This is a genomic window from Lysinibacillus sphaericus, assembly GCF_006864135.1.
GTDB lineage: Bacteria > Bacillota > Bacilli > Bacillales_A > Planococcaceae > Lysinibacillus.
In genome coordinates, this window is sequence record NZ_SADV01000004.1 from 57,672 (window position 1) to 173,014 (window position 115,343).

At 35.8% G+C, this 115,343-nt stretch carries 113 protein-coding genes, 5 pseudogenes, 2 riboswitches and 2 other annotated features (2 of these 122 cut by a window edge); of the genes and pseudogenes, 88 read left to right on the plus strand and 30 right to left on the minus strand.

All coding sequences use genetic code 11. The features are described from left to right. Both C7Y47_RS06330 and C7Y47_RS06335 read right to left on the minus strand, forming a co-directional pair. Positions 1-475, minus strand: the 5' portion of a protein-coding gene (locus C7Y47_RS06330) for an alpha/beta hydrolase (protein ID WP_142507999.1). The gene continues 257 nt to the left of window position 1, outside the view; the window shows 475 of its 732 coding nt (coding positions 1-475); the start codon lies at positions 473-475; the stop codon falls past the left edge of the window. 191 nt (positions 476-666) lie between these two features. Beyond that, positions 667-858 carry a hypothetical protein gene (locus tag C7Y47_RS06335; RefSeq protein WP_142508000.1) on the minus strand — a complete coding sequence of 64 codons (192 nt, stop codon included), beginning with the start codon at positions 856-858 and terminating at the stop codon, positions 667-669. Positions 859-1,321: 463 nt separating this feature from the next. Here C7Y47_RS06335 and C7Y47_RS06340 point away from each other — a divergent pair, with 463 nt between their 5' ends. Further along, a complete protein-coding gene (locus C7Y47_RS06340; protein WP_142508001.1) occupies positions 1,322-1,552 on the plus strand; it encodes a hypothetical protein in 231 nt (76 codons plus the stop codon). A 407-nt stretch (positions 1,553-1,959) separates the two neighbouring features. On the opposite strand, the gene C7Y47_RS06345 is transcribed toward C7Y47_RS06340, so the two are convergent. After that, positions 1,960-2,106 carry a YjcZ family sporulation protein gene (locus tag C7Y47_RS06345; protein WP_142508002.1) on the minus strand — a complete coding sequence of 49 codons (147 nt, stop codon included), beginning with the start codon at positions 2,104-2,106 and terminating at the stop codon, positions 1,960-1,962. 482 nt (positions 2,107-2,588) lie between these two features. Between C7Y47_RS06345 and C7Y47_RS06350 the strand changes: the two genes are divergently transcribed. The 5 genes and pseudogenes from C7Y47_RS06350 (at position 2,589) to C7Y47_RS06370 (ending at position 6,278) form a co-directional block, all read left to right on the plus strand. Then, complete coding sequence (locus C7Y47_RS06350) at positions 2,589-3,446, plus strand: RhaT/GlcU family sugar-proton symporter (protein WP_142508003.1); 858 nt, start codon at positions 2,589-2,591, stop codon at positions 3,444-3,446. A 15-nt stretch (positions 3,447-3,461) separates the two neighbouring features. After that, positions 3,462-4,247 carry a glucose 1-dehydrogenase gene (gene gdh, locus C7Y47_RS06355; RefSeq protein ID WP_132357967.1) on the plus strand — a complete coding sequence of 262 codons (786 nt, stop codon included), beginning with the start codon at positions 3,462-3,464 and terminating at the stop codon, positions 4,245-4,247. A 72-nt stretch (positions 4,248-4,319) separates the two neighbouring features. Further along, positions 4,320-4,690: pseudogene (locus tag C7Y47_RS25480) on the plus strand (3-oxoacyl-[acyl-carrier-protein] synthase III C-terminal domain-containing protein); the annotation flags it as partial. A 198-nt stretch (positions 4,691-4,888) separates the two neighbouring features. Continuing rightward, the gene (locus C7Y47_RS06365) at positions 4,889-5,536 is read left to right on the plus strand and encodes a class I SAM-dependent methyltransferase (RefSeq protein ID WP_142508004.1); all 648 of its coding nucleotides are present in this window, start codon (positions 4,889-4,891) and stop codon (positions 5,534-5,536) included. Between the two features lie 265 nt (positions 5,537-5,801). Next, positions 5,802-6,278 (plus strand): GNAT family N-acetyltransferase, encoded by a 477-nt coding sequence (locus C7Y47_RS06370; protein WP_255505042.1) that lies wholly within the window; start codon positions 5,802-5,804, stop codon positions 6,276-6,278. 245 nt (positions 6,279-6,523) lie between these two features. Here C7Y47_RS06370 and C7Y47_RS25485 read toward each other — a convergent pair whose 3' ends face one another. Then, positions 6,524-6,658, minus strand: coding sequence for a hypothetical protein (locus C7Y47_RS25485; protein WP_255505043.1), 135 nt, complete (start codon positions 6,656-6,658; stop codon positions 6,524-6,526). A 261-nt stretch (positions 6,659-6,919) separates the two neighbouring features. Here C7Y47_RS25485 and C7Y47_RS06375 point away from each other — a divergent pair, with 261 nt between their 5' ends. Further along, on the plus strand, positions 6,920-7,171 hold the full coding sequence (locus tag C7Y47_RS06375; protein WP_142508005.1) for a hypothetical protein: 252 nt from the start codon (positions 6,920-6,922) through the stop codon (positions 7,169-7,171). A gap of 255 nt (positions 7,172-7,426) precedes the next feature. Further along, entirely contained in the window at positions 7,427-7,987 is a 561-nt protein-coding gene (locus C7Y47_RS06380) for a GNAT family N-acetyltransferase (protein WP_142508006.1), read from the plus strand. A gap of 361 nt (positions 7,988-8,348) precedes the next feature. Here C7Y47_RS06380 and C7Y47_RS06385 read toward each other — a convergent pair whose 3' ends face one another. After that, the gene (locus C7Y47_RS06385; RefSeq protein WP_142508007.1) at positions 8,349-8,453 is read right to left on the minus strand and encodes a YjcZ family sporulation protein; all 105 of its coding nucleotides are present in this window, start codon (positions 8,451-8,453) and stop codon (positions 8,349-8,351) included. Between the two features lie 167 nt (positions 8,454-8,620). On the opposite strand from C7Y47_RS06385, the gene C7Y47_RS06390 reads away from it, so the two are divergent. From C7Y47_RS06390 to C7Y47_RS06400, 3 genes are all read left to right on the plus strand, one after another. After that, the gene (locus C7Y47_RS06390) at positions 8,621-9,031 is read left to right on the plus strand and encodes an NUDIX domain-containing protein (protein ID WP_142508008.1); all 411 of its coding nucleotides are present in this window, start codon (positions 8,621-8,623) and stop codon (positions 9,029-9,031) included. 304 nt (positions 9,032-9,335) lie between these two features. Continuing rightward, a complete protein-coding gene (locus tag C7Y47_RS06395; RefSeq protein WP_142508009.1) occupies positions 9,336-12,434 on the plus strand; it encodes a hybrid sensor histidine kinase/response regulator in 3,099 nt (1,032 codons plus the stop codon). Between the two features lie 191 nt (positions 12,435-12,625). Beyond that, positions 12,626-12,922 carry an NUDIX domain-containing protein gene (locus C7Y47_RS06400; protein WP_255505044.1) on the plus strand — a complete coding sequence of 99 codons (297 nt, stop codon included), beginning with the start codon at positions 12,626-12,628 and terminating at the stop codon, positions 12,920-12,922. A gap of 176 nt (positions 12,923-13,098) precedes the next feature. Here the strand turns inward: C7Y47_RS06400 and C7Y47_RS06405 are convergent, their stop codons facing one another. Further along, positions 13,099-13,278 carry a hypothetical protein gene (locus tag C7Y47_RS06405; RefSeq protein ID WP_142508010.1) on the minus strand — a complete coding sequence of 60 codons (180 nt, stop codon included), beginning with the start codon at positions 13,276-13,278 and terminating at the stop codon, positions 13,099-13,101. Positions 13,279-13,530: 252 nt separating this feature from the next. Between C7Y47_RS06405 and C7Y47_RS06410 the strand changes: the two genes are divergently transcribed. The 5 genes from C7Y47_RS06410 to C7Y47_RS06430 all read left to right on the plus strand — a co-directional run bounded on the left by C7Y47_RS06410 (position 13,531) and on the right by C7Y47_RS06430 (position 15,518). Continuing rightward, entirely contained in the window at positions 13,531-13,725 is a 195-nt protein-coding gene (locus C7Y47_RS06410) for a hypothetical protein (RefSeq protein WP_142508011.1), read from the plus strand. Positions 13,726-13,874: 149 nt separating this feature from the next. Beyond that, positions 13,875-14,258, plus strand: coding sequence for a hypothetical protein (locus C7Y47_RS06415; protein ID WP_142508012.1), 384 nt, complete (start codon positions 13,875-13,877; stop codon positions 14,256-14,258). Positions 14,259-14,399: 141 nt separating this feature from the next. Beyond that, entirely contained in the window at positions 14,400-14,594 is a 195-nt protein-coding gene (locus C7Y47_RS06420) for a hypothetical protein (protein ID WP_142508013.1), read from the plus strand. A gap of 52 nt (positions 14,595-14,646) precedes the next feature. Beyond that, the gene (locus C7Y47_RS06425; protein ID WP_142508014.1) at positions 14,647-14,898 is read left to right on the plus strand and encodes a matrixin family metalloprotease; all 252 of its coding nucleotides are present in this window, start codon (positions 14,647-14,649) and stop codon (positions 14,896-14,898) included. A 272-nt stretch (positions 14,899-15,170) separates the two neighbouring features. Further along, positions 15,171-15,518, plus strand: a complete 348-nt coding sequence (locus C7Y47_RS06430) for a YkgJ family cysteine cluster protein (protein ID WP_142508015.1) — start codon at positions 15,171-15,173, stop codon at positions 15,516-15,518. A 283-nt stretch (positions 15,519-15,801) separates the two neighbouring features. Here C7Y47_RS06430 and C7Y47_RS25490 read toward each other — a convergent pair whose 3' ends face one another. Then, positions 15,802-15,999 carry a GNAT family N-acetyltransferase gene (locus tag C7Y47_RS25490; protein WP_255505045.1) on the minus strand — a complete coding sequence of 66 codons (198 nt, stop codon included), beginning with the start codon at positions 15,997-15,999 and terminating at the stop codon, positions 15,802-15,804. After that, positions 15,990-16,262, minus strand: a complete 273-nt coding sequence (locus C7Y47_RS25495; RefSeq protein ID WP_255505046.1) for a hypothetical protein — start codon at positions 16,260-16,262, stop codon at positions 15,990-15,992. Before C7Y47_RS25495 ends, C7Y47_RS25490 begins: the two co-directional genes overlap by 10 nt. 175 nt (positions 16,263-16,437) lie before the next feature. On the opposite strand from C7Y47_RS25495, the gene C7Y47_RS24855 reads away from it, so the two are divergent. The 5 genes and pseudogenes from C7Y47_RS24855 to C7Y47_RS06455 all read left to right on the plus strand — a co-directional run bounded on the left by C7Y47_RS24855 (position 16,438) and on the right by C7Y47_RS06455 (position 19,807). After that, positions 16,438-16,611, plus strand: coding sequence for a hypothetical protein (locus C7Y47_RS24855; protein WP_185903419.1), 174 nt, complete (start codon positions 16,438-16,440; stop codon positions 16,609-16,611). A gap of 371 nt (positions 16,612-16,982) precedes the next feature. Further along, a pseudogene (locus tag C7Y47_RS25500) lies at positions 16,983-17,150 on the plus strand (GrpB family protein); the annotation flags it as partial. A 262-nt stretch (positions 17,151-17,412) separates the two neighbouring features. Continuing rightward, a pseudogene (locus C7Y47_RS06445) lies at positions 17,413-18,176 on the plus strand (IS1595 family transposase); the annotation flags it as partial. Positions 18,177-18,375: 199 nt separating this feature from the next. After that, complete coding sequence (locus C7Y47_RS06450; protein WP_142508016.1) at positions 18,376-18,894, plus strand: DUF4871 domain-containing protein; 519 nt, start codon at positions 18,376-18,378, stop codon at positions 18,892-18,894. A gap of 370 nt (positions 18,895-19,264) precedes the next feature. Then, positions 19,265-19,807, plus strand: a complete 543-nt coding sequence (locus C7Y47_RS06455) for a GNAT family N-acetyltransferase (RefSeq protein ID WP_142508017.1) — start codon at positions 19,265-19,267, stop codon at positions 19,805-19,807. Positions 19,808-19,851: 44 nt separating this feature from the next. On the opposite strand, the gene C7Y47_RS06460 is transcribed toward C7Y47_RS06455, so the two are convergent. Beyond that, positions 19,852-20,472 (minus strand): LysE family translocator, encoded by a 621-nt coding sequence (locus C7Y47_RS06460; protein WP_142508018.1) that lies wholly within the window; start codon positions 20,470-20,472, stop codon positions 19,852-19,854. Positions 20,473-20,893: 421 nt separating this feature from the next. On the opposite strand from C7Y47_RS06460, the gene fabZ reads away from it, so the two are divergent. The 14 genes from fabZ (at position 20,894) to C7Y47_RS06535 (ending at position 33,348) form a co-directional block, all read left to right on the plus strand. Further along, positions 20,894-21,319 carry a 3-hydroxyacyl-ACP dehydratase FabZ gene (gene fabZ / locus C7Y47_RS06465; protein ID WP_132357947.1) on the plus strand — a complete coding sequence of 142 codons (426 nt, stop codon included), beginning with the start codon at positions 20,894-20,896 and terminating at the stop codon, positions 21,317-21,319. Between the two features lie 533 nt (positions 21,320-21,852). Further along, positions 21,853-22,608 carry a glycosyltransferase gene (locus tag C7Y47_RS06475; protein WP_142508020.1) on the plus strand — a complete coding sequence of 252 codons (756 nt, stop codon included), beginning with the start codon at positions 21,853-21,855 and terminating at the stop codon, positions 22,606-22,608. Positions 22,609-22,687: 79 nt separating this feature from the next. Beyond that, on the plus strand, positions 22,688-22,807 hold the full coding sequence (locus C7Y47_RS25505; RefSeq protein ID WP_436970099.1) for an ATP-binding protein: 120 nt from the start codon (positions 22,688-22,690) through the stop codon (positions 22,805-22,807). An 89-nt stretch (positions 22,808-22,896) separates the two neighbouring features. Continuing rightward, positions 22,897-23,820 (plus strand): D-alanyl-D-alanine carboxypeptidase family protein, encoded by a 924-nt coding sequence (locus tag C7Y47_RS06485; protein ID WP_142508021.1) that lies wholly within the window; start codon positions 22,897-22,899, stop codon positions 23,818-23,820. Positions 23,821-23,995: 175 nt separating this feature from the next. Then, positions 23,996-24,469 (plus strand): hydroxymyristoyl-ACP dehydratase, encoded by a 474-nt coding sequence (locus tag C7Y47_RS06490; RefSeq protein WP_255505047.1) that lies wholly within the window; start codon positions 23,996-23,998, stop codon positions 24,467-24,469. A 33-nt stretch (positions 24,470-24,502) separates the two neighbouring features. Next, the gene (locus C7Y47_RS06495; RefSeq protein ID WP_142508023.1) at positions 24,503-24,976 is read left to right on the plus strand and encodes a DinB family protein; all 474 of its coding nucleotides are present in this window, start codon (positions 24,503-24,505) and stop codon (positions 24,974-24,976) included. A gap of 145 nt (positions 24,977-25,121) precedes the next feature. Then, on the plus strand, positions 25,122-25,853 hold the full coding sequence (locus C7Y47_RS06500; RefSeq protein ID WP_142508024.1) for a polysaccharide deacetylase family protein: 732 nt from the start codon (positions 25,122-25,124) through the stop codon (positions 25,851-25,853). Between the two features lie 206 nt (positions 25,854-26,059). Continuing rightward, on the plus strand, positions 26,060-26,269 hold the full coding sequence (locus C7Y47_RS06505; protein WP_142508025.1) for a hypothetical protein: 210 nt from the start codon (positions 26,060-26,062) through the stop codon (positions 26,267-26,269). Positions 26,270-26,296: 27 nt separating this feature from the next. Continuing rightward, entirely contained in the window at positions 26,297-27,061 is a 765-nt protein-coding gene (locus C7Y47_RS06510; protein ID WP_142508026.1) for a GNAT family N-acetyltransferase, read from the plus strand. Between the two features lie 210 nt (positions 27,062-27,271). Then, the gene (locus C7Y47_RS06515; RefSeq protein ID WP_185903420.1) at positions 27,272-28,006 is read left to right on the plus strand and encodes a peptidoglycan recognition protein family protein; all 735 of its coding nucleotides are present in this window, start codon (positions 27,272-27,274) and stop codon (positions 28,004-28,006) included. A gap of 354 nt (positions 28,007-28,360) precedes the next feature. Then, positions 28,361-29,866, plus strand: coding sequence for a S41 family peptidase (locus C7Y47_RS06520; RefSeq protein WP_142508028.1), 1,506 nt, complete (start codon positions 28,361-28,363; stop codon positions 29,864-29,866). Positions 29,867-29,948: 82 nt separating this feature from the next. After that, positions 29,949-30,851: a CobW family GTP-binding protein gene (locus C7Y47_RS06525; protein ID WP_142508029.1), complete on the plus strand. Its 903-nt coding sequence runs from the start codon at positions 29,949-29,951 to the stop codon at positions 30,849-30,851. Positions 30,852-31,221: 370 nt separating this feature from the next. After that, positions 31,222-31,911 carry a CAP domain-containing protein gene (locus tag C7Y47_RS06530; RefSeq protein ID WP_142508030.1) on the plus strand — a complete coding sequence of 230 codons (690 nt, stop codon included), beginning with the start codon at positions 31,222-31,224 and terminating at the stop codon, positions 31,909-31,911. An 864-nt stretch (positions 31,912-32,775) separates the two neighbouring features. Continuing rightward, positions 32,776-33,348: an NPCBM/NEW2 domain-containing protein gene (locus C7Y47_RS06535; RefSeq protein ID WP_142508031.1), complete on the plus strand. Its 573-nt coding sequence runs from the start codon at positions 32,776-32,778 to the stop codon at positions 33,346-33,348. Between the two features lie 252 nt (positions 33,349-33,600). Here C7Y47_RS06535 and C7Y47_RS06540 read toward each other — a convergent pair whose 3' ends face one another. Next, positions 33,601-34,236, minus strand: coding sequence for a cyclase family protein (locus C7Y47_RS06540; protein WP_142508032.1), 636 nt, complete (start codon positions 34,234-34,236; stop codon positions 33,601-33,603). 525 nt (positions 34,237-34,761) lie between these two features. Here C7Y47_RS06540 and C7Y47_RS06545 point away from each other — a divergent pair. Next, complete coding sequence (locus tag C7Y47_RS06545; protein WP_142508033.1) at positions 34,762-35,838, plus strand: undecaprenyldiphospho-muramoylpentapeptide beta-N-acetylglucosaminyltransferase; 1,077 nt, start codon at positions 34,762-34,764, stop codon at positions 35,836-35,838. Between the two features lie 136 nt (positions 35,839-35,974). On the opposite strand, the gene C7Y47_RS06550 is transcribed toward C7Y47_RS06545, so the two are convergent. Then, entirely contained in the window at positions 35,975-36,523 is a 549-nt protein-coding gene (locus C7Y47_RS06550) for a GNAT family N-acetyltransferase (protein WP_142508034.1), read from the minus strand. 552 nt (positions 36,524-37,075) lie between these two features. Between C7Y47_RS06550 and C7Y47_RS06555 the strand changes: the two genes are divergently transcribed. From C7Y47_RS06555 to C7Y47_RS06595, 9 genes are all read left to right on the plus strand, one after another. Next, entirely contained in the window at positions 37,076-39,103 is a 2,028-nt protein-coding gene (locus tag C7Y47_RS06555; protein WP_142508035.1) for a diguanylate cyclase domain-containing protein, read from the plus strand. 161 nt (positions 39,104-39,264) lie between these two features. Next, positions 39,265-39,939, plus strand: a complete 675-nt coding sequence (locus tag C7Y47_RS06560; RefSeq protein ID WP_142508036.1) for a response regulator transcription factor — start codon at positions 39,265-39,267, stop codon at positions 39,937-39,939. Then, positions 39,936-41,321, plus strand: coding sequence for a sensor histidine kinase (locus C7Y47_RS06565; protein WP_142508037.1), 1,386 nt, complete (start codon positions 39,936-39,938; stop codon positions 41,319-41,321). Before C7Y47_RS06560 ends, C7Y47_RS06565 begins: the two co-directional genes overlap by 4 nt. A 230-nt stretch (positions 41,322-41,551) precedes the next feature. Beyond that, the gene (locus C7Y47_RS06570; RefSeq protein WP_142508038.1) at positions 41,552-44,380 is read left to right on the plus strand and encodes a 2-oxoglutarate dehydrogenase E1 component; all 2,829 of its coding nucleotides are present in this window, start codon (positions 41,552-41,554) and stop codon (positions 44,378-44,380) included. A 93-nt stretch (positions 44,381-44,473) separates the two neighbouring features. Next, entirely contained in the window at positions 44,474-45,709 is a 1,236-nt protein-coding gene (gene odhB, locus C7Y47_RS06575; RefSeq protein WP_142508039.1) for a 2-oxoglutarate dehydrogenase complex dihydrolipoyllysine-residue succinyltransferase, read from the plus strand. Positions 45,710-46,014: 305 nt separating this feature from the next. Then, positions 46,015-46,201: riboswitch (Lysine riboswitch) on the plus strand. A gap of 115 nt (positions 46,202-46,316) precedes the next feature. After that, entirely contained in the window at positions 46,317-47,183 is an 867-nt protein-coding gene (locus C7Y47_RS06580) for a transporter substrate-binding domain-containing protein (RefSeq protein WP_142508040.1), read from the plus strand. 179 nt (positions 47,184-47,362) lie between these two features. Continuing rightward, complete coding sequence (locus C7Y47_RS06585; RefSeq protein WP_142508041.1) at positions 47,363-48,088, plus strand: amino acid ABC transporter permease; 726 nt, start codon at positions 47,363-47,365, stop codon at positions 48,086-48,088. Positions 48,089-48,100: 12 nt separating this feature from the next. Continuing rightward, positions 48,101-48,832 (plus strand): amino acid ABC transporter ATP-binding protein, encoded by a 732-nt coding sequence (locus C7Y47_RS06590; protein WP_142508042.1) that lies wholly within the window; start codon positions 48,101-48,103, stop codon positions 48,830-48,832. Between the two features lie 306 nt (positions 48,833-49,138). Beyond that, positions 49,139-49,336, plus strand: a complete 198-nt coding sequence (locus C7Y47_RS06595) for a DUF6501 family protein (RefSeq protein WP_100541949.1) — start codon at positions 49,139-49,141, stop codon at positions 49,334-49,336. Positions 49,337-49,393: 57 nt separating this feature from the next. Here C7Y47_RS06595 and C7Y47_RS06600 read toward each other — a convergent pair whose 3' ends face one another. Together C7Y47_RS06600 and C7Y47_RS06605 are read right to left on the minus strand one after the other, a co-directional pair. Next, the gene (locus C7Y47_RS06600) at positions 49,394-50,461 is read right to left on the minus strand and encodes a toxic anion resistance protein (protein WP_142508043.1); all 1,068 of its coding nucleotides are present in this window, start codon (positions 50,459-50,461) and stop codon (positions 49,394-49,396) included. Beyond that, entirely contained in the window at positions 50,458-51,108 is a 651-nt protein-coding gene (locus C7Y47_RS06605; protein ID WP_142508044.1) for a 5-bromo-4-chloroindolyl phosphate hydrolysis family protein, read from the minus strand. The genes C7Y47_RS06600 and C7Y47_RS06605 overlap by 4 nt, the downstream gene beginning before the upstream one ends. Before the next feature lie 857 nt (positions 51,109-51,965). Here C7Y47_RS06605 and C7Y47_RS06610 point away from each other — a divergent pair. Together C7Y47_RS06610 and C7Y47_RS06615 are read left to right on the plus strand one after the other, a co-directional pair. Next, on the plus strand, positions 51,966-52,232 hold the full coding sequence (locus C7Y47_RS06610) for a hypothetical protein (protein WP_142508045.1): 267 nt from the start codon (positions 51,966-51,968) through the stop codon (positions 52,230-52,232). Between the two features lie 115 nt (positions 52,233-52,347). After that, complete coding sequence (locus C7Y47_RS06615; RefSeq protein WP_142508046.1) at positions 52,348-52,560, plus strand: hypothetical protein; 213 nt, start codon at positions 52,348-52,350, stop codon at positions 52,558-52,560. Positions 52,561-53,121: 561 nt separating this feature from the next. Here C7Y47_RS06615 and C7Y47_RS06620 read toward each other — a convergent pair. Further along, positions 53,122-53,403: an acylphosphatase gene (locus tag C7Y47_RS06620; protein WP_142508047.1), complete on the minus strand. Its 282-nt coding sequence runs from the start codon at positions 53,401-53,403 to the stop codon at positions 53,122-53,124. Positions 53,404-53,447: 44 nt separating this feature from the next. After that, positions 53,448-55,175, minus strand: coding sequence for a globin-coupled sensor protein (locus tag C7Y47_RS06625; RefSeq protein ID WP_142508048.1), 1,728 nt, complete (start codon positions 55,173-55,175; stop codon positions 53,448-53,450). Between the two features lie 127 nt (positions 55,176-55,302). Here C7Y47_RS06625 and C7Y47_RS06630 point away from each other — a divergent pair, with 127 nt between their 5' ends. Next, a complete protein-coding gene (locus tag C7Y47_RS06630) occupies positions 55,303-55,584 on the plus strand; it encodes a DUF1033 family protein (protein ID WP_142508049.1) in 282 nt (93 codons plus the stop codon). Positions 55,585-55,808: 224 nt separating this feature from the next. Next, entirely contained in the window at positions 55,809-56,009 is a 201-nt protein-coding gene (locus C7Y47_RS06635; protein WP_004230088.1) for a cold-shock protein, read from the plus strand. 254 nt (positions 56,010-56,263) lie between these two features. On the opposite strand, the gene C7Y47_RS06640 is transcribed toward C7Y47_RS06635, so the two are convergent. Continuing rightward, positions 56,264-57,073 carry a S1C family serine protease gene (locus tag C7Y47_RS06640; RefSeq protein ID WP_142508050.1) on the minus strand — a complete coding sequence of 270 codons (810 nt, stop codon included), beginning with the start codon at positions 57,071-57,073 and terminating at the stop codon, positions 56,264-56,266. A 913-nt stretch (positions 57,074-57,986) separates the two neighbouring features. Here C7Y47_RS06640 and C7Y47_RS24860 point away from each other — a divergent pair. The 14 genes from C7Y47_RS24860 to C7Y47_RS06705 all read left to right on the plus strand — a co-directional run bounded on the left by C7Y47_RS24860 (position 57,987) and on the right by C7Y47_RS06705 (position 73,504). Continuing rightward, a complete protein-coding gene (locus tag C7Y47_RS24860) occupies positions 57,987-58,130 on the plus strand; it encodes a hypothetical protein (RefSeq protein ID WP_185903421.1) in 144 nt (47 codons plus the stop codon). Positions 58,131-58,436: 306 nt separating this feature from the next. Then, positions 58,437-59,093: a DinB family protein gene (locus C7Y47_RS06645; RefSeq protein ID WP_142508051.1), complete on the plus strand. Its 657-nt coding sequence runs from the start codon at positions 58,437-58,439 to the stop codon at positions 59,091-59,093. Then, positions 59,094-60,299: a Coenzyme F420 hydrogenase/dehydrogenase, beta subunit C-terminal domain gene (locus C7Y47_RS06650; protein WP_142508052.1), complete on the plus strand. Its 1,206-nt coding sequence runs from the start codon at positions 59,094-59,096 to the stop codon at positions 60,297-60,299. It begins immediately after the preceding gene. 67 nt (positions 60,300-60,366) lie between these two features. Beyond that, positions 60,367-61,701 (plus strand): 3-phosphoshikimate 1-carboxyvinyltransferase, encoded by a 1,335-nt coding sequence (aroA, locus tag C7Y47_RS06655; protein WP_255505067.1) that lies wholly within the window; start codon positions 60,367-60,369, stop codon positions 61,699-61,701. 2 nt (positions 61,702-61,703) lie between these two features. Next, on the plus strand, positions 61,704-62,453 hold the full coding sequence (locus C7Y47_RS06660) for an SDR family NAD(P)-dependent oxidoreductase (RefSeq protein WP_185903422.1): 750 nt from the start codon (positions 61,704-61,706) through the stop codon (positions 62,451-62,453). Positions 62,454-62,481: 28 nt separating this feature from the next. Next, positions 62,482-63,255: a creatininase family protein gene (locus tag C7Y47_RS06665; RefSeq protein ID WP_142508055.1), complete on the plus strand. Its 774-nt coding sequence runs from the start codon at positions 62,482-62,484 to the stop codon at positions 63,253-63,255. Continuing rightward, complete coding sequence (locus C7Y47_RS06670) at positions 63,231-64,583, plus strand: aspartate aminotransferase family protein (RefSeq protein WP_142508056.1); 1,353 nt, start codon at positions 63,231-63,233, stop codon at positions 64,581-64,583. Before C7Y47_RS06665 ends, C7Y47_RS06670 begins: the two co-directional genes overlap by 25 nt. 14 nt (positions 64,584-64,597) lie before the next feature. Continuing rightward, a complete protein-coding gene (locus C7Y47_RS06675; protein ID WP_142508057.1) occupies positions 64,598-65,437 on the plus strand; it encodes a PhzF family phenazine biosynthesis protein in 840 nt (279 codons plus the stop codon). A 13-nt stretch (positions 65,438-65,450) separates the two neighbouring features. Further along, complete coding sequence (locus tag C7Y47_RS06680) at positions 65,451-66,737, plus strand: GNAT family N-acetyltransferase (RefSeq protein WP_142508058.1); 1,287 nt, start codon at positions 65,451-65,453, stop codon at positions 66,735-66,737. 25 nt (positions 66,738-66,762) lie between these two features. Further along, positions 66,763-68,085 (plus strand): ATP-grasp domain-containing protein, encoded by a 1,323-nt coding sequence (locus tag C7Y47_RS06685; protein ID WP_142508059.1) that lies wholly within the window; start codon positions 66,763-66,765, stop codon positions 68,083-68,085. Next, positions 68,082-69,629 carry an ABC transporter substrate-binding protein gene (locus C7Y47_RS06690; RefSeq protein ID WP_142508060.1) on the plus strand — a complete coding sequence of 516 codons (1,548 nt, stop codon included), beginning with the start codon at positions 68,082-68,084 and terminating at the stop codon, positions 69,627-69,629. The genes C7Y47_RS06685 and C7Y47_RS06690 overlap by 4 nt, the downstream gene beginning before the upstream one ends. A gap of 32 nt (positions 69,630-69,661) precedes the next feature. Next, a complete protein-coding gene (locus tag C7Y47_RS06695; protein WP_142508061.1) occupies positions 69,662-70,960 on the plus strand; it encodes an ATP-grasp domain-containing protein in 1,299 nt (432 codons plus the stop codon). Positions 70,961-70,964: 4 nt separating this feature from the next. Then, entirely contained in the window at positions 70,965-72,218 is a 1,254-nt protein-coding gene (locus C7Y47_RS06700) for an MFS transporter (protein WP_142508062.1), read from the plus strand. A 209-nt stretch (positions 72,219-72,427) separates the two neighbouring features. Beyond that, positions 72,428-73,504 carry a bifunctional 3-deoxy-7-phosphoheptulonate synthase/chorismate mutase gene (locus tag C7Y47_RS06705; RefSeq protein ID WP_142508215.1) on the plus strand — a complete coding sequence of 359 codons (1,077 nt, stop codon included), beginning with the start codon at positions 72,428-72,430 and terminating at the stop codon, positions 73,502-73,504. Between the two features lie 183 nt (positions 73,505-73,687). On the opposite strand, the gene C7Y47_RS06710 is transcribed toward C7Y47_RS06705, so the two are convergent. Next, positions 73,688-75,292, minus strand: coding sequence for an ABC-F family ATP-binding cassette domain-containing protein (locus tag C7Y47_RS06710; RefSeq protein WP_100541926.1), 1,605 nt, complete (start codon positions 75,290-75,292; stop codon positions 73,688-73,690). Positions 75,293-75,554: 262 nt separating this feature from the next. Between C7Y47_RS06710 and C7Y47_RS06715 the strand changes: the two genes are divergently transcribed. The 3 genes and pseudogenes from C7Y47_RS06715 to C7Y47_RS06725 all read left to right on the plus strand — a co-directional run bounded on the left by C7Y47_RS06715 (position 75,555) and on the right by C7Y47_RS06725 (position 77,116). Beyond that, on the plus strand, positions 75,555-76,148 hold the full coding sequence (locus C7Y47_RS06715; RefSeq protein ID WP_142508063.1) for a phage integrase SAM-like domain-containing protein: 594 nt from the start codon (positions 75,555-75,557) through the stop codon (positions 76,146-76,148). A gap of 53 nt (positions 76,149-76,201) precedes the next feature. Next, positions 76,202-76,378, plus strand: a pseudogene (locus C7Y47_RS24865) (peptidase G2 autoproteolytic cleavage domain-containing protein); the annotation flags it as partial. A gap of 453 nt (positions 76,379-76,831) precedes the next feature. Further along, positions 76,832-77,116, plus strand: a complete 285-nt coding sequence (locus tag C7Y47_RS06725) for a DUF2513 domain-containing protein (RefSeq protein WP_185903423.1) — start codon at positions 76,832-76,834, stop codon at positions 77,114-77,116. A 23-nt stretch (positions 77,117-77,139) separates the two neighbouring features. Here the strand turns inward: C7Y47_RS06725 and C7Y47_RS06730 are convergent, their stop codons facing one another. From C7Y47_RS06730 to C7Y47_RS06750, 5 genes and pseudogenes are all read right to left on the minus strand, one after another. Continuing rightward, positions 77,140-78,072, minus strand: coding sequence for a serine hydrolase domain-containing protein (locus C7Y47_RS06730; RefSeq protein WP_142508066.1), 933 nt, complete (start codon positions 78,070-78,072; stop codon positions 77,140-77,142). An 813-nt stretch (positions 78,073-78,885) separates the two neighbouring features. Next, the gene (locus tag C7Y47_RS06735) at positions 78,886-79,593 is read right to left on the minus strand and encodes an FtsW/RodA/SpoVE family cell cycle protein (protein ID WP_142508067.1); all 708 of its coding nucleotides are present in this window, start codon (positions 79,591-79,593) and stop codon (positions 78,886-78,888) included. Between the two features lie 12 nt (positions 79,594-79,605). Beyond that, positions 79,606-80,127, minus strand: a complete 522-nt coding sequence (locus C7Y47_RS06740; RefSeq protein WP_142508068.1) for a permease prefix domain 1-containing protein — start codon at positions 80,125-80,127, stop codon at positions 79,606-79,608. Further along, positions 80,114-80,509 carry a helix-turn-helix transcriptional regulator gene (locus C7Y47_RS06745; RefSeq protein ID WP_142508069.1) on the minus strand — a complete coding sequence of 132 codons (396 nt, stop codon included), beginning with the start codon at positions 80,507-80,509 and terminating at the stop codon, positions 80,114-80,116. The genes C7Y47_RS06740 and C7Y47_RS06745 overlap by 14 nt, the downstream gene beginning before the upstream one ends. After that, positions 80,490-81,032: pseudogene (locus C7Y47_RS06750) on the minus strand (sigma-70 family RNA polymerase sigma factor). Before C7Y47_RS06750 ends, C7Y47_RS06745 begins: the two are co-directional and overlap by 20 nt. 197 nt (positions 81,033-81,229) lie before the next feature. Between C7Y47_RS06750 and C7Y47_RS06755 the strand changes: the two are divergent. The 3 genes from C7Y47_RS06755 to C7Y47_RS06765 all read left to right on the plus strand — a co-directional run bounded on the left by C7Y47_RS06755 (position 81,230) and on the right by C7Y47_RS06765 (position 85,602). Further along, entirely contained in the window at positions 81,230-82,258 is a 1,029-nt protein-coding gene (locus C7Y47_RS06755; protein WP_142508070.1) for a hypothetical protein, read from the plus strand. Between the two features lie 81 nt (positions 82,259-82,339). Next, positions 82,340-82,560: a binding site (T-box leader), on the plus strand. A 40-nt stretch (positions 82,561-82,600) separates the two neighbouring features. Next, positions 82,601-84,274, plus strand: coding sequence for an arginine--tRNA ligase (gene argS / locus C7Y47_RS06760; RefSeq protein WP_142508071.1), 1,674 nt, complete (start codon positions 82,601-82,603; stop codon positions 84,272-84,274). A gap of 155 nt (positions 84,275-84,429) precedes the next feature. Continuing rightward, positions 84,430-85,602: an MFS transporter gene (locus C7Y47_RS06765; RefSeq protein WP_142508072.1), complete on the plus strand. Its 1,173-nt coding sequence runs from the start codon at positions 84,430-84,432 to the stop codon at positions 85,600-85,602. Between the two features lie 71 nt (positions 85,603-85,673). Here C7Y47_RS06765 and C7Y47_RS06770 read toward each other — a convergent pair whose 3' ends face one another. Both C7Y47_RS06770 and C7Y47_RS06775 read right to left on the minus strand, forming a co-directional pair. After that, positions 85,674-86,672 (minus strand): alpha/beta fold hydrolase, encoded by a 999-nt coding sequence (locus C7Y47_RS06770; RefSeq protein ID WP_142508073.1) that lies wholly within the window; start codon positions 86,670-86,672, stop codon positions 85,674-85,676. A gap of 3 nt (positions 86,673-86,675) precedes the next feature. Continuing rightward, the gene (locus tag C7Y47_RS06775) at positions 86,676-87,224 is read right to left on the minus strand and encodes a MarR family winged helix-turn-helix transcriptional regulator (protein ID WP_255505049.1); all 549 of its coding nucleotides are present in this window, start codon (positions 87,222-87,224) and stop codon (positions 86,676-86,678) included. A gap of 476 nt (positions 87,225-87,700) precedes the next feature. On the opposite strand from C7Y47_RS06775, the gene C7Y47_RS06780 reads away from it, so the two are divergent. Further along, complete coding sequence (locus C7Y47_RS06780) at positions 87,701-88,828, plus strand: TcaA NTF2-like domain-containing protein (RefSeq protein ID WP_255505050.1); 1,128 nt, start codon at positions 87,701-87,703, stop codon at positions 88,826-88,828. Positions 88,829-88,836: 8 nt separating this feature from the next. After that, positions 88,837-90,606 (plus strand): DNA helicase RecQ, encoded by a 1,770-nt coding sequence (gene recQ, locus C7Y47_RS06785; RefSeq protein ID WP_142508074.1) that lies wholly within the window; start codon positions 88,837-88,839, stop codon positions 90,604-90,606. Positions 90,607-90,680: 74 nt separating this feature from the next. Here the strand turns inward: recQ and C7Y47_RS06790 are convergent, their stop codons facing one another. Together C7Y47_RS06790 and msrA are read right to left on the minus strand one after the other, a co-directional pair. Further along, positions 90,681-91,028, minus strand: coding sequence for a VOC family protein (locus C7Y47_RS06790; RefSeq protein WP_142508075.1), 348 nt, complete (start codon positions 91,026-91,028; stop codon positions 90,681-90,683). 1,136 nt (positions 91,029-92,164) lie between these two features. After that, positions 92,165-92,686: a peptide-methionine (S)-S-oxide reductase MsrA gene (gene msrA, locus C7Y47_RS06795; protein WP_142508076.1), complete on the minus strand. Its 522-nt coding sequence runs from the start codon at positions 92,684-92,686 to the stop codon at positions 92,165-92,167. Between the two features lie 171 nt (positions 92,687-92,857). On the opposite strand from msrA, the gene C7Y47_RS06800 reads away from it, so the two are divergent. From C7Y47_RS06800 to C7Y47_RS06825, 6 genes are all read left to right on the plus strand, one after another. Continuing rightward, complete coding sequence (locus C7Y47_RS06800) at positions 92,858-93,808, plus strand: LCP family protein (RefSeq protein ID WP_142508077.1); 951 nt, start codon at positions 92,858-92,860, stop codon at positions 93,806-93,808. A gap of 64 nt (positions 93,809-93,872) precedes the next feature. Continuing rightward, a complete protein-coding gene (locus tag C7Y47_RS06805) occupies positions 93,873-95,072 on the plus strand; it encodes an AI-2E family transporter (RefSeq protein WP_142508078.1) in 1,200 nt (399 codons plus the stop codon). 463 nt (positions 95,073-95,535) lie between these two features. Further along, the gene (locus C7Y47_RS06810; protein WP_255505051.1) at positions 95,536-96,063 is read left to right on the plus strand and encodes a TetR/AcrR family transcriptional regulator; all 528 of its coding nucleotides are present in this window, start codon (positions 95,536-95,538) and stop codon (positions 96,061-96,063) included. A 71-nt stretch (positions 96,064-96,134) separates the two neighbouring features. Next, a complete protein-coding gene (locus tag C7Y47_RS06815) occupies positions 96,135-97,334 on the plus strand; it encodes an MFS transporter (RefSeq protein ID WP_142508080.1) in 1,200 nt (399 codons plus the stop codon). Positions 97,335-97,990: 656 nt separating this feature from the next. Next, positions 97,991-98,209 (plus strand): hypothetical protein, encoded by a 219-nt coding sequence (locus tag C7Y47_RS06820; RefSeq protein ID WP_142508081.1) that lies wholly within the window; start codon positions 97,991-97,993, stop codon positions 98,207-98,209. Positions 98,210-98,487: 278 nt separating this feature from the next. Next, complete coding sequence (locus tag C7Y47_RS06825; protein WP_142508082.1) at positions 98,488-98,958, plus strand: NUDIX hydrolase; 471 nt, start codon at positions 98,488-98,490, stop codon at positions 98,956-98,958. Between the two features lie 31 nt (positions 98,959-98,989). Here C7Y47_RS06825 and C7Y47_RS06830 read toward each other — a convergent pair whose 3' ends face one another. Continuing rightward, positions 98,990-100,165 (minus strand): aminotransferase class I/II-fold pyridoxal phosphate-dependent enzyme, encoded by a 1,176-nt coding sequence (locus tag C7Y47_RS06830; protein WP_142508083.1) that lies wholly within the window; start codon positions 100,163-100,165, stop codon positions 98,990-98,992. A gap of 221 nt (positions 100,166-100,386) precedes the next feature. Here C7Y47_RS06830 and C7Y47_RS06835 point away from each other — a divergent pair, with 221 nt between their 5' ends. Next, the gene (locus C7Y47_RS06835) at positions 100,387-101,202 is read left to right on the plus strand and encodes a hypothetical protein (RefSeq protein WP_142508084.1); all 816 of its coding nucleotides are present in this window, start codon (positions 100,387-100,389) and stop codon (positions 101,200-101,202) included. A gap of 47 nt (positions 101,203-101,249) precedes the next feature. Here the strand turns inward: C7Y47_RS06835 and C7Y47_RS06840 are convergent, their stop codons facing one another. Further along, positions 101,250-102,044, minus strand: a complete 795-nt coding sequence (locus C7Y47_RS06840; protein ID WP_142508085.1) for an enoyl-CoA hydratase/isomerase family protein — start codon at positions 102,042-102,044, stop codon at positions 101,250-101,252. 365 nt (positions 102,045-102,409) lie between these two features. On the opposite strand from C7Y47_RS06840, the gene C7Y47_RS06845 reads away from it, so the two are divergent. The 4 genes from C7Y47_RS06845 (at position 102,410) to C7Y47_RS06860 (ending at position 106,217) form a co-directional block, all read left to right on the plus strand. Then, the gene (locus C7Y47_RS06845) at positions 102,410-103,285 is read left to right on the plus strand and encodes a tyrosine-type recombinase/integrase (protein ID WP_142508086.1); all 876 of its coding nucleotides are present in this window, start codon (positions 102,410-102,412) and stop codon (positions 103,283-103,285) included. A 75-nt stretch (positions 103,286-103,360) separates the two neighbouring features. Further along, the gene (locus C7Y47_RS06850) at positions 103,361-103,933 is read left to right on the plus strand and encodes a hypothetical protein (RefSeq protein ID WP_142508087.1); all 573 of its coding nucleotides are present in this window, start codon (positions 103,361-103,363) and stop codon (positions 103,931-103,933) included. Positions 103,934-104,174: 241 nt separating this feature from the next. Further along, positions 104,175-104,438: a binding site (T-box leader), on the plus strand. Between the two features lie 64 nt (positions 104,439-104,502). Further along, positions 104,503-105,732 carry an MFS transporter gene (locus C7Y47_RS06855; protein ID WP_142508088.1) on the plus strand — a complete coding sequence of 410 codons (1,230 nt, stop codon included), beginning with the start codon at positions 104,503-104,505 and terminating at the stop codon, positions 105,730-105,732. A gap of 71 nt (positions 105,733-105,803) precedes the next feature. Continuing rightward, positions 105,804-106,217 (plus strand): GNAT family N-acetyltransferase, encoded by a 414-nt coding sequence (locus C7Y47_RS06860; RefSeq protein WP_142508089.1) that lies wholly within the window; start codon positions 105,804-105,806, stop codon positions 106,215-106,217. A gap of 231 nt (positions 106,218-106,448) precedes the next feature. Here the strand turns inward: C7Y47_RS06860 and C7Y47_RS06865 are convergent, their stop codons facing one another. Together C7Y47_RS06865 and C7Y47_RS06870 are read right to left on the minus strand one after the other, a co-directional pair. Next, positions 106,449-107,069, minus strand: a complete 621-nt coding sequence (locus tag C7Y47_RS06865) for a sterol desaturase family protein (protein ID WP_142508090.1) — start codon at positions 107,067-107,069, stop codon at positions 106,449-106,451. Positions 107,070-107,096: 27 nt separating this feature from the next. Then, positions 107,097-107,774, minus strand: coding sequence for a GntR family transcriptional regulator (locus tag C7Y47_RS06870; protein ID WP_142508091.1), 678 nt, complete (start codon positions 107,772-107,774; stop codon positions 107,097-107,099). Positions 107,775-108,715: 941 nt separating this feature from the next. Between C7Y47_RS06870 and metK the strand changes: the two genes are divergently transcribed. From metK to queC, 6 genes are all read left to right on the plus strand, one after another. After that, positions 108,716-109,891, plus strand: a complete 1,176-nt coding sequence (gene metK, locus C7Y47_RS06875) for a methionine adenosyltransferase (protein ID WP_142508092.1) — start codon at positions 108,716-108,718, stop codon at positions 109,889-109,891. Continuing rightward, positions 109,891-111,393: an aminotransferase class I/II-fold pyridoxal phosphate-dependent enzyme gene (locus tag C7Y47_RS06880; protein WP_142508093.1), complete on the plus strand. Its 1,503-nt coding sequence runs from the start codon at positions 109,891-109,893 to the stop codon at positions 111,391-111,393. Before metK ends, C7Y47_RS06880 begins: the two co-directional genes overlap by 1 nt. After that, positions 111,383-111,817, plus strand: coding sequence for an adenosylmethionine decarboxylase (speD, locus tag C7Y47_RS06885; protein ID WP_082172725.1), 435 nt, complete (start codon positions 111,383-111,385; stop codon positions 111,815-111,817). The genes C7Y47_RS06880 and speD overlap by 11 nt, the downstream gene beginning before the upstream one ends. Continuing rightward, positions 111,817-112,671, plus strand: a complete 855-nt coding sequence (gene speE, locus C7Y47_RS06890) for a polyamine aminopropyltransferase (RefSeq protein ID WP_142508094.1) — start codon at positions 111,817-111,819, stop codon at positions 112,669-112,671. The genes speD and speE overlap by 1 nt, the downstream gene beginning before the upstream one ends. Positions 112,672-112,970: 299 nt before the next feature. Beyond that, positions 112,971-114,845, plus strand: coding sequence for a leucine-rich repeat domain-containing protein (locus tag C7Y47_RS06895; protein WP_142508095.1), 1,875 nt, complete (start codon positions 112,971-112,973; stop codon positions 114,843-114,845). A gap of 144 nt (positions 114,846-114,989) precedes the next feature. Continuing rightward, positions 114,990-115,036, plus strand: a riboswitch (PreQ1 riboswitch). Positions 115,037-115,288: 252 nt separating this feature from the next. Beyond that, positions 115,289-115,343 carry the 5' portion of a 7-cyano-7-deazaguanine synthase QueC gene (queC, locus tag C7Y47_RS06900; RefSeq protein ID WP_142508096.1) on the plus strand. 608 nt of this gene lie beyond the right edge of the window, so the window shows 55 of its 663 coding nt (coding positions 1-55); its start codon is at positions 115,289-115,291; the stop codon falls past the right edge of the window.

Consider the following 115,343-nt stretch of genomic DNA (forward strand, 5'->3'; position numbering starts at 1 on the left):
GAGTTTGTCCAATAGGTGTAGAAATTTCTTTCTCTATTTTTAGTCTGCTCTCACTTACATTAAACCATGTCATCATATTATTTATGATACGTTCCATATTTACTACAGGAGAAAGAAACAAACACTGCTTCAATGGCTCATGGCTATATTCTAATAGGCTAAAATATGCTCCCATGCTACAAGCAAAAATGCTTATATTATTTGATAGCGATTTTGCATAGGTCATTATTATATTAAGGTCTTGAACACAGTTTTGAACTTTGCAAAGATAAGTATCATCCTGACGGTCACCGTGTTGAGGTAAATCAAAACTAAGCACTTGATAGCCTACTGCTGTTGCTTCTTCTGCAAATACAATAATCGAGTCATCTGCCTTATTTGACATGCTACCATGCACCACCACAAATAACTTATCTGATTTATCACCCCACAAAATTGCTGGAATGTTTTCTATTTTAAAATTATTTTTTATCATATACAATTTATCCCCCGAGGAATATAAATAAATGGTCATTCCGAATATTACAAATGTATATACCTTAATTTAACCACTTAAACCAATACAAATAATTGCTGATTTATTTAATTGCACTACCATTAACTTAATCATCCACTTTTTTAATTTGGCGTACAGTCACAATCAAGTATTTTGCGTGCTCAGTACCGTTAATTTTCAGCTATTTTTTTAAAAATAATTGTATTTTCTATACGAATTGAATCAACTTCACCACAATCTAAGCAAAATGTATAAATCTTGTTTGCGCCTCTAAATGAACCTTTACTTGGCTTAATAGGCATATAGTCTGTAGCTTCTGTAAATTGAGTACTCCCGCATCTTTTACATTTTTTATCTACCATGTTTAATCGCTCCTTATTACTGGATAATATTAATTTTTATTGCTATGTACATTGAAATTATAACATAGTTTAGGGGGGATTTAGAAGGTGTGGTAAATATATCTATAAATGGATTCGAGTTGTTGCCGAAATGATTTAGAGGGTTGGAACTAAAACATTAATTTATGCTAGAGGAGTTCACTGTGAAAATGGGTATGAATTACTCGTGCTTTCGGATTGTTATTATTGTTTGACCCTAACGATTAAAAGATCTATTCATGTGTTGACTAAAGTGAGTTCTTTTTTCTTTTATTAACTCTACATGACCGATTTATACGTAATGAAAGTTGAATGATTAGTTGGAATGGTCATTGTCTTTTGTTTGAGGTGTGAAGGGGAGGCAATTTGACTAGCATAGGCATTTGCGTAGACTGTTAATGCTTTTATAGCATAACCTATATCGAAATCGAAAGGAGGAAAAATTATGCGATACGATTACGGACATGATGGTTATGGAGCACAACATGGTGGGAGACATCCGTATTATCCGGTTACTTCTCCAGCCCATTTTTATCCAACCCACCATTATCCAACCCACCATTTCTACCCAATGCATTACTACCCAACACATACAACATATCCAACACATCCAACACATCATCGACATCCGCACCACCACCACCATCACCAGCATACGAACCCACGCTATTACTAATTTAAAAAAACAAACGGCACTCTCTTTATAAAGTATTGGTATTATTTTAGCTAAGAACAAATAATGTGCTCTACCTTTTAAAAAGTGACTTACAATATAAAAAGAGTCATCGGAGGAAAATGATCCTTATCTTGAATTTAGGAGATTCCTTATTAATAGGTATCAAAGCGAAGTGTTGGTATTATTTATGAATAGTATGAAGCTAGTGCCTACAATAATTATGGAAAATATATAAGATGTAAAGAATAAGTAATTGTTGGTACTAGCTATTGATAAGATTTCATTTGATGTTTTCATTACTAAAAAGGTCACTCTGTGGAAGTGACCTTGAATGAACTGGTATAAGGAAAAAATTTTCACCCAGTATATTATTTTTAAATAGCTCCAAAGAATTTTTCTTATAAAGTTTAATATATGAAAGTAGCGCCGACAATAATTAACAGAATGAACAGAACAACAATTAGAACAAATGTTGAACCGTTATTGCCACCTCCATAGCTATAACCTCCGTAGCAACAATTGTTAAAATTGCCATAGTTTCCGAAGCATCCCATGATGCATTCCTCCTTTCTACTCCTATAATATGTATCGTTTTAGAAAGTGGGAAAGGTATTTATCCTACAAAATTGCACTTTGGAATTGGATATTCTGGGAAAATGTTCAATAAACTTGAGAAATAAAAAAGGGCCACCAAGTGACCCTTAGTAACAATTCAAGGCGGTGTAGCTAAAAAATTAGCTTACTATATTATTATGATGAGATAACTACTTTTGCAGAGTGGAATGCCTTAGTATAAGAAATAAAAAAGAATGTAAATGATCCAACTGCAATTATGATTTAACTATTGAACCAAGATAGCTTAAGTGCTGTCTTGGTTATTTTGCGTTACGAAAGTGAAAGTTTTGCCTAACAAACTTAAAAAGTGATTCTAAACTAAAAGTATAAAAAATTTCCTTTAGTGCATCATAAAAAAGTATATCGAGTGACAGCAATCAGAATTTAATAAAGTATTTAAAGAGGTGAAAAGTTTAAAGAAATGGACATTATCTTAGCATTATTACCAGCTCTCTTTTGGGGAAGTATTGTATTATTTAACGTCAAGCTTGGTGGCGGACCCTATAGTCAAGTACTTGGAACAACATTTGGTGCACTTATTTTCTCTATAGGTATTTACTTTTTTGTAAAGCCTGAGTTATCTCCTATAGTGTTTGGTGTCGGGATTGTATCCGGTCTCTTTTGGGCATTAGGGCAAGTAAACCAATTGAAAAGTATCGATTTAATAGGTGTTTCCAAAACAATGCCTATTTCAACAGGACTACAATTAGTATCAACAACTTTATTTGGTGTCATTGTGTTCCATGAATGGTCAACAACAATGTCGGTTATATTAGGAATTCTTGCCCTTATCAGTATACTTGTTGGTATCGTTCTTACATCTCTTCCAAATCCAGAAGAGAAAAAAGAAGAACATGGAAGCAATTTGAAAAAAGGAATTTTAATTTTACTTGTTTCCACTTTTGGATATTTAGTATATGTGGTAGTAGTACGCTTATTCAATGTAAGTGGATGGTCTGCATTATTGCCGCAAGCAATCGGGATGGTAATAGGTGGAGTTTTATTAACATTTAAGCATAAACCATTTAACAAATATGCGTTTCGTAATATTATTCCGGGTTTAATATGGGCTGCCGGAAATATGTTTTTATTTATTTCTCAGCCACGTGTAGGGGTCGCAACAAGTTTTTCTCTTTCCCAAATGGGGATCGTTATTGCTACTCTAGGCGGAATTTTTATATTAGGTGAGAAAAAAACAAAGCGGCAACTTATCGCCATTTTCATCGGTATCGCTTTTATAGTTGCTGCTGGAATTATGTTAGGGATTGCAAAAAGATAAAAGGGAGGGCCTTGTATGTATCCAGATTTAGAAGGAAAAGTTGTTGTCATTACAGGTGCTGCAACGGGACTAGGTAAGGCAATGGGCATTCGCTTTGCTGCAGAAAAAGCGAAAGTAGTTATTAATTATCGATCAAATGAAGCGGATATAAATGCTGTTGTGGAAGAGGTTAAAAAAGCCGGTGGGGAGGCCATTGCTGTACAAGGTGATGTTACAGTTGAAGCGGATGTCATCAATCTCGTTCAAACAGCTATAAAAGAGTTTGGGACTATCGATGTAATGATTAATAATGCGGGTATAGAAAATCCAGTAGCTTCTCATGAAATGCCGTTAAGTGATTGGAATAAAGTCATCAATACAAATTTAACAGGTGCCTTTTTAGGAAGTCGAGAAGCGATTAAATACTTCGTAGAGAACGATATTAAAGGTACTGTTATCAATATGTCCAGTGTTCATGAGAAAATTCCTTGGCCTTTATTTGTGCATTATGCCGCTAGTAAAGGAGGCATAAAATTAATGACTGAAACTTTAGCGTTAGAATATGCTCCAAAAGGAATTCGTGTCAATAACATTGGACCTGGAGCGATCAATACGCCTATAAATGCAGAAAAATTTGCAGATCCAGCAAAACGTGCAGATGTGGAAAGTATGATTCCGATGGGGTATATCGGAAAGCCAGAAGAAATTGCCGCTGTCGCAGTATGGCTTGCTTCATCTCAAGCTAGTTATGTAACCGGCATTACTCTTTTTGCAGATGGTGGAATGACTTTATATCCGGAATTCCAAGCTGGTCGTGGGTAAGAAATCGTACTAAAAAAGGTTTCAAGGGCTTCTGCCTCTTGCTGCCTTTTTTATTTGCCAAAAAGCGTCTAAAAAGTTACGGATTATACAGATCGATGGCGCGCTGCAGCAGTTTTAATAGCAAAAGATGAAGAAATGCCAAGCTTTATCGCCAATCATATAGGTACAAATATGGGGGAGAGGTATACATTTCCTATGGGAATAGTGGAATTACTACAGCAAGCAAAAAAATAGATTGGTTTGTTCCTCATAGTGCTAATTTAAGAATGATAGAATCCATCTGTGAAAGATCAGGTATTAGTTTAGAGGAAACATTAACTAGTGTTGAGTATATGGGAAATACTTCAGCTGTTTCTATCCCATTAGCTTTACAGTTAAGTATAAACGAAGGAAAATTACATAATGGGGATACTTTATGGGTTTGGTGCTGGCCTTATCATTAAGTGGTGTCCAGAAAATTTAGGAGTTTACAATTTTTTTGAGATAAACAAAAGACCGGTACTCATTATTTATGATAATGAGTAATCGGTTTTTTTTTAACGCATTGTCAAAGGTTTGTTAAATAGGTGATTTTTTACAAAAGGAAAATGATAGGATGTATTATAGGATTAAGAGGGGATAATTTATGGGAGTGAAGACGTTTGAATAATATTTGGAATAAATTTATATATAAGATTGGTTCTCCAATTTACGATAAGTTTTTTAATTCAGGGGGATTTTTAAATGCTCGAAAACAAATATTTCAATCCATACCATTCAATAATCAACAAAAGATCCTGTTTGTCGGTGTAGGAACAGGAGCAGATTTAGAGCTGATAAATCACGCTAACCTAAATATAACGGCTATTGATTATTCACCTGATATGCTCGGAAAAGCAAAAAAGAAGTTCGAAAATTCTACAATAACATTCTTAGAAATGGATGCTCAAAATATTGAATTTGAAAATGAATCGTTTGACTATGTCATAGCTAGTTTAATCCTTTCGGTAGTACCTGATGCAACTAAATGTTTTCAAGAGATGACAAGGGTATTAAAGCAAGAAGGGGAAATAATTGTTTTCGATAAATTTGTCCCTAAAGACAAAAAACTGTCCATGCCTAAAATGTTGCTAAGACCCATTATAAGCATATTAGGAACTGATATTGGCCGGAGCTTTGAAGAAATATCACCTGTAAATATAGTAGTAAAAGAAGATACATCTATAATGCTAAATGGGATGTATAGGAAAATAATAATTGGAAAGATAATTAAGTGTACGAAACAGCCTTATACCATGCAACAAGTTTAACAGACTGGGCGACTCCTTGGGGATCAGCGATAGAGGAACGAAGGCTAAAAGCATCACATCCTGTGATAACGCCTTCGTGACCAACAGCGTGTTGGCCCGAGACCCTGCAGCGCAGCGGATGTTTTCTGTAGCGAAAGCGAAGCGTCAGCTACAAAGTGCCCAGTCGGAACGGAAATCAACCACTCGTTTTGGTGATGATCCTTAAAAATTCCATATTGTTTAATACCATGATCTCTTAATAGTATATTAAAATGAGGGGGCTTAAATGATGACAATCAAGGTTTTTATTGCAACTGATGAAGATTATTTACCTGTGAATGAGATAGTAAAAGAAGGGCATGAAGAGCATGTGATGGAGGAACCAACGATTTTTAAAAGTGTGGAGTCAGTAATGCCTGAAACTTATTATAAAGAACTAATTGGCAACGAAGTAAGTGATATTCTAATTGCGAAGGAAGATGAAATTGTAGTAGGTTTCGCAGTCATAAGTGTTGAAACTTCTCCATCTTTCGAGTCGCTTGTTCCACGGAAATATGCGTACATACACGATTTTGGTGTAAAAGCTGAACTACAGCGAAAAGGAATTGGAAAAATATTATTTACTGCTTGTATAACTTGGGCTAAAGAAAGAGAGGTTAATTCAATTGAGTTAAATGTTTGGGAATTCAATACGAAAGCTATTGATTTTTATAAACATTTTGAAATGAATAGCGTGAGTAGAAAAATGAAATTAAACATTTGACGAAAAAATACCTTGTATAAGCTGGTGACTAAAATTGTTCGAAATTAAATATGAGAAGACAAGGATAGTTGTACATCCGTGTTTTTGAAAACATGAAAAAAGGACTTCCGTGTACACGAAAGCCCTAGAATGGAACCAAACGTAGTTTCTATAGTTCGGTTGCCCATTCTTTGATTTGATTTTATGAAGATTTTGTAAAAATCCAACACACTTTATTTTTTGAGTATTTGTGATAATAGGCAAGACTACGCACTGGTCCATACTAAAGTTCTTAATAAATAAAATAAGCCAAGACCGGCAATAATCAATAGCACGAATAAAACAATAGCAAAGGCAAAATTTGTACCGGGTGTATTTACTCCATAAGATGGACAACTCAAAACAATCCCCTCCTTATAAAAATTTATAGCAGGATTATTTGAAGAAAAGAAAAGTAATATATTTTATAAATGCTGTATCAATACGGAACAGCCTTTATAATACATTTACTTTTTTAATGTTAATAAACAGCTATGGGCACTGGGAAGAAGGGAATAATGACGACTTTCTACTGTTATTTCAAAATGTGGTTCACATATACCGGCATCCATTTCTCCAGTTTGTCTTTTCGATCATTTTGAAAGTAATACCTATACGCTGGAATGTGGGATTACTCACTTCGTCTAGGCCCATATAAGCAAGCGCCACAATTAAGGGCTGATAAGCTACAGCGGCGCATTTGTATCATTGGTGAAATAGAGAATACGGTGCTATCAAAGGACAATGCTGTGCGATTAATAGTACAGCAACAAACAAATGATACTTCCTTTTTTTCTTTATACTATGTTGTACAGAGGAATGAACGCAGGGCCAATCACCTTATGTATGGTGGGATTAATCCTGAAGTAGGATAAATTAGTTCAGCGCTACGAGTTGAGGATAACATTTTAAGAAGTTCATTAGATGGAGAGACCATTTCATTATCAATCAATTAAGTGTTATTTTTCATTTTCATTTCCATTAGTGTAGGAATCCCCCACGGCAAAGTTATTATTTTTCTAAATTTATTGAATAAACATAGTAATATAAATTATTGAAAAATAGTTTTGCAACTCTCATTTTATTAGATAGAATTAAATAATACCTTATTTGGAAGTGGAGTGAAGAAGATGTTTCCTATTTTAGATACGGAACGATTAGTGTTGAGAGAACTTACTGAACATGACGCCCAAGATGTTTTAAATTGCTTTTCTAATGCCGATGTATTACGCCATTATGGGCAAAATCCATTAACAAGTATAGAGCAGGTTAAACAAATCATTAACAATTTTTCAAAGAATTATGATGAAAAACGTGGTATAAAATGGGGAATTGCATTAAAAGACCAAGAAGGAATTATTGGTACTATTGGTTTTCAAGAATGGTCTACTGAGCATAAAAGAGCTGATATCAGTTATGCGCTTTTTCCTGAAAGCTGGGGAAAAGGGTATGCAAAGGAAGCTGTAACTAAAGTACTATCATTCGGCTTTCAAGAAATGGATTTAATGCGTATTGGAGCTATTGTATTTACTGAAAATGAAGCTTCCAATAAACTATTAACCAATTTAGGCTTTGAAAAAGAAGGGATATTAAAAAATTATATGCACCAAAACGGTGTTCCGTATGATACTAATATCTTTTCTCTAATAAAGGTTAAAAATCATAAAATGGCCAGGACCAAGATAGATTAATGACTGTCTTGGTTTTTGTCATTAAAACGATGAAATAAACGAGATTCTCGCGAAAATTTAACTCCCTTAATATTCCTAAAGTTGATATAATAGGAATGTTTAAAAAATAAAGGAGGGAAAGGTTTTTTAAAATGAATAAACGGTGTTGAAAAAGGTGTATATTTAGCAGGTGAATACTTAAAAGCAATAGGTGGTAATAATATCTATTAATTATGTTATTGCTTTTGTCGTTAGATGTTTTATTTAAAAAGAAAAAGAGTCACCGGAGGACAGTGACCCTGAGTATTCTTAGAAGGTTAGGGATAAATTATTATTTCTCTAGGAAAAGTATGAGCAATTGAGATTTTGGTAGTGTCGTTTTTTAGTAACTAATGAAAGTTGCGCCAACGATAATTAAAAGAATAAATAATACTACAATTAGGGCAAAAGCGGACCCTGTGCCGTAACCATTACCTGAATAGCCCATAATAACTTACCTCCTTTCTACAATCTATAATACGTAAAGCAGTAAAAAGGAGAGAAGGTAATCATCTAACTTAAAGAAATAAATTTGCAATTAAGATAAAAAGACCTTTGTAAAAAAAGTGACAAACTTTCGATAGAGGTTAGTTTTCAAAGGGGGGGGAAAGATTAATGGAAAATGGAAAATTACCAAAGGTTGGCGTGGGAGCAGTTATCCAAAATGACGAAAATAAAATTTTACTTGTTTTACGAAAAAAAGCACCTGAAGCCGGCTGTTGGAGTTTACCTGGTGGCAAGGTTGACTATATGGAAACAATAGAAAATGCGATTATACGAGAAATTAAGGAAGAGCTTGGAGTGGACATCGAAATAACAGGATTAGTATGTGTGACCAATCATATTATTCAATCTGAAGATATTCATTATGTAGCACCTACTTTTGCTGCTCGTATTACGAATGGGGAAGTACGAAATAGAGAACCGCATGCTTTAGAAAAAGTACATTGGTTCGCAATAGACGAAATACCTGAAAACATTACAATAACAACTGATTATGCACTTAAACAGTTAAAGCTATCGTAATTTTAGAAGGAAATATTTTTGATTTGGATGGCACTCCGGATGACAGTGAGAGCTGTTACATTTTAGCATGCTGTGCCAGCCTAAAATCATTTAACTAGCCTAAACACCCGATATCAAAAAGCCTTCTTTCTGTTGTATAAAAGGTCAAAACTAATACCTTATAAAATTTAGATTTTAGTTTAAGAAATAGATTTAAAAGTAATGGTAACTCAGATACGATAATATATCGTAGGAGGTGTGGTTTTGCCTAAGGAGCTTGTGTTATAACAGAAAAACATAAACTACCTTTTGACAATTATTCCTAATGAAAAAGAGAAAAATTGTTCTAATCATTTGCTTGTTTATTATCTTTCTAACAGGCTCACGAATTTTATGGCTGAACTTATTTAATAATACAGATCAACCACATGCTGTAAAAGGGCAAATGGATTTAAGAAATTGGAATTTTAATGATAGTCATGCTCTTACACTTGATGGCGAGTGGGAATTTTATCCTTATAATTGGTTGGTTAGTGAAGAAAAGCATATCGAATCTACGAAGAATCATGCTAAATACATACAGGTTCCTAAGGGGTGGAGCTCTTCTTTACAAGAGAGAGAGAGGAGCCCTTATGGTTACGGTACTTATCGCTTAAAAATACTCGTCAATCCAGAAGACACTATTACTTATAGTATTCGCGTTCCGAGTGTGCGAAGTTCTTCAGTTTTATATGTAAATGGTCGGCGGTTGGCAAAATCAGGTGAAATAGGGGAGGTTGCAGAAAAGACGGTTGCCAGAAATGTTCCATATACTGCATCCTTTGAAGCAAACGGTCACAAAGAAATCGAAATTATTGTTCAAGCTTCAAACTTTAAGGACCCTCGTGACGGTGGAATTGTTCGCTCCATTAAATTAGGGAAAGAAGATATATTAGCTCGGGAAACTCAATTGTCGATCAATATGCAACAACTAGTAGCAGTAGTTTTTTTACTACATGCTATCTATTCCATTATTTTATTTTTTGTAGGAATCATGGAAGAAAGAAGATTGCTTTACTTTTCTCTGTTATCGATTAATAGTATGGTTTATTTCCTATTAGGAAGCGAGGACAAATTATTATCTTATTGGTTTCCGATTAGTTACGATTGGGCCTTTAAATTAGTTCATCTTTCTATGATTGGCATAGGCTTTTCACTGCTTCAATGCATAAAACATTGGTTACCTCGGCATGTGAGAAAATATATTCACTTGTTTAGTATTTTCTGTGCTATAGCATCATTATTGACCATCGTACTACCTACTCGTTATGTAGTAATCAATCAAGGCATTTTCATTATGATTTTAGGAATCCCGATCGTTATAACGATTCTAACAGTAATGCGAGAATCAATTAAAGAGATTAAAAGTAATATTTTTTTACTTTTTGCCATTTTAGCATTTGGTAATAATCTTATATGGGATGGCCTACTTCTTATTTTTGGAATAAAAATAATTATGTATCCATTTGATATTGTTATAACAGTGGCTTGTTTGGCAATTTTATGGTTTAAAGGATATGCTAAAGTCCATTCGGAAACGAAAGAACTTGCTATTAAGCTCCAAAAGACAGATAAATTAAAGGATGAATTCCTTGCCAATACGTCTCATGAATTACGCAATCCACTTCATGGGATCCTTAACATGTCAAAAGCTGTTTTGGAAAGAGAAGATCGTGTGCTCAGTGACAAAAGTGTCAAGGATTTAGAAACAGTGCTATCTGTCGGAAGGCGTATGTCACTAATGTTAAATGATTTACTAGATGTTATGAGTTTAAAAGAAAATAATCCTAAACTTAACCTTAAAACATTTTCGATTCAGCCAATTGTATCGGGTGTATTAGATATGCTCTATGTTATGAGGGAAGGAAAGCAGATTCAGTTAATTCATCATTTTCCTGAAAATTTTCCAAAAGTAGTTGCTGATGAAAATAGAGTTATTCAAATTGTTTTCAATCTTCTTCATAATGCGGTGAAATACACGAACGAAGGTGAAGTGACAATATTAGGTCAAGTGAAAAATGGTATGGCAGAAATTGTTATTTCGGATACTGGTATTGGTATTGATGAGGACACCATTCAACGTATATTTAAACCATATGAACAGGGTACCCTTAGTAAGGCAATGATTGAAGGCGGATTTGGGCTAGGGCTTAGTATTAGTAAACGATTAGTTGAACTACATGGGGGAACATTACAGGTACATTCAGTTGTAGGGAAAGGGTCTGAATTTACTTTCACTTTACCAATATCAGACTTACCTGATGAGGAAAATGCTACAGAACATGAGGCTCTACTATCTAATGCGAAGGAAGAATCAACAGTAGCGACTTCTACAAATCCATTCGACGATCGAACTGAAAACCATTCAATTATTGAAGCAAATCGACCTAGCGTTTTGGTCGTCGATGATGATCCAGTGAACTTAAGAGTTATCGAAACAATACTTTCAATAGAAAAATACGACTTAGTAACGGTTACAAGTGGTAGTAAGGCTCTTGAAATATTAATGTCTCAAGAGTGGGATTTGGTCATTTCAGACGTGATGATGCCAAATATGTCCGGGTACGAATTAGTACGTGCAATTCGTCAGCAATTTTCAATAACAGAACTTCCAGTGTTACTTCTTACGGCAAGAAGTCAATCTCAAGACATTAAAAATGGATTTTTATCTGGTGCTAATGATTATGTCATGAAGCCTGTGGACGCTTTAGAGCTAAGATCAAGAGTAAAAGCACTAACCGATGTTAAACAATCTGTACAAGAACGGCTTCGAATGGAGGCAGCTTGGCTTCAGGCACAAATACAGCCGCATTTTCTTTTCAATACACTAAATGCCATTGTTACATTAAGTGAAATTGATATTGAACGTACTAGTAAGCTACTTGAAGCACTGTGTGATTTCTTAAGGGAATCATTTAAGTTCCAGAATATTGATGAGCTTGTTCCAATTGAGGATGAATTAAATCTTGTTCGATCCTATTTATATATTCATAAAGAACGTTTTGGGGAGCGTATCAATGCAACGTGGGATTTGGAAGTTTCTACAGACGTTATGATCCCATCATTAACCATCCAACCATTAATTGAAAATGCTTTAAAACATGGTATTTTGCCTCGTGAAAATGGTGGGAATATTCATATTCGCATTGTAGATTACGACAGGTACATTGAGATTACTGTGTCAGATAATGGTATTGGAATGGATGAGTCTACAATGGAACGATTACTAGAGAGAAAATCGGAGACTTCAACTGGCATTGGGTTGCTTAATACAGATCTTCGTTTAAAACAACATTATGGTAAGGGACTTCAAATTAAAAGTAAACCAAATCAAGGGACAGCGATATCGTTTGTTGTTCTTAAAAAGAAAGAAAAATTAAAGTAAACTAATTCGGAGCAGCACCTCCATTTAATAATGGGAAAGCAGTTTAATTTAAAGGGTTTGTTGTAGTTTTATCATAAGATTGATCATTTAAAATAAAGTAAAAGTTGTTTGAAATCCTGTTTTTGCAGGATTTTTTTCTTTAACTATCTTGATAAAACAAATAGCGAATCAGAAACAGAGGAGGATTAATTATGGGTATTATCACATTCGGTAAGAAAATAGAAGGCAAAGGCTACATATGGAGACCCGCTGTTTATTGTTTAATATTCAATAGTCAGAAAGAAAAAATAGCGATTATTCAAACAAATGATGGCGAATTTTTCCTCCCGGGTGGTGGAATGGAAAAAAATGAGTCTCACGAGGAATGTTTAAAAAGAGAAGCCCTTGAAGAGATGGGAATGGATATTGAAATAGGTCATTTTATAGGGTGTGCCCAGAGATATTTTTATTCTACAAATGACAAACGAACACCAAAGCTGGGCAGTTAATGAAGTATTAAAGTTAACAACAGCCATAAAACATGAGCATAAGAACGCATAACGCATATGATTGATCAAATTCCACATGATAAGACTGATTTAACTCCAAACTAAACGAAGAGATTTCAGTGATGGAAGTACACATAAAGAACAGATAACCTTAATTAGTTATCTGTCCTCTTCAATCACTTTGTAAACGGATCTTCCGAATCATATAAAAAACTTTTCTCAAGATTTTCTTTTGTCTCAGCATTGACGGTTTTTTCTTTTGCTTCCGCTTGTTCACTAGCTGGAGCTTCATCATGAGAAGAACAAGCGGTTAATAGGAATGCTGCCATTGCTCCGATATATAGGAATTTTTTCATTGCTATAACCTCCGTTATTGTTTAGTTACAGTTTAGATTGTGCAATTACACTTAGAATATAACGGAAATGACAATGATAAATTTGTAACAAAAAATGATAAATAATCGTTACACAATAAAAGGGGAAATTAGTGAAAAGGTTTCGTTACAATTTGTGGATTGGTATTAGTGGTTGCTCCCATAAAGAATCCAACGACATAATTCAACATGAAAATAGTTTGAAACTTGTTGGAGAAGTTCTAACAAAAGAAAATGAGTGAGTGGCAAGAAAGCAAGTATTTCACATCTGAAAATTTAAGCTTTATAGGTGAACGGCAATTATTAGGATTTACGCATAGTAAAGAAGAAAAAAGAGGGCTGGCCAAACAGGAAAATATGGCTGGCATTTTTCGGGAGAGAGCGTTAAATCAGGAGACTTCCTTCGCATCAAGGGAACTCACCAAATGACAGGTAAAGAAGTGGAACTAGTTTCAAATGCTACTTTTCCATGTAGAGCACTTATTTTAACCACGAAAAATTACCTATATGGAAATATAAGTTGATAAGGAATTTTTTCGAGACTCTTAAATTTTCTGACACTTGATAGGAGGGTTTAAATGAAAGGTGTAAAGATAAGTATAATTACTTTTTTTATTGTCGTATTTCTGTTGATTATCATGTTACTTAATGCTGATCCACCTAAGCCAATTGTATTGTCAGAAGGCAAAAAGATAACAGTATTACAAGGTACTTATTGTTGGAGTAAATTTACAGGTTCAGAATGTGTTGATAAAAATTCTCCATCAGCAATTATTGATAATAATAAAATTGTTCCATTTCCTGTATCCCCTCAAAGTGAAATAAAAATTAATTTTAAGAAACAACCTATTGATGAAATAGAAGTAGAAATGGAACATTTGGGTGAAAGTAAAAAAATAAAAGTAGAAGGTAATGTTTTTTCTGCACCAAATGAAAAAGGCAAATATATATATTGTTTCTAGTAGATGGGACAAAGGAAGTTCTTCTTACATTTTTACCATAGAAGTTAAATAATAAATTGTATACCTTTATTCGTATTTTAATTAAGGTTAAATTAAATTATGTGACTTCCATAAAGTGTAAATCAAAGAAGAGATGGTTAAATGAAGGGGAAAATGAAAGTCGTTTTAATTGTACTATTACTTTGTGTTGTATCTGTACCTATTTCAGCTGATACATATAAGTTATTAGATTTTAAAAAGAAGGATAATTTAGATTTGTATTATTATATTAGCCCAGAACTAATTAATATGGGTGATAAAGATGATGTTTTAAGAGAATTTACTGCTTGGGCATAGCACTAATAAAGTTAAATTCACTAAAGAGGTAGATATTAATAGAAATGTTGTAATGGTGAAGCATTATGCTACTCATCGTGATGGTTCTTCTTTTAATTCAAACATAACAATTTATAAATCATGGAAGGGATTAAATCAAACTCAAAGGAGAGAAACAACAGTTCATGAAGTAGGACATGCTTTGGGTCTTGATCACACTCAAGATAGTAATAATTCCATTTCTGTTATGAGAAAGAAGGATTTTAATAATAAGGATTGGCCGTTAAAAGATGATGTAGATCACTTTGCCAGTAGTTATCTCTAGGAGCATACATACCATGATATAAATAATGTTATCATTGGTTTTTTAAATAAATACTATTGAATATGATGCTAGATACTAGAAATTGTGTAGATTAATTGATTGACAAAATAATTAATTTATGATATAATTTACAATTAATGATTTAAAGTGTAAAATAGGATTCTCCTGGCCAGGGGAGTCCTATTTTTTTGACTTCATTGAGTTACTGAACTAGAGAATCCAAATAAAAAAACGAATTAAAACACTTGCTTTTTCTAGGAGATGATTGTTTTATGGAAGAATTACCTTGTAAAGCCTGTAGAGGGATATGTTGTGGGCCTGTTCCAATTACAGAACAAGAGTTAAAGAAAATAAAAAAGAAAATCAAAGCGATGCCTAAAAAAATGAGCCTAGATTTAAAAAACCAACAACGTTTTTATGGAACCTGTATATTTTATGACGAAATAAATGACCGATGTGGAATTCATTCGGTACGTCCGTCTATTTGCAGAGCTTTTGGTTATTATAATAATCTTGTATGTTTCCGTAAACCAAAATTGGCCATTGAAAAAAATTATATTGCTACCGAACTTCCAATTGGTATTTTAAGTATTGATTTTACTTGGAAAGATTTTATTTAACTTCTTCAGTAGAAGTTTCCCTCCTTTATAGGTGGTGAGATGAATGTTGGTTTAGGTAACTTTTCAGCGAATGCAAACGTATGTACCTGTCGCTTTGCTTTCGCTACAGAAAATAATAGCTGAAAGTAGTTAAAGCCTCCGGCGGATGTCACGGGATATGCCGAGGCATAATTGATTGGAGTTTACAGGATATAAGTAAACATAAAACAGGCGATAGTTTACATTCGACTTAATATAAAAGAGCCTGCTTTGCTCAACGCAGGCTCTAATATCATAAATAACTTTAAAGCTCTAATCGCATAGTACGGCTCGTTTCAATAAATCCATGTTTGTCATACAAGTTAATAGCGCCAATATTTTCTGGTAAAACGCTTAACTCCAAGTAAGCTAATTTACGCTCATCTGCCCATTTTTTTGCTTCTCGTAGCAATAGGGAACCGATGCCTTTACTTTGGTATTGGCTTCCAACAATTACATCCATAATATATGCATAATATGCTGTACGATACAAGAGTATGGAGGTGTTGCTAATTCTTGAATTAGTAAAAATCCGGCAATGTTGTCATCCAATTCAGCAACAAAAATATCTGATTGTTTTCCCGAAATTATGTTTTTAAGAAGCTCTACATCCTGTTTAGCAGGAGCTATGTATTGAGGTTGTAGCTTTGACATTTCTAAAAACAGTTCTTCATATAATATTTCTATTTGTGGGATTTCTTCTATTGAAGCAATTTTAATATTCATATACTACTTACAATTGAAATTTATTCCATTATATTTTACTATATTCTGTGATTTTTACAAATAATCTGTAAATTGAACAAAAAACTCGTTCAGTTAACACAGTATAAACCGCATAGGATTTCCAATACTAAAGCTGTTTTAAAAAATTCAGAATGGAGAAAGGAGGTTTTCGTCAGTGAGATTTTTAGCATGGGGCATTATAGGCGGCGCGGCGATTTTTGGTGTAATGAAACGCTTTGGGCTAATGAATAATGAACAACAAATGACACAGTCTGCTCAACAAGGCACGACACCGGTACAATTGGTAGCAAACAGTAATCCACTAACCGCAAATACACCTAAACAATAAATAGAATAGGCCACATCAAGCTTATAGACTTTTGGTTTGCTAAGGGTCTATAAGCTTGTACATAAAACCGCACAAATGGGGCAAAAAGCAAATATTTTAACTTGTTGCCGCTGCCGCTACGTTAGTACTACGCTTTCGCGCAAATAACATCTCATGCCTAAGCACAAAGCCGATTCCGAACGTAATTATGCCGAGGCATAATTGATTTTTAGATTGTTTTCGTTCCATGGTTAAAAGTTAAACCAAAAATAGATATAATGCCTGTTGCGAAAACGAGAAATTTTGGTGAGGACAATCGCTCTCATCACGTTCACATCCTATCAGATTGGGAGTTATGAAATAAAAAGGCACCTAGCTTTTCGAGAGATTATTTAAAATCGCACCCAGATGATATGAAGAATTATGGAGAATTAAAAGAAAAATTAGCACGACAATTTCCTAATGATATAGAATCGTATATAAAGGGTAAAGATTATTTTGTTAAAGACATAGAACTAAAAGTACTAAAATGGTATGAAGATATTCAAAATAAATCATAAAAAGATTAATGGCTGTTAATTAAGACAGCTTTTCTATATTGGGCTCTTTTTGAGAGTTCTGTATTAGCTGTGGAATATTTAATTACAGAGTCTAAGTAGGTAGGAAGAGAGAATCTACAACGCTTAATGGATGAAGTTGACGAAATTATATGCCGTTTTGGTGTACACCTTCTTTAATTAAGGCTGTTTTCGTATAGATTGTTGCTATCTTGAAAATGCTGAATATGGTTTAATATAATGCATTTTCAGGAGGCGTTTAATAATGTGGAGATATGTATATGAAGCAGTCGGAGAATTAGGAAAAACAGATCAACTAGCCTTATTTAAGGCAATGAAACAAGATCTATATCCAAAAGAAGAAAATAAAATGGAAGAATTACTTCCTAAGATCAAGGAGTCTCGCTTTTCGTCTGGTTTAGGTTGTCTTCATTGTGGAAGTACTGCCGTATAACGTAATGGTAAATATCGTTCTGACAAGATATTTATGTAAGGATTGTGGAAAAACATTTAATGATATGACAAATACGCCTTTTTCAGGTTCGCGTTATCCGGAAAAATGGATTAAATACATTAAAATGATGATAAACGGTGTAACATTACCGAAGATTTCAGACTCTTTAAAAATTCATATATCTACCGCATTTTATTGGAGACATAAGATTTTAAACGCTTTAGGAAGTCACGACTTCAACCAATTATCTGGCATCATGTGATGAGACGTTCTTTCGTGAATCTTTAAAAGGTCGTAGATTTACACATCGTACTGTAGTTGTAGCACAAGATCGAAATAACAATATTATTGCAAGGATGGCGGGAAGAGGTCGTGTGAAAGCAGAAGAAATTGATGGGGTTATCGGGGATTATATAGCCCATTCTTCTTTGTTATGCACGGATACAGCTACCAACTATAAAAAATTTGCAGCAGCAAAAAATCTTAAACACGAAACAATTAATCTTAATCAAAATCAACGAGTAAAAAAAGGGATATTCCACATACAACACGTTAATAATTTCCATCGCCGTATTTCACAGTAGGAGCATTAAGAAAAGATAAAGAGCACCATTTATCAGTTGCTTTTTAAACGGATTAAGTGATGTATTTATTCAACTAACGGAGCAGGTTAGTTGAATAAGAAGGGATATTTGTAAGAATGTTGAAGTAGTGTGGAATATCGTTTATCTCGGGTTTAATAACAGGAATGTCTAGTTGATAAGGGGGAGCAATATGAGGAACAAAATGATTATGTTGATTTCTGTGCTGCTATTCTTAATGACACTTGTCGGTTGTAACAATATTGATGAGAACGAAAATCGAGAGGTAAGTCCTACTTTTTCATTACCTGTTACTTTTGGTGACGGGACAAAGGGTGAGTATTTGTTGATTGGTGAAGAAGGGAAAGTTGGTCTTTTGGTCGGATCGGGTAAAACAGGTGAGGTAGTAGAAGAAAAGTTTATTGCTAATAAAGCAAATAAACATATGTGGTATTTCTGGGGAGAGAAAGATAGTATCAGTGGTGATTTTAAAGTAGTTGGAATTGACAAAGCAGGGAAAGAACATCCTGTGTTGTTATCTGGCAATGATAAAGTATGGCAATTTTCTAATGCTTCAATTAGCCCTAATGGCGGTGCAGATTCCCATATCCCATCGAATATGGTGTTCCCTACAAGTGGATTATGGAAATTAGAAATATATTTTAATGATAAATTATTTGGTGAAATAGTTATAAACGTTGAAGAGAGTTAAATCATCTTCAACTAAGGTGCTTTAGTTTAATTTTTCGATTCATCAATGAAAAAGGAAGATTTAATCTACACGTTTTGTAGATTAATTATCTGCCTTTTTGTTTTAACAGCAACAATCTTTGAGAAAACAGCCTTAATTAAAAAGTAATAAGAGTATTTTATAACAAGTGGATTGTCTACACAAAACTAAACAATTTTTTATGGTGTACAAGTTTATACTGAATAGGACTCATGTATTCAAGTGATCCAAAAATCCGAATGGGGTTATAATGAAGGTAATCAGCTATTCAAGTTGTAAATCTTCTAATTGTTTATAGTAATACCAATTTTCAGTAAGATTATCTAATGAACTATGAAAAGGGTGATTAAAGTTGTTTCAAATAAAAAGGATATATAAAGAACACTATCCTAACGGTAAAAAAATTATCTATCAATACGTCTCCAACAACTATTATGATGTTGTCTATAAAGAACGAGAAAATGGCTGGGCAATTGATTTTACGTTAAAACATTTCGAAACCCCGTTTCACAAGTACTTGGAAGGAGAAATTTTTGAAGATCATATAGAAGATATTGAATGCTATATTGCTGAATTAAATGAAGAAGATGTAGGAATTGTTAGCATCAGCCAAGAGAAGTGGCATAATGTGTTAAGAATTAATGATATTCATATTGATCAATCTCATCAACATAGAGGAATTGGAAGTAAATTCATGGCTTTGGTGAAAAAGCGAGCAACAGAAATAGGGGTAAGGGCGATCGTTTTAGAAACGCAAACTTCTAATTATCCTGCAATTCAATTTTACAAAAAGCATGGATTTCAACTAATTGGCTGTGATCTATTAAGTTACTCCAATAATGATATTGAAAAAAAAGAAGTAAGAGTTGAAATGGGACTTGTTCTTGAAATATAAAAGGAGAGCACGTATTTATCGTGTTCTCCCTAAGAAACTATATATTATCTACTTTGAGTTTGAAGTGCTAATTTAACACCTAGACCTATATAAACGAAACCAACTGCCTTTTCAATCCAACGCGAACCATTGTTTGATGTCTTCGTAAAGATTTTTTCACCAATAAAGCTTGTAATAATAGCTAACAAAATAGTATATAAAGCACTCATTACAACAAAAGTAATGCCTAAAATCAATAATTGTACAGTGATCGATTGACCATTATGCTGAACAAACTGTGGTAAAAACGCTAAGAAAAATAATGCAGTTTTTGGATTTAAAATCTCCGCTAAAAAACCTTGTCGGAACGAAGAACTTGCCGGACTTTGTTCAACAGTTGGTTTTTCTATTTTTTGTGGTTTTGTTAAAAGCATTTGAATACCTAAATAAACTAGGTAAGCAACACCAATATATTTCACTATCTCAAATGCAGTGGCAGAGTTCATTAAAATTGCTGATAACCCTAATACAGCTGCTAACGTATGAACTAAATCACCTAATCCAATGCCTAGTGCAGTGAAAATACCGTTCTTTTTACCACCTTTCAACGTTTGCGTAATGGTAATGATAACAGCCGGACCAGGAATTAAAAATAAAAGAAGAACTATTGCAATAAAAGATAACATATTTATCCATCCTATTCTAATAAACTAAACATTCAATTAAGAGAATAATAAAATTAACTTATTGAATGCAAAAAATATTATATGCTATCTTCTATATGCCTGTCGATAATGAAATACTGAAAAGAAGTGAAAACAACTATTTAAAAAAATCAGAAAATGATTTGATTATATTTGTATAATGTTGGGAGATAGTATTTATGTTGATACACTAGGAGCAGCCCCAAATTATTATTTGAGAAACTTTCTCATATAAAAAAGTAGCTACAACGATTTGGCCACTTCATAAGCAAGATTATTAAGACAAAATATATTAGCCACATCCATGGGATTGTGGCTTTTAATTCGTATTTTAAACTTAAAATAGTACTAACTACTAATAATTAATGATAGAATTAGGTGACAATATTTTTGGAGGTTTTTTATGCTAGATATTCAACAAATACAAGAAGTTATTAGACATCGTTATCCGTTTCTGTTAGTGGATAGAGTATTGGAATTAGAAGAGGGGAAGAGAGCGGTAGCCATTAAAAATGTAACGATCAATGAAGAATTTTTTAATGGACATTTCCCGAATTATCCAGTGATGCCAGGTGTATTAATTGTCGAAGCATTAGCTCAAGTAAGTGCCATTATTATGCTCACTAAAGAAGGGAATCAAGGCCGACTTGGATTACTGGCAGGTATTGATAATTGTCGCTTTAAAAAACAAGTTAAACCTGGTGATCAATTGCGTCTTGAAGTGGAAATTACACGCTTAAAGGGTGCCATTGGTAAAGGGCGAGGAATTGCAACAGTTGACGGAGAAATAGCTTGTGAGACAGAGCTTATTTTCGCATTTGGAAGTTAAGCCCATCCGATTTAAGAGTACTGCAACGATTTTTGCAGTACTCTTGTTCATTGTTTAAAGGATTTTTTTCTGTATGTGTTGAATAATATAATAAATGAAGACTTCGAAATGGAGGCGGTTTCATGAACTATCCCTTAGCACTATATATAGCAACTTGTGTCATGCAATTTATCATCCTCACAAATATTACAATATTCAACGGGCAATGGAATGGGATAACGATGTGGCTATGTACTGGAATGTTTATTTTCTCAACGGCGATTTTCATCTCAAGCAGATCAAATAAAAGAAGTTCTAATGAATGAAAATCTTAAATAAAATGAGACGAAAGAGTTGATAATCACAAAATCAACTCAATTTTTTTGACCAAAAAATTGAAAGTGATTTCAAAAATGGAACTTAATACATTTTACTACAGTGTAAATGTTGTTACAGTATAGACATAAAAACCTAAAAATAAAAAATTGAGGGAAGCGTTTACATGTTTACTTAAATTTAAATAACGAGAACTACTTATTAAGGGGAGATTTTATATGTCGGAAAGTACATCATTTATAAAAGATGTTCCTGAGGTGAAATTTTCTATTATAATACCTGCTCATAACGAAGAAAATTATATTGGGGGGTGTCTAGAGTCGATTGCAAAGGCTGCACAACCGTATATAGATCAAGTAGAAGTTATTGTTGTGTTAAATCGTTGTACCGATAAAACGAAAGAAATTGCACAATCCTACAATTGCGTGACATTGGAAAATAACAATAAAAATTTATCTAAAATTAGAAATGCTGGAGCTGCGTTAGCAAAAGGCGATATTCTCGTTACAATTGATGCTGATACTCGAATGACAGAGCACATGCTAACTGAGGTTGAAAAGCACTTAGCATCCAACCAATTCATTGGAGGAGGCGTGAATGGAAGTTTTGAAAGAATGTCCTTAGGTATAGTAGTATCTACTATGCTACTAATTGTTCCTTTACTGATTAAGTATGGTTTTATTTCTGTAGGGATTTTTTGGTGCTATAAAAAAGACTTTCAGGCAATAAATGGTTTTAATGAGAATATGCTAATGGCCGAAGACGCTGATTTTGCTAAGCGTTTAAAACAGTGGGGCAAGAAGCACGGTAAAAAGTACGGAACGATTAAAAGTGGAATGATTACTTCGTGCAGACGATTTGACCATTATGGAGACTGGATGTTACTGAAACGACCAGATGTGATTTTAGCTTATATAAAGGGCACAAATGAAAAGGCTGCTAATGAAGCCTATTATGATGATCAAACAAGATAATGAACCCACCTTAATGGCATATATTTCAACATAATAATTCTTTAAACCACTTCGTTATCAAACGAGTGGTTTTTTATGTGTGATTGGGCTTGGTCTTGCAATTGCCAATGAAATAGTCCATGTTCATGGAGGAACAATATCAGCTTCAAGTAATGATGAAAAAACAGTGTTCACTGTTATGCTTCCAACACTTTCTTAAGAAACCTTAAGAATTCTTTAATAGATTATTAAAAAAATAGCTCCTTCTTTTATGTTTCAATAGAGGTATAGATAGAAGGAGTTGTTTTTATGTTTCAAAGAAAAGGATTTTATAGCTTAATTTTACTGATAATTATTTTTCTGGTGTCCATGTTTGTAAAAGAATATCCATTTCAACAATCTAAGCTAGAAATAGATAATCCTCAGCTGGAAATGCCAAAGAAAAGTGAAATAAATCTTGATGTAAATTTACAAAGCTCAAATGCTATATTAGTGAACTTAGACACAAATAAGATTTTACTGGACAAAGATAGTGACGAAATCATTTTTCCAGCTTCTTTGACGAAAATCATGACGGTTTTAGTGGCAATTGAAAATATCCCGAATTTACAGGAAAAGATTATACTTCCTAAAAGTATATTTAAGAATTTATATGAAGAAAATGCTTCTATGGCAGGCTTTCTTCCTAATGAGGAGGTAACAGCAGAGGATTTACTTTATGGTTCAATGCTACCTTCAGGTGCGGATGCTTCTATTGGCTTAGCAGATTACATTACTGGATCTGAGAGTAAATTTGTAAAGTTAATGAATGAAAAAGCTAACCAACTAGGGATGAAAAACACACATTTTATGAATGCAACAGGACTCCATCATCCTGATCATTATACGAGTGTGAAAGATATTTCGATACTTTTACAATATGCTTTAACTAATAACACCTTTCGGGATATTTATACGGCGGAAAGATACTCAATAAAGTCAACGAATCTTCATCCAGAGGGAATGATGGTGACGAGTCGAATGTTTAAAAATTTGAAGGCTATTGAAAATACAAGGGGTGGAATAATTGGCGGCAAAACTGGCTACACAGAGCAAGCAGGATTATGTTTAGCAAGTTTAGCGACAATTAAAGGCGAGGAGTATATTCTAGTAACAGTAGGTGCTCAAGGTGATCCACGAACAGAGCAGTTCAATATTACGGATGCATTAGCTGTCTATCGACAACTTTACTAAGGAACTTTATGTATGTTTCCCGCAGTCACTAAACTTCCAATAAAATTTTTAGCCAAACTAACATACTACCTTTCCATCCCTTCATATAATTTAAATATCTGAAAAATTTGGGTGACTTTGAGTTTTCTTCATAAGGTCATTAAATCAAGTAAACCAGTATGAGAGGATGAGGGGTTTGAAGCATCCCGGCACAAATGTTTTTGAAAATAAAGAGGAACTATTCGTACCTGAAAAAGCATTAGATAAAGATTTTTGTGATCGATTAGTGAGAAAAATTCATAAAAATATACTGAATGAAAATATAACAAACGATGTTTATATGTCCTATTTCGTGATTTTTGATCAACAATATAAATTGCAAGAAATTCGATTTTTACTAGATGTTTTAAAATTGCAAGCAAATGAAATCATTAGATCAAAGCCAATTTATATTACATTATGTGGTGTCATCTTATCATTGATTACAATAATTGCCTCAGCAATCAATATTAAATTGATGACTGGGATATCACTTGTCCAAATCGTCGCTCTAGCAGTTTTGAGTTTTAATTTAGCTATATTGTTTATTTCCTATAAAATAGAAAAAGAATATAAAAAAATATATGAAGTCATTAAATTAATTGACTATTATTTAAGTTTTTATAAATAGCTAATTTCAGATATCAATAGAGGTGTGAAAAATGTGCATAGAATTATAGATCAATTACTTTTTTGGATTGATAGCATTCCTGGCGAATTTCGTCATATGTCTGAACTAGAGATTTCACAACGACCAGCGCCTCAAAAGTGGTCAAAAAAAGAGATATTAGGCCATTTATGCGACTCCGCCATTAATAATCTGGATAGGTTCATTAACATACAATACGAAAAGCAACCCTTTCTATTAACACCGTATGACCAAGTTTATTGGGTGAAAATCCAAGGGTATCAAGAGTTACCTTTTGATGAAGTAATGAACCTATGGGTGAGCTTAAATAAAAAAATTATAAATGTTATTAAAAATATCCCTAATGAAAAGCTTGCTCTACAATGTGGCTTTGAAAATAATCAACTAATAACTTTACAGTGGCTTATTCAAGATTATCTTGAACATATGGAACATCATTTGAAACAGATATTTAAAATGAATGAGCAGTTTTTGAAATTTAGTCAGTGACGTTTTAATTCCAAAATCACTGTAAGGACAACCTCTAGCTGCTATCACTGAAGTATACACTGCAACAAAAAATCAAAAAAGAGCATTTTTTTTAACATTCCTCAAATAATAAGGTACTAAATATTTTATTTGAGGAGGTGAAGATTTGAAAAAACTCCTGTTTTTACTCCCTATTTGCCTTTTAACTGTCTCCTTTTTTTATGCAAAAGTCGGCGCAGAGAAATATGAAAATAAAGGAAGGAAGTATTATGAAGAAGCAGGACAAATTGTCTGGGAGGTCAATACGGATGAAAAAATTGTTGCCCTTACTTTCGATGATGGTCCACATCGAAAGTACACATCTCAGATTTTAGATGTATTAGCCAAATATCATGCGAAAGCTACTTTTTTTATTGTTGGTCAAAATGCGCAAAAAAATCCAGAGGTAATATCAAGAATGTATAAGGAAGGTCATGAATTAGCCAACCATACATTTACGCATCCTCTAAGGACGAATGTTCCGAATTTACTAAAGGAAATAAATCAAACGAATGACGTTATTCAGAACATCACAGGATTTAAGCCTACTTTATTCCGCCCTGTAGAAGGACAGTATTCAGATGCAATGATTCAAGCGATTGCTAAAGAAGGATATAAAGTTGTTATGTGGTCATGGCATTTAGATACTTTAGATTGGAAAAGTCCAGGTACTAATAGAATTGTTAACACTGTGCTAAACGGTGTCAAAGAAGGAAATATCGTTCTTTTTCATGATGGAGGCGGAAATCGTCATCAAACAGTGCAAGCGATGGATAAAATAATTCCTGAACTGGAAAGGCAAGGATATAAATTTGTCACAGTTTCTGAATTACTTGAAGTGCAGAATAAAAAAGATTAAAAACCAATAGGTTTCAAATGTGTACTTTTACATTGTTTTTATGGGCTGTAAATTCGAATTTCAAATAATAATAAATTTTTTTCCGTGGGGAAATCAGGCTAAAGATGTAAATAGCCTGATTTTTCATTTTCTAGGAACGACTTATCTATATACAGATAGTACAAATACGATGAAGATTTGTTGATTGGGGTGGGCTGGACGACTCCTTGGGGATCAACATCACAGATGAGGCCATGGACCGAGCAATGCGAGTGAAGCGGCTCATCGACCCCAAGGAAGCTTTGCTTTGCGCGGAAGCGAAGCGACAGCAACAAATGTTTTTCTGTGCGAAAGCGAAGCGTCAGCAACAACAACAAAGCGCCCAGCCAGAACGGAAACCAACCATACGTTATGTTTATAATTCAAAAAAGGTATAATTACCCTAATGAGTAGGGGGATTGGTATTGTTGTGTAACGTTGAATTAGTTGAATGTAATAATGAGTTTTTAGAGGGAACTAGGAGTTTTTGTCTTAGAAGTAAGAAGAAATCAAGCGGATATATAAATAAGAACAAATGGCTGAACAATAGATTTGAGGAAGGCTTGAAATATGTGCAAGTGATGGACAATAAAAAACAAGTTGGGTTTATTGAATATACAGAAGCAGAAAATTCCTCAAGAGTGGTTTATGCGGATGGTTATTTAGTGATTCATTGTTTATGGGTAAGTACAGTTGGAAAAGGTTATGGAACTCGATTAATCAATAAATGTATAGAAGATGCAAAAAAGCTAGCAAAAAAAGGGGTTGTTGTTATTACGAATTCAAAAACGTCATGGGCACCTAGTAAAGAGATTTTTTTGAAAAACAATTTTCAACTTATAGATAAGGCGCCATATGATTTTGAATTACTTATCTACCCATTGAGCAATGAAGTCCAACAACCTTATTTTCCGAATGATTGGGAGGACAGATTAAAAAAATTTAACGACTTAACGATTTTACGGTCATTCCAATGTCCATATGTTGAAATTGCAACAGAAAATATTATAGCTGGTGCAAATAAATTGAATATACAAGTTACGCTTGTTGATCTTAAGGATAGAGAAAAGTTGATGGAATTATCACCAACCCCGTACGGTATTTTTTCTGTCATTTATAAGGGTCAGCTTCTTACTTTTCATAGACTAACAGTACATTCTGTTATAAAAAAATTAAAAGAACTGAGTTAAAAACTGCTCAGCGCACAGCCAAAATAATCAGTAAATTTCGAGTGCGAATATTGGTTATTAATGCTTATAAAAACATAGTAGAAGTTACAAAAGGTTCATAATATAGAGTGAACTTATTATCTATCTTCGAACTACAAAAGGTAAGATAGTATGATTAAAGTTCAATCATCCCGCTTTTTACATTATGACAAAAAGAAGGGGGGGAAACCTATGGTAACAATACGCCAAAAACTAGTATCAACTTCACAAGCAATGAATATGACAAATGGTAAAAATAATGCAAAAAAGTATATTGTCGTTCATGAAACCGACAATACGAGCGTTGGCGCTGATGCTGACGCCCATGCTCGTCTACAGATAAATGGTAACAGTAGGGAAGCTAGTTGGCATTGGCAAGTAGATGACAAAGAAGCTGTACAATCATTTGAACATTTTTGGGAGTGCTGGGGAACAGGAACGTATGTTGGTAATAGCCAAGGAATTCAAGTGGAAATTTGCGTAAATAGTGATGGAGATTATTTAAAAGCTGTGGACAATGCGGTGAATCTAATCGCAAAAATTATAAAAGATGAAAATATAACAATTCAAAATATTGTTCAACACAATTATTTTAGTGGGAAAAATTGCCCTCGTAATATTCGTGCTGGAAAAATACCTTGGTCACAATTTATCGACATGGTAAAAAAAGCTGGAGATACTCAAATACCTCCAGTAGAAACGCAAAAATATCGAATTTTCACGGGAACGTATAGTACTCTTAAAGCAGCAGAAAGCGCAGCACAGGTGATGAAAAAAACATTCGGCTGGCTTGTTTACATTGAGCAGGACGCTGCAAATTATCGTATTAGAACAGGAACTTTTACAGGAATCAATGCAGTGAAAAATGCAGAGATGAAAATAAAAAATGCTAAATTGGCGCAAGTTACGTATATTAAAGATGCATAAGAGGATATGTAATTTCTAATATTCTATGAGGATTTTAGTTGACTGCTTCGAGGAAACGGGTAAAATAGAAAAGCAGTACCATTATATACCTTCAACTTAGCAGATAACAGAGGTGCCTTTAGAAGTGCTTCAAGGGCACCTGTATTTTTACAAAATCTAAAGCAATAACATCTACATAGAATAATGTGCTTAACAATATAGTGATTAAGAAATGCTGGATTTTATGAAGATTGTTGTAGGACAAGATTTGTCGTGAAATTTTGACAGTCTTTTTCTTTTCGTCTTCTCTATAACCTGTTAAGATGGTAATAGTGTGACAACAAGTTAGTGTATATGAGAGTGGTGACAATCAAGATGGATGAACAGAAAAAAGATAGTATAGAACAGCAGTCAGAACAAACACCCCCTACTGAAGTGAAACCAGCAGGACAATTTATACAAATGAAACCGTTTAAATTTATTATGCTGATGTTCTTTACAATCCTTATTACTGCAGGCTTAACGATATTTGCGTTAACATTTGGAGATAAGAAAGCAGTGGAAGTGAAAGTGCCGACTGGGCGTACGGAATTTTCTAAATTGTACGAAGCCTATGATTTACTTAAAAACAACTATTACAAAGATATCGACGATGCGAAAGTGGTCGATGGCGCTATTAATGGCATGTTTGACGCTTTAGGTGATCCGTATTCTGATTTTATGGTGAAGGACGAAGCAGATCAATTTAAGTCTGGTTTGTCTTCTAGTTTCCAAGGAATTGGTGCGGAAATTCAAGAGCGTAACGGCTCTATTACAGTTGTGTCACCTATTAAAAATTCACCTGCTGAAAAAGCGGGGCTATTACCGAAAGATATTATCTTAACTGTAGATGGAAAAAGCATTCATGGGCTAAGTGCATCTGAAGCGGTAGCTCGTATTCGTGGTGAAAAAGGAACACCAGTAAAATTAACCGTGAAAAGGGAAGGAAACGCGGATCCTCTTAATATGACAATTGTCCGTGATGAAATTCCGGTTGAAACGGTTTACGGTGAAATGCTTGAAGGGGATATTGCCCATATTCAAATCACGTCATTTAGTGAAAATACAGCAAAAGAATTTGAGAAGATTCTTGCAGATTACGAAGGTAAAGGCTTGAAAGGTATCGTCTTAGATGTACGCCAAAATCCAGGTGGTTACCTAGATGCTGCAATAGAAATTTCGAATTTATTTGTTCCAGAAGGTAAACCGATTGTCCAAGTACAACAAAAAGATAAAGAGCCGAAAATTACAAATGCTATTGCTGGTAAAAAATATAATATCCCAGTAACAGTCCTTGTGGATAGCGGCAGTGCTTCTGCTTCTGAAATATTAGCTGGAGCATTAAAAGAATCTGTCGGTGCTAAAATTGTTGGAGAAACATCGTTTGGTAAAGGTACAGTGCAAAATGTCACACCATTAAAAGATGGCTCTAACCTAAAATTCACAACAGGTAAATGGCTAACACCAAATGGTAACTGGATTCACGAAAAAGGAATTGCTCCAGATGTTAAAGTGTCATACCCATCTTATGCATCATTACCATACTTAGATCCATCTATGGAAATGAAAAAGGATGTGCAGTCTAACTCTGTAAAAGCGGCACAAGAGATGCTAGAAGTTTTAGGATATGAGCCTGGTAAAGCAAGCGGTATTTTTGATCAATACACAGAACGTGCAGTGAAAAAACTGCAAGCTGCAAGTGGTCTTGAAGAAACTGGCGTTTTAACTGGCGATACAACGTATGCTTTAATGGATGCATTACGTGCTAAAATAAAAGCAGATGATCCTCAATTGTTAAAAGCAAAAGAACTGCTTACTGGTACACCAGCAAAAACTGAGTAAACTACAAACTAACAAAGTAGCTGTCGCAGCAGGCGTCTCAAGTGGCCTTTTGCGACAGCTTTTTTTATAGGAGGTAATAATTGTGAAGGACGTATACTTATTTAGTGGCTTTTTAGGTAGCGGAAAAACATCCATGCTAACAGATGTTATTCGACAACTAAAGGAAAAAAAATTAAAGCCTGCTGTCATTATGAATGAGCTTGGAAAGCTCCCATTTGACTCACAGGCTGTGGAAAAGGATATTCCGCTTAAGGAAATGCTAGAGGGTTGTATTTGCTGCTCTGGCGCTGAAAAAACAGAGGCACAAATTCAATCCCTTCTATTAGATAGTGACTTTGATGTCTTAATTATAGAAACAACAGGTGCTGCACATCCTGTAGAAGCTTTAGACGCTGTTTATTCACCGTTATTTGCGGAACAATTAAATGTCAAAGGAATTGTTACGGTTGCTGACTCGAAGCTGTGGCTAAATCGAGAAACATTAACCCCGCAAGTGCGCTCCTTATTTATGGAGCAAATCCGTCACGCACATTTATTGCTGGCCAATAAAACGGATTTATTAACAGAGGCCGAGCAGGCACAGGTTGTTTATGAGCTACAAGGCTTTAACCCTCATGCCTTTATTTTGCAAACTACAAATGGTCGTGTGCCGTTACGTTTATTAGAAGATTTAAAGGCAACAGCTCAGGTGGATAAACAAGACATTGTGAAAGCCCCAATAGCATCAATGCATCTCGGTTCAAGATTAGTTGAATTTAATGACGTTGACTTTACACAGGGGCAATTTGAAGATTGGGTGCGCACATTGCCTGAAACCGTGTATCGAATGAAAGGCTATGTGCCAATAGAAGGTGTAAAAAATCCTTTACTGTTTCAATATGCGTATGGCATGGTCCAATGGCTTCCGGAATACGTAAAAATGCCTGCGAAACTCGTTATTATTGGTGAAGATGTAAGTAGCTTAAATGTTATAGGTATTAATTAAATAGTAGGCTTCACTATATAGACATATAAAATCTGCTGATTACTACTAATAGTTGTCTTATTAAAGTAGTAATCATGGCAGATTTTTTTGTGGATTAGTAAAATAAAGGAAGTATGTTTCTATAGTTTAAGACTATAATTCGGATGTGTATCTACTTGAATATTGAAAATATTTGATAGTTTTTTAGAAGTGTCAACCCTATTTGAAACGTAAGTATTTCATAGGCTGGTGGAACTTGCTAAAAATTATTGTCAAAAACCCTCTGTTTGATGCGAATTTATGTCTCCGATGGTGTTGTTAGCAGATGCTGGTAAGAAATTTATTAAATTCGTACTTTACGATTGTTTGCAGAGAAGGAGGAATTGCAAAAATGAAAAAAACACTAACTGCAATTTGTGCAACATTTTTATTAGCAGCTCCAATTCAAATGGCTTCCGCTGCAGAAAATACTACAGAGGGGAACACAACTACAGACTGTAATAAAGTTGTTTATTCTTATAAATGGTCAAATCAGTGGTCAAATCATAAGTGGGTAGTTAAACAACCACAAACACAAGCACCAACAAAAGAAGTACAAGTACCAGAAAATAATCAAACAACAAATAACAATACACAAACAGCTCAAAAAGATAATGCAGCTACTGCACCAGCTCAATCTAAACCATCAACAACTACTTCAGATGTGAATGCTTTTGAACAAGAAGTAGTAAAATTAACGAATGCTGAACGTACAAAAGCTGGTTTAGCACCATTTAAAACGGATGCTCAACTGATGGCAGCTGCTCGTGAAAAATCACAAGATATGCAATCTAAAAACTATTTTTCACATACAAGCCCAACATTCGGTTCACCATTTGATCGTATGAAAGCTTTAGGTATTACGTATAAGAGTGCAGGTGAAAATATTGCACAAGGTCAACGTACACCTCAAGAAGTAGTACAAGCTTGGATGGATTCACCAGGTCACCGCGCGAATATTTTAAATGAGAAATTTACGCATATTGGTGTTGGCTATGTGAAGTCAGGTAACTACTGGACACAACAATTTATCCAAAAATAATAATAGCTTTATTGAATAATAGGGTCCACTAAGTCGTAAAAGACTTAGTGGACATCTTTTTTTATACAACATAATATAAGCGGAAATTTAGACTTTGTAGGTAGAGAGATTTTTTCACTTTTGTGTTGTAAAAAAATTTCCGTGGTGTAATTAAAGTGCATAATCAATAAAGTGGCTCTTCGGCAAATGAACTTATTGGCTATGCCTCTTATTTACAGTGATTAAAGTGTGGGATTAACCAGACGTTAATCTGGAGCAGAAATTAATATTCCACCTCATACATAGCGATTTACTTGACCATTTTTTATCAACGTTTTTAATAATGTATGGCTTAAAAATATATAACAAAGATATACTTATGAATTAGACATCCGCAACACATCATTATATTCATGCAACTCCGCAAAATGCTTGGCAATCAGTTGACCCTGTTTATGAGGTGCTTGTAATGCTGCCACCTGATCCAATTATCTTTAATACATAGGGGATAAATAATACAGGGGTTCCTCAAGAGGGGAATGCAGTATTACATCATCAATTTCAACGAACTCTTCTTTTTTTGAAAATAACTATCCGTGTAATCAAAAGTCAGGGCTCATTAAATGAGAGTACCTGAGTTTTTTTAAGTTCTTATTATTTTCTTTTTGCTAAAACGCGACCATTTATTCTGAGAAGATTAAAAACAAACGTTCTAGCGAGGAGCGAGAAAAATGTTAATAGACAGTGGATCAATGTAATAAAGTGATTATGTTTTTATTTTATATTCTAATTTTTAACAATATTTACAATTATAAAAAAAGATTGAAAATTTTGGTCCTTTGTGTAAAGATATGATTGTACTTCAAAATCGAAAGGGGATATGATATGAAAAACACAAAGCACGTTATTAATCCAAAAGGTTTTCGATTTAAGGTTTTAAGTTTAGCTGTGGTTTTAATGCTTACTATTTGTACATTTTTTGTAAGCGGAAATACAACTACTTTAGCGGCACCTGTCTCTGTGTATTTAAGTGATGAGTTAACGCCAGTTTCAGTTACAGGAGATATAGAGCAAATGACACCTGATTATTTTTCTTATAATAAAAACCAATCGTTTTATAAAACACAGTTATCTATTAAAGGTGTGAAATATGAAAAAGGTATTGGCTCGCATTCAAATAGTTCAATTAAGTATAATTTGAATGGACAGTATACTAAATTTACAGTTGATGTAGGAATAGATGATCAAGTAGCGCCAGGTCATGGTTCTGTGAATTTTGTGGTAATTGTCGATGGTAAAATTTTGTATATAAGTCCGGTAAAAAAATCAAACGAACCAGCTGAACATGTAGAAGTAGATATTGCTGGAAAAAATACACTTGAGTTAGTTGCGTTTAATGCAAATGATAATATTGACAATGATCATGCCGACTGGGCAGATGCGAAATTGTTTAAATAAAAAATACAATTTTTGGTTTCAAACTAGAAGAAAAAACAGCATTTCGTCAAATTGCTAAACAGGTTGTTATCCATGTAGACCGAGATATTATATGGGCGGAGCTAAGATTGCGCTGTAAAGAGTAGTATCTCGAAAAAACAAGTACAGGATCATTACGAATTGTCTCTTTTAAAGGATTTAATTTCGAAAAAGTCCCCGAAGCAATAAACTAATAACCAGGTGCTCGATTGAGCACCTGGTTATTGCATGTTCTTATAATATTGCAATTGCTCTGACAGGAGCACCATCAGCATTTTCGTATTTCATTGGTAGGGCATAAAACGTGAACAGTTCATTGCCGATTTCACCGAGCTTAGTTAAATTTTCAACGATGACAAAATTAGAATCAAATAGCACTTTCTTATGATTTGTTAAACTAGTCATTGAGTCGATGCTTATGACATCGAGTCCTACACCTTTTTTATTACTTTGAATTAGGTATTCAGCAACCTCTTCTGTCATGTGAGGGTAGTCACCAAAATACTTATCTGTTCCCCAGTATTGATCCCATCCTGTATAAAATAAAAGAAAATCAGCTTGATCAACTCCTTTCTTCACTTTATTTATTCTGTCTAAAGTTATTTTTTGACCTTCTGTAAGATCACTACAATCGATGACCAAACCTTTACCTACAAATTGTTCCACCGAGATTAAATCTAATGTAATACCGTCTTTAAAAATATGATTTGGCGCATCCATATGCGTGCCAGTATGTGAAGTCAAAGTTAAAGCTGTTTCTTTAAATCCGTCAGATTCATGATTACATATTATTTTTAATGATGGTTGATCAGTACCTGGGTAGACTGATATTTTTTCAGTTAATGTGTGAGTTAAATCAATAATCTTCATTATTATACCTCGCTGTAATTAAGATTTATTAATTGTACCATTTAAAAAAGCCACTTTGTTAGGTTTAAATAACCGCTAAGCGGATAACACAGATTCGTTATCTCCAGCTTAGCGGTTTTTATATACCTATATCCAAAGAGGTACAAGGAAGAAATATATCTGTCGCTGCGTTTTCGGCACTAAAGACGTTTACATAAAGAAATTAAAAGCTTCATCTATATCTTTTCGTCCGCATATAGTAAAATAAAAGACTGTATACAAAAAGTAGTATGGCTACAAGCGGATGTCATGGGATCGGAAAGTAGTTAAAAAGGATGTTAGCCTAAAAAACATCGCATCCATGCGATAACGGCTAACTGACCTGCAACTTGTTGTTGTTGCTGTTGCTGCGCTTCGCACAGACAAAACCCGTTGCTGTCGCTGCGTTAGCACGCTTTTGCGCAAACAACATCTGCAGGCCTAAGTACAAAGTCGATTCCGGACGCAATTAAGCTAATGCCTAATTGATGGAATAGGAGAATTAATGTGAAACAACAAACAATCATTTTAACCGGTGGAGGGACAGCTGGTCATGTATCGCTCAATCAAGCGATACTCCCGTCTTTACAAGAGCTAGGTTATGATGTCCACTATATTGGCTCAGACGAGGGCATTGAAAAAGAATTAATAGGCGAGGCGTTTCCAAGTGTTCCGTTTTACGGTATTTCAAGTGGGAAATTGCGTCGTTATTTCTCGATGAAAAATTTTACAGATCCTTTTAAAGTGCTTGCTGGAATTATGCAGGCTTTTCGTATTATCAAAAAAGTGAAACCCCAAGTAATTTTTTCAAAGGGTGGCTTTGTTTCTGTACCCGTTGTCATGGCTGCAAAACTTGCTGGTGTTCCTGTAGTCATTCATGAATCAGATGTTACACCTGGCTTGGCTAATAAAATTGCGCTACCATTTGCATCACACATTTTTACGATTTTTGAAGAAACCTTGCAGCACTTACCGAAAGAAAAGGCAACTTGCACAGGCTCCATTATTCGCCAAGAGTTATTTATGGGAGATCGAGCAAAAGGGTTATCATTATGTGGCTTTACAACATTAAAACCTGTTCTTCTTGTGATGGGTGGGAGTCTAGGCTCAGTTGTCTTGAACGACGCGCTCCGTCAAAATATACCGGAGCTTGTAAAACAGTTTCAGATCATTCATTTATGTGGTAAAGGAAATTACGACAAATCATTAGAATCTACGCCTGGTTACAAGCAGTTTGAATATGTGACAACAGAATTACCAGATCTATTACATGCGGCAAACTTTATCGTCTCACGTGCTGGCTCCAATTCGATTTTTGAATTTTTAGCACTTCATAAACCGATGTTATTAGTACCATTATCTGCACAAAAAAGTCGTGGTGACCAAATATTAAATGCCAACTTATTTAAAAGACAGGGTTACGCGGAAGTATTGCAAGAGGAAGAGTTAACAAAGGAATCCTTTAAAAAATCGGTTCATCTGTTAACAGAGCGTAAAGCAGAAATGGTTGCATTAATGGAGAAAACTCAAAGACCGAAGACGCCAGAAGAAATGGCGAAATTGATTTTACAATATAAAAAGTAAATTTGGTAGTCAGTGCCTATTGCAAAATTTGTACTTAAGCACAATACAGCAATTAATATTAGCAAAAATAGAAAAAAGCTATGTGCATGTCATCAAGACTGAACACATAGCTTTTTTTATGAAAATCCATAGTAGATTACATCGCTTGTTCTTCGCCCTCTGCCAATTGATTGGCTGTTGTAAGATAGAACAAGTCTTTTGGAATTTTATATAAATTAAATTGCGCCTCACCGCTATTAACCTGTGTTAATAATGTTGGGTGACTTTCATTCGCACTCATAATATAGGGTAGCTTTAAGGCTGCACGCTGTGATTTTATATTTTCAACACGAATACGGAGAAATACCGTATGGAAGTTATAGTCAAAAAAAAGTTCATTCAAAAAAAGCATTTTCGCCTTTTGGTTATAACCTTGCCCTTGATAAGGGAGTCCAATCCACGTTCCTAAAAAGCCTGCACCATCCTCGACATCATGAATGCTAATGGTGCCGATTGGTTGACCCCAATCATCAGTAATTGTCCTTGAAATAGCGAGTCCCTTCGCTTCTTCTTCAATCAGTTGTTTTGTCATAAACCAATATTCATCAGCTGATGTGGCTTTTTGACGGACAAAAGGGAGAACAGAAGGGTGTGATAACAGCTCATAGAGCTCAGTACATTCATGTAGGTCTCGATGTTTAAGCATACGAAACGCCTCCTTTACTAGGGTAGTTAAAACAATTCCTTTAAAACATAAAGAAGAAAACTAAAATTCGTACTGGAATTAAAACCCAAAGAACTAGACGTTAAAACTATGATATCCATAATCTCCCGCTGTCTTACTGATTTTTCGACCATACCGAAAAAAGGCTAGTTTTTTTAATATAATATAACAATCATACTGCTTTATGCAATCATTTTCCTTGCTAAAACAAAAAATAAGTTTATTAGTCGGTAAATTCTGAAAAATAAATAATTGCATAAATAGTTAAAAATTGTTTTATATAATTTCGGGGATCATTAAGTCTAAAATATCATTTTTAAGAGTGGAAATACTTGAAAAGTGTTTCTTTAGAATTACGTTATTTCATCGAAAGAGGTAAAATATCAAAAAATAACCTTAAAAGGATAAATTTATTTCGATTCGAGAAAGGTGATTCTTTTAAATTATGTTATAATAGTAGTATTGATTTTTTTGTATATACAAAAGCTATTTAAAAATTTTATATTAATATTAACGACTTATAGGGGTGACAGCATGGAATATCTTTTAAGCGAAGATTTATTTAATGAATTGTTTATTGGCAAAGATTTTGTCTTTTTAATGAAAAAAGTGGGAGACGATTATCAATATATTCGCTTAAATAAAGCAGCTCGAGCTTTGTTATCACATGAGGCGATTGGGAAAATGCTTTCAACCCTTACCTCAAGTCGGAAAAATTTTTCTATAATTCAAGAAAATTACAATCAAGCGATTGCTAAGCATAGTCAAGTTGATTATGTGGATTATGCCTTTTATAAATCAGAAGTTCGTAAATATGAGACATCTGTTCGACCGATTAAACATAATAATGAAGACTACGTTTTAGCCATAACAAAAGAAATTCTCTATGATCGTAGTATCGAAGATAAGTTTTTATTTCTTCGTTCAATGTTTGACCATGCTTCTTTTTCTACGGTCATCTTATCAACTGAAGGGTCTATCTATGAGGTGAACTCCAGCTTCACGGAAGACTTTGAATTAGATACAGAAACGGTTAAACAGCAATTATTCGTCGATCTACCAATTGTTCCTAAAGATGAAGTAGGGAAAATCCAGAGCTATTTACAAAGAGCAGCTATGGGCGAAAATATTGGCGAAAAATTCATCAAGCTTCATACACTGGATAAAAAAGAGCGCATGTATTTAGTTTCACTATCTCCGGTTATGCAATGGGATAATTCATTTGCTATTTTTCTTCTCATGCAGGATTGCACACAATTCACTGAACAAAAAGCACAGTTACGCTCAAAATCTCATGGTTTAGAGGTTTTTAAAGCTGCTCTAAATTCAGCAGCTTCCATTGCTGTTTTGGATAGTAATGCTAATATACTAGAAATTAATGATTTGTTTTTAAATGCGACTGGCTTCACGGCAGAAGAGCTAATAGGTCAGCCTTATAAATTAATAGAGCCTCGTTACAATGCAGAAGACTTATTACAATTAATTAAAACAACGCTAAAAGCGGGGGATATTTGGCGAGGCGAGCTATGCTACCGTACAAAATTCCATGCTGACTTTTGGGTAGAAGCATCTATAGTTCCATTAAAGAATGAATTCGGGGAGACAGAACAATATTTATCCATTAACTATGATATTACGGACAAGAAAAGAATGTTAACGGAATTGAAAAATATTGAACGCACATTCCGTCTTATTACAGAAAATACAAATGATTTGATCGTCATTACAAACGAAGATGGCATCATTATTTATGCCTCGCCTTCCTATGAGATTTTCTTAGGCTACGAAAATGTAGAATTACAAGGTCAGTTTTATAGTAACATTGTTGATGAACAAAGTAAGAAGTCTTGGCAAACATTTTTAAATAATTATTCAGGCCAAACGGAAACGCAGTTTGAGCTACTGTTGAGGGCGAAGGACGGCACGCCTGTTTGGACTGAAGGAAACGTAACAGTTGTTCATGATCCTGAACGCGAAAAAGTTTCACAAATTATGATGGTATCCCGTGAAATAACGCATCGTAAGGAACGAGAAAATGATTTATTATATTTAGCTTATCACGATACGTTAACACAACTACCAAATCGTCGTTTTTTACAAAAGGAGTCTCCGAAACTATTGGTAGAAGCGCAAGAACGGAATGAGTGCTTAGCTATGCTTTATATCGATGGGGATGACTTTAAGCGAGTTAATGATCGGTACGGCCATGACACGGGGGATGACTTTATCCGAATGTTTGGTCAAGTTTTAATTACGGCTGTACGTAACCATGATTTAGTTATACGAATGGGTGGCGATGAATTTGTTGTCGTCCTAACAGGTTTAACTCGGAATGATGAGACGAGACATACACAAATAATGGATATTATTAATCGCATTCGTAATGAACTAAAAAAGGGTTGGACAATTGAAAGTCATTACTTTGCTCCAACTGCTTCCATTGGTATCGCTTATTATCCGGATCACGGTCACACACTAAATGAATTGCTAGAATTAGCAGATCAAGCTTTATATAAAGCAAAGGAAATTGGAAAAAATAATCTCTATATTGCTGACGCCTAAGCAATTATGTCTCGTCCGCTTCGTTTTTGCTACTGAAAGAAGTTAAAAAAGTCTGTACAAACAAGTAGTTACTTGTGGTACAGACTTTTTGTTTGATGTTATGCTATAACAGTATTAAAGAGGAAACCCCTCATAGTTATTTTAGAATAGAAGGTGAAGAAATGCCTAAAAAGTTACTCTTAGTGGAAGATGAGAAGCATATTGCTCGTTTCGTGGAGCTAGAATTAAAGCATGAAGGTTACGATGTATTCGTCGCATTTGATGGACGAGAAGGACTAGAGCTAGCTTCATCTGATAATTTTGATGTACTGTTATTAGATGTCATGCTTCCGGGGATAAATGGAATTGAAATTTGTCGTCGAATACGCACGCAGTCAAAGGTTCCTATTATATTGTTAACGGCCCGAGATGCTGTAATGGATCGTGTAGCTGGCTTAGATGCTGGCGCAGATGACTACATAGTAAAACCATTCGCTATTGAAGAACTATTAGCTAGAATTCGTACAATAATACGTCGGGTGACACCTGATGAAAAAATTGGGGGTTCATTACATTTTCGTGATATCGAAATGGATGTAGCGGCCTATGAAGTATTTGTTCAAGAGAAAAAGCTTGATTTAACGAAAACAGAATATGATTTATTAAAATTATTGCTAGAGCATAAAAATAAAGTTTGTACACGAGAGCTAATTTTAACCTCTGTTTGGGGGTATGATACGAATATAGAGACTAATGTCGTAGATGTATATATTCGGCATTTGCGAAATAAACTACCGGGTGATATGAATGCCTATATCGAAACCGTTCGTGGGGTTGGGTATGTGATGCGTGAATGAAAAAATGGAAAGGTTATTTAGTCAATCAGTCATTACAAAGAAAATGGATGCTAACATCTAGTGCTGTTATTTTTTTTAGCTATACAATTATTTGTATTGTCGTATATATTTCACTTCATACATGGTTATCAAATGACGAAGCAAGTAAAATCAAAAGAACAAGCGATGATTTAGTATATTTTTTAGAGTCACAGGGACCGAATCTTACTATTCAAGAAATTAAGCAAAATAAAGGTCTTATAGATTCTATTGCTGATCGTGATCAAACGATTAGAATGTTTAATTCAGATGGCGTTCAGATTCTTCGTATTAATAATACCTCTCAGGCTGCACCTCTAACCTCAATGGGGGAAATTGTTGATATGACGATTGATAAAAAAGATGTCTTAGTCATTAATGAACCAATTCAACTTGGTTTCTTTCAAGGATATATTCAGGTGATTCATCCATTATCAAAGTTCCAGTCTTTGATGCATTATTTATTGACGACAATGCTAATAGCAGGCATAGGAGCATTATTGTTATCAGCATCTATTGGCTATTATCTTGCCAATTATTTAATGAAACCATTACGAGAGTTACGTTCATCCATGAAAACCGTTATGGATAAAGGATTTAATGAACCAATTCAATTAACTTACACGTCTCATGATGAGATAGGTGATTTATTGAAAATGTACAATGCGATGATGAATGAATTGCAAATATCATTTACAAAGCAGCAACAATTTGTTGCAGATGCTTCGCATGAGTTACGGACGCCTATCCAAGCAATTGAAGGACATCTGTCCCTTTTGAAAAGATGGGGGAAAGATGATCCAGAAATTTTAGAGGAATCTATTGAAACTTCATTAACTGAAATTGCCCGGATGCGTAAAATGATCGAAGAATTACTAGAACTTGCACGACGTGAAGAAAAGGACATCCAAAGTGAGGCTGATGCAGTAGCTGTTATAGAAGCGGTTATAGAGGACACAAGACTCCTTCATCCGGATGCTCGAATATTGCTGTCGAAAGATGAAGAAATAGGACGATTATTTATAACAGAAAATGCACTTAGCCAAATCGTTCGTAATATAATAGAAAATGCAATTCGTTATTGTGAAAAAATTCCTGAGATTCAAATTTCACTATCTGTCATAGAACAGGAAGTGTCAGTAAAGATAGAAGATAATGGCATTGGTATAGCGGAAGAAAACATTCCATACATTTTCGATCGCTTTTATCGAGTTGATGAGGCAAGAAATCGTCAAATAGGCGGTACAGGCTTAGGGCTTAGTATTACAAAAATGTTACTTGAAAAATACAATTGTTCTGTGGAAGTCAAGAGTATTAAAAATGTTGGAACCGTTTTCTTGCTGAAATTCCCGCTAAAATATTGAGAAAAATACATGCTTTATTTAATTATTTCATCCTTTGGGAGAAAAATTGCTTAATTTGCTAAAAAGAGTTGTATTTTTTGTGAAGAGTAGTAAGATTGAGATGGAAAAAACGTTCTTTAAATAATGGATAAGATGTCAAACATCCTTTAAAAGAACGGAAAAATATTATATAATTAATTGTAATTTAATTAATGGAACTGCCGAAAGGCAAAATTTGGAGGTCATTTTTCATGTCGAACAACGTTACAACTGTAAGTTCTCCATGGTCAGCTTTCTCTGGTCCTAACCTAGGATATGTGATGGAGCAATACGACTTATTCTTACAGTCTCCTGAAGAAGTAGAACCGGAGTTAGTATTATTATTCCAACAATTTGGTGCACCAGTAGTAGTAGTAGAAGGTGAAGTGGCTGTAGCTAGTAATACAGCAGCAGCTCCTGCTGGCGATTACAAGAAAGTGTTAGCAGCTGTGAAATTAGCAGATGCGATCCGTACAAACGGTCATTTAGCGGCAGATATTTACCCTTTGAAAAACCGCGAACTACAAACAGCTCAAATTGAAGAAAGCGCGTTCAACCTTAGCGCTGCAGATTTAGCTGAAATTCCTGCAGCTATCTTCTTCAAAGATGTGCCAGCAAACGTGAAAAATGGTAAAGATGCAATCGATTACTTAAAATCTGTTTATACAGATAAAGTAGCATTTGAATATAATCACGTAGTAGCAACAGAAGAACGTGATTGGATTCAAGCACAAATTGAAACAGGTTCATTCAAACAAGCATTATCTTCTAATGAGAAAAAAGCTTTATTAGATCGTTTAACTCGTGTTGAAAATTTCGAGAAGTTTATTCATAAAACGTTTGTAGGTCAAAAGCGTTTCTCTGGTGAAGGTTTAGATACTCAAATTATTCTATTTGATGAAATTTTAAAAACAGCTGAAGCAAATAACGTAGAAAAAGTACGTATTGGTATGGCTCACCGTGGTCGTTTAAATGTATTAACACACATTTTAAATAAACCATACGATATGATGTTCTCTGACTTTGCACACGTATCAAATGAGTTATTTATGCCAGAAAATGGTCGCCTTGAAATTACTAAAGGTTGGACTGGCGATGTTAAGTATCATATGGGTGCTTCATATAACCGTGAATCTGGTATGAATGTTAAGCTTGCTTACAACCCATCTCACTTAGAAGTAGGAAATCCGGTTGTTTTAGGTACTGCTCGTGCAGCACAAGATGACACTTCTAAACCAGGGCAAGCTGTTCATAACCGCACAAAAGGATTAGGTATTCTTGTGCACGGTGACGCTGCGTTCCCAGGTCAAGGTATCGTAACAGAAGTATTAAACTTCGCAAAAACTGAAGGGTTCACTACTGGTGGTACAGTCCACATCATTGCTAACAACATGATTGGATTTACAACTGAACTACAAGATTCTCGCTCATCTGTTTACTCTTCTGACCCTGCAAAAGGTTACGAAGTACCAGTTGTGCATGTGAATGCAGATAGCCCTGAGTCTGTAGCACTAGTAGGTCGTTTCGCAGCTAGCTACCGTCAAAAATTCGGTAAAGATATCATCGTTGACCTAATCGGTTACCGTCGTCATGGTCACAATGAAACTGATGATCCAACTGTAACAAACCCTGAAACATATAAATTAGTTTCTAAACATGAGCCAGTTCGTGCTTTATACGGTGCTCAGTTAGCAGCTGAGGGTGTAGTTTCTGCTGATGAAGTTGCAGCATTAGATCAAGCTATCTATGCAGAAATGCAAGCAGCTTATGATCATGTGAAAGAAATGGCAGATAAAGATGAACACAAGCATATAGAAATGCCTGAAGAATTAAAAGTAGAATTCCCACAAATTGATACAGCAGTTGGTGCGGAACGTCTAGAAAAAATTAACGAAGAGCTTTTAGTGTTTGATGATAACTTTGAACCACAGAAAAAACTTGGTAAAATTTTAGAAAAACGCCGTGATGCATTTGCTTCTGCAAAAATTGACTGGGGTCATGCAGAAACGCTAGCTTATGCAACAATTATTCAAGATGGCACACCAGTACGTTTTACAGGTCAAGATGCACAACGTGGTACGTTCTCTCAACGTCACTTAGTGTTACATGACAAAAACAATGGTAAGTTATTCACGCCACTTCACCATATTTCAGGTGCAAATGCATCATTTACAGTACACAACTCTCCACTGACAGAAGCAGGGGTAGTGGGCTTTGAATATGGTTACAATATAGAAAATGACCATGTACTATCAGTTTGGGAAGCACAATTTGGTGACTTCGCTAACATGGCACAAGTTATGTTCGATAACTTTATTTCAGGTGCACGTGCTAAATGGGGTCAAAAATCTGGTTTAGTCATTCTTTTACCACATGGTTATGAAGGTCAAGGTCCAGAACACTCTTCAAGCCGTATGGAACGTTACTTACAAATGTCAGCTGAAAATAACTGGTTCGTAGCAAACTGCTCAAACGCAGGTAACTACTACCACTTATTACGTCGTCAAGCAGCATTATTAGGTACAGAAGGCGTTCGTCCACTTGTGGTTGTATCACCTAAGTACTTACTTCGTCACCCATTAGCTGCAGCGAATGCTGATCAATTAGCAAATGGTTCATTCCAAGAAGTAATTGAGCAACCAGGCCTTGGTTCAAAACCAGAAGCTGTAGAGCGCATTGTTTTAGGTTCAGGTAAAGTCATGATTGACATCGCAGACCGTATTAAAGACGGTGAAGGCTTCGATCACCTACACATTACTCGTGTAGAACAACTTTACCCATTCCCAAAAGAGCAAGTTGCTGGTATTATTGCTAAGTATCCTAATGTAAAAGAAATCGTTTGGGTACAAGAAGAACCTAAAAACCAAGGTTCTTGGAATTATGCATTAGAAACATTACACGACCTTTCAGAAGGTAAAAAGCTACGTTATGTAGGCCGTCCTGCAATGAGCTCGACTTCTGAAGGTGATGCAGATTCTCATAAAGCAGCTCAAGCCGCACTTGTAGAAGAAGCAGTTGCTGAGCCTGTAAAGGTTAAATAATAATAACATATTAATTTTTGAGAGCCGGGCTACTTGCTAAGGCAGTAGCCCTTTTATGTGCACAATGCACGTTAATTAAAGGAGGAAATGAAAGTGGCTGAAATTAAAGTCCCTGAATTAGCAGAATCGATTACAGAAGGTAGTATCGCACAATGGGTAAAAAAAGTGGGCGATCGCGTTGAAAAAGGTGAATTCATCGTTGAACTTGAAACAGACAAAGTAAACGCTGAAATCATTTCTGAAGAAGCGGGAGTTTTAACTCAAATTTTAGCTGAAGAAGGCGATACGGTACTTGTTGGTCAAGTCATCGCAGTAGTAGAAGCTGGCGAAGGTGCAGCACCTGCTCCAGCAGCACCAGTTGCAGCAGCTCCAGCTCCAGCAGCGCCACAAGCGGCACCTGCTCCTGTTGCAGCAGCTCCAGTTGTAGAAGAAACTACTGGTGAGCGTGTAATCGCATCTCCTGCAGCTCGTAAACTAGCTCGCGAAAAAGGTATTGACCTTGCTGCTGTATCTCCAGTAGATCCACAAGGCCGTGTACGTGTACAAGACGTAGCAGCTCATGGTACAGCTCCAGTAGCAGCACCACAAGCAGCTCCAGCAGCACCTAAAGCAGTTGCAGCTGTAGATGAGTCACGTGTAACAATTGAAAAAATGAGCCGTCGTCGCCAAACAATTGCAAAACGCTTACTTGAAGTAAAACAATCTACAGCAATGTTAACTACATTCAACGAAGTAGATATGACAAACGTTATGGCTTTACGTTCTCGTAAAAAAGACCAATTCTTCGAGTCAACTGGCTCTAAACTTGGTTTCATGTCATTCTTCACAAAAGCTGTAGTTGCAGCACTTAAAAAATACCCATATGTTAACGCACAAATCTTTGGTGATGAAATTCACTTAAACAACTTCTTTGATATCGGTGTAGCTGTATCAACAGAAGAAGGTTTAGTAGTACCAGTTGTACGTGACGCTGACCGCAAAAACTTTGCTGAAATTGAAGATTCAATTGCAGACCTAGCGAAAAAAGCACGCGACAAGAAATTAGGTTTAGCAGATCTTCAAGGTGGCTCATTCACAATTACAAATGGTGGCGTATTCGGTTCATTAATGTCTACACCTATCATGAATGGTACACAAGCTGGTATCCTTGGTATGCATACTATCAAGAAACGTCCAGTTGAAGTGAATGGTGAAGTAGAAATTCGCCCAATGATGTACTTAGCACTTTCTTATGACCACCGTATTATCGATGGTAAAGATTCTGTAGGCTTCCTTAAAACTGTTAAAGAACTACTTGAAAACCCAGAAGATTTATTATTAAATTCTTAATTCCTGAGTTTATAAAGCCCTGCGAACAATGTTTGCAGGGTTTTTTTGCGATGGATAGAAGAGCTCTGAATCGACGGATAGAAGAACCCAGGTGACGGAAAGCATTGAAAGCGAGGAAACTCTTTCGGCAAAGCGGCAGTTTTAATGATTTTTCACCCTTTTCAAAGGAATAAAAGGCATTTAAAGGAATGAAAAATCCTAATATTGTAATTAGTCAGAAAAGTAATAAAATTATCTTGACGAACTTATTAACTTTATAGTAGTATCTTAATATCAATTAAATATACAAACCTCACTTTTAATTATTGTGAGGTAGAGGCGCGGTATTTATTAGTTCATTGTTGAGTTCAAGCAAGCGAAGACGCAATGGAGAAGGAACTATCGCCGAAGTATAAAAGGAGCTCGTACTTTTATGCTGGGTCTGCAGTGAATAAGTGCAGGACTGTCCTAGTAAATTATTTTCCAGGTTTACTAGGTTGTGCTATCTCGGAATGATGGAATTATAGTGAGGATTTGGGCAACTGTTAAAAAAGTAAGACCTAAGTTCAGTACTTAGGTCTTTTTTAGTACAGTTGTCTTATTTTTTTACAGAAAAGGGGAATGTTACATGAAAAGACAATTGTTAGTATTAATGTTGACTGTTATGACTGTAATTTTGCTAGCAGCTTGTGGTGCTGGTGACAAAAAGGCTACGACGTCATCTAGTAATGACGGCAACAAGACGAATACGGAAGAAGGCGGTGGCCAATTCCGTGTTGGGATGGAAGCTGGTTATGCTCCGTTTAACTGGACACAGCAGGATGATGCAAATGGTGCAGTAAAAATTGCGGATAATGCAGAATATGCGGGTGGTTATGATGTGCAAATGGCGAAAAAAATCGCTGAGGGCTTAGGAAAAGAATTAGTTATCGTTAAATTGGAATGGGATGGCTTAGTACCAGCGTTACAATCCAATAAAATTGATGCAATCATTGCTGGGATGTCACCTACTAAAGAGCGTAAGCAAACAGTTGATTTCACTGAAAACTACTATACATCTGATTTTGTTATGGTCATAAAAAAAGGCAGTAAATATGAAAAAGCAACTTCTATCCAAGATTTTTCTGGTGCTAAAATCACATCACAATTAAATACATCGAACTACAATGTCATCGATCAAATCAAAGATGTAAAAAAACAAACTGCAATGGATAATTTCCCGGCGATGCGTGTTGCATTAGAAGCTGGAAAAATTGACGGCTATGTAGCAGAAAGCCCAGAAGGTATTTCTGCTGCTGCTGCAAATGATAAGTTCACGTATGTGAAGTTTGAAAAGGGCTTCGATACAGATATTTCAAATACATCCATTGCAGTTGGTTTACGTAAAGGCGATGCAGATCTCGAAAAAATAAATGAAATTTTAAAAGGTATTTCTGAAGCTGATCGCCAAAAAATTATGGAAGAAGCCATTCACCAACAACCAGCAGCCCAATAACATGATGGCACGGGCTATCTATTAGTCCGTGCCATATCATTACAATTTATACAATAAGAATCTCTCAAAATAATAATAATGTCTTAGCTAAATGTTTCATAAAATAAAAGAAACAAAGGCTTCAGAAAAGACACGATACTGTAACGAACAAGCAACACGACGTAGTTAGGAGGAACATCATGAGTTTTGAATGGATTATTTCTATTGTTGAGAACAACTGGCAAATGTTTTTACGAGGTACGTATTATACATTACTTATTTCTATTAGTAGTACAATTATTGGTGCACTTATCGGATTTTTCATCGGAATTATGCATACCATAAAGGTTCGTAAAAAAGGTGTAAAGTTCTATAGCTTAAAGCTCATTAATTTTATACTAACATGCTATGTCGAATTTTTCCGTGGTACACCAATGATTGTACAAGCGATGGTTGTATTTTACGGGTTAGATATGGCATTCGGCATTGATATGCACTTTATTACGGCAGGTATTTTAGTTGTTTCATTAAACACAGGTGCTTATATGGCTGAAATTGTACGTGGTGGTATTGTATCCATTGATAAAGGGCAGTACGAGGCCGCATCGGCCATTGGTATGAACCATTTTCAAATTATGCTACATGTTGTATTACCGCAAGTTGCACGAAATATATTGCCTGCAACAGGTAATCAATTAATTATGAATATTAAAGATACAGCCGTTTTAAATGTTATCGGGGTTACGGAATTATACTTCCAAACAAAATCGATTGCAGGTAATAACTTCCGCTATTTTGAATCCTTCTTTGTAGCTTGCGTCCTTTATTTCATTATGACATTCACAGCATCAAGAATATTACTGTATATTGAAAAACGACTAGATGGACCAGATGCATACCGAAAAGAACAGAAAGAAGCAATATAGGGGGACGAACAGATGACAGTTATTAAAATAGAGCATTTAAGTAAATCATTTGGACGTAACCAAGTGTTAAAGGATGTTAATTTCCAAGTAGAAAAGGGTGAGGTTGTCTGCTTAATCGGTTCTTCCGGTTCTGGTAAATCAACACTACTACGCTGCATTAATTTACTGGAAACTCCAAGTGGTGGTCAAATTATTTACAAAGGTGAAAACATTTTAGACGAAAAGCATAATATCCAAGAATACCGTACACATTTAGGTATGGTATTCCAGCAATTTAACTTATTCAACAACCATAATGTGCTACAAAATTGTACAGTTGGTCAAATGAAAGTATTAAAGCGTTCAAAGGTAGAAGCAGAGGGAGTTGCTTTAAAATATTTGCAAATTGTTGGTATGGATCAATATGTTAATGCGAAGCCAAGACAACTATCTGGCGGTCAAAAACAGCGTGTAGCGATTGCACGAGCATTGTCAATGAGCCCAGATGTAATGTTGTTTGATGAACCGACATCAGCACTGGATCCAGAGATGGTCGGTGAAGTGTTGAAGGTAATGCGTCAACTAGCGGATGCTGGGAATACGATGTTAATTGTTACACATGAAATGGAATTTGCCAAAGAAGTAGCGGATCGCGTCGTATTTATGGATAAAGGTGTAATTGTAGAGGAAGGATCACCATCACAGGTATTAGTAAACCCTCAACATGAACGGACAAAAGAGTTTTTAAAACGAACATTAAAATAACGATCGGTTACAATAACAAAAAGTGAGTCCAAATGAATGGGCTCACTTATTTTCTAGAATTCCATTCTGCGTATAAAATAAAGCAAATTGCAAAGGCAACGGCTAGGATAAAAAACCATTGCGGTACACCACCAAAGCTCATAGTAACACCTCGAAGTAAAAATTTTTATTATGGATATGGTTAAATAACGATAGTTATGAAGAAAATATGATCTTCTATGGTTTTTTTCTCCACAAAAGTTCAAAAATATTATAAAATAAGCAGTAGACATTAGCTTCGTGCTAGTAAAGAGAGGTAGAGAGATTATGTTACATTTAAAATGGAAAGATGCTCAGACAGTACGCACAGTTACTTGTAAGCATACTAATGCATCAAAATATTTAGTTTCAAACGTATTAACAGTAGGGAAACAATATGATGTGAAAAATGAAACAGAAGAATTCATTTTTATTATCGATAACACTGGTAATATCGGTGGCTACTATAAAGATTATTTCGAATAAAATTCAAAGGGTGGTTCAGATTTTTCTGAGCCACCCTTCTTTGTTGGAAAAAGGGAATCATTCCTTCTTAAAGGTTTTTAATTCAGCTACATCCTGTAATTGCTGTTTTTCCTGCTCTGTAGCTGTATGAAGGGCAAAGACATCTTTAATAGCTGTCTTCAGCTCATGTTGTGTTTCTTTGAATTTCGATACTTGCTGTTCAAAGGAAGGGCTCGTAAATCGATCATTTGTACGAGATAATCTTTCCTCTAGCTGCGCGTAGTGATGATCCATATGCATGGATAACATCATGGCCAACTGATTTTTCCACAATGGAATGAGCGTCACGATGGAAAATTCAATTTTTTCCGCTAATGTTTGATTAGACTGCTGAATCATGCGTATTTGTGGTGCAGTTTGTAAGGCAATTTGCTGCGATACTTGTAAGTCATAAATACGTTGATCTAGACGTTCAATTTGAGCGGCAAAATCATTAAGTTGTTGGATAGCTAGTGGCTGTTTCGTTGCTTGTACACTAGTCACTTTTTCAGGAAGCTCAACTTCTATGGCTTGCTGCTTCTTCATTTGTCCTGCTGCAATAGCGGTCGCTAACTCCTCGAAGAATCCTCTATTATGTGCATAAAGTCCTTCTAGCATTTCCACATCTCTTATCATTTGAAGCTGTGCACGTTCAAGTTGAACACCAATTCGTTCTACCTGGATACTTATACGTTCAAACTCCGTTAATGTTTGCTTAATAGTAGGCTCAATTTTACCAAACATTTTTTTAAAAAAGGACTGCTTTTTTGGTTCTAATGCGTTAGGGTCCACACGGTCTAACGTTTGCATTAATGAGTCTAACATTTGGCCAATTTTTGTGACATCTTTTTGTTTGACTTGTGCAAGCATTCGATCAGCAAATTGGGAAAGCGATCGCTGTGAATCTTGCCCTAAAGACAGGACTGACTCGAAGTTTGTCAGGTCAAGCTGACTAGCGTATAGAAGTGCACGACTTTGTGCAAGAGGCGATAGCGTATCATACGTCGCCATCGCCTCATTATTTTGAGTTGTTTCTAAATAAGATTGCACAAGTGGGGAAAGACCTTGTATTGTATTTAGTTGAAATGCGTGATCATTTGCTGTCACTTATCATCGCCTCGCCACTCCAATTGTTCTTTTCGTCTTATATTTGAACGATTCGCAAATTCTATTTCCATTTGAAGATGGTCAATATCGTTGGAAAGCGCATCCTTTAAATCAATTTGAATCGTATCATTTAAATCTGTAAGTGTTTCTCTTGTTTTCGATAATGTAATTTGGATTTCCTTATCCTTCACAGGCTGTCTCGATAACATCGTATATTTATCCGTTAATTCGACAGCGGAAGGGAGATGTGCATAAAAAAATTGTTCAACATTATAAAATTTCCGTGGATCTGTTTTAACTACTTTCACGATATTTTTTGAAATACGTGTCATTTCAAGTAATTGCTTAAATGCAGAAACTGAACGTACACGTAAGTAGTTTTGACTTAATGTTTGAATATTTTTATTGGCTGCTGTAAGTTGTGATTCAATATGTTTGTATTCTTCTTTTGTTATACCTGCTATTTGCATGAATTTCTTTTTCTGTCTATATTTCAATAACGCAGTACTCGACGCGTATGTTCCAGCAAACAATATACCACCAAGGAAGTATCCTGGACTTGCCGCAATTGCTGTGATAGAAACAGTTGTGAGAGAAATTAAGAAGCTAGCGGTATGTCTAGAGAAAAACTGTCCGACACTGAGCATGTTTCTTCCTCCTAGCATTTAAATATGTCTATATTCTTATACGAAATAATCGACATAAAGTTTCAATGAAATAATAATCCTTACATAAATTTTACTGCTATTTGTAAAGTTTCTCAATGATATTACTTAAGAACAAGAAAATCCTTTGCTTTATTAGGAAGAAAAGGGGACAAACGAAAAAGAAGTCAAACAAAATGTCCGACATTGTTGTTTCATCTATTACTCGGGTAGGTAATAAAGGGCCTATTTGGATTAATCGATTTCATTATATATATTGTATTCATAGTTATAGTAATTCGCGAATTACTTCACATGTTGTTAGTCAATTTTTTCTCTCTTAATAGGTTAAACATTAGTATTGTTTTTTCGTCTGTTGTTGATTCCTTGTCATGGCGTTAAAATTATTTATAAAATTAATAAGCGTATTCGAGATTTTATTCTCAAAATACGCTTACATATCGAGTAGTGATACACGCCGATTTTAAGACATTCATTAGACTGGAAATGCAATTAATTGTTCTGTCGAAACATCCCACCTACCTAGTACCTTCACGGAAATCGGAAAGGAGCTTCTTATACAAGCACAAAGCCGAACCTGGACGCATGTTTTTCTGTAGCGAAAGCAACAAAAGTTTTCTGTGCGAAAGCGAAGCGACAGCAACAATTTTGCCGAGCCATAATTGATTTTCTATTGAAGGAAAAATAACATTGTTAAATATGTTAAACAACTTTATAATAGTGTTAATTAAATCCAATTGTTAAAATTTTTTCATGTACTTAGGTGTTTTTCAATTTCTCATGTAACAAAGATTGCGCCATAAAGATGACTTCATAGGTAAAAAGGGAGAGTCTACCATATGCAAAAAAACACAAACAATAAGATTGAACTCATTGATACTAAAATCATGTTAGAGAAATACAAAGAAGATATAGAATTAATTCAAAAGTCATTAAAAAAACTTGAGTTGGAAATTAGGTTTTTGCAAAGTGAAGGTTTAGTTGAAATAGAAAAGTTGAGTAACGACATAAGTAAGTTGCAATTACTTTCAACGAGTGTAAAATTTAAAGCTAAATGTCTTATCTGTAATAACAGTAAAACCATTGAGACTTTAACGACAAAATAAAATATTGATATCAAGTCACATCTAATTTATTGTGGCTTTTTATTGTGCTTTATATTTCTTGTGATGACATTCGGTTCCCTATATTCTATGATTAGTGTGGAAGGTGGTGCCAAATATGAGAGAAAATTTAGAACAGATTACAATCAGCTTTTGTGAACAAAACGGAGATATAATTATGACGTATGACATCAACAACTCTCTATCAGCTCTGATTCCGAACGTTGGTGATGTAGTTAATATGGATGATAATTACAGGGCAGTGAGTGAAAGAACTTTTACTTACAGTCCAAGAAGTATTATAGTTACAATCTATTTAGAAGAATTATAATCAGGACTTCAAAGTCATACTCATTATGAGTTGTGGCTTTTTATTATGACAAGAAACCCGATGGATGTATCGCATGAACTTTGGGATTTGAATGATAAATCGACGTGGAAGGGTCTTACATACGCTCTCACTTGCATACAGTGTTTGGAAGCGAAAATTCGAAAGGATGTGAGGGCAAATGAAAGTAACGGTTAAAGAATGGCGTGTAATGTCTGATCATAACAAACAATTACTTTTAAATGCGGTAGCAACTAAATAAAGCATAGATAAAAAGAGGAATGAGAACCCAATACGTATTAGAAAATGCAGTGCTAGAAAGTTCAATTAAGAGTTGTCCAGCAGACAACATCTCATTAAATGGATAAAAATGATGAAATCACTCATAAAGGTTGCCATGAGAACAGTGGAATGGTGTAAGTAAGGCATCTAAATAATTATTTGCTACGGCTGGTGTTTTTTGTGGAGGGAAAATAAAAAGGACTGGGGAATTAACCTCAATCCTAATTAAATTTGCCCCCAATAACCTTGGTATTCCTACACTTTAAAAACAAAAGAGCCAGACTAAACAATGTCTGACTCCATGCGTGTATAACCTTTTAAATCATCAAAAAGCTCTAAAGTAAATGAATTGGAATCTGCTTGAGGGCTAACACCCTTTTGAACGAATACTAAGAATTCATCTATCGCTTTTTTTGATCCTTCTACTTCAACCTCAATTTGATCTTGATTATTTAGTTTACAGTATCCTTTTAATCCTAGTTCAATCGCTTTCTGTTTAATGAAAAAACGATAGCCAGTCCCGTAAACATCACCGAAAAATTGAATAAGCGCTCGCTTGTTCAAGCTAACACCTCCTACTAGTTAAAAGGGGTGAATCCCCTTGGTGGTTAGTGCATAACACGTTCTTTTTCTAAATATACGATTAAATTATTGATAAAATAGAGAACATGCTTAGAAGCTTGATCTACTTCTTTTAAATGAACTTCAGCTTGTTGAATATTCCCAATCTTATAAGCTTCCGCTGCTAACTTCGCCGATTCATGAACACGTAGATGATATGCGTCTAATTCTCGGTATTCCTGTAAGTGTCCGAAACGTTCGACAGTGCGAGCGGATGTATACCATTTACCGAGACGGCAATCTGTATGCGAAGAAACATCACTTGGTTCGACATTTTCAAGACCAAGGAACATATTATAAATTCGCCATTTCCATAAAATATGATCGGCCTTTGATAATTGTAAAAGTGCTATAGACGATAGCTGAACATTATTATTCTCAATAATATCATTGCGGAAACGATTAATTTCTTTCCCTAATGAATGAATATCACTAGATGTATTATGACTATATTCGCGAATGTCATCTTGTAGGTTAGAAATTTCAATCATTCTTGCTGATACTTCATCAATAGCTGCAGCCTGTTCCTGTGATATCGCAGCTGTATTCGTGACATCCAGATTAATACCTTCAATGGCACTAACAATCGCATTTAATAATGGTAACGATTCTTTAGCCTCTACTGTTGCATCTTTAATAATCTCAGTCGTTTCTGTAATTGAGTTTGACACATCGTTTGAATAGCTTTTTAAATGATGTACATTTGCAGTTACTTCACTTAGCGCTGATACCGTTCCCTCAGCAAGCTTTCGAACTTCCTGCGCAACTACGGCGAAGCCTTTACCATGTTCGCCTGCTCGTGCAGCCTCAATAGAAGCATTCAAAGCAAGTAAATTCGTTTGATCGGCAATTTGGTTTATTAACGTTACAACATGCTCAATATCATTTACCCGCTTTTGTAATTCTGAAAAGGATTCAACAATTGTTGTAAATGTCTCTTCTGTTTTAAAGATTTCAGAAAGGGCATGCTCAATTGCATTTTTTCCTTGTACAGCATGATCAACAGATTCAGTTGTTTTTTCAGAAATACGAGAAGACATTCGAGCAACCTCGTTAATAGAAGCGGCAATTTCTTCAGTTGCCGCGGTAGAGGACTGAATTTCTTCGTTTTGTTTATCTAGGCTAAATACTAAATCTTTCATGTACATGATTTTTGCGTTGACATCCATTAAAGAAGAAATTTCAGCAACTACATTTTCAATAGTACGTTCTGTTAATACTTCGATGAGTAATTCTTGGTCAACATTAACAGCTGATTGGAAAGATTTCATATATTCAAATGCTCTATTAGGTTTTAAACCGAAATTATGTAAAATGTATGTAGTAATATAAAATGCAAATTGATTGAAGACGACGATTAACTTACCTGGCTCATATTGATTCTTTCTAAATAAATTAAAAAATTTAACGGTTTCATCTACATAGTCATCATCACGAGTAGCTAAGAAAAATTGATTTAAGTATCGATTAATATTTTCTTCACTAATCGTTAGCTGAGAGGAAAGAGAGATTTCTCTTAAATAGTTAGTAAAAATAGCATTCATTGAAGGCGTGATATCTTTTAATTTATTGTAGAGAGTTTTTAAATTCTCTTCATCTTGAGCATTGAAATGGTTAAATGCTAGTGTTTTATTAAAACGACCTGTAGCATTTAAATTTGTACCACGCCTTAATAATTCATCGAGTTCGGCCTTAGGTCGAATACTTGAAAACATAAAAAAAATACCTCCAAAAATTATGAATAATAAGGTAATAATAGCATATGACAGAGTGTTTTAATAGACATTTCAAATGTGTTTGCTAAAATGAAAATATCTTATTACAGCAGGGAATGTGGCAAATATGTATACAATCATTTACATGAAAGCTGATTATGAGCCTTGGTGGAAGTTTGAAGGCTGGGAGGCTTTTATTCAATCAAATGAAACATTTGAATCGGAGGAGCAATTTGAGTCAGCATTGCAAACGAAACTGCAGCACTTCCGTTTAACATATGACAATGAGGCTACGAAAGAAGAGGGATATTGGGCATTCTGGTCAGAAGATGAAAGTGTTTTTTGCGAAGCCTGTGATGATGATGTACAAATTTATCACGGCATTATCGCTTTAAAATCTGGAAAATAGAAATAAAATTTAGAAATTAATAAAAAAACATTTTTCTTTATTTGACAAAATTATGAATGGCGGTTATACTTAAGTTAACAATTTAATTGCTTCACCGGAAACATGAATTCACATATTACAAAAAGTGATCGCGTTAGTTCGGTACTCTTTGTAATATGTGAATTTTTTACAATCGTTGAAGAAATTACATATTGTTCACTTTTATTTTTTGGAGGTTTTCTTAAATGAAACAAGGTACAGTAAAATGGTTTAACTCAGAAAAAGGTTTTGGATTCATCGAAGTTGAAGGTGAAAACGACGTATTCGTACACTTCTCAGCTATCCAAGGCGAAGGTTTCAAAACTCTTGACGAAGGTCAAAAAGTGGAATTCGAAGTTGTAGATGGCAACCGCGGACCACAAGCTGCTAACGTAACTAAACTTTAATTCACAGTAATTAAAATTACTTCCGTTAAAAAAAGGCATCCTATTGATATAGGATGCCTTTTTTTTATATGCTTCGAACATTTGAGAGTTACAAAATATGATTACTAGTGACTTGGTATTTGAAAGAGTCTAGATACTACGATTCATACAGATCAAAAATTAAGTTTCTCAATTTCTGTACGATTTAATAATTATATTATGTAAACAAAATAAATTGCTTGTCTCTTTAGTATGAGAACAAGCAACTTTTCGCATTAATTACTTAGTATGCGTTGTAGCACTTCTACAGGAATAAACAAACCGACACGACCATATGGATCTTTTTTCGCCGTTGCAAAGACGATCCCAATCACCTCACCAGCAGCATTTATAACAGGACTACCACTATTTCCTCGATAAACAGGGGCTTTCATCATCATTATAGGCTCCTGCCAATCATCAACGAAAGTTGACTCCAGTAAAGTTCCTTCATTTGCAATGCCCGTAAACGCTAATGGATTACCAATGAAATAGACATGCTCATGTTTGCTATAGTTAGGATTTTCTGCAAGCGAGAGGGAAGGTAAGTCATCACCAGCTACCTGCAATAATGCTAAATCTACGTCAGGGAAACTTTGTAGTACCTTGGCAGCCATTAACCCTTCTTCAGGAAAAATGACGAATAATGATTGAGCATCTTCTACAACGTGTGCATTGGTTACGATAAGTCCATCTGAAGAAATTGAAAAACCAGTGCCTTTACTAGAACCTGTAGAGATCTCTACTACAGCTTTTTTATAGGTTTTTATATCTTCTTGCGCTGATAGCCGTGCAGACACCTTCAAAAATTCAAGAGCTGGAGGGGAGTAAATTTGAAAGATAAGAGCAAAGGTATTCAAAATTAATACAAATGCCATACTCCAGACAATCCATTTGACAATTGGTTTTCGTTTTTTAGGCTTTTTACCTTGTAGTAGTTCTTCGTGTTCTTGTGCCAACGCCTTTTGCTGTTCAGCGAGGACAAGTTCTATTAATTCTTCTTCTGTCAATTCTTCATCTGTTGTTGATCTATGTATATCATTCATAAAAACCCTCCTTACCCAAAATGAAAAGCGCCCACGCAGGACACCTGTAAAGTAATTGTTATTTAAATTTTTAGGGCTAAGGTAATGACGAAAGGTTCCTTATCTGTTGTCAGCATTGTGTCATTTATACGAATAAGGCTGATATTTTTAAAAAATATTGCGATATCGTCATTATCCTCTGAGTGTGCTAGCTGAATAACACCATGATAGGCAGTTGCTCAGTAGTGGTTCGTTAAATTGTAGTTCATATGAGTACATTCAGGCTCATACTAGAGTCCTTTGGCTATTTGCCTTCATTATACGTGAAGTATATAGGTTATACGAACATTATGAAAATCAGTTTTCCTCATTACCAGTTGTTTGAAACGTACACTTAAGCCGATGGGCATGGCATGTAGGGTTAAGTGTGGCAGCAATCAACATCAGTGATGATAGGCATAGTACATCCATCTAGCTGTTCTAGCAATACATTATAAGGCTTTCTTCCAGTTCCCAAACCATCATATTGTTCATGTTACGTAAAATAATCGCTGAAGCTTTGTCAAAAATGTCGTGTAGTTTTGCATAGCAAAGTTTTTCTCGCAATACTTTTAGAGGAAGTAAGGTTTCCAACGAAGCCGTACATTGTATTTATATTTTCACCTAAAAAACGACCTTTAACAATGCCAGATTGAACTGTAATCCATGAATTGTGATGCAGGTTTTATCTGTCGTTTTTTCTAACCAGTTAAGTCGATCATCTGTCCAAATAGGTGGGATTTGGATGTTATAGAGAACATAAAATACCTCTTTCTATTTAATAAAGCTTTTATACATGATTTTACAATTTAAAGATTTGCATTCTTGTTTTGAGGAAAGAGAAGTAAAAAGTAACTAAATGAATAGTTCTAACAAAATAAATGAATAAATAATAATGTTATGTAAACTCGATACTAAGCTTGTAAGAGAGTTATCGGTTTACAAAAAATGGGTGTTGGTATATGTACCGGCGTGGTCAGCATTAGCACAAGGCACTATTCAAGTATTAAAAGCTATAACAGATGACAATCTAGAGTAAAGCATTGTAGAAGGTTCCAATACATTTAGTTTGTTATTTATACATTGAAAAGCTCACATTTGATATGTGGACTTTTGAACTGAATATAGTGGGAATATTAACCATTATGTCACATTTAATACTATTACTTGTAATTTTTTCTAATTCCAGTATTGAATTTTCTGGAAATATATTGTAAAGTGGGTATGAAATTTTAATATTTTGATTTTTCTCTTTAGTGATATCTTTTCGTATATTTCAAGTATTGTTAATTTTACTAGTGTGTAAGGTTTCTTACTTTCAAAAAGAAAAAAGAGGTGGTTTGTTTTGGGAAAATTCAGATTTAATAGTATATTAGAAAAAATTTTTTCTGGTAAATTATTGACAGAAGAGGATCGTATTTGGGCAGAACAGGTTGTTGCATTTAAAGAAGCTACATCAGGGCAAATAAGAGCATACGAAATTGCTACCAAGCCTGGTTTTGACCTTAAACAATCACTGTTTTCTACTATTGAAAAATTAGAAGAATTGTTGAAAAGATGCCCTCAAGAAGGGCTTAATATGTGTCCTGCTCCAAACAAGTGGTCTGTACACCAAATTATAGGCCATTTAGCTGATAACGAGGTCTGTAATTCAGTACGCGTACGTTGTATTTTAACAGAGGATTGCCCCAATTTGGTTGGATACGACTCAGATGACTGGGAGCGATGGTTTAGGCTTGATGATGTGTGGACGTGTTTCGCACGTTTTAAAAGAGAACGTATGAACCTGTTATCTTTACTAGATACCTTACATGAAGAAGAGTGGAATCGTATCGGATATTTAGATTATCGAGGAAATGAACAACTGCGTGTTCTATTAGGTGTTCTGGCAGGTCATGATGAGAATCATATCAATCAAATGAAACGGACAATCGAATATGTAGAACGGGCGTTAGATGTCAACATAACGACTGAAAAAATTAGTGAAAGGGGTTTAATATAGATGTCGTACTTGCAACTTCAAGAAGAAATTTTGGATCAAGATTTATGTACTAGTTGTGGTGCTTGTGTGGCAGTATGTCCGGCTAACATCATCAGTTTAAACGACGCTTTTTTACCTGAAACGACTTTGGATTCTGAAATGATATCGAATGTTTGCGTTTCATGTAACCTATGCAGTGAGATATGTCCAGGGAGGGAGACGGACGTACCGGCATCCGAGATGTTTCTTTTCGGCCGCACACGGATTCCTGAGGAGCGTTGGACTGGTATTATGCAAAAATCTAATTTAGTTTCCGCTGTAGATTCAAGCATACGTGATCGAGCTTCTGCTGGTGGTGCTGCAACTGGTTTATTAGTGTCTGCACTACGATCAGGATTAGTTGATGCAGTTCTAGTTATTGATCGTGATAAAGAACGTCCTTGGATTCCTCAGGCAATCTTGACTGATGATGAACAGACAATTATTAATTGCGCGCAATCAACATATTGTGTGGCTCCAAACTTGCACTTGTTAAAAGAAACAAAGTACGAACGAATTGGCATAGTTGGTTTGGCATGTGAGATCCAGGCTATCCGAAAGATTCAACGACATCCAAAAACTGCAGATCTAGCCAAGAAAATTGTGTTTACAATTGAAATTGGGTGTGCATCTAGTACTAAGTTGTCGGGAACAGAGCATCTTATAGAGAATAAACTTAATATCCCGCTCGAAGAGGTAGCAAATGTGAGATATCGCGATGGCCAGTATCCAGGAGCCTTTACAGTTTATACAAAGGACGATAAATCCAAAGAACTTCCATTTTTTGAATTGGTAAAGGAGTTCAAAAAATTCAAAACATTCAGGTGTCTATCTTGTCGTGATTGGTGGTCTGGTATTGCAGACATTTCTATTTCAGATGGGGATCCTAACATTTATGCTTCAAGTCAACACGGTGATATCCCAAGTCGTTTCTCAATGGTAGTAACCCGAACAGACATTGGTCAGAGGTTACTCGAACTCGGCGTAAATTCAGGTACCTTAGTAGCAGTACCTGAAAAATTTGAACCAGAAGAGAGCTTAGGTTTGCAACGTAAAAGATTCCGTAGCTCTAGCTTTGCAAAGGAATATCCTGGACGTGTTCCGGATTCTGCGGTCTTGTTTCCAGATGATGACGCGGAAAGGGAGGATGATGAGATAATTGCTACTATGTCAAACCGCATCTCCTGACCTAATGAATCGGCTATTTTAAAATGGGGGTTTTTTCTTGAATAAAGTGACAATATATCCGAGGCTTATGCCTCATGAAAATATAATTTGGAGGCCACCTGGAGACAAGTCTATCAGTCAAAGAGCTACCTTTTTGACAAGTCTAGCGGAGGGAACCAGTCGCATCTCAGGACTACTATGGTCTGAGGATACGATAAACAATTTGAAATCACTTAAGCAGAGTGGCGTACAGATTAAAACTGTTGGAGAGGATGTCCTCATATCTGGTGTAGGGAAGTATGGATATCATACAGGAAACAAATCTGTTAACTTGGGAAATTCCGCTACTTCATCTCGCATCATGCTTGCGCTCTTGTGTGGTCAGCGTGGGTGTTTCCGAGTTGATGGCAACCAAGTTTTGCGTCGTCGTCCAATGAGCTGGATTGTTGAATCTTTAAGAGATATGGGAGCCAAGATTGAATGGGAAGGAGAAACTGGTTATCTTCCTGTAGATGTAACTGGAGCTTTATTAAAGGGCAGGCATCACCGAATTCGAGTCTCAAGTGCTCAAGCAGTCTCGGCGCTACTTTTTGCAGCTCTGCTGGCTGATAATCCAACTCGTATTTATAGGAAGACAAAAGCTCGGGATCATACTGAACGGCTGTTTAACTATTTTGGATTTAATTTAGTTGATACTGGTGATTATCTTGAACTTACTCCTCCGAACAAAATACTGGCGCTTGATTTGTCAGTTCCCGGAGATGTATCTTCTGCTGCGTTTCTAGTTGGATTGGTCGCCATGCAAAGAAATCCAGGCCTATCATTAACTGTTAAAGATGTGAACTTAAATCCAACACGTACAGGATTCTTAGATGTAATTCGACGTATGGGGGCTGATATAGATGTTCTAGAGCAAGGTACGGTATGTGGTGAGCCGATAGGGAAAGTGGTTATCCGCTCAGGCCGTAAACTTAAAGGTGTGACGATTGCTGGTGATGCATTTGTCCAGAGTATGATTGATGAAATACCAATCATCGCAGCTGTAGCAGCAACCGCTGAAGGTGAAACAGTAATTTTAGATGCTCACGAACTAGCTGATAAAGATACTGACCGTGCGTTTACTACCATTGAGTTATTGCGACAATTTGGAATTAGTGCTCGGTCTATTGACGGAGGACTGATAATTCCTCCGGGACCGTTTAGTAGTCCTGGAACTGTAACAGTACCAAATGACCATCGGATAGCTATGGTAGCCATGATTATAGCGAGTTGTTGTGCTCAGGAAACGATTATACATAACTGGGATGTGGTACGTGTTTCGTTTCCGGGTTTTTTAGATGAATTTAATCGCATAGGGCATGCCGTAGCAGATAGCGAATTGAAGTTATGGGGTCCTCATTCTCTAGAGGAAGTGGGGGTATAAGAATGAAAAAACTCGCAGTAATTATAGGGGGGGCTGGCTTTATCGGACAGAGTGTAGCTAAACGTTTCGGTGAAGATGGATATGCTGTTAGCTTGTTTGATCGTGACGAACAAGCGTTAAAGTCTGCAACTGCATCATTACAAGCCCTCGGCATTGAGTGTCACCCAAGGGTGGTAGATGCTCTTAACGAAGAGCAAATGAAACAGGAAGCCGATAGTTTATACCGAGTAATTGGACCTGCAGCAACTTTGGTGACTGCTAACGGCTTTTCTCCTAAACGGAACGGTAAACGACCGAGCACATTAGAAGTACAGGGTGATGAGTGGCGTTTAGTAATGGATATTAATTTAAACGCTGTCTTTTACAGCATCGCATCTTTCTTACCTCAGATGAAAGACGTTAAAAGTGGGCGGATCGTTACGATTTCATCAACGGCTGGCCTAGTTGGTTCGCAAACTGCAGGGGTACATTACTGTACAGCGAAGTCTGCGATTATCGGATTGACAAAATCACTAGCAATCGAGTTTGCTTCTGATGGCATATTGATCAACTCGGTGGCTCCGGGGAAAATCGAAAACCCAAACTGGGGCGATGTAAAGTCTGAAATGGAGCGTTATGCGAGTACAGTCCCTCTCGGACGACTTGCTAAGGCTGATGAAATATCAGAAATGATACAATTTTTGGCTTCGGAGCGGAACACATATATAACAGGGAAAGTTATTACTTTAGACGGGGGACGTACTCCAGTTTAATCTGTAATTTAAAAAGGAGAGAAGAGATATGAGTTATACTTTAGCCGGAAACGGAGTCTTGACAGATATACCTTGGGTAGATATAAAATCGAGTCAACTTGATTTCTTGGTACTTGCGACTGGCAGTGTCGAGCAGCATGGGCCACATCTTCCTCTTGGAGCTGACTATCTTGTGGCGGAGCGAATTGCGCAGGAGGTCGTACGCCGCTTTAGCGTTTTACAGCTCCCTTTTACTCCAGTTGGAGTGAATTTTATGTTCCAAAACTGGGCAGGAACACTCAACATTTCAGCTGAAACATACACTAAGCTTATCGTGGAAATCGGAGCTAATGCAGCAAAAATCTGTCCGCGTCTCTTAATTATTAATGGACATGATGAAAATCAGCCTTTACTACTCACGGCTGCACAGCAACTGGTTACAGACTACGGTATGGAAGTCGTGGTTTTTGAATGGGCAGAATTGGTTCTTGATATTCTACGTTCGGTTTGTGAGTCAAAATATGAAATGCACGCTGGAGAAGGATTGACATCACTGTTTCTCCATTGGTTTCCTCAACATGTGAGAATGGAGCGAATTAAGGAAGGTACACAAATTTCAGGAGGTCTCGCTTCAAACGATATCCATCTTGATCATAGGGCATATAACCCACGTTTGATTAACCCAAGCCCTGAGGCATCAGGCGTGTTTGGCAATCCTTCTCTTGCTAATGCCGAGAAAGGTGCAAAAATATCAGAAGCCTTGATAAAGCGTGTAACAGAACTGGTGCGAGAATTAAATTGGGAAGGAGCAGCCGCTCGATGAATAAACAAACGATTATAGATGTTGTGACGAAGCTAGAATCCCCATCAATGGCGGATATTATTTGTAAAGAAACAAAACTGGATTGGGAAAGCAGTTCAGGATTTCGCGTCTGGAACGAAACCGGAGATGAATTTTTGGATTTGACTGCAGGTTCTGGCGTACACAATGTTGGCCACAATCATCCTGAAGTTCTCACTGCTATAATTCAGCAACTCCAATCTATTTCCCACACAGGTTGGCAATTTCCTACTCGCTCCCGTGCTAACCTTCTGGAGAAACTTAGTAACTTAGTCCCGTTTGAACAGCCACAATTCCTCTTTACTGTTACAGGATCTGAAGCCGTAGAGGGTGCTTTGAAAGTAGCACGGATGGCCAAGAGGCGACCGGCTATACTTAGTTTTCAAGGTGGTTTTCATGGGAAAACGGGAGGATCACTTACTGTGACGGCAAATCCGAAATTACGTGCAGGTGTCTCTAGTCATGCTGCTGATACTATTCGTCTCCCCTTCCCGGATGATGATGCGTTACGTGTGCACGGATTTAAGGTCCCTTCTGTAGAGGAATATCTTGAATGGATAAAGCGCTTTATTATACATCCAGATTTTCCTATCGATCAGGTTGCTGGGATTATAGTTGAACCGGTGCAAGGATCTTCTGGCATGACTGCCGCGCCACCAAACTTTCTTAAAGCTCTAAGACAGCTGACGGATGAGAATGATATGTTGTTAATTTTAGACGAGATCTATACTGGCATGGGCAGAACAGGTCGTTTATTTGGGTTCCAGCATGACAATATAACACCAGATATTATTATTATGGGAAAAGCACTAGGAGGTGGTTTACCAATTTCGTTAGTTGCTGCCCCATCATCAATTATGCAACAAGTACCTGCTTACAAGCAAACCAGTACATTTTCTGCACATCCGGTTGCGTGTGCGGCTGGTGTGAAAGTGTTAGAGATCCTAATCCAAGAGAACTTACCTCAAAATGCTTTAGAACGGGGAGAGCAATTTAGGAGCAGATTGGAGGCACTTAACGGAGAGTTTTTAGAGAATAGCGGAGTTCGTCTTGTCGTTACAGGACGAGGGCTCATGCTAGGAGTTCGAATAGAAGCTAATACGCCAGCTAACTCTGAAAGACTAGCAAGGCAGCTTAATGAGAATTTAAAGGAACAATATGTTATTTGTTTGCTGGGAGGAACGTTTAATAACGTAATCAAAATTACACCGCCACTTACTTTAACATCATCAGATGTGGATATGATTTGCAATCGGTTTGCTTTAGCGATTGGAAAGATGATTACCCAGGAGTCCACTTTGAATTATTAAGAGGAGAGAAAGTTATGGAAAAATTCTGGTTAGCACGTGTATTTTATGATGAAGATATTTCGGGCAACCTTACAGGAGTTGTCAAGCTTGAATCCGATATAGGAATAGAGACTAGTCAGGGGATAGCTACCCGACTTCAATTACCCGACACGGCTTTTATTTGGAATAATAAAACGATGCAACACCGGACGTTCTCTCCGTATGAGGAGCTAAAATTTTGTACCCAGACTTTGTTGGCAAGTGCCGCAGTACAATATGGGCAAAGTATTGGTTTTGCGCGCTTTCAATATGAAACTGCTGTTGGTATAGTTTCTGTATTTACAGAAGGTGATGGTTTTTGGTGGATTGATTCCAACCCAGACCTGGTCATTCCTTATTCGGATATACACGGACTGACCCAACTTGGTATATCAAGAGAGGTATTGGCTGGAAAAGTTTGTATAGGCGGTGTTGGCCGACGACGACTTTACATTCCGTTAGCAACAGAAGATGACCTATACAGTATTCGTTTAATACCGTCAAAGGTTATGCATATATGTACAGAACTTGGTATAACTGGGATTTCATTTTTTGTCAAGCTCAGATCGGATTATGTTCTCTTACGTGTGTTTACTACCTCGCTAGCTGGTAATGAAGATGCAGCTACAGGGGGCGCCGCTCTTGGTTTAATTGGATATGATCAGTATTGTTCATTTGGCCTGTCTAGTAACGTTCGTGTGGATCAAGGACATATAGAATCCTCTAGCAGGGGCTGTATCTATTTACAACAAGATTCGAAAAGCGGTCGTACTTTCCTTGGAGCAAAAGTGGAGGTTCTAGCAGAGGGCTCAATTCTTCCAAAGCAAATGTATTAGAAAGGTGAAAGGTATGAATGCACAAATGAATTTAGATATTACACAGAAGGTTGAACAACTTTTTTCAGAGAGATTCGATTTAAATGGCAATATTGGACGTTGTTATAAAAGTGTTAAGGAGATTCCCTCGGATGCTCTGCAAAAGATTACTCAGGAACAAAGCTTTTGGTGTTCTAGTGAATGGTTGACTTACGTTGAGCAGATACCAGAAGTCCAAATGTTGTATCTTGTAATAGAGGACTGTAAGGGGAACTTAGCAGGAATTTTACCTTGTCAACTTGTTACAAATGCAAATGGCTTATTATTTTATAATATACCCCGTAGTTTGATTGAAGGTGGAAACTTTGGCAATCCAGATTTTTTGACTCTAGCACAACAAGAGGAACTTAAAGAATCTCAAAACGAAATACAATGTCAAAACCTATATCCATCCTTGATAGCAGCTACACCTAATTCATATTGTGCGCTTATGGTTAGCCCAAGCATTTCTACTAATGAACGTCAAAAAATCATTAGTGCAATGGTGAAATTTTTTGAATGTTGCGCATATCAATTAGGAAGTCGAGTTCACGGATTATTTTATATACCGGAGGATTTGTCTACAGATATGGCACGAAATTTACCAGATAAATATCAAAAAGTAAGGGTTGGGGCTGATACGATTTTACCTGTACGCTGGAAGTCGTTCGAGGAGTATTTAAAGTTTTTTAATGATCATCGCCGTAACACAATCCGCAGAGAGCGTAAAAAATTCATGAATGCTGGGTTGGACGTTAAGGTCTTATGCGGTTCCGAAGGACTTACAGACGAGTTAATTGAATTACAGCTCTCCATTCGCTCAAAGTATGGTCATGGTGGAGACCTTAACCAATTACGCAACAGTTTTATTGCGATGCGGGAAAATCTTGCTGATCGGATTAGAGTTTTTACTGCTGTTTGTAAAGGAGAGACCGTTGGGTTTGTATTATTTTTCGAATATGATAACGTATTGTATTCTCATGTAGCCGGATTTGACTATGAAAAGTTAGATAAGGTATTTTGCTACCCTAATATTTGTTTTTACGAACCTTTAATTTATGCGATTAAACAGGGAATTACGCGAATTCATTATGGACTTTCCTCTTATGAAGGGAAGGTAAGGCGGGGTTGTGAACTTTTTGATTTAGGAGCGTATATAACACTGGATACCGAATATGATGATTCATTACTAAAACATATTGTCAATCTTATGTCGTACAGTGAAGAACAGCAATTAAACTATTTCCGAAAAATGGTTGTTCAATCATTGAAAGACTATTAATTTATTAGGAAGTTGGTGTTTATTCATGAGTGAAAAACGATATCGTCTTTTAATAGTGGATGCTCCAGGTGGGCCGTCGCCATCAGTGTACATACCTATGCTTCCCAAAGATTTCGAAGTGAGAGTGGTTCTCGCAAAACCAGAGAAAGATAAGATGTTTCAACAACGATTATCTGCTTTAGAAAAGCATGTGAAGGTATATGTAGTTGAAGACCGATGTAAGCTTAAGCAGGAGGTAGAACGTATTGCAAGTTTATTTGGAGCTCAAGGATTACTTGCCTTTAGTGAAAGAGTTGTACATGACGTAAACGAAGTTGCTTATCGTTTGGGATTACCGTCAAATTCGGAGCAGACACAACAAGCTTTACAAAATAAGGAGTTGCAACGTGAAACTTTATCTAAAGGAGGGGTAGCCACTCCAAAAATCTATAAGATAGAAGGTTCTCATCACCTGCAAGCTGCTGCGAAATACGTTGGCTTCCCTGCTGTTCTGAAACCAGTTATTGGAATTGGTAGTTTGTCAACTTACGATATTCAATCAATGAAAGAGTTAGAGGAAGTATTTGAATTAGCGACAACATTATATCAAAATGATGCGCGTGTGCATGGCTCCCCCAATTTTCTGTTGGAGAAAAAATTGATTGGTACACGTTGGCACGAAGACGAGCGATACGGAGATCATGTAAGTGTTGAGTCACTAGTGTCACACGGAAATATTCATCATTTAACAGTGACAGACAAACTGCCTTTGGTATTTCCGTTTCGTGAAACGGGCGATGTCATGCCATCTTTTCTGCCTGAATTTCGACTAAAAAGTATTTATGAGGAAGCAGAGCGTGCTATTCAATTACTTGGTATTGAAGTAGGAGCTGTACACACTGAGATTAAATTGACAACAGATGGACCACGTATAATTGAAGTAAACGGACGTGTGGGAGGGGGGATAACAGAGATGTTATCCTATGCTGCTAATTATAACATAGTAGCTGAGTTAGCACGAATTGCAGTAGGTATTCCGCCATCAAATGAACCAGCATTCAGGGACTATTGCGGATTTTTCACGCCACAACCACCTGTTTTGGACATTAAATTAGAAAGAGTACCAAGTGTAACTGAAATTATGGATTTACCTGGGGTGATAGAAGCGGAAATCGTGTACCCTGTCGGATCGGAACCAAATTGGCGCATTGGGACAGGAAGCAATTTGGCTCGTGTTATAGCGGTATCAAATAAAAGAGAGGATATTCTCAATCTTGGTACAAAATTGTCAGATTTAAGCTTATTCAGTTATTCGACAAAAGGTAAGGAAAGTAGCGATTCTGATTACAGAAAGGGTGTAAATGTATGAAAGAAAATAATGTAATAAGTGTATTTATGGGTGAGCCCACTTCAATTGACCCATGTTTTGGTTCAGAGCATGATGGTGCCTTGGTATTGCGTTTTTTAAGCGATCCGTTAATAGACTTTACACCGGATACCGGACAAGCTAAGCCGGCGGCAGCTCAATCATGGATATTAGAAGAAGAAGGATGCGTTATACGTTTGTTTTTACGAAAAGGCGTTCGTTTTCATCATGGGCGCGAAGTTGTTGCCGATGACTACATCTATTCTTGGAATCGTTTAGCAAAACCTTCACAAAACTCCGAGCTTGCTTATCATTTAAGCATAATTAAGGGATTTGAAGAGATACATTCTGGTGTAGCTGATCATATGAGTGGTTTGGAAGCAATCGGACCATATGAGTTATTAGTACGTTTGACTGAACCATTTGCTGAAGTCCCAGCCCTCTTCGGACATCATTGTACCGCTGCTGTACCTCGAGAATTGGTTGAGCAGGACCCAAAAAAATTTCGTGACAATGTAGTCTCTACAGGACCATATATGTTGGCTGAACCGTGGGTGCATAATAGCTATGTTCGGTTGAAACGTTTTGATGATTACTATGCAGCTAATGAAGCTTTTATTGATGGTGGAAGAGGATATTTAGATGAAATCGAGTTCCGTATTTATGAAGATCTTGATGATGCCTATTCTGATTGGAAAGAAGGTAAGTTAGATATCACAAAAGTACCACCGAAGTCGTTGGATGAAGCAATGTCTTTTGGAGACTGCTTCCGTAGCACACCTTGTGCATTGATGCAGTATATTGGATTTCCGAATGATTTGCCTCCTTTTGACAATGTTTTGGTTCGGCAAGCAATTGCTTTGGGGATTGACCGTCAAAATATAATTGATAACGTGTTTGCAGGTACTCGTCCCTTAGCAACGGGTGTATTACCACCAATGGTTGGATCCGAATTCCGCACCAACATTTCAGATATTCTTTCTCAAGAGACTAATGTAGACCGAGCACGTGAACTACTTAAGCAGGCAGGAGTATCTCTACCTTTAAAAGTTCCATTTTATTACAATGCAGGTTTAGGACATGAAACTTGGGTACGTGAGGTAAAACATCAGCTCAATAATCTCAATATTGAACTTGAATTACGTCCGTTACCCTGGGGTCAATTTTTAGACAAGTTACAGAGTGGAATTGACGGAATGTTCCGAATGACGTGGGCGATTGACTGCCCAAGTCCCGATAACGTATTGTTCCCACTTTTCCATTCTAATTCTATTGGAATGGACAATTTTTCAAGCTTTAACAACGCAATCTTCGACAATACGTTAATGGAAGCACGTGCTATGTTGGATATCGATCAGCGTAAATTAAAATATCAAGAAGCTGAGAATATCATATTAGAACAAATGCCTATTCTACCATTATGGTACGGGATACAATACCACGTGGTTGCTAAGGACCGTTTTGAATTTACTGGAAATCGTGTAGTGGATATTTTCGGAGAGCCAGTCCTACGCCACGTGAAAGCCAAAGCCACAATTACTAAATAGTAAATTTGATAACAAAAGGAGAGCTGTGGATAATGAACACATCTGATAAAGTACCGAACGAAACTTTATTTCAAAAACGCCACCACGTCTTAATTGTAGGTGGTGGTTCTGATCTCATACCTCGACTTCGTGCCGTTGACACAAATGTACAAACGTCTGTAATCTGTCGTCCCTCTGTTTTAAAATTTGTTTATGAGATTGAAAAGAACAATAAAGTCTTAGTTATAGAAGAAAAAGCGGATACTCAGGCGTGGGTAGAACATGCAGGTGCACTACACAAAATTGATCCTTTCGACTCAGTAGTTTCCTTTGCAGAGATTGATCAAGATAAAGCAGCTGCAATTAGTGAGTCACTAGGATTGGACTATCACAGCTCCTCTACAATCGAGTGGGTGCATAACAAACTTCAAATGCGTGAACAACTGCGCTCAACCGGAGTAGAAGATATTCCAAATGCATTAGTTATGAGTGCTGAAGAAGTGATGGAATTTGGACAAAAGTGGGGATATCCACTGATTATTAAACCTTGCAAAGGTCGTGCTAGTGCAGGGGTTTCAGTTGTCTATGGAACAGAAGATGTGGCTATAAAATTTGAACGTTCCAATACGGCGACTGCACCCCGTTTGGAACCTTCACCCTTAATAGTAGAACGTTATCTGCAAGGACGTGAATATAGTGTTGAAGCAATTTCTGAGGGAGGCCAACATGTAATTCTGTCTATCGTTGAGAAGTATAAAGAGGAGGTCAGTAAGGTCGAAATTGGCCATATGATTCCGGCTATACTTGATTCAAACACATATACAGAAATTGAAAACCATATCGTAAAGGTATTAGATGCATTAAACATTCGCTTTGGAATTACTCATACCGAAATCATGTTAACTGGGGAAGGTCCTCGTGTCATCGAAACACATGTGCGAGCAGCTGGGGATGATATTCCTTATTTATTACAAGATTCTCTGGGATTAGACCCGTTGCAGTACGTGGTGGAACAGGCCGCTGGTGAATCGATATATGAGCGATTGAAGATGGATGTACAAAGAGCCAAACGAACGCAAAAAGGAGTGGCAATCTGGTTTGTTCATACCGACCTAGAAGGGGAGTTACTAAATGTGGAGAACACTGAGCAAGTATCACAAGCCGAAGGGGTCGTAGAATTCATTCCTAGCTTCGAACTTGGTATGACTTTGGAAGGTTTGAAAAACTCATATTCACGCCTGGCATCAATTCGAACAGTTGCTGAAACTCCTATACAAGCGTTAGAGTTGGCAAAAGCAGCAGCAGATCAACTCAAGTTACAAGTAAAAGTTCACAGTAACGTAGGGAGTTGATTGATTGAAGTCAAATACCTTTTTGTTAAAACAGCTAGACCGAAGAGCTTACTTTTTACTATTAAATGTATTGTTTACTAATATCGGGCTTGGTGGTCATTCATTAATGACCGGGATTTTGATTTATAATGTAACAGGGTCAGTGGTAGCATTTGCCACTACATTAAGTTTGGGGTTTGCTCTTGATTTAGTCGGACAGTTCTTCGGAGGAGGTATTCTTGATCGGATTAGCCCACGTAGTACAGCTAATTTCGTCAATATTTCTAGGGGGCTTCTGATAATTATCGCGGGTATTCTTGTAATCGTTACAAAAAGCATCGTGGGTGTGATAATTGTTTCGCTATACATGAGTATAATGGGGCCTGCATACCGTGCAAGTATCTTTTCATTGTCACCACAGTTAATACAGCAAGAATTGCTTAGCCGCTACAATGCACTTCGTATGGGGGTCATGCAAGCTGGGCAATTACTTGGTCTAGGAATGAGCACCCTTATACTTGCAATGGCTAATAAAGAGATTGCTTTCATCTCTCTTGGAATTTGGTTCTTGCTGGGAGGTCTTATGACATTTTCACTAGGCAAATTACCTTCTCTTGAAAAAACAATACATTCCAAAATGTTTAACTTTACTCAGACATTACTTGAATGGAAAGAGCTATTAGTGGCATTTCGCACTACCCCAAGCATATATGCCCATGTCTTGATATCCAGTAGTGGTCTATTAATTACAGCAATTATTAACTTGCTGATTGTTCCGCTCAACGAATCACTTAAAGGTCAATCATTTGGATACGTTATATTGGATGGTGGATACATAGTCGGAGCATTTTTAGCTTCCTATCTACTTTCACGTATAGTTAGGTTAGAACGTTTATCTCGATATATTGTAAATATTAGTTTGTGGTTATCTACAGGAGCGATCTTCTTAGTTGGAGGGGGTAACATTTACTTTGCTGGTTTTTGGTTATTTGTAATAGGCTTTTCATCTACAAGTGCAGTGATCTGCTTAGATACTTCCTTGCAATTACGTGTTGGAAGCAATTACCTGGGTCGGACAGCTATTTTTCAGGATGTGTTCATGTCATTAGTAGCAGTGTTCCTTGTTCCTATCATAGCTAATACAATTGAAGCTCAAGGCATCCAGTCATCATTGAACCTAACTTCACTAGTTTTATTCATCTATGCTGGTTTTACGCTGCTGTGTGGCTCAAGCTTCATATTTGGAAAGCGAATGTTCGAGAAATCTATCCAACTATAATATATAACATTCAATTATTAGTTATTTGTCCAATGAGAGTTTGAAGTTGAAGCAATATTGGGTGGTTATTTCTTGGTAGAAATATACCGTTCAATATTGCTTGCATTTTTTTAAAATAAACAGTTTGTTACAAAATGAATTTCCTAGAGCTCAAAAAACGATCATATTTTATCATATATAGTTAAGTAACTAACAAGGAGGATTTTATGATATTAACTCATGAAGTAGACTTGCTACGAGAAAAAATAGATGATATTAATTTACAGATATTACATTTACTAAATGAACGTGCAAAGGTTGTTCAAGAAATTGGTGGATACAAAAAATCACAAAGTACAAAACGCTTTGATCCCCTACGCGAGCGTGAAGCACTTGATTTGATTGCCCAGAATAATGAAGGTCCGTTCGAAACGGCTACCATTCAGCATATTTTCAAAACTATTTTTAAAGCAAGTCTAGAATTGCAAGAAGATGATAATCGAAAAGCATTATTGGTTTCACGAAAAAAGAAACAGGAAAATACAATTGTAGATATTAAAGGTGAATTATTAGGAAATGGCTTACAGACATTTATTATGGGACCTTGTGCAGTTGAAAGCTTAGACCAGGTTCGTCAAGTAGCTCAGGCTATGAGAGAACATGGAATAAAATTAATGCGGGGTGGTGCGTTCAAACCGAGAACATCGCCTTATGATTTTCAAGGATTGGGAATAGAAGGATTACAAATTTTACGCCAAGTAGCAGATGAATTTGATTTAGCAATTATTAGTGAAATATTAAATCCCAATGATGTAGAAATGGCACTTGATTACGTTGATGTAATTCAAGTTGGCGCTCGAAATATGCAAAACTTCGATTTATTAAAAACCCTAGGAAAAACGAGTAAACCAGTATTATTAAAACGGGGCATAGCAGCGACAATTGATGAGTTCGTCCATGCAGCCGAATATATTATTGCGCAAGGAAATGATGAAATAATTTTATGTGAGCGAGGTATTCGTACATATGAAAAGGCAACACGTAATACACTTGATATTTCTGCAGTGCCGATTTTAAAGAAAGAAACACATTTACCGGTTGTTGTTGATGTAACACATTCAACTGGACGAAAAGATTTACTTCTTCCAACTGCAAAAGCGGCACTAGCAATTGGTGTAGATGCAGTTATGGCAGAAGTACATCCAGACCCAGCAGTCGCATTATCTGATTCTACACAGCAAATGGATATTCTGGAATTCCATACATTCATAGAAGAATTAAAAAGATTCAAGAATAAGTTATCTTAATTCTATAGTGAATATGCATAGAAAGGAAAGTTTTATTACGTATTTTCTTTGTTACAGAAATTGATTGATGGGAGAAGCTAGTATAAGCTCGACAAAGTAATAATTTACTTGCAAAAATTGAGTAAATAAATGTATAAAAAAACAGGGTTCTCCTTTTTGAATAGGAGGACCCTGTTTTGTTCATTAGTTTAAGCCTTGGCTATCTTTCCACTCTAGGAATTCATCATAAGTTAATAGTTTATCTAAAATTGTACCGTCTTCACGGATTTCGATGACACGGTTAGCAATTGTTTGGATGAACTGATGGTCATGAGATGTGAAGAGCATTGCACCTTTGAAGCGCATAAGCCCTTCGTTTAATGCTTGGATTGACTCAAGGTCAAGGTGGTTCGTTGGCTCATCCAGTAAAATAACGTTTGCTGTTGCAAGCATCATTTTTGATAGCATACAACGAACTTTTTCGCCTCCTGATAAAACGGAAGGAGATTTTTTCACTTCTTCACCAGAGAATAGCATACGACCTAAGAAGCCGCGTAAGAAGCTTTCTGTTTCATCATCAGGAGAATATTGGCGTAACCATTCCACTAATGATTTTTCTGAACCTTCGAAGTATTTATCGTGATCATTTTCAAAGTAGCTTTGAGAGGTTGTTACGCCCCATTTGAATGTACCAGCATCTGCTTTTCTTTCGTCCATTAGAATATCAAGAAGAGCCGTTTTTGCCATTGGATTACCAAGTAAAATGATTTTATCCTCTTTGTTCATTGAAAAGCGAATATCTTTAAATAGTGTTTCGCCTTCATTGCTTGCTGTAAGGCCTTCCACTGTTAACACATCATTACCGATTTCACGTCCAGTTTGGAAGTTGATGAACGGATATTTTCGGCTAGAAGGTTTAATGTCGTCTAGCTCGATTTTATCCAACATTTTCTTACGAGAAGTGGCTTGGCTTGATTTTGAAGCGTTCGCAGAGAAACGAGCAACGAATGCTTGTAGCTCTTTAATCTTTTCTTCTTTCTTCTTGTTTTGGTCTGCCATCATTTTTTGTGCTAGTTGGCTAGACTCATACCAGAAGTCATAGTTACCAACATATAATTGGATTTTAGAGAAATCAAGGTCAGCAATATGTGTACATACTTTGTTTAAGAAGTGACGGTCATGGGATACGACAATAACCGTATTTTCAAAGTTAATTAAGAATTCTTCTAACCATTGGATTGCTTTTAAGTCAAGGTGGTTGGTAGGCTCATCTAGTAATAGAACGTCTGGCTTACCAAATAGAGCTTGTGCTAACAATACTTTGACTTTGTCAGAACCTTCAAGGTCAGCCATTAGCATATAGTGAAGCTCGTCGCCAATCCCTAATCCGTTTAATAATGTTGCTGCTTCTGAGTCAGCTTCCCAACCATTTAGGTCAGCGAATTCACCCTCTAATTCAGCAGCACGCATGCCATCCTCATCAGAAAAGTCTTCTTTTGCGTAGATAGCGTCTTTTTCAGATTTTACTTCCCAAAGACGTTTGTTCCCCATAACAACTGTATCTAGTACATTGAATTCATCGTATTCAAAGTGGTTTTGTTTAAGGACTGATAAACGTTCGTCCTTACCCATTGATACGTGACCTTCTTGTGCTTCAATTTCACCAGAAAGAATTTTTAAAAATGTTGATTTACCAGCACCATTTGCTCCGATTAAACCGTAGCAATTCCCCGGTGTGAATTTTATATTTACGTCTTCAAATAGTTTACGATCGCCATAGCGAAGACCTACATTACTTACTTGAATCATGCAAGTTCCTCCTTTTTTCACAATGGCACTAGTATATCATGAAATATGTACCATAGTCTATAAACATTATTAAATCAACGTTTATAGTCGGTGAAAGAAGGATGTTTAATCGAAGCAAGAGAGTTGAGTGTGAAATTTGGATAATATGACCGATTATTTTGTGTGTATTTGATCGTATGTAGGGAGAAAAACAGGTAAGAAAATAAAATAAATTTATCCCTAATTTATTACCTTTTAATTTTCCACAAAGGGGAGATGTCACTTGCCTAGAAAAGTAAAGGAATTGAGAATGGATGATGTTGTTTTCAAGCCAAATTTAAAACCCTCATTTTCTGAACAAAAGGATACTAACAAAAAAACTGATTCTATTTTAATTGAACAAGCCATCGAAATAGTAAATCAACAGATGAAATTACAAGGACTAAGACACAAAACTTTACTTGTATACAATCACACTATGCAGAAATACGTTGAGTTTTTAAATCTTAAAAAAGTAGATGATATCAATAAAGAAGGATTCATGGATTGGTTAGAATCACTCGATCATTTAGATAAAGTAACTCAAGCAAACAGATTTAGATTTGTATCGGCAATTTTAACAAGGTTTTACGATAATGGTTGGATTAAAGGTAATAAATTTTGGAAGGACGTTAAAATTAAAGTTGATAAAAAAGTCAAACAAGCGGCACAAGAAAAGAAATTAGAGATTCTGTTATCAGTAATCGATGCAACCAACTTCATAGGTTTTAGGGATTTGGTTGTTGTGCTTTTACTTTATAGAACAGGGATTAGAATAAATACGTTGGCAAGTTTAAAAGAGGAGCATATTAATTTTAGTGAAAAAATGCTAGGTTAAACCCTAATTGGAATCCTGACCAAGCATATACACCTCGTGAAAAGCGTGCTGAATGGGATGCTGTAGGATTAGTAGGTAAGTTGTTAGTACGAGATGACGGCACACTATATCCTAATAACTTTGCTAAAGTAGGTGTATTAGATGGTGAATTAACTTTATCTGACGAGCCTACCAATATTCGTGTTATGGAGCGTGTAACAGAAAATATAGTTCGTGTATTTATTAAATAATAGTTCCGAATTGAAACAAGTACATTAACCTCAAGTGTAGGAGTATTTAACTGACAGCGGTGTAGAGTTTTTAGCTAGTGATTATGAGCTGCCAGAACAAATAACTCACAATAGATAAACAACAACTTTTAAGTAATATCCGTAATTTATAAAAGCGTCCTCTTTTGAGGATGCTTTTTATTATGCTTCGAAAGGATGATTTTGAAATATCGGTAGAAGTACATAGAAAAAAGTTAAATTAACAAATTTAATGTAATAATAGTTCTATTTAATTTATAGAGGAAACCTCTTCCTTTTGTCGAAATTTATAATAATCAGGTACAACGGAGGGATTATTTTAAGAAGAGATATGGAATACTGTATTGAAATATTGCTAGATTTAGCTAATGGTGAACATAAACCACTTCTTTATTTAAGTCATATTTTTACCCTGAAATTACAAAAGAGGAAGAATTGGAAAACAAAAAATATTTGTATCACTTAGAATTACTAGAAGATGCAGGTTTTATTGATTTTAAATTAGACGGTATTTCAGAGGGACATCTTATTAGTGATTGTCCTAAAATCACTTGGGACGGTAACGATTTTATAGATATGATAGAAAACGATACACTTTGGAATAAAACTAAAGAAGCAGCAAAAGAAAAAGGATTTGAAGTTGCAAAAATGCCTTTAGAAATGCTAGTAACATTTACTAAAATGAAGGCTAAAGAAATGCTCGGAATAGAGATCGATTAACTATGAATAGTACCATCTGTTTACTAAGCGCTGCTCTTGTTGAGTAGCGTATTTTTCCCCATGACATCTTGAGTATACCAACCATAGCCATATTGATTCGGAAACTTTTTAGCATGGGTCGTACTCATCAATTCTGATGTTTCTTTGCTTATCAACACATTATTAAGCAAGGCTCTGTCAAACAGTTCTAAATCTTCAACAGTAGAAATGATATCCCCAGCTGCGTATGCTGCAGAATTATGTAATAAGGGTCCGATTTTTCCTTCTACATGTCCTTCCGCTTTCGGTATGCCAGTGGGAACCGTAAACATAGAATTAGACATGTTGCTCGGCTTAAAAATATTTTCTTCTATATAATTTGCATAAGACTGTCCGCTGACTTTTTCAATAATTAGCCCTAACATTACATAACCAGTATTACTATAACTAAAGCTTTTACCTGGGGTAAACTCTAATTCAGAATCTTTAACGGTATTTACAATATCAATTGGATTCCAATCTTTGCTGTAGTCAAAATTGAAATCCTTCTTCAGATAATCCGGAATTCCCGAGCTATGACTTAATAGATGACTTATTGTAATAGTCTCTCCATTCGGGAAATCTGGTAAGTGTTGCGAAATTGGATTATCTAAGTTTAGAAGTTCCTTTTCCACTAATTGCATGACTGCTACTGCAGTGAATGTTTTAGTTAATGAAGCAATCTGATAGAGTGTACTTGGGCTATTCTGTAAATCATCGGCTGCCAATCCGTAACCTTTTGTAAATAAAACTTCACCTTCTTTTGCAATTAGGACGGTTCCCTGAAATTTTTCATTTGTCAAATATTGATCGATCTTTTCAGAAACGCTTCCAGATAAATTACTATGGTTGTTACATCCAAATAATAGCAAAGCTACAAAAGACATGATTATAATAACAAGAATAGTAATAGAGAAAATTTTTAAGAATTTTTTCATATGTATACCTCTCAATCTATTTCTTTATAGCTTATTAAATACTTCAAATCCTATAACAAAATTATACATAAAAACTAAAAAGAGGAAAATGTAATTTGTAAGTGCTACATAATAATCGTCATCGCTTGAAACTGTAACAACCATTTCTTTAGTGTTCATATTTGCTTCAAGAGTTGTTATTGGAGCGTCATTGAGAAGAGAGTATGAAATATCAAACTAATCCCAAACATCATCATTACTGTTGGTAAAATTTGCCAGCAGTAAAAGTAAACTTCTCGTGATTCCCTCCTAATGTAAATATTCAAAGTTTTATTCACATATATATCAATGTAAATACATTTTGGTAATACAAGGGGATGTGGAGGTGATGAAATGCTATTAAGAAACAAATATTTTAGGCAGTTTATCTTTTCATTTATAGCAATTATAGCAATTGCTATATACAATATTTCATTTCTTAATAGAGCTTTGGAGGTTTTGTTAGTAGCTTTTCTATTTACGATAATTTCTGATCTTGCTTTTCAAAATAAAAAATTCCGAGACTTTTCATTATTACAGAAAATTGCCTTATTTGTAGTGACTGTGGGCATATTTATATCGGTTTTCATGTACACAGAACCTGTCTATTTTCCTAAATAGATTTTTTTAATATCGATACTTAATGAAATTTAACTACCTGTAATTGGGTAACTTTTTTGATAAATTCTCACTTAATTTCAGAGACATATAGTTAGGGGACAAATAATTTTCTATAAATAAAGTAACCTTTTATAGATAGATTGGTAAAAGGTTACTTTAAATTGCTTAAAAACATTAAATATATGATTTTCTTCGATAAATACTAAGTGTCAAGCCGATAGCAACGCTCCCAAGTAGCATTGGAAATACACCATAACTAATGAATGGGATTGGCATTGACATGAGGGGGACAAGTCCGAAAAGCATAAGTATGTGATATATAATTTGCGTTGTGACATAGGCAAGGCCACCTACTATTAATAAACGACCGTATTCGTTATGAATGGAGGCTAGAGTGTATGCTATACGGAAAATGATGAAGCTAAGAAGACATACAACGGCTACTCCTGCAATAATTCCATACGTTTGTAAAATCGTCAGTAATACATAATTAGTATGTGCCTCAATCTCCCATATTACCTTGCTGTTGCCAAACCATGTGAGGTTTTTCATCACGGTTGAAATATAGGATACACCATTATCTTCTAAACCTGGTGTATATATAGTCTTCATTCGAGCCAGTGAAAGGTTATAGGGGGCTAAAGGCACAACCATTAAGTAGCTTATTAAGGCAACAAATAGGAAACTAAAAGCTACGGTACAGGCTAGCTTTTGTTTGCGAGAAAAGCTACTCGCATAAAATAATATGGCAACAATCACCGTGTACGTACAGAATAATGAAAAGTCCGGCAATCGTATGTAGCAATATGCACCGATAGAATAAAGAATGAGCAACCACCATAATGATTTTTTTTGTTTAGCAAAAAATCCCGCAAATGCTATTAAAAAGAGAGGCTATGTCATCCAACCTTTAAGTTCAAGGGGACCTGCTTGAAAAAAGATCACATCATTCATCATTTGATTACCATTTAAGATAATAAGAAATATGAGACATCCCAGTACATACAAATGCGTGGAATAGCGCTCTAGCTTGCGGAAATCGAGTCGCGTTAAGAAAATTGTCACAGCAATTCCACCAATAACAATAACGACATTACGCATGATAAAATGTCGTAACGAGAGCTCAGCTGGTAGGAGCGGTAAAAAGCTACACATCGCTGCCAGCACAAATGGAATAACGAGTAGCCAATCGATTTTCGGCTGATGAATTTGATTGAGTGAGACGCCGAGATTTGTAGCATTACCCATTTCACTTACAGCCTGTTGTTCTGCATCTGCAGCGTTATAGCCCTTTTCCTGCCAAGCCTGTTTTGACTTCGCTAAATGATAGGTTAACTCCTTTTCAACAGCTTCATGTGCCTCCTTGTTCCGAATATGACCCTTTACATGTTGAATAAATTCTTTAATCGTTCGCATAGCGCACCTCCTTCAGTAATTGCTGAAGAGAAGGGAGCTTGTCTGTTTCTTTGTTAAGCTTTGTCAGAAGTTTAACACCCTTACGTGAAAGAACATATCGCTTTTCGTTCTCGTGCCACTCACTTACGACGAGTTGTTGCTGTTCAAGGCGATGTAGAGAAGCATAGATCATCCCTTCGTTAAAATGAACTACCTCTTTGTTATTTGTATAAAGAAGTTGCGTAATCTCATAGCCTGAGCGCATCGTTTGTAGCATCGGTAACAGCACCTGATCCGAAAGTTCCTCATGAATGCCTTTGCGCACAGCTTCCTTATATGTCTCCGTAAACTGCACCTTTTTAAATTGATTTTTCATAGCTTGTTTAAAACGTGTTTCCGTCAAATGGATTCCCTCCTAACGCTTTTTGTAACAAGGAACGTGCCTTACGAAGTCTTGTTTTCACCGTATTGTTATTCAATGATAAAATGCTAGCAATTTCCTGGATCGGATAGTCCTCAAAATAATAAAAGTAAATAAGTTCACGATACTTTACGGGAAGTGCCATCACTAAGTCAAACAACGCCTCGTCCTCACTATTTTTCACAACTTGCTCAAGCAAATCGCTCGTTTCTAATGTTTCCTCTAACACATTCGTTTCGATAACATCTACGTTTTTCTTGTACTAGCTCTTTATATAGTCCTTTGAATGATTAATAGCAATACGCCATAACCAAGTTTTCAAACTGGCATGTCCCTGATATGTTGAGAGAGCCTTATAGCAAATCTCTTGCGTCAAATCTTCAGCAAGAGCAGTATCATGTACATATGTATAAACAAGCTGCAGAATCGCTTGGCCATAATTGGCCATTAGCTCCTCAATCACCTGATCTCGTGATAAACCGCTTGCTGTTATTGTTTCCTCCATATCGTACCTCCTTACGTGTTCATTCATTAGACGATTGCCAAATAATACTGGTTTTACTTTTATAAAAAAGCGTGTAAATGTGTTGTGAGTACTCGTAAGCTAAATAACCTTTAGGAAGAGTTCTAGCAGGTAAGGATGAGGGGTACATTAAATAGTAGGGCGAAATAGCAAACTTTATAGTAGAAAGGGAGGGGATCTTGAAGAGACTTACATTAATTTTGATAATTACCGTAATGATTTGCATTGTCTTTAGTAAAAAAATATTTTCAATTAATGATCATAATCCCTCAGAATCTAAACTTTATATCAATGTGTTTGGTCCTAAAAGTTTGAAGTTTACATTCTATCATTTTGATCAGAGTCAAAATAAAAGTAAAGTACTATTTAGTAAGGAAACGACGGATTTTACTGCTTTCGCTTATTCTGAACGTACTAATATATTGTATTTTGCTGATGTCATATCAGATCATACAATACAATTATTTGAAAATGACCTAAACACGAATCAAATGAAACAATTAACCACTGTATTTCATAATGTTGACTTTATCCAAATAGACAAAGCGCAAAGAATTATCTTTATGAGAGTGCTATTAAGAGATGAACTTAAAAATTTTCATATGGCTACCTATAATCTTGATACGCAGAAAATACAAATATGGGACGAAGACAACAAGGATAGCAGTATTTTAGATTTTAATTATAACCCGAACAATAATCAATTAATTGTGGTTTCTTTCTCCGAGGACGAAGATCAGAAGAAACTTGACGAGGTTAATAAAAATCAAACGAAATTACAGCCGACCAAATACAGTTTAGATATTTATGATATTGAAGGACAAAAAAAGAAACATGTAGCCGATGTAGAAAGATTTATAAGTGGCGCATCATTGGCTCCAGATGCAAGCTCTGTTATTATTAGCTATGATGAAGCTGTAGATAGTCCTATTTCGCATGTTGTTGAAATAGATATCAAAACAAAAAAAGTAAAGCACCTACTAGATAGTAGTAATATTTATTCAAAAATTCGCTCAGTTAAATACGATGAAAAAAAAGAAGGGTTTTATTTCTTATCTAGTTTTATTGATGAAAAAAAGGGTTATAGTATTTTGGAAATACCAAAGGAGAGCGTACTCTCGTACTATGACATCAAGAAAAATAAGGTGCGAAATGTATGGCGGGCTAAAAAAAGTGTTATTGTTAATTATTCAGCAGAACATTTTTAATGTAAACATTTACTTCTTGATATTTCTGAAAAGACTGTTGACAATAATTAGTAGCTCGTGTAGAATATTTTGAAATTACAGTCAAATTCGATGAAAAAGAGAGTAGTTTATGGAGTTACTGGAAAGCGAATTAGGGATGGTGTGAGCCTAATGCAGCAGCCATAAATGAAACGCACTTTGGAGAAGGTTCTCGAATGAGTAGTAGAGAATATCGGGGAGTCACCTCGTTAACAATGGAAAGTGGTCATATTTATATGGCAACTAGAGTGGTACCACGGGATAACTATGCTCTCGTCTCTATATTTAGAGATGGGGGCTTTTTTTATTGAGAGGAGAATGAATATGCATACACAAATTGCGAAAAGAATCGCTGTGGCATTAAATAATGAGTTATCTGTTAATGACATTCAAAATCTACTAGAAAGACCGAAAAATTTGGGCTTAGGAGATGTAGCATTCCCTTGCTTTACACTGGCAAAAAAATTAAGAAAATCTCCAAACAGTATCGCATCCGACATAAAACACAATTTAAGCTGTAATTTAATACAAGAAGTTCAAGTAGTAGGTGGCTATGTCAATATTTTTTACCATCAGCCAACGATTACACATCAAGTACTTTGCCAAATAGTAAAAGAAGAAAATTTATACGGGACTCATCAGGAGTCAAAAGGGAATGTAGTTTTAGACTTTTCTTCTCCAAATATAGCGAAGCCTTTTTCCATGGGCCATTTACGCTCAACAGTGATCGGGAATGCTTTGGCGAATATTGCTGAGAAAAATGGCTATCAAGCAATTCGTATAAATCATATAGGTGACTGGGGCACACAGTTTGGTAAGTTAATCGTTGCCTATCGAAAATGGGGAGATCAAAAAGTAATTGAAGCTGCCCCAATAGAGGAACTGTTAAAAATATATGTAAAGTTCCATAAAGAAGCGGAGCAGGATGATACTCTCAATGAACAGGGGCGTGCTGCATTTAAAGCATTAGAAGATGGAGATGGAGAGGCTTTAGCTCTTTGGCAATGGTTTAGAGATGCATCACTCGAAGAATTCAAAACCATTTATCAATTGCTTGGAATAAACTTTGATTCTTTCGCTGGGGAAGCGTTCTACAATGACAAAATGACTGCTGTTGTTAAAGAATTGAAAGAGAAAGATCTACTTGTGCAATCAGATGGTGCATATGTCGTTGAAATAGACAATATGCCTCCATGCTTAATCACTAAAACAGACGGTGCTACGCTCTATGCTACACGTGATTTAGCAGCTGCTTTTTATCGTAAACAACAATATGATCCTAAAAAAATATTTTATGTTGTAGGGAATGAACAATCTCTTCATTTTAAACAACTATTTAACGTAATTGAGAAGATGGGATACGATTGGGCAAAAGACTTACAGCATGTACCTTTTGGGATGATTCTAAAAGACGGTAAAAAAATGTCGACACGTAAAGGAAAGATTGTTCTATTAGCAGAAGTACTAACAGAAGCGATAGCTACGGCGAAGCGAAATATCGAGGGAAAAAATCCAAATCTAGTGGATAAAGAGAACATTGCACGTCAGGTTGGTGTAGGAGCGGTTATTTTTAATGATTTAAAAAATGATCGTCTTCATGATATTGACTTTTCGATTGAGCAAATGATGCATTTTGAAGGTGGAACAGGGCCATATATTCAATATACGTATGCCCGTATCTCATCTCTTTTGGAAAAAGCAAATGAAACTAGTTACGAAGTATCGTTTGAAGCATTAGGGGAGCAAGCGTGGCCAGTTGTTTTATTACTAGAACAGTTTCCGAATGTAATTGTCAACGCTTTTGAGCAAGCAGATCCATCACAAATTGCTAAATATGCCTTGCAATTAGCGCGTGTATTTAATAAATATTATGCTCAAAATAAAATATTGGTCGATGATAGCCAGAGAACATCACGATTAGCATTTTGTCATTGTGTAGCCATTGTTTTAAAAGAATCGTTAGTATTATTGGGCATTGCAGCGCCAAAAAAAATGTAAGTATCGTAAGCTGCCGTTATGTCTTTTTTTTAATAATTACCATTAAATTGACCGATACTAGAAAAAATGGTAAAAGGAAATAGTGAGAGTTTAAAGGTCTAACAAATTTTGTTGAATTTTTGACCGTATCAATAGAGAGAAGGTATTTAAAAAGTATGGAGAACAAGCAATGGCGTGTTTCTATGGTACTTGTGGTTGTTAGTATTTTCTTCGTTGCGCTCAATATGCGCCCAGCAGTCACAGGGATAGGACCACTATTTAATGTACTTTTGGAATCACTCCATATATCAAATACAAAAATGAGCTTTTTAACATCTATTCCGGTGTTTTGCATGGGTCTCTTTGCACCATTTGCGGTACCTATTCAAAGGAAACTCGGAACAAAAACAGCTATTACGCTTTTAATAATAATCCTAGCATTAGCAAATGGGCTACGCTTTTTAAAAGAAAGTTATGTACTACTTGTAGTCACAAGCTTCGTTGCAGGATTTGCCATTGCACTTATTGGACCCATCTTAAATGCCTATATAAAGAAAAAATTCCCGAATCGTTTTACAACCGTGGTAGGTGTTTATTCATTTGGAATAGGAACAGGGGCAACATTGAGTGCGGCACTAACCATAACATTTTTTAATCATTTTCATGAGAGCTGGACAATGGCGCTTGGCAGTTGGGCAATACTTGCAATTATTGCTCTTTGTATTTGGTTACTAGCAATACAAAATCAAGAGCGGCCAGAGACAGGTGTATGGACAGAAAATGCAGCACGAAATCCTTGGAAAAATGCACGTGCTTGGACCATTTTAATTTACTTTGGGATACAAACATCTTTGTTCTTCTCAATAATGTCTTGGCTAGCACCGATATTACAGGATAAGGGCTTTTCTCTTGTCGCTGCAAGCTCTATGCTAACTTTTATGTCTATTGTACAAATGGTTGGAAATATTTTGGTTCCTATACTAATGGAAAAATGGTTCAGTCGAATCGGTTGGCTCTTTTCTTTAGGGAGCTTAGGCGTGATTGGCTTTGTGTTGCTATGGTTAGGCTCAGGAACTTTTTTATGGATTGCCGTTTTCATAATAGGTATCGTATTAAGCGGCTTATTTCCAATTGGTTTATTGCTACCACTGGATGAGGCAAGAAATGACGAGGAGGCAAATAGCTGGTCATCTATGGTGCTTTCAGGAGGCTTTATGATAAGCTCCATTATCCCAATACTAATCGGCTATTGCTATGATGTGACTGGAAACCATACATTTACCTATTTGATTTTTATACTATTAATGATTGGCATAATTGCTACTACATGTATGCTTAAGAAAAAATAATGAGAAGACATGCTTAAATGTACGAGCATGTCTTTTTTAAAAGCTCCATAATCGGCTTTTAGTTCACATTTTTATGATGAACTTTTATAAGATCTAGACGCCTCCGTACAATGTTCATTGTTATATATCTGAAGTAATGTATCTGAGAACAAGTTGGTTTGGTCCATCATAATTCTATGACCGGCATTTGGAATGATAAATAATTTTTTATGGGGAGCATTAATTTTACTAAAGTATTCTTCGGCAATAATGTAGGGAGCCTGCCAGTCATCCTCACCTAAAATGAAATAAATGGGAACTTTATAATCTGAGGAGTCTGCCGCCAGGTCAAAGTCTCCTAAAAATTCATGGATTTTGCTATTTGCTTTTAGTCCTTTCGAAAATGCGAAAAGATCCGATAACTTAAAAATAGGACTTTTAAACGCTGATATAAAAACAGGAAGGTCACTCTTAACGGCTAAACCATAAAGCCCTTGAAGTTTTCGGATTTTCCTACATTTCTTTAAAAACTCACGATCAAATATTATTTTTTCTCCTGGATAAGTTCCTATAGTTTCAAGTTTTTTTAAAGCTTTTTTATCATTTGCCTTTACTATTTGTTCCTTCATTTTTGCATAAGCAACACGCTCATTTTCAAGAAGGGAGACAACTTGTGCCACGCCAATATAATAAGCAATATCTTCAGGATATAGCTTGATAAATATACTTCCTAAAATAGTGCCCCAAGACCTTCCGAGTAAAACAATCTTTTCTTTATTATATTTCTGCTTTAAATATTGAATAATTCCATATAAATCTTCTAGCATGTCATCAATTGTAGGATACTTATCGGGGTTTTTAGTAAGCGTTTTTCCAGCACCACGCTGATCCCAATGTACAATCGTAAACGTTTCTTCTATTTTATATTGAAAAGCATAGGCAAAAAGAGATTCAACACTACCAGGACCACCATGTAAATAAAGCAATACTGGGTTATCATAATTAGTACCTGAATGAAATAAATAATGATTTACACCGTTAACCGAGACATATTCTTCACTATTAATTAACTTCTCGGATTTATTGTTCATTTCTCATTCTCCCTCTATATGATTTCTTCGTCTTTCAAACTCCTTTAAAACCTGTAGCTGAACGTCCATTTGATTTTCATCCATTGTCAAGTTACTGCGCTCTTCAAAACCATCTTGTTCTTCACCATCAAAACTAAATAACTTCTTTAATAGCGCCCACATTGTTTCGAGCTCATTAGTAGAAAAATTTTTAAAAAGATCCGCTAAAAAATATGTTCCTTTTTCTCCTGCCTCTAACGCAACTTGTTTACCAAACGTAGTAATCGTCGTGTTGACCGCACGTTTATCATGCTGACTAGGGGCAATTTCGACATAGCCTTTATTTTTCATAGTAGTGACTAGCTGTTTTACATTCTGTTTAGTCGTTCCTAGTTTCCTTGCGATATTGTTGAACGATGCTTGATCTTCAGGTAAATGGGCAATAGCTAAAATAACCATAAATTGTCTAGACGTTAGTTTTTCTAAATATTGATCGGATTGTACTTGAATTTTATTGCCAACAGAAAAAAGGGCTGAATAGATTTGTTGCATTAGAAATAAGTCATTGTTCATAAAGATGTCCTTTCCTTTAGACAATATATTGTCTAAAATCATCATAACAAAATGGACAATGTATTGTCTATAAAATAAATGAACGGTCACATAAGTGAGAAGACTTCTATTGTTAATAACATTTTAACCGCAAATTATAAGCCATTTTTCATAGCAAATGTAAAAAAGAGACGTTTTTTATAGGTATAACGGATTGACTAAAAGGTGAGGGCAATGTTTTTATAACACTTAATCTCAAATAATATTATTATGTAAACTTGAAACGTTTTGTAACCTTGTTTATGATAGTAAAGAAAGATGTTTAACTTGCATTTAGCACTGAAAGTCATTACCTCTATTGGTGATAGTGGGTGCGGGGTGAGGCTATTGTTTGGCGGGTTTACAAATAACCGCTGAGATAGCGGAACTCAGGCTATGAACTTCACATTTTGTGAGAATGCTTAAGTGACCAACATCGTGCCTTTGCAGAGGCAGATTTGATAGAAAGTTTTGGTGAACGTATGCGGAAAAAGATGCTCATCCTTGGAGCAACAGCTTTATTATTAACAGGCTGTGGAAATGAAACATTGGCAGAGGTGTTTCATACTGAAAAGACCGATGCAAAATCGGAAAAAGCTGTGACGAAGCAGCAAGAAAAAATTGTACCAGAAGTAAAAGTAGTTGGGGAGAACGGAATCGGTGCAGGAGTCATTATTAAAAAAGAAGACACGAAGCTCTATATTTTGACAAATGGTGCGCTCGTCGCTTCAAAGCCAGTTGCTCTCGTGCAATTTAATAATGATAAACTGATGGAAGCCGACGTGCACTATATATCTACCGCTTATAATATAGCCATTTTAGAAGTACCGTATAACGCATCGGTAAAGGTGCCGAACGTCTATAAAGGTGAATTAAATCAGGTAGCTGTTTATGTTGATAGCTTACCACACATCATTAAAAAATATAGTGACAGCGTAGCAGCTTATTACATAGATGCAAAACAACATACACTTATTGGGAGCCCGGTTCTAGAAGCAGAAAATGGTGAGCTTGTGGGCATCTATTTTAAACGCCAGCAAAACGGTGGAACACAGCCGTTTATATTACCATATAAAGATATTGTACAGTTATTGGATGAATGGATCTCAGGTACTATGAAGACAAGTGATCGACTAACCCAATCCAAAAACTTAAATCCATATATTGAACAAGGCGATAAAGAAGCAGTCCAGCAAGCTATTGATCAATACGGGAAAAATATTTTTGCTTATAATGCCGATGAGGTAAAACTATTTTTAGATACATTTTATAAGCATTTAAAAGCGGCTGTTGAAAATCATGATGCTAGTGTCATGAAGCCTTTTGTAGGTTCAGACGATTTACAAAGCACGCTGGATAATATGGTAGCGCATTACGCAACTAAACAAGCAAAAATTCGTTTTTACAATACATCGATTAAAAACATCAGCATGAAGGGCCAAACTATTGTTATTCGTGCAAAAATAGAGTATGTACTAACAAATTCTGCTGGTCAAGAGGCATTTGCGAACTCTATGATGGTATATGAATTAAATAAAAATAAACAGGGCGAGTATAAGCTTATTCGCCTTACAACAGAGGAGTGAAAAGTTGGATGGAGCAAGCAAGACAAATGCTACAACATCATTTTGGCTATGATTCATTTCGCAATGGACAAGAACCAATTATTGAACAAACATTACGAGGTCAATCAAGTCTTTGTGTGATGCCAACTGGCGGAGGTAAATCAATTTGCTATCAAATTCCGGCACTCATGCTAGATGGCCTTACAGTCGTCATATCTCCTTTAATTTCTCTTATGCAAGATCAGGTAGAAGCATTACGTGCTGCAAATATTCCGGCCGCGTATATAAATAGTACTTTAACCGTGCAAGAAGTGAACGAAACAATGCAGCTAGCGAGTGCAGGTTATTTAAAGCTTCTTTATATAGCACCTGAGCGATTAGAAAGTGCAACATTTTTACAGGTATTATCGAATTTATCAGTACCTTTACTTGCAGTGGATGAAGCACACTGTATTTCTCAGTGGGGGCATGATTTTAGACCAAGTTACCGAGCAATCCAAAAATTATTTACATTGTGGCCGCAAAAGCCAACTGTCTTAGCACTTACAGCAACAGCTACACCGGCTGTATGTGACGATATTAGACATTTATTAGGGATTGATGAGCAATCAACGGTGATTACCGGTTTTTCACGTGAGAATTTATCTTTCTCAGTGTTAATTGGTGAAAACAAAGAGCGTTACATTAAAAATTATTTAGTAAAAAATAAAAATGAAGCGGGCATTATTTATGCAGCTACACGAAAGGCTGTAGACGCAATCTATGAGCTTTTAAGTCGCTCAGGCGAAGCTGTGGCAAAATACCATGCGGGCCTGTCAGAGGACATGCGTATGTCAGAGCAGGAGCGCTTTTTAAAAGACGAGGCACGCATTATGGTAGCGACCAATGCATTTGGAATGGGTATTGATAAGAGTAATGTACGCTTTGTTATTCATTATCAAATGCCGCGCAATATGGAGAGCTATTATCAGGAAGCGGGACGTGCAGGACGTGATGGCTTGCCAAGTGCCTGTATTTTACTTTATGCTTCAGGTGATGTTCAAACACAGCGCTTTTTAATTGAACAGACGCAGGATGAAACACGCATTGCACAGGAATTAGCGAAGCTACAAACGATGGTTGATTATTGTCATACAGAAGGCTGCTTACAAAATGCCATCTTAACGTATTTTGCCGAGGAAGCAGGGGCACCTTGTAGTCGTTGTAGTAATTGTAATGATGGGCGAGAAGTCAAAGATGTGACGGTAGATGCACAAAAGGTATTAGCTTGTGTTGTAAGGATGGGGCAAAAATTTGGTAAGACGATGGTGGCCCAAGTGTTAATTGGCTCCAAAAATCAAAAGGTCACTGAATTTGGCTTTGCAAGGCTGTCTACTTATGGCATTTTAAAAGGACAATATTCCTCAAAGGATGTCTCAACCTTTATTGAGTTTTTAATTGCTGAGGGTGTACTTGCCGTTAAACATGGCACGTTTCCAACTATTTATGTATCAGAGGAAGGCAAAGAAGTTCTACTCGGGAATCGACAGGTCATGCGAAAAGAAGCTGTTACTGTTCGTAAGCTTGTTGACAATGATCCGTTATTTGAACATTTACGATTATTACGTAAAGAGATTGCGGATGAAGAACAAGTACCACCATTTGTTGTGTTCTCTGATAAAACATTGCGTGATTTATGTGATAAAAAGCCGACAGAACTAGAAGACTTACGTCATGTAAGTGGGATTGGTGAAGTTAAATTCGAAAAATACGGTAAGCGTTTCTTCGATGCTCTGCACTCTTTTTTGAAAACAACATGATATAGGAAGAAAGGGAAGTGCTTAATTCAAAAGAATTATGCACCTCCTTTTTATTTTACAAAGTATGGCAACCGCTATTTTTCCCAAAGCTCGATCAGTCGACCATCAGGATCCTTAATCCAAATAAACTTTCCAAATTCACTGATTTCTTGTTCCTTTTCAAGAGGTACACCAATATGATCAAGATGGTTAATAGTCTCGTTTATATCATGTACTTGGAAATTTAACATCACTTGTTGTTCTTTTGGGAAATAACTGTCATTTTCACTGAAGAATGAAAAGATAGTCTCATTTCCTAATTGGGGTTTAATCACAGTCCCATTCCAATCTTCAATGTCCGTCTTCAACACTTCACCGTACCATTTTTTTAAAACATCAATATTCTTCGTTCTCCAAAATATTCCTCCTACACCTTTTATCATCGTTCTAACTCCTGTCTGTCTTCAAATTTTTAGTTTTTCAATTTATTGCTCAGTTCCTTCTTCAACTATACTGCTTTGAGTACAATTTTTCCCAAAATAAACTTGAAAAAATCACCTAAAGAGGTGATTAAACAAAAAAATAACCCGGAATATTTATTATTCCGGGTCTTGATTCTCACTTACTTATAGTGCTCCATGACACACTGCCTCGCTTCCGCATTCATCTTAAAATTCTTTAAGAACTGTGCTTTAGCTTCATTCAGCTTTGATGGTCCTTCTGAGTTACCGGTCAGCCCCACTCATCGGGTTAACCCTCCTTGTCATTGGAATTGAAGTGAAATCTTTAATAGTATAAACTGTTTATTATTTTCTATACACGTTACTTAAAAAAATGAAAAAATCCATTGAAAACGGCTATACATCGAAATTAATTGTGATTGGGCATAATTGTAGTTGTCGCTTTTTCGCTACAGATAAACAATGGGTTCAAGATCGGCTTTGTGCTTAGGCCAGCAGATGTTTTCTGTGCGAAAGTGCAGTGCAAATGTAGCGGCAGCAACATGTTTTTTGTCTATGCGAAAGCGCAGCGGCAGCAACATGTTTTTTATCTATGCGAAAGCGCAGCGGTAGCAACAGCAACAGCAACATGAGGGCCGACACGATATCAGTCAAAAATAACTAAAGAGGCGATTAAACAAAAAAATAACCCGGAATAATTATTATTCCGGGCTTGATTCTCACTTACTTATAGTGCTCCATGACACACTGCCTCGCTTCCGCATTCATCTTAAAATTCTTTAAGACAACTGTGCTTTAGCTTCATTCAGCTTTGATGGTCCTTCTGAGTTACCGGTCAGCCCCACTCATCGGGTTAACCCTCCTTGTCATTGGATTTGAAGTGAAATCTTAAATAGTATTGGCTATTTATTATTTTTTATACACGTTATAGAAAGATCAGAAAACGCTTTTAATCATACGTTTTTACAGGCATTAATGTAAAACAAGTCGAATCCTTCGCGTACGAGAATTCGACTTTTTTAGGTTGAAATCTTCATCTTATTATGAAAAGAAAAAAAGCGGTTATATTCTGAGTCAGGGAAAGTGAATCGTCTATCGAAATAAATGATTATATTTGGCTATTTCTCCCAATGTTTATTGATGAACTGATCTCGACCAGAATGTGCTCGATCATTCTGATAATGCTCTGACTCTTTTTTATAATAGTCCTGATGATAATCTTCTGCAGGGTAGAAGGGCTTGGCATCGCGAATTGTGGTTACAATAGGTTTATCAAAGCGACCACTTTTTGCTAGTATTTCTTTGGATGCTTCAGCAATGTGTTTTTGCTCTTCTGAATATGTAAAGATTGCCGTTGTGTATGATTCACCACGGTCATGGAATTGACCATAAGCATCCGTTGGGTCGATTTGCATCCAGTAAATATCAAGGAGCTGCTCATAACTAAAAATGTTAGGGTCGAATTCAATTTCGACTACTTCTAAATGGCCAGAAGTACCTTTTTTGACATCCTCATAAGTAGGGTTGTCTAAATGGCCACCCATGTAGCCCGAAGTGACCTTATGTATACCGTCCCACTCAACAAATGGCTTTACCATACACCAAAAACAACCGCCAGCAAACGTAGCTTTCTCGATCATGTACATCATCCTTTCTTTCGTGAAAATATTATAGCATTATTTTGTTCATAACTGGCAAATAGGGTGTAAAATAACCTATAAATAGTTGTTGTTAGCATTCATAATATAAAATGAACCTTTCTTTATATGGAATCGTTACATTAACTATAAAAAATAGAGGAGTTAACAGTTATGGAAGAGCAAGATTATTCAAGACGCTCGCAACGTCCAAAAAAACGTCGCTTGCGTAAAGGGAGAGCATTGTTCACATTGCTATTACTTTGTGTCATTGTTATTGTAGGTTATTCCGTTATGCAATACCGCAGTGGACTAGAATTAGCAACGGATACAAAGGTAGCCCAAGAGGATTTTAAAGGTGATGCAGTAAAAGGCGATGTTGAAAATTATTTATTATTAGGAATCGATACTCGTGGTGAAGAAAAATCACGTACAGATACAATGATGGTATTATCTTGGAATAAGAAAACAAATGATGTGAAGCTCGTGTCATTAATGCGAGATATTTATGCAGATATACCAGGTTATAAATCCTATAAGCTTAATACGGCTTACTATTTAGGCGGTGTCCAATTATTAAAGGATACGATCGGTAATATGTTTGGCCTGCCCATTAATCATTATGCAATTATCGATTTTAAAAATTTTGAATCTCTTGTAGATATTATAGCGCCAAATGGAGTTGAAATGAATGTAGACAAGGATATGTCCGAAAAAATTGGGGTTTCATTAAAACAAGGTGTGCATAACTTAAACGGTAAAGAATTACTTGGTTTTGCCCGATTCCGACACGATGAAAAAGGAGATTTTGGTCGGGTAGAACGTCAGCAAAAGGTTATCGAAGCGTTAAAGAATGAAGTTTTATCACCTCAAAATATTTTGAACTTACCAAAATTCGTTGGTGCAGCACAAGGTTATGTCACAACCGATTATTCATCTTCAGGAGAGATTCAGCAAGTGCTTAAAATGGTGTCGAAAGGTAAAGTCAAAATAGAAAAAGCAACTGTTCCAATTGAAGGTAGTTATAGTTTCAAAAGCTTTAGTGGTGTCGGTGATTCAATTGTTATTAATGTAGAGAAAAATAAAGAATTTTTACGTAACTTTTTAGGCATTTCCCTAGAGTGATTTTTCGCAAAATCCAACATTATCCTGTACTATATGGATATAGGATTTGTATTGGGGTGAGTAGATGGAGAAAGAAAGACCAAAAGAGCGTTCGAATTTCTTTTCAACGAAGTTTATTCGTTTTTTAGGTGGTAAAAACTTATTTTTTACACTGATTATTTTATTATTGCTAGCATGCGTTATTTTTATGTTCCAAAAAGTTTCCTTTATATTTACCCCGCTAAAAGTTTTATTTGAGGTAGTTATTCTACCAGGGGTACTTGCCATTATTGGGTATTATTTATTACGCCCAATAGTAGGGCTATTCGAAAGATGGCGTATCCCAAGAGTTTGGGGTATCTTTCTTCTATATATCATTCTGATTGGTATAATTACGTTATTAGTAGTACTTGTCTATCCGTTTTTACGAGACCAGTTTACTAATTTAGCGCAGGAATTCCCAGGATATTTTATGGCGTTTACACAAAATATAGCTGATTATCTGAATAATGCTCGTATTAACGAGTTCCTAGATAAAATTAATTTAAACTATGACGCAATGGTGAAAAATTTTACTACGGATATGGTGGAGACGGTAAAAGATACGGCTGCGAATTTAGCGCAAGGCGTGGCTTCTGGTATTACTGGCTTCGTTTCAGCCTTAACAGGAATTGTTCTATCATTAGTAACGGTGCCATTTATTTTATTTTACTTACTTAAAGATGGCGAAAAACTACCAAGCTTTATTTTAAAAATGTGCCCGCCACGTATGCGTAAAGAAGTACACGAAATTTTCCATGACATGGACAAGCAAATAAGTTCCTATATTCAAGGACAAATTTTAGTGTCAATGTGCATAGGTGCCATGGTGACAATTGGCTTTTTAATTATCGGTATGAAATATGCTTTATTGCTAGGGTTCCTTGCTATGATTACGAGCGTTGTTCCATACTTAGGTCCAGTTATCGCCATTACACCAGCGGTCATTATCGCTCTTGTAACATCACCATTCATGCTTATTAAGCTAGCCATAGTGTGGACGGTCGTACAGTTGATTGAAGGGAAATTCATTTCTCCACAAATTATGGGTAAATCACTTAGTATCCATCCAATAACTATTATTTTCGTGTTATTAACGGCTGGTTCTTTGTTTGGTGTACCAGGTGTTATTTTAGGTATTCCAGGCTATGCTATTATTAAAGTGCTTGTGACACATTTATTCAAGCTATTTAAACATCGTTACAATCGTTACGAAGATGAGATACATCAAAAATATGATGTGTAAAAAGAGACAGCTACTGCGAACAAGCAGTAGCTATTTTTTTATATGGTTATATTAAAAGTTGGGACTATTGTTATTAGCTTTAGCAATTACATCAATGTAATTTTACCAATATAATCATAAGTGGGCTTATATAAACGGAAGGCTAGCTCTGTCCTTACGTAAATTAGGATGGGATGGACCCCTGCCGTTCATAAATGCTTTATAGCGTTCTGAGAATGGTGCACGTAGGTAAGAAAGAATAAAACAAACAACGACAATTACAGAAAATACTAGAATGAAGGGTATAAGCTCACCACATATATGTCGATAAGGCAAGCGGAGAAGATTTTGATCGCCCGTATTGAGTCGGAAAAATAATACTGGACTAATCGTTCCGAAAATATTATAGTATTCTTATTGAAAGGAGGAATTTACCATCGGACGTTCAAAAGAGTTTGACAAGGAGCGTGTACTCCATAAGGCAATGTTAGTATTTTGGGAAAAAGGGTACGATGCAACAAGTATACCGGATTTGTTAAAAGCTATGGAATTAAGCAGATCAAGTTTGTACGAAACTTTTACGGACAAACAGACACTTTATATTGAGGCAATACACCAATACAAAAAATTCAATCAAAATAAACGCAACCTCTTGGTAAATGCGCCGTCAGCGAAAGTCGGAATACGGCAGTATTTTGATCTGCATATTACTTCTGCATTTGATGATGATTTGCCCAAAGGATGCTTGATTACAAAAGCAAGCATTGGCTTGGATTCACCGGATGAACAACTAAGCAAATTGATACGAGACAGCTTTGAGGAATTAGAACAGGCTTTCTATGAACTATTAAGTAAAGGACAGCAGACGGGAGAAATCGACCATGAGAAAGATATTAAGGCTTTATCACATTTATTGCTTAATCTAAATCATAGTATCAAAGTAGTATCCAAGGTGAAAAACAACAAAAAAATTATTTATGACATGATGAATACTGTAATTGAGATGCTATAAATAATTTTTTTGAGATTACTGGAATGATCATTCCAAAAATGCGACCAAAAAAAACTGAGGGAGAGTTTTCTATGCGTTCAATCACAAAACCAAAAATAGAGAAACCTGTTTCATCGTGGATTATACTCATTCTTGCCATAGCTTGTGGCGTGATTGTTGCTAATCTTTATTATGCGCAGCCTTTAGTAGGACCCATCAGTTCTACACTCGGATTATCTTCCGGGGCAGCGGGCCTTATCGTCACGCTGACTCAAATTGGTTACGGAATCGGATTGTTATTTATCGTTCCTCTGGGAGATATCCTTGAAAACCGAAAACTTGTTGTTACGTTATTGCTTTTCACTGCAGTCGTGTTGGCGATTGCTGCTGTAGTTAAAAGCGCTACGCTATTTCTTGCAACTTCACTGTTTATCGGGTTAGGTTCAGTCGCTGCTCAAGTACTAGTACCGTATGCAGCTCATCTTTCGCCCGAAGCCACACGCGGCCGTAATGTGGGTAATGTTATGAGTGGCTTGTTACTTGGTATCATGCTAGCTCGTCCAATATCAAGTGTTATGACGGAGTTTATGGGCTGGCGGGCTATATTCATCTTTTCTGCAGCAATAATTTTTGTTCTGGCACTTCTATTAGTAAAGTTACTTCCTACAAGGCAGCCGATAACAACAACACAATATCCAACACTGCTGAAATCGATGTTGCATTTACTTAAAACGACACCAGTCCTGCAACGTAGAGCATTCTATCACTTTTGTGTGTTCGGAACTTTTAGTTTATTCTGGACAACTGTTCCTATGTTATTGACAAGTCCAATTTTTAATTTTTCCCAAAAAGAAGTTGCGCTGTTCGCATTGGTTGGGGTGTCTGGGGCGGTAGCTGCACCTGTGGCAGGCCGTCTTGCTGATAAAGGTTGGGTTAGACCAGCTACTGGAATAGCTTTAGCTTTAGTTATCATTTCCGTAATGCTACCCCTTATGATCCAAAGCGGCTCGACGTTTGCTTTAGTACTTTTGGTAGTTTCGGCCATTCTTTTAGATATGGGGGTTTCTGCTAATCTGGTTCTTGGTCAACGCGCTATTTTCTCATTGGGAGCCGAGTTTCGAAGCCGACTAAATGGTTTATATATGGCCATATTTTTTGGTGGCGGCGCTATAGGTTCTGCGACAGGAGCATGGGCATACGCCATGGTTGGTTGGAAAGCAGCAATATTGATTGGAATAGCTTTACCGACCATTGCGATGATTTATTATGCGACGGAGAAAAAAAGTAATTGAACTACGTGTGTTGATAGATGAAAAATGATGCTACACAATAAAAATGGGTCGTAGATGAAAAAAGGACTCGTTTATGATAACGGGTTCTGTTTTCGAGTCCAAAACTTAAAAAATCACGATAAAAGGGATATCAAATCGAAATGATTTGGATATCCTTTTTTTATTGATATAAAGCGACTTTTTAACAATTTTCATACGAATTTGTATATCAAATCGCATTACATTATAGAAAGTTCTTTAACGATGCGAATACATAATCTTTATTTTGCTCGAATTAGTTAACGTATTAATTTAAACAACTACGGTGCAGTTTATTTGAAGAAGCATTATAAACCACGTTAATTCTCGCTTAAAAGACATTTATCAATCAAAAATGTATAATATAGTTAATTAAACTTTTTGACGAACCTCCCCGTATGTTCAGGTGGCACAGGAATCGTGCTCAATTAAGCATCCCTCAACAATAAAAGGTAAAGTGGTAGTTGTTATTGTTATGAAGGGAATGTTTACGAGTCTTAAGGGATTTCAAATCGTACTACAAGCATTCACTCTATGCGAAAGTTTTCTAGTCTTTAGTAACAGGATCGTTGAAGGACCTATTAAAGAGAAATAAACAGTAATGAATATGTTTTACTGTATTATAAGGTGGTGTATCAATGAGAAATGTAAAGGACGCTGCGACCATAGCTTTGGCTATTATGATTATCAAGTTAGTATTCAGACTGATTCCACCTCATACGAGGTTCGATAGCCTCGAAAAAGGCATCTGGGTTGAACTAGGAATTATTTTAACTGCTTACATAGTTTTATTTGTAATCGTTTACCTAATACTTGTAGTAAAAAGAAGGCATAAGAAAAAAGATGTAGAACGCTAACTTTTGCATATTTAGCGCAATCATAGTAGGCAAAAGGTAATTTAACAGATATTGAAGAAAAGATAAAGAAGTCGTTATACAATAAGCTGGGTACTTCACGAAATATCAAACCAAGTTGCACAAAAAGGTACTGCGAATTGTCTTCTTTGAAAGACATGGTGGAAATTTGGTTGTAGCGACACAAAAGTGACTGGAGACTATGTGTTAGTGAAAATATCAGTCAATTTTAACGAATAAGAGCGTTGTATAAATGAAACTTACAGTTAAAGGAGGATTTTATGGGATATATACAAGATTTGCGTAAAGTAGTTGGAACTCGACTATTAATTATGTGTGGTGCTTGTGTATTGGTCATTAATAATCGTCAACAGGTTTTAATGCAGCTTCGGAAAGATAATGGGTGTTGGGGGTTAATTGGGGGATCAATGGAGTTAGGGGAAACATTAGAGCAAGTTGCCCATCGAGAATTATTTGAGGAAACAGGACTAACTGCTAAAAGTCTACAATTAATCAACACGTATTCCGGACAAGATTTTTATTATCAATATCCGCATGGTGATGTAGTTTATATCGTTGTTTCAGCATTCGAATGTAAAGAATATAGCGGTCTCCTAGTTCATGATCAAAATGAGGCAACAATGCTACAATTTTACTCTTTAGATGATTTACCCAAAAATATTAGTCCTCCTGATAGACCGATACTAGAGGATTATATCGGTAACTATAGAAAAAGCCCTTCCAACCATTAAAGTTAGAAGGGTTTTCATATTGTATATATGTTTATTTCTGTGATGTAATTTGCACTTGTGCTAAACGATCAACAGCTTCCTGCAACAATTCTTTCGGTTGTACTAAAGCTAAACGTAAGTAACCTTGTCCAGCTGAACCAAATACTGTACCAGGGACTGTCACGATACCAGCTTGTTCAATTATTTTAAATGCAAGCTCTGTGCAGTCAATATCGTACGGATATTTTGCCCAGACAAACATGCCACCGTCAGAAGGGGCTGCATCCCATCCTAATTCACGTAAGCCGTTCATTAATGTTTTATGGCGTTCTGAGAATATTGCACGTAGGCTTGCTGTAATTTCCTCTGCGTTATCAAGCGCTACGACCGCAGCATCTTGAATTGGTTCGAAAATACCGAAATCTAAATTTGATTTTAATTGTTTTAAAATCGAAATCATCTCGGCGTTACCCGCGATATAAGCGATACGTGTACCAGCAAGGCTAAAACTTTTCGATAATGAGTTAATTTCCATCCCGACTTCTTTTGCTCCAGGAGTGGATAGGAAGCTAATCGGGCCATCACCTGTAAAGTAGAACTCAGAGTATGCCGCATCATGTAGAACGATGATGTTATATTTTTTAGCAAATGCAATGACTTTTTCAAAATAGGCTAATGAAGGCATTGCTGGTACTGGGTTACCTGGTAAGTTTAGAATTAGTAGCTTAGCTTTTTGCGCAATATCTTCAGGAACAGCATCTAAGTCTGGTAAATAATCGTTGTCAGCTGTTTGAGGCATATAGTAAGGTGTTGCCCCTGCTAGATGAATTCCTGCATCATAGGCAACGTAAGCTGGGTTTGTGGATAATACGATATCTCCTGGATCACAAAAGGCGATTGGTAAATGTACTAAGCCTTCTTGAGAGCCAATCGTTTGAATGATTTCAGATGCGGGATCTAAATCTACATTGCTACGACGTTTATAATAACGACTAACTGCATCATAAAAACGTTGTGTGCCTGTTAAAGTATAGCCATAGGATTCTGCTAAACCCGCTCTATACGATAAATGCTCGCGAATTTTAGCGTCTGGGGGAAGGTCTGGGCTACCTAAGCTTAAATCTATTATTTTCATGCCTTTAGCTTCCTGTTGTTTAGCATGATTTTTTAAATCTCCGAAAATTGCTGGTTTAAATAATGACATTTTTTTAGATGGTACGATTTTCAAACTAGTACACTCCTTATAGTTGTATAACAGAATAGTAGTTCACATTTTATCATACTAAAGCACATAAAGGGAAAGTTATTCTGAAAAAAGAATATATTTCTAAATTAAAGAAGATGTGTGCCTATGCTAGCGGAAATGATTTAACTTATGTTGGGAATAATAATTTTAACGGAAAAAATGTTATGTTTCTGCTATCATGAAATGGAAAGGAGCTGTATAACATGAATGTATATTCTTTAAGTGGGCCAAGTGGAACAGGGAAAAGTACAAGCGCACTTGTTTTCGCCCATAAAATTGGGGTAGAGGCTCTTATTGATGATGGTCTTCTTATTGTCAATGGTGTGAAAGTAGCGGGTATCTCCGCAAAATTTGAGAAAAATACGATAACAGCCGTTCGTCGAGCTATTTTTACAGATGATACACACTGCGAGGAAGTAAAAAACGCACTCGATACATATAAGGTACAGACAATTTTACTGATCGGTACGTCCGATAAAATGACAAAAACGATAGCTCGACAGCTAGAGCTTGGTCCTATCGATAAATTTTACTACGTTGAGGATGTGCGTTCCCAAAAAGAAATTGCAAAAGCGCGCTTTATTCGACAGACGCAGGGGATGCATGTAATGCCTATACCGTATCGACAAGTCGAGCAAAACTTTTTTAAACGACTCGTTCAAAGAGGGATCGAGATTTTCTCGTCAAAGCGTGAAAAAATAGGGGAGACGACAATTGTTCGCCCTGATTTTCAACAAGAGTATATCGATATTAGTAAGCATGTTTATGTGCAACTACTAACGTATTGCTGTGCAAAGCAAGATAATGTACAGAAAGTCGAGCACGTACATTTCGTATTAGGCGATCTAGCGCAAGCAACGATTACATTGCAGCTCAAGCTACCTATTAATTATTCCTTACCAGATCGATTGCATACAGTACAAAAAACGATACAGGAGGAATTTTATAAGCATTTTGGTTATGAATTAGATGCCATTCATCTTCACATTAAGTCGGTAGCGTTAAAGCGAAAAGACTAAAAACAGGTACCTCCAATCGCTATTAGGGCGAGCAGAGTACCTGTTTTTTATTTTGATTGACGTGTAAATTGTGGCTGACGTTTTTCTACAAAGGCACTGCAGCCTTCCGCAAAATCCTTTCCGACAAACGGTGTTGAACCTTGCCATAATGTGGGTACACTGTCCACGCATTCTTGAACAGATTGCTTCACAGCCAGTAAAGATTCAGGTGACATCCCTGCAACAAGTTTACCCATGCGAATCATGTATTTATTTAAATCTTTTTCAGTTACTAAATAGTTAAGCATGCCAATCTTGAAGGCTTCTTCAGCTTTAAACATACGACCAGTAAATACTAAATCTTTCGTCGTAGAAGGGCCAACTAGTTGAACTAAACGTTGTGCAAATTTATTATTTAAAGTGATCCCTAATTTACCGACAGGGATGCCGAGCTTTGCTTTTTCAGAGCCGATGCGAATATCACAAGCTAATGCAAGCTCTAAGCCAGCCCCCATTGCGGGACCATTAATGACGCCAATCGTTGGAATCGGTAAACGCTCAATTGTGGATATCGTTTTTTCCATATGTACAAATGCTTCTTCGGCTTTTTCAAGGGATATGGCGTTGAATTCTTTAATATCAGAACCTGCCGTAAAATTTTCACCAGAGCCGCGTAAAATCAATACTTTATTTTTCGGATTATTTAATACTTGTAAGGCAATTTTTGCTAATTGATCCCACATATTTGCTGTTAGTGCGTTTTTAGCCTGTGGACGATGGATCGTAATTATTGCTAGCCCAGCCGTTTCTTGATAAATAATTTTTGCGTCTTCTGCTTCAAGTCGAGTTGTTTTTACTTGCATACTTGAAAAGCCCCCTACATGTATAGTTGATACTCTTATTATATAACACAAACAGCAATAAACACTAAATTATACGAATTTTCATGTAAATTAGCCCGGTTATACAAGAATAGGGTCATTTTAAAGAAATTGTCCTACAACAATGTGCGGAAAATTACTATTGTAAGAAAACAAAAGATGTGGGACACTGCTATAAGATCATTTGTTTCCTATTTTGAAAGAAGCATTTGAACATGGGAAGCGGGATCATGTATAAATACCACAGATTATCCGACATTACAATTTAAATAAATGAATTTTAACTAACGCCCCAAAAATATAGTAAACTAAAATAAAACACGCACAGTAACTAAGGGGGGCACAAGATGGTCACACTAGTGGAAGCATGGAATAGCTATTTTTTACTTTTAAACTCTTTGAAGAAAAGTGCGGCTACGAAAAAACAATACAATATAGATGGACAGCAATTTTTAGCGTTTGCTCATGAGAACAACTACTTGTATGTAGATCATTATTTAAAAGAATTGTTATATATATATAGTAATTATTTGAAAGAGACCTACGCAAATGGCAACACGTTTAATCATAAAATTGCTACTTTACGGGGTTTTGTTGACTTTGTCTTTTTAAGAGAGTGGGTAGAGCCCTTTGACTATGAGGGCATTTTACAGCCAAAAAAGCGACAAAAAAAGGCTTTGAAATTACTGACGAAGAAACAATTGCTGCAAATTGCGAATGTCTGGCCAACTTATTTTCAATACGCTAAAACAAAGGAGCATGCTTGGCTAGCAAGACGTAATGGCTGCATTGTCCAACTACTCATGGAAACAGGATGTAAGCCTGCAGAGCTTGTATGTATGAAATGGTCTCATATTGATTTTGAATCTTCGGTAGTTTTCATTGCTAATCAAAACGGGCGTAGAGCAATAAAGCTTTCTCCAATTTTAATGGGCATGTTGGTGCACTATAAAGAGGCAACTGAGGAATTACATGAAGATAAGCTAGGAGAATGGGTTTGGGTAAGCGAGGCGAGTCAATCAAAAGCTATCTCAACAAAAACAATTGAGCGAATTTTCCAAACTGTTTCGAAGGATATCGGTACAAATGTGAGAGCTACGGATTTGCGCTATACCGTCATGCAAAAGGCTTTTAAAAGTGAAAATACAATCGAAAGTATTCAAGAAAAGATGGGCTATGTACGAAAATGGGTGCTTACTGAAAGACAGGGACGTTTTGAATAAAGATGGATATTTGTTTCGTCTGTATTGAATTGATATTAAGCGTAAGGGCACGCTTTCTGATTATAGGAGGTTATCATGGATTACTTTAAAAGTAGGGAATTTGAGAAACATAGAAAAAATACATATAGCATTTTAGAACAAATACCTATTGCTAAAAGCCCGGTTGGTTGGACTTTTAGGGGTAATTTTAGTATTAGTGGTTTTGAATATTTTGGGTTTGATGAATCATCCGACTTATTACTTGTTGTATCTAGCGATGGTAGAGGGATTATAGATTTAGCAAAAGCAGAAAAAATTTCTCGAGATTATTCAGATGACTTTGATTTAGATGAAACTTTGTTAATTTGTAAAGGTTTCGACGTTTTAGAAGACAAATCGATTAAATTGGCAGGGAAATATGGTGGGAGTATACTGCCTATCAGTAATAAATTCGGGGATAGTTTACAAAGAGTATCTCCTCTTTATCCTTGTGAAGATATAATTTATCAACCTGCCTTTGAGGACTGTTTGATCGAAGGACACAATAAAAATTGTGTTCGCATTTATAGAGGTTTTTTGTATTGCTATGGATTTTCATTTAGTGGAAATTATTTTGTAATTGCAGATGACGGCGGTATTTTATTTTGGGAGAGAAATAATGTCGTATAATTGATAATATACACATTTTTTTATTCCTTAAATAGATATTGAATAAAGCAATCGCTTCTTGTGCTAACGAAACATTAGTTTAATAAGAATAGTTGTGGTAATGCATGAAGTAAATAAATTCTGTAACACCAATACTTTAAATGAAAATAATTCTGTATTTATCATGGAAAGAATAGTAGTGGTCATACTTTTTTGTATTGAATTTCAGTTTGGAATAGTATAAAATTTACAAAAATGCATATAAAAAGCTATGAAAAGAAGAGTAAACATATGTACTATCAACAGAGACCTCTGGTAGCTGAAAAAGAGGGATAGGAAATGTGTTGAAACAAGTCTTTGAGCTGTGTATAGGATTTGTTTGCTGGAACAATGATGATGCAACGTGTTCTCACGTTATAGAGATAGAGTATCGCAGGTGATTTATTTACAAAGCCGTACTCGATAAGGTTTCTGCAGCAATGTAGAAGTAAACTGGGGTGGCACCGCGATATGACTCGCCCCCAAGATAAATATCTTGGGGGTGAGTTTTTTTATTTTGTTTTTTAAAAAATAAAATAGGAGTGGTGATTATGTCCAGATGGAAATATCCTTTAATACTATTAGGAGGAATAGGCATTTCAAATGTGGGTGCATGGGTTTACCTAATTGCACTGAATTTAATAATATTGAACGAAACAGGTTCCCCACTTGCAATTGCTTTATTATATATACTAAGTCCAATTGCAATTATAAGTTCTAATGCTTGGTCAGGTAGTTTAATTGATCGGGTAAATACACGGCGACTTATGATGGGATTAGACGTTTTCCGAGCAATATGTATTGCGTTAATTCCATTTTTACCTTCACTTATTTATGTTTATGTACTAGCGTTTATCATAAATATGGGAAGTGCTATTTTTCAACCTACATCTATGGTTTATATGACTAAACTTATACCAGAACAAGATCGGCAACGCTTTAATGCACTACGTAGTTTTATCAACTCTTGTGGTTCACTAATAGGTCCTGCTATTGCTGGGATATTATTTTGGATGGGTACTCCTTATACTGCCATTCATGTAAATGCAGTGGCATTATTTATTTCAGCACTTATTATAATGATGCTACCTAATGTTGATACAAGACTCAAAGAGACAGAGGGGCAAAGATTTACTTGGGATATGATAAAAAGTGATGTTCGAATTGTTTTTAATTTCAGTAAGGACAATATTTATGTCACAAAAATATATTTATTATTTTGTTGCACTACTATATTCATGACTGCAATAGATTCTCTCGAGGCAGCATTTGCTAAAGGCGTACTTTCAATATCAGACACCAATTATGGGTTTTTATTAAGTGTCTTTGGAGCTGGAATAATAATAGGATCAATTATTAATTCCGTATTTTCAAAACAACTTGCAGTTAATCTTTTAATAGGTATTGGTACCATCTTTACCTCAATAGGTTATATAGTACTTTACAGTTCGAGTGGCTTTATTAGTGCAGTGCCTGGTGTATTTTTAATCGGTTTTGCAGTAACGTTTGCAAATACAGGGTATTTGACTTTCTACCAAAATCATGTCCCTGTGACGATGATGGGAAGATTCGGAAGCATCTTTAGTGTCATTGAGGCAGGTTTTATTGTTGCTTTCACGGTTTTAATAGGTTTAGCTGCTGAATTAACTTCAATCCGTCCTGTGGGATTAATAGGTTCATTTTCCTTCTTCTTATTAGGGTTATTGGCATTAAAAGCTGTATCAGGTGCAAAACGGCAGAAATATTTTATAAAAGATGCTTCTTCTTTAAACAGTAATTAAAAAAGGGCAGAAGTGCTGAATAAAGGTATTAGGAAACGTATTAATTAAAATCGTATAAAGGGGTCGAATAAATGAAATACATTGAATCCGAAAAGGTCACTGAAGAAGAAAAAGAACATATTTTTCAAGAATTATTAAAATACAATCTTGATAACATTGAAGATAAGGTAGTAAAAGATATTGGTCTTTTTGTAGAAGATGAAGAAGGAAATAGAGTTGCGGGATTGATTGGTGATACACATGGAAATTGGTTAGAAGTAGAGTATTTATGGGTAAGTGAAAAACTTCGTGGACAGCATATTGGTACGGAATTGATGCGTAAAGCTGAGAAGATTGCTATTAATAGAGGATGCAAATATGCCTTCCTCAATACTTTTAGTTTTCAAGCACCTGATTTTTACGTGAAGCTAGGCTATGAAGAAGAATTTGTACTCAATGATTATCCGCTAACGGGTAAGCGATACTATTACACAAAAAAACTTTAAGATTCAATTGTTAATAAGAACGCTGAATATGGTTAGTTTATTAAAGGCGACCGAGGAAGATACGGAGAAATTGAAGTAGAGGACTATTCTCGACTTTGCAACAATCAAATCAATATGTATCATACAATCTAAGGACTTGTGAGTAAAATAACACACAAGTCCTTTTGTTATACTTCCTCAATCGCTCCTACAGCGCCTCCTACAAGACATATTTTTTATAATTTCTATTTTCTAGTTGTCGCCGCGTTTCTCTAAATTTTTAGCAGTTTTACTTTGTTCAACATTCTTTTGTTTTTTAAAGGTACCCATGAGAAAATCATAGGCTGGGTTCGTAACACCATACCAGTAATTTTCATTTTTGAAATGATGCCATAAATGAACTTTTTTCATCCAACGTCCCCATGGAGATATTGGTCGAAGGGGGCGGTGAGCGATATAATGCTTCCACTCATAAAATAATAAAAAGAGCATGATGCCTGCTATAAATGCGTTTGTCATTACAAAGCTAGATGAAAAAATATAAAAAATGGCTGCTGCAATTACAATGTTTGGCACACTATACCATAAAGGTAAAAATAATAAATGTAATTCATTCGGATTTGAATGGTGGTCGTAATGTAAGCGTTTAAGCATTTTTAACAAAAATGCACTTTTTGGTGGTTTCAGATGAAAAAGAAACCTGTGTGTAACATACTCAGCTAAGGAATACATAATCATTCCCAGAATAAAAGTACCCAACATTCCGATAGAGGTTAAATGTAGAAGCATAAATCCAAAACTAATAAGGAATAGACAGGTCATGATTAATATATCAGGGTAGGAAAAATATTCTTTAAAATATTTCAATTTCATTTATCACGCCTCCAGTATTCTTTATTTTTATCTATCTTTCCAGAGTGCTAAGCTTTTCGCCATGGTTGTCGTAGACAGCCTTTCCGCTTCCATTGGATCTCCCTTTAATGCAGCGTTTAATAAGTCGCGGTAATAGTTGAAGGACAACACACGATGTTCTTTTACAGAAAAATATCTTTTTGCCATACCCATATAAATGGAATCGAAGCTATTTAAAATGAGTAGAAAGATTGGATTGACGGCAAGGCCAGCACACCTCTTTTGCAAATCCCAATCAAATGCTGCATAGCTTTCAGCACTATCTTCAAGCTGCTCTAGATTGGCAAGGAGAGCAACTACTTTAGGCTGATTAAACTTGACAGCATTATGAATATAAGTCGGAGCCAAAGAACTTCTTAATTCTAATAAGTACATGATAAATTCATCTGTTATGGTATGATGATTCTCAATAATATTAACAAGTGTCGTTAGATTCCCATTGCGCCAATAATCATTAACAACCGCAGGCATTCCTTTTCTCCCTGTTATCCATCCACCCCTTCCTAAACGTTGAAGAGCCTCTCGAATAGTTGGTCGACCAACACCAAATTTTTTGGCAAGCTCTCTTTCCGGCGGTAAAGTACTTCCTACAAAATAAACACCAGCCAATATAGATCTAATTAATTCAGTTTCAATTTTATCTGAGGAGCGTTCCTTTTCTTTCAAATCCTCGTCCCCTTTGCTTTGTGGTAATACAAATTAAATACAGTGGTAATACCAAAAATTATATATCTAGACTGAATTTTCTGTCAATAGTAAGTGAAAATTTTATAAAAAGGATTATCAAACAAGCAACTAAAATACTTAGTAGATAATTATTTGCATCAAATAATTAATAGCAGGAGGGAAAGAGCATTAAATCAGCCTTCGCTAAGACAAATGAATTTTCAATCCATAGCTTTGGTGGTCATAGTGGTTTTAAAGAGAAGAAGTATCCTTTAGTGGAAAGCACCTAGTAGTTTAATAAATATGGTTAAAATTTAGTCAATCAACACACCATGTTTGAAAGAAAGAATCGTCAGGGTCTTCTTATAACTGACCAAAAATAATATTCTGAATTATGGAAATTCGAATGATTTTTATCAATAAAAGACCTGAAAAATTCCTATATATTCCTCGATGAAATAAAATTTTTTATGTTTACAATATGTTATTTTGACACATCTATTAGCAAATTTAATAGGAGTTCATTCTATTATTAATATAAAAAACCTTAGAGTGCATCATTATTCATTTTTTATAATAATTATTAATGTGTTGCAAAACGTTACACTTAGTATTTTTTAGTTCAAAAGGTAAATGAAATAATTTTCATAGCGATTAATTATAAAAAAATAAATTGACACTCAAATGTTTATGACTTAATATGAGTCTCAGCATAATAATATAGCTCTTATTAATAACCGTTGAGACGAGGGGTCGAAGATACGGTGGCCAAACAATTTAGTTCATCATGAACTGAATCCAGTGGGCCGAACCTGAGCACAAAATTAAACTTTTGTGAACAATAAGAGGAACAGCAGCTGATAGTATTCGAAGCTTTCCTTAAAATTGGGTGAGCTTTTTTTTATGCCCTAAAAATCTATAATTGTTAGGAGCAGTTAAAATTGTCAGAAAAAGTATTATTCACATCGGAGTCTGTATCGGAAGGACATCCAGATAAAATTGCAGACCAAATCTCAGATGCAGTATTAGACGCAGCATTATCGCAAGATCCGCTATCACGTGTGGCATGTGAAGTATTCACAACTACAAACACAGTAATTGTTGGTGGAGAGATCACTACAAAAGCAGAACTAGATATCGAAAAAATTGCCCGTAATACCCTAATCGGCATTGGTTACACAGATGATAAGTTCGGCATTGATGGTCATAACTGCAATGTACAAGTTTTAGTACATACGCAATCTCCTGATATCGCAATGGGTGTTGATTCTTCAAGCGATACAAAAGAAGTTGGTGCTGGTGACCAAGGTATTATGTTCGGTTTTGCAACGAATGAAACTGAAAACTATATGCCTTTAGCAATTGAAATGGCACATATGCTTGTCAAACGTGCAACTGGGTTACGTAAAAATGGTCAATTCAAATGTGCTCGACCAGATATGAAATCACAAGTTACCATTGATTATTCGGACAGTATGCAACCTAAAATTGATACTGTTTTAATGTCAATCCAACATGATGATGATTTTGACCGAGTAGCATTCATTGATTACGTTACAGAAAATGTAATTAAAGCTGTTGCGAAGCAATTTGGTATGAATGAGGACTTCCGAATTTTAATTAATCCAACTGGTCGCTTCGTAGTAGGCGGACCACACGGAGATGCAGGTTTAACAGGACGTAAGATTATTGTTGATACTTATGGCGGCGCAGCTCGTCATGGTGGTGGCGCATTCTCTGGTAAAGACTGTACAAAAGTTGACCGTTCAGCGGCTTACACAGCGCGATACGTTGCAAAAAATATTGTTGCAGCAGGCTTGGCAGATAAATGTGAAATCCAATTATCATATGCAATTGGGGTAAGTGAACCAATTAGTATCGCTTTAGAAACATTTGGTACAGAAAAAGTAGCAAAAGAAGAAATTCTAACAGCGATTCGTCAATTATTCGACTTAACGCCAACTGGCATTATTAACATGCTAAATCTACGTAAACCACAATATCAACAAGTTGCAGCTTATGGTCACTTTGGACGTAGTGATGTCAACGTAACTTGGGAAAAAACAGACAAAGTTTCGGAATTAGAGCAACTCTTAACAGTTGCTATGGGCCAATAATGCAATGCGTGCAAAATCGAGTGGCTACAGCGGAATTTTTAGCCACTCAGGACCGCATGCCATTATTTGAAGCTTTAGTCAATTATACTAAACAAGATGTTACGCCGTTTGATGTACCTGGTCATAAAATGGGGCTACATGAAAACCCATTAAAATGGACGCTTGGAGAAATGACATTAAGAATGGACGTAAACTCGATGAAGGAACTTGATTTATTAAGTCATCCGGAATCGGTTATTAAAGAAGCTCAACAATTAGCTGCACAAGCATTTAATGTAGACTACGCTTACTTTTTAGTAAATGGCACTACTGTAGGAATTTTGGCGATGATTTTAGCGACATGTAAACAGGGGGATACATTGATTGTACCTCGTAACTGCCACAAATCAGTTATGAACGGCATTATATTAAGTGGAGCAAAACCAGTATTTATTCAACCTGAAGTTGATCAATATTTTGGTATTGCACACGGAATTTCAGTTGAAAATGTAAAAGTGGCACTTGCAGAAAATCCACAAGCGAAAGCTTTACTTGTAACGTATCCAACATATTTTGGGTCGATGAATCAACTGCAAGAAATTTGTAAGCTTGCACATGAACAAAATGTAACCGTTATTGTTGATAGTGCACACGGAGCGCATTTAACATTTTTACCTGATGCAAACGATGCCATTAGTGCTGGTGCCGATGCAGTAACAGTCAGTATGCATAAAACCGGGGGTTCATTAACACAAAGTTCGCTTCTATTACTACAAGAAAAACGAATCGATTCGAAGCATTTGCAAAAAGTATTAAATATGCTGCAAACGACGAGTGCAAATTATTTATTAATGAGTTCTTTAGATGTAGCACGAAGAGAATTAGCGGTGTATGGACAACAACGTTATAGCCAATTAAAGTCAATTGTTGATGCGGCAATTGAGGAAATTGAAAATAATTCACGCTATGAAGTGCTAAAAGCTGAATATGTACAACAAAATTTCAATCAATCCTATGATTGGACGAAACTTGTTATTCGTGTGAACGATCTCGGTTTAACTGGTTTCGAAGTTTACACAATATTGAAACAACAATATGGCGTTCAAGTAGAACTTGCTGAAGGATATGTCATAATGGCAGTCATTAGTCATGTTGATACAAATGAAACAATCGGTAAATTAGTACATGCGTTAAAAGATATTGAACGTATTCACGCAAAAAAAGATGCGATTCAGTCAGCTTATGTGACAGCGAATCAAATTAATAAATTAGCAATGACACCGCAACAGGCGTGTAATGCTGAAACAGAAACAATGTTAATTTATGATGCGGTAGGTCGAATTAGTGCAGATTCATTAATGATTTATCCACCGGGAATACCACTAATTATCCCTGGTGAAGTTATTTCAGAGGAAGTAGTAGAATTATATAACTTCTATTATCTTAATTTTGGGAATGTTCTGTTCGAAACGAAAGAAGAAAATTATATTACAGTCGTAGGGAGACAAATAAATGAGCATTGAATTATCAACATTAGGAAGACACGTATTAATTGAATTTTATGGTTGCCCAAGTGAAATTATTGAGCAAAATGCATTAATCGAGCAATTTATGAATGAAGCTGCTGACTATTCTGGGGCAACAATTGTAGAATCTTGCTTCCATCATTTCAACCCATATGGGGTTTCGGGTGCAGTAATTATTGCTGAATCACATTTAACGATTCATACTTGGCCAGAATACGGATTTGCTTCTGTAGATGTTTACACTTGTGGTGACTCTGTAAGTCCTTGGAAGGCAGCAGAATATTTAGAACAAAAACTGCAAGCGAAAAAGACAGAATCATTTGAAGTACCACGTGGAATGGCAGATAAAATTCGCCAATTTGCAGAACAAGAAATTGATACAATTCTAGTGAAACAAGAAGTATTAGAGGACGTGATTTAATGAAATGGTATACAGAACAATGGAGCGATAACTGTAAATTTTCAATCGGATACAACGAAGAGATTCATAGTGAACAATCTCCGTTCCAAAAAATCGATTTTTATAAAAGTGAAGAGTTTGGTACTTTCTTCACGTTAGACGGTTTGATGATGGTTAATGAAAAAGATGAGTTCGTTTATCACGATATGATTACGCACCCAGCATTCGCTACTAACCCAGATATAAAAAAGGTATTAATTATTGGTGGTGGTGATGGTGGTACTGCTCGTGAAGTACTACGTTACGAATCAGTAGAAAAAGTAGTTATGGTTGAAATCGATGAGTTAGTATTCCGTTTAAGCCAACAATACCTTCCAATTACAGCTGCAGGTGTCGAAGAAGATCCTCGTATGGAATTGATTTTCGATGATGGCTTAGCTTACGTTCAAAACGCAGCTGATCAATCATTCGATTTAATATTAGTAGATTCTACTGATCCAATTTCTGTCGGTGAAGGTTTATTTACAACAGCTTTTTATAAAGAATGCTACCGTGTATTAAATGAAAAAGGAATTTTAATTAACCAACACGAATCACCATATTTCACGGAGTATGCAGAAAACATGCGTAAAGCACATAAAAAAATTAAAGGTATTTTCCCAATCGCAAGCGTATATCAATTCCATATGCCAACGTATCCATCAGGACACTGGCTATTCGGATTTGCTTCAAAAGCATTACATCCAATTAAAGATATTCAAGTAGATGCTTGGGACAAATTTACTCTAAAAACGAAATATTACAACACAGATTTACACGTTGGTGCATTCGCCCTTCCTACATTTGTGAAAGAAGCACTTGATCGCGATGAGTAAACCTTTAAACGTAGAAGCTAACTCTTACGTTAGAGGATTATAGAGACTTTCTGGAGCTTGTTGCGAAGGAAGTTGAGGCTTTGTTAGATTTATATTTCCAGTGCCGTATCACAAGTCATAGTAAACCAGAAGTTTAAACTTATTGTATAAAAAAGTGAATAAACAAAAAAAGTCGCCCATAAGGCGACTTTTTTTGTAGGTCTTAAGGTGGAAGATAATTAGTGTTTAATAGAAATATTGACAATTATTTTTCGGACAACTAAGCTTAATTAAAAGTAGAGCTGGAGAGGGGATTGCCAGTGGAATTCATTAAATTAAATTGTCCGAATTGTAATGGAAAAATTGAATATAGAGAGGGACAATCATTCAAATGTCCTTTTTGTGAAACTGAAATAATGTTGAAAGAAAATAAAGTTTATTATGTTGATCAGACGATTAATAATTATTATGGTACAACTTCTGCGCATAAAGATACACGTCCAAAAACGAATTTAAAAGCGCTTTTAATAATACCGATTGTCTTCCTTTGTGCATTTCTTGGTTATTTTCTTTTGAGTGGCAATCAAACAGAATTTGGTAACCATAAGGAAATATCTATTCGGAAAATGCCAGAAAGCGAAGTTCTTTTATTCTTTTTAAAAGATATTTTTGATAAAGGTGAAGCAATGCCGTCTAAAGAAGAAATCGCAAGTATCCGTTCTTTGACGGCATACTATTCTGAAGATCAATGGCATTTTGATTACAGTCTTGACGATCCGTTTACAAATAAGCAAGCCAAAATTTCTACCTATATCATTATGGATAAGTTATTAAATACACAAAAAATCGAACAAAAAGATTTTGAAGCCTTTACTGGTCTGACGGCATTGAACTTGATGGGCGATTATGAAATATCACAAAGTGAAAATGTAAGCTTCCGACATCTGGAAGGTTTAAAAAGCTATACAGGTCGCTTTAATGAATCATTTAGTAAAATTGCTGACTATTTTAGTGATAAGTCTAATGTTGTAGAGCTCTCTATTCAAATTCGAAGTAATGATGAACTTGCTTTACTATTACAATTTTCTAATCTTCAATCACTTGAAATTTCGTATCATACCGAGGAGATTACAGATTTCCCACTGCTGAATAAACTGCCGTTAAAATCATTGTCTATAAAATTTGCCAACGATTTGAAGTGGTTGTCGTTATTAACTGATTTAGAGTCGTTAGCAATAGATTATAGTGAAGCAACAGATTTTAGCTCGTTCTATTCACTGAATCAATTACAAAATTTGAAACTTACAGCAGTAAAAAACTTAAAAACGCTTGATTTTATACAAAACATGCCTAGTTTGCAAACACTTGATCTTGAAAATATGGATATTACGAATGTAGAACGTCTTAGAAATAAGTCATCATTGACAAAGCTTCGCTTAGCTTCTCTTTATAAATTAGAATTGCTTGATATTATGAACAGCCTGACTTCACTGACCGATTTATCGATAACTGGTTATAGTGGCCAAATAGCACCGATTGTAGCACCAAATTTAAAAAAAGCAGAATTAACAAGTACTTTCCTACCTAAGTTAGAGGCACCTGCTTTAAAAGATTTAACTGTTGATATAAGTGGGGGACAGTCGTATTTGAATGGAGCTGAATTATTGAAATACCCACAGCTAGAACAACTTACAGCAATGGAGTCTGGCGATTTTATAGGGATCCGTTCTTTAAATCGTCTACCTAATCTGCAAACAATAAATTTAAAAGAGACCACTTTTTATGAAGAGACGAGTGAGTTATTCAATTTACAGCATGTAAAAACGTTAAATTGTAATGAGTGTAAGTTCCAATTTAATAGTCAACATTCGTTTAACAACAACAAACTGGAACATTTAACTTTGAATAATGTATCCTTCCGAATAGATAATGGTGATTGGGTACATGAAGTTGATCAGGTAATGCCTTACTTTGTTGGCCTTACAGCTTTGCATTCATTCACTATACAAGATAGTTCACTACAATCATTGAGTTTTATGGAAAAGTGGCAACAAATTGAGGAGCTTCATTTGGAAAATAACGCTATTTCGAATGTAGAGCCTTTAGTGAATTTGCCCAATTTAAAAAAGCTATATATTTTAGGAAATCAGGTGCAAAATAAATCTGTTCTAGACAATGGAATTATGATTTATTGAGGTAATATGACTATATTGTGAATGAATTAAATCTCAGCAAAGTGTTTAGTGTACTATATAACAGTGTTTTTTCCAGAGAAGAAAAATACAATTGACGTTTCATACTATTTTTTGTATTATATTGAAAAGAATGCCCGGACTAGATCGGGAGAGGTTCATAGCAAATACCCTCTATAAAAAACTATGGAAACATGACAATATGCCATGTCCATATCGGACGTGGCTTTTTTTTATGTTTTTACTTATGTTTTAATAGAATGATTGGTAATGCCTCTCTTGAAAAGTGTTGGGAAACATTTTACAAGGAGGTTTTTTTATGTTTTACCGAAGCCGTGATTGAATTGAACTTTTTGATACTAAGGCACACAATATTCGTTAAAAAAATAAGAAGAAAGCAGCTCTTTTTTAGAGTGCTGTTATTCGATATAAGGGAGTTTTTCTAGATGAAGCAGGAAAAAGCAATTGTTGTATTTAGTGGAGGTCAGGACAGTACAACCT

What these genes read in the sequence shown, in the direction of transcription:
- C7Y47_RS06460 (WP_142508018.1), bottom strand. Translation starts at nt 20,472, where the DNA reads ATGTTATCTTTTATTGCAATAGTTCTTCTTTTATTTTTAATTCCTGGT.
- C7Y47_RS06405 (WP_142508010.1), bottom strand. Translation starts at nt 13,278, where the DNA reads ATGAAAAAATTCCTATATATCGGAGCAATGGCAGCATTCCTATTAACC.
- C7Y47_RS06535 (WP_142508031.1), top strand. Translation starts at nt 32,776, where the DNA reads ATGAAAAACACAAAGCACGTTATTAATCCAAAAGGTTTTCGATTTAAG.
- C7Y47_RS06335 (WP_142508000.1), bottom strand. Translation starts at nt 858, where the DNA reads ATGGTAGATAAAAAATGTAAAAGATGCGGGAGTACTCAATTTACAGAA.
- C7Y47_RS06340 (WP_142508001.1), top strand. Translation starts at nt 1,322, where the DNA reads ATGCGATACGATTACGGACATGATGGTTATGGAGCACAACATGGTGGG.
- C7Y47_RS06380 (WP_142508006.1), top strand. Translation starts at nt 7,427, where the DNA reads ATGTTTCCTATTTTAGATACGGAACGATTAGTGTTGAGAGAACTTACT.
- C7Y47_RS06685 (WP_142508059.1), top strand. Translation starts at nt 66,763, where the DNA reads ATGAGTGAAAAACGATATCGTCTTTTAATAGTGGATGCTCCAGGTGGG.
- C7Y47_RS06425 (WP_142508014.1), top strand. Translation starts at nt 14,647, where the DNA reads ATGGTGAAGCATTATGCTACTCATCGTGATGGTTCTTCTTTTAATTCA.
- C7Y47_RS06665 (WP_142508055.1), top strand. Translation starts at nt 62,482, where the DNA reads ATGAGTTATACTTTAGCCGGAAACGGAGTCTTGACAGATATACCTTGG.
- C7Y47_RS06540 (WP_142508032.1), bottom strand. Translation starts at nt 34,236, where the DNA reads ATGAAGATTATTGATTTAACTCACACATTAACTGAAAAAATATCAGTC.
- C7Y47_RS06420 (WP_142508013.1), top strand. Translation starts at nt 14,400, where the DNA reads ATGAAGGGGAAAATGAAAGTCGTTTTAATTGTACTATTACTTTGTGTT.
- aroA (WP_255505067.1), top strand. Translation starts at nt 60,367, where the DNA reads ATGCCTCATGAAAATATAATTTGGAGGCCACCTGGAGACAAGTCTATC.
- C7Y47_RS06880 (WP_142508093.1), top strand. Translation starts at nt 109,891, where the DNA reads ATGCAATGCGTGCAAAATCGAGTGGCTACAGCGGAATTTTTAGCCACT.
- C7Y47_RS06555 (WP_142508035.1), top strand. Translation starts at nt 37,076, where the DNA reads ATGGAATATCTTTTAAGCGAAGATTTATTTAATGAATTGTTTATTGGC.
- C7Y47_RS06605 (WP_142508044.1), bottom strand. Translation starts at nt 51,108, where the DNA reads ATGCTCAGTGTCGGACAGTTTTTCTCTAGACATACCGCTAGCTTCTTA.
- C7Y47_RS06840 (WP_142508085.1), bottom strand. Translation starts at nt 102,044, where the DNA reads ATGCAAGTAAAAACAACTCGACTTGAAGCAGAAGACGCAAAAATTATT.
- C7Y47_RS06570 (WP_142508038.1), top strand. Translation starts at nt 41,552, where the DNA reads ATGTCGAACAACGTTACAACTGTAAGTTCTCCATGGTCAGCTTTCTCT.
- C7Y47_RS06825 (WP_142508082.1), top strand. Translation starts at nt 98,488, where the DNA reads ATGGGATATATACAAGATTTGCGTAAAGTAGTTGGAACTCGACTATTA.
- C7Y47_RS06515 (WP_185903420.1), top strand. Translation starts at nt 27,272, where the DNA reads ATGGTAACAATACGCCAAAAACTAGTATCAACTTCACAAGCAATGAAT.
- msrA (WP_142508076.1), bottom strand. Translation starts at nt 92,686, where the DNA reads ATGATCGAGAAAGCTACGTTTGCTGGCGGTTGTTTTTGGTGTATGGTA.
- C7Y47_RS06860 (WP_142508089.1), top strand. Translation starts at nt 105,804, where the DNA reads ATGAAATACATTGAATCCGAAAAGGTCACTGAAGAAGAAAAAGAACAT.
- C7Y47_RS06390 (WP_142508008.1), top strand. Translation starts at nt 8,621, where the DNA reads ATGGAAAATGGAAAATTACCAAAGGTTGGCGTGGGAGCAGTTATCCAA.
- C7Y47_RS06800 (WP_142508077.1), top strand. Translation starts at nt 92,858, where the DNA reads ATGGAAGAGCAAGATTATTCAAGACGCTCGCAACGTCCAAAAAAACGT.
- C7Y47_RS06650 (WP_142508052.1), top strand. Translation starts at nt 59,094, where the DNA reads ATGTCGTACTTGCAACTTCAAGAAGAAATTTTGGATCAAGATTTATGT.
- C7Y47_RS06815 (WP_142508080.1), top strand. Translation starts at nt 96,135, where the DNA reads ATGCGTTCAATCACAAAACCAAAAATAGAGAAACCTGTTTCATCGTGG.
- C7Y47_RS06410 (WP_142508011.1), top strand. Translation starts at nt 13,531, where the DNA reads ATGAGTGAGTGGCAAGAAAGCAAGTATTTCACATCTGAAAATTTAAGC.
- C7Y47_RS06695 (WP_142508061.1), top strand. Translation starts at nt 69,662, where the DNA reads ATGAACACATCTGATAAAGTACCGAACGAAACTTTATTTCAAAAACGC.
- C7Y47_RS06635 (WP_004230088.1), top strand. Translation starts at nt 55,809, where the DNA reads ATGAAACAAGGTACAGTAAAATGGTTTAACTCAGAAAAAGGTTTTGGA.
- C7Y47_RS06790 (WP_142508075.1), bottom strand. Translation starts at nt 91,028, where the DNA reads ATGATAAAAGGTGTAGGAGGAATATTTTGGAGAACGAAGAATATTGAT.
- C7Y47_RS06345 (WP_142508002.1), bottom strand. Translation starts at nt 2,106, where the DNA reads ATGGGATGCTTCGGAAACTATGGCAATTTTAACAATTGTTGCTACGGA.
- C7Y47_RS06370 (WP_255505042.1), top strand. Translation starts at nt 5,802, where the DNA reads ATGATGACAATCAAGGTTTTTATTGCAACTGATGAAGATTATTTACCT.
- C7Y47_RS06810 (WP_255505051.1), top strand. Translation starts at nt 95,536, where the DNA reads ATGTTAGTATTTTGGGAAAAAGGGTACGATGCAACAAGTATACCGGAT.
- C7Y47_RS06450 (WP_142508016.1), top strand. Translation starts at nt 18,376, where the DNA reads ATGAGGAACAAAATGATTATGTTGATTTCTGTGCTGCTATTCTTAATG.
- C7Y47_RS06615 (WP_142508046.1), top strand. Translation starts at nt 52,348, where the DNA reads ATGAGAGAAAATTTAGAACAGATTACAATCAGCTTTTGTGAACAAAAC.
- argS (WP_142508071.1), top strand. Translation starts at nt 82,601, where the DNA reads ATGCATACACAAATTGCGAAAAGAATCGCTGTGGCATTAAATAATGAG.
- C7Y47_RS06865 (WP_142508090.1), bottom strand. Translation starts at nt 107,069, where the DNA reads ATGAAATTGAAATATTTTAAAGAATATTTTTCCTACCCTGATATATTA.
- C7Y47_RS06835 (WP_142508084.1), top strand. Translation starts at nt 100,387, where the DNA reads ATGAATGTATATTCTTTAAGTGGGCCAAGTGGAACAGGGAAAAGTACA.
- C7Y47_RS06590 (WP_142508042.1), top strand. Translation starts at nt 48,101, where the DNA reads ATGACAGTTATTAAAATAGAGCATTTAAGTAAATCATTTGGACGTAAC.
- C7Y47_RS06580 (WP_142508040.1), top strand. Translation starts at nt 46,317, where the DNA reads ATGAAAAGACAATTGTTAGTATTAATGTTGACTGTTATGACTGTAATT.
- C7Y47_RS06740 (WP_142508068.1), bottom strand. Translation starts at nt 80,127, where the DNA reads ATGCGAACGATTAAAGAATTTATTCAACATGTAAAGGGTCATATTCGG.
- C7Y47_RS06595 (WP_100541949.1), top strand. Translation starts at nt 49,139, where the DNA reads ATGTTACATTTAAAATGGAAAGATGCTCAGACAGTACGCACAGTTACT.
- C7Y47_RS06610 (WP_142508045.1), top strand. Translation starts at nt 51,966, where the DNA reads ATGCAAAAAAACACAAACAATAAGATTGAACTCATTGATACTAAAATC.
- C7Y47_RS06475 (WP_142508020.1), top strand. Translation starts at nt 21,853, where the DNA reads ATGTCGGAAAGTACATCATTTATAAAAGATGTTCCTGAGGTGAAATTT.
- speE (WP_142508094.1), top strand. Translation starts at nt 111,817, where the DNA reads ATGAAATGGTATACAGAACAATGGAGCGATAACTGTAAATTTTCAATC.
- C7Y47_RS06660 (WP_185903422.1), top strand. Translation starts at nt 61,704, where the DNA reads ATGAAAAAACTCGCAGTAATTATAGGGGGGGCTGGCTTTATCGGACAG.
- C7Y47_RS06640 (WP_142508050.1), bottom strand. Translation starts at nt 57,073, where the DNA reads ATGAATGATATACATAGATCAACAACAGATGAAGAATTGACAGAAGAA.
- recQ (WP_142508074.1), top strand. Translation starts at nt 88,837, where the DNA reads ATGGAGCAAGCAAGACAAATGCTACAACATCATTTTGGCTATGATTCA.
- C7Y47_RS06350 (WP_142508003.1), top strand. Translation starts at nt 2,589, where the DNA reads ATGGACATTATCTTAGCATTATTACCAGCTCTCTTTTGGGGAAGTATT.
- C7Y47_RS06430 (WP_142508015.1), top strand. Translation starts at nt 15,171, where the DNA reads ATGGAAGAATTACCTTGTAAAGCCTGTAGAGGGATATGTTGTGGGCCT.
- C7Y47_RS06845 (WP_142508086.1), top strand. Translation starts at nt 102,410, where the DNA reads ATGGTCACACTAGTGGAAGCATGGAATAGCTATTTTTTACTTTTAAAC.
- C7Y47_RS06415 (WP_142508012.1), top strand. Translation starts at nt 13,875, where the DNA reads ATGAAAGGTGTAAAGATAAGTATAATTACTTTTTTTATTGTCGTATTT.
- C7Y47_RS06565 (WP_142508037.1), top strand. Translation starts at nt 39,936, where the DNA reads ATGAAAAAATGGAAAGGTTATTTAGTCAATCAGTCATTACAAAGAAAA.
- C7Y47_RS06560 (WP_142508036.1), top strand. Translation starts at nt 39,265, where the DNA reads ATGCCTAAAAAGTTACTCTTAGTGGAAGATGAGAAGCATATTGCTCGT.
- C7Y47_RS06585 (WP_142508041.1), top strand. Translation starts at nt 47,363, where the DNA reads ATGAGTTTTGAATGGATTATTTCTATTGTTGAGAACAACTGGCAAATG.
- C7Y47_RS25495 (WP_255505046.1), bottom strand. Translation starts at nt 16,262, where the DNA reads ATGAATATTAAAATTGCTTCAATAGAAGAAATCCCACAAATAGAAATA.
- C7Y47_RS06675 (WP_142508057.1), top strand. Translation starts at nt 64,598, where the DNA reads ATGGAAAAATTCTGGTTAGCACGTGTATTTTATGATGAAGATATTTCG.
- C7Y47_RS06395 (WP_142508009.1), top strand. Translation starts at nt 9,336, where the DNA reads ATGAAAAAGAGAAAAATTGTTCTAATCATTTGCTTGTTTATTATCTTT.
- C7Y47_RS24860 (WP_185903421.1), top strand. Translation starts at nt 57,987, where the DNA reads ATGTTATGTAAACTCGATACTAAGCTTGTAAGAGAGTTATCGGTTTAC.
- C7Y47_RS06550 (WP_142508034.1), bottom strand. Translation starts at nt 36,523, where the DNA reads ATGCTTAAACATCGAGACCTACATGAATGTACTGAGCTCTATGAGCTG.
- C7Y47_RS06730 (WP_142508066.1), bottom strand. Translation starts at nt 78,072, where the DNA reads ATGAAAAAATTCTTAAAAATTTTCTCTATTACTATTCTTGTTATTATA.
- C7Y47_RS06530 (WP_142508030.1), top strand. Translation starts at nt 31,222, where the DNA reads ATGAAAAAAACACTAACTGCAATTTGTGCAACATTTTTATTAGCAGCT.
- C7Y47_RS06855 (WP_142508088.1), top strand. Translation starts at nt 104,503, where the DNA reads ATGTCCAGATGGAAATATCCTTTAATACTATTAGGAGGAATAGGCATT.
- C7Y47_RS06385 (WP_142508007.1), bottom strand. Translation starts at nt 8,453, where the DNA reads ATGGGCTATTCAGGTAATGGTTACGGCACAGGGTCCGCTTTTGCCCTA.
- C7Y47_RS06775 (WP_255505049.1), bottom strand. Translation starts at nt 87,224, where the DNA reads ATGAACAATGACTTATTTCTAATGCAACAAATCTATTCAGCCCTTTTT.
- gdh (WP_132357967.1), top strand. Translation starts at nt 3,462, where the DNA reads ATGTATCCAGATTTAGAAGGAAAAGTTGTTGTCATTACAGGTGCTGCA.
- C7Y47_RS06485 (WP_142508021.1), top strand. Translation starts at nt 22,897, where the DNA reads ATGTTTCAAAGAAAAGGATTTTATAGCTTAATTTTACTGATAATTATT.
- C7Y47_RS06820 (WP_142508081.1), top strand. Translation starts at nt 97,991, where the DNA reads ATGAGAAATGTAAAGGACGCTGCGACCATAGCTTTGGCTATTATGATT.
- fabZ (WP_132357947.1), top strand. Translation starts at nt 20,894, where the DNA reads ATGCTAGATATTCAACAAATACAAGAAGTTATTAGACATCGTTATCCG.
- C7Y47_RS06710 (WP_100541926.1), bottom strand. Translation starts at nt 75,292, where the DNA reads ATGATTCAAGTAAGTAATGTAGGTCTTCGCTATGGCGATCGTAAACTA.
- C7Y47_RS06630 (WP_142508049.1), top strand. Translation starts at nt 55,303, where the DNA reads ATGTATACAATCATTTACATGAAAGCTGATTATGAGCCTTGGTGGAAG.
- C7Y47_RS06520 (WP_142508028.1), top strand. Translation starts at nt 28,361, where the DNA reads ATGGATGAACAGAAAAAAGATAGTATAGAACAGCAGTCAGAACAAACA.
- speD (WP_082172725.1), top strand. Translation starts at nt 111,383, where the DNA reads ATGAGCATTGAATTATCAACATTAGGAAGACACGTATTAATTGAATTT.
- C7Y47_RS06690 (WP_142508060.1), top strand. Translation starts at nt 68,082, where the DNA reads ATGAAAGAAAATAATGTAATAAGTGTATTTATGGGTGAGCCCACTTCA.
- C7Y47_RS06765 (WP_142508072.1), top strand. Translation starts at nt 84,430, where the DNA reads ATGGAGAACAAGCAATGGCGTGTTTCTATGGTACTTGTGGTTGTTAGT.
- C7Y47_RS06680 (WP_142508058.1), top strand. Translation starts at nt 65,451, where the DNA reads ATGAATGCACAAATGAATTTAGATATTACACAGAAGGTTGAACAACTT.
- C7Y47_RS06400 (WP_255505044.1), top strand. Translation starts at nt 12,626, where the DNA reads ATGGGTATTATCACATTCGGTAAGAAAATAGAAGGCAAAGGCTACATA.
- C7Y47_RS25490 (WP_255505045.1), bottom strand. Translation starts at nt 15,999, where the DNA reads ATGGATGTAATTGTTGGAAGCCAATACCAAAGTAAAGGCATCGGTTCC.
- C7Y47_RS06375 (WP_142508005.1), top strand. Translation starts at nt 6,920, where the DNA reads ATGTGGGATTACTCACTTCGTCTAGGCCCATATAAGCAAGCGCCACAA.
- C7Y47_RS06805 (WP_142508078.1), top strand. Translation starts at nt 93,873, where the DNA reads ATGGAGAAAGAAAGACCAAAAGAGCGTTCGAATTTCTTTTCAACGAAG.
- C7Y47_RS06770 (WP_142508073.1), bottom strand. Translation starts at nt 86,672, where the DNA reads ATGAACAATAAATCCGAGAAGTTAATTAATAGTGAAGAATATGTCTCG.
- C7Y47_RS06625 (WP_142508048.1), bottom strand. Translation starts at nt 55,175, where the DNA reads ATGTTTTCAAGTATTCGACCTAAGGCCGAACTCGATGAATTATTAAGG.
- C7Y47_RS06850 (WP_142508087.1), top strand. Translation starts at nt 103,361, where the DNA reads ATGGATTACTTTAAAAGTAGGGAATTTGAGAAACATAGAAAAAATACA.